The sequence below is a fragment of the Micromonospora sp. CNZ299 genome (genome assembly GCF_002754415.1).
Map to the genome: position 1 here is coordinate 3,816,574 of NZ_PEFG01000001.1, position 115,343 is coordinate 3,931,916.

Sequence of the window (115,343 nt, forward strand, 5' to 3'; positions counted from 1 at the left end):
GTCGCGCGCGTCTGCGTGGATGTCCCGCTGGCGCACCTGGACCGCCCGTTCGACTACCTGGTGCCCGCCGAGCTGGACGAGGTGGCGGTTCCCGGTACGCGGGTGAAGGTGCGCTTCGCCGGGCAGCTCGTCGACGGGTGGTTGCTGTCCCGTGCCGACGACTCCGGGCACACCGGCCGGCTCGCGTACCTGGAGAAGGTGGTCTCGCCGGAGCCGGTGCTGGCGCCCGAGGTCGCCCGGCTGGCCCGGGCGGTCGCCGACCGGTACGCGGGCAACCTCGCCGACGTGCTCCGGCTCGCCGTGCCGCCCCGGCACGCGCGGGTGGAGAAGGAGGCCCGCGACGACGAACCCGGCCCGACGGCCGTCGCCGAGGCCGCAGCGGTCGACCCGCGTGGCTGGCGGGACTACCCGACCGGCCCCGCGCTGCTGCGCGCGCTCACCGACGGCCGCGCACCGCGTGCGGTCTGGTCGGCGCTGCCCGGCGAGGACTGGGCGGCCCGCTACGCCGACGCGGTGGCCGCCACCGTCGCCGGGGGGCGCGGCGCGGTCGTCGTGGTGCCCGACGCCCGTGACCTCGACCGGCTGGACGCCGCGCTCACCAGCGTGCTCGGTCCGGGACGGCACGTCAGCCTCTCCGCCGCGCTCGGGCCGGCCCGGCGTTACCGTGCGTTCCTCGCCGCCCGCCGTGGCCAGGTGCCGGTGGTGATCGGCACCCGGGCGGCGATGTTCGCCCCGGTGGACCGGCTCGGCCTGGTCGCCATCTGGGACGACGGCGACGACCTGCACTCCGAACCCCGGGCCCCCTACCCGCACGCGCGTGACGTGCTGCTCACCCGCGTCCAGCTCGCCGAGGCCGGGGCGCTGGTCGGTGGGTACGCCCGGACCTCCGAGGCGCAACTGCTGCTGGAGACCGGCTGGGCGCGGGAGGTGGTCGCCGACCGGACGACCGTGCGGGCCCGTATCCCGGCCATCGCGCCGACCGGCGACGACCCCCAACTGGCCCGCGACCCCGGGGCCGCCACCGCCCGGCTGCCCAGCCTGGCCTGGACGGCCGCCCGCGACGCCCTCCGGCAGGACCATCCGGTGCTGGTGCAGGTGCCCCGACGCGGCTACCTGCCGTCGATCTCCTGCGCCGACTGCCGCACCCCGGCGCGCTGCGCGCACTGCGCCGGCCCGCTCGCGCTGCCCTCGGCCGGCGGCACCCCGGCCTGCCGGTGGTGTGCGCGGGTGGCCGCCGCGTACGCCTGCCCGGAGTGCGGTGGGCGGCGGCTGCGGGCTGCGGTGACCGGCGCCCGGCGGACCGCCGAGGAACTGGGCCGGGCGTTTCCCGATGTCCCGGTGCGCACCTCGGGGCGCGAGGAGGTGCTGACCGACGTGCCCGGCGGTGCGGCCCTGGTGGTGGCCACTCCGGGCGCGGAGCCGGTCGCCGAGGGCGGCTACGGCGCGGTGCTGCTGCTCGACTCGTGGGCCCTGCTGACCCGGGCGGACCTGCGGGCCGGGGAGGAGGCGCTGCGGCGTTGGCTGGCCGCGGCGGCCCTGGCCCGCCCGGCGCCGGCCGGCCGGGTGGTGGTGGTCGCCGACGGCGCGCTCGCCCCGGTGCAGGCGTTGCTGCGCTGGGACGCGGCCTGGTTCGCCGGCCGGGAGCTGGCCGAGCGCCGGGAGCTGGGCTTCCCGCCGGCGGTACGGATGGCGAGCGTCACCGGCCCGGCCGAGGCGGTGGCGGACCTGCTCACCGCTGCCCGGCTGCCCGCGGACGCCGAGGTGCTCGGGCCGGTGCCGGCCGAGGAGGGCCGGGAGCGGATGCTGGTCCGGGTGCCCCGGGCCCGAGCTGCCGCGCTCGCCGAGGCGCTGCACTCGGCTGCCGGTGTTCGTGCCGCCCGCAAGGCCGCCGACCCGGTCCGTCTCCAGGTCGATCCGTTGAGCCTCTTCTGAGAAGTTTCCGCCGGTGCCGGCGGTGCCGCAGCCCGTCCGTCGGGTGGTCGCCCGCACACCGCGTCCGGCAGGGCGGTGGCGTCAGAGTGGTAGCATCGCCCGTCATGCCGAGGCGTACGGCGGCTCCAGGTCGCGACGGAGCGTCGGACGCGCCGAGTTGGGGCCGCCGCAGGATGGCGCGACAATGGCGGTAACGCGTTGCTCGGGCGCGATGTCGATGATGTCAATGATCCGGTGATCAGGGGTGGACCAGTCGTGACCGTTGGACAATCGATCGTCTTCAACGGCGACCTCGGCAGCGGCAAGAGCACCGTGTCGGTCGAGATCGCCAAGCGGCTCGGCATGCGCCGGGTCAGTGTGGGGGACCTCTACCGGGAGATGGCGCAGCAGCGGCAGATGACCGCGTTGCAGCTCAACCTGCACGCCGAGCTCGACCAGGCTGTCGACGGCTACGTCGACCAGCTTCAGCGGGACATCGCCGCCTCCGGTGAGCGCCTGGTCATGGACTCCCGGCTGGCCTGGCACTTCTTCACCGACGCGCTCAAGGTCCACATGATCACCGAGCCGGGCGAGGCGGCCCGTCGGGTGCTCGCCCGACCGTCCGGCCCGGCGGAGAGCTACGCCTCCCTGGAGGAGGCCAAGGCCAAGCTTCGTGAGCGCAGCGTGAGCGAGCGCAGCCGGTTCATCATCCGATACGGCGTGGACAAGGCCCGGCTGCGCAACTACGACCTGATCTGCGACACCACCAGGGCGTCCGCCACCGAGGTGATCGAGCATATCGTCGCCGCGTACGAGGGGAAGCTCGGCGCCGAGGTGCTGCGTGACGGCCCGCCGCTGCTGCTGCTGGACCCGGCCCGCGTCTACCCGACCGAGGACATCGCCACGCTGCGCGGTCTGTGGGACACCGACTTCGTCGGCGACGTGGCCGAGGCCGGCGACGAGGCCCTCGAACCCCTGAAGATCGGGTTCACCGGCGAGTACTTCTTCGTCGTCGACGGTCACCGCCGCCTCAGCGCCGCCCTCCAGAACGGGTTCTCCATGGTCCCCGCCCAGCTGGTCGCCGAGGTCGACGAGCCGGTCGTGGGTGGGATGACGGCGATCGACTACTTCGCCGCCCAGGTCCGCCCCGGTCTGATCTACGACTGGGAGGCGGCTCACAAGATCCAGCTGCCGCTGCCTGAGCCCGCGCTCCTCCGCGGTGACGCGGTGCTCGCCGGGGACCCGGCCGCCAGCGCCTGAGCTGTGGGCGTCGGCGCCTGAGTCGCCGCTGCCTGTGTGCTCGGCGTCGACTGCATGGCGCCGAGGGCTGCCGGATGGCGGCCGCACCGGGATGATGGAACCTCCGACGCATCGACGGGGGAGGCCAGCCATGGAGGCTGCCGAAGCGCTCACACTGCTCATGTCGCCGCAGGGACGCGTCGACCCGTACCCGACGTACGAGCGGCTGCGCGCCCACGGGCCGGTGGTGCAGGCGATGCCGGGCCTGTACGTGGTGACCGGCTACCCGGAGGCCGACGAGCTGCTGCGCGACCCCCGCCTCGGGGTGCTCGACGACCCGCTGCGCGACGAGGTCTGGCCGAACTGGCGGGACAGCCCCGCCGTGTCGTCGATCGCCCGGTCCATGCTGCGCACCAACCCGCCGGACCACAGCCGGATGCGTCGGCTGGCCGCCGGGGCGTTCAGCCCCCGCCGGATCGCCGGGATGCGCGACGTGGTGCGGGCGCAGGCCGAGGAACTGCTCGACGCGATCGTCTCCCGGGCCGAGGACGGCGCTCCGGTCGACGTGCTGGCCGACTTCGCGTACCCGCTGCCGGTCGGGGTGATCTGCGAGCTGCTCGGCGTACCCGCCGCCGACCGGCCGCTGTTCCGCCGTTGGGCCGGTGACCTGACCGGGGTGCTGGAGCCGGAAATTACCCCCGAGGAGTTGACGGTCGCCGACGCGGGCGCCTCCGAGCTGCGCGACTACTTCGTCGAGCTGATCGTCGCCCGGCGGCGGGCACCGGCCGACGACCTGACCACCGCGCTGGTCCAGGTGCACGACGCCGACGGCGACCGGCTCACCGGCGACGAACTGCTGGCCAACCTGGTGGTGCTGCTGGTGGCCGGCTTCGAGACCACCACCAACCTGCTCGGCAACGGTCTCGTCGTGCTGCTGGACCACCCGGCCGCCGCCGCCGAGCTGCGCGCCGATCCCGCGCTCGCCCCGGCGTACGTCGAGGAGCTGCTGCGCTACGACTCGCCGGTGCAGCTGACCACCCGGACCAGCACGGCGCCGGTGCGCTGCGGCGGGCTCGACCTCCCGGCCGGCAGCACGACGCTGCTGCTGCTCGGCGCGGCGAACCGGGACCCACGCCGGTTTCCCGACCCACAGCGCTTCGACCCGACCCGTGCCCAGGCGCACCCGCTGTCCTTCGGCGCCGGCCCGCACTACTGCCTCGGCGCCGGCCTGGCCCGGCTGGAGGCGCAGCTGGCCTTCCCGATGCTGCTGCGCCGCCTCCCCGAGCTGGCGCTGGCCGAGCAGCCCCGGCACCGGACCCGGCTCACCCTGCGTGGCTACGAGAGCCTGTTGGTGACGCTGGGCACACCGGCCGTCGCCGATCGAGGTACGCCGGCCGGCACGTGGCGGGGCACTCCGTAGACTGGTACGGCATCCCCGTCCGACCCATGAAGGAGCCACCCCGCGTGACCGTCCAGCCCATCCGTCTGTTTGGGGATCCGGTGCTGCGCACGCCGGCCGATCCGGTGGTCGACTTCGACGCCGAGCTGCGTCGGCTCGTCGCCGACCTCACCGACACGATGCGTGAGCAGAACGGCGCCGGCCTGGCCGCCCCGCAGCTCGGTGTGAGCCTGCGGGTGTTCGCCTTCGACGTCGACGACGTGCTCGGGCACCTGGTCAACCCCGTGCTCGAGTTCCCCGACGAGGAGGAGCAGGACGGCCCGGAGGGCTGCCTGTCCATCCCCGGGCTCTACTTCGACACCAAGCGCCGTCAGAACGTCATCGCCAAGGGCTTCAGCTCGTTCGGCGACCCGATGCAGATCGTCGGCAGCGGCCTGATGGCCCGCTGTGTGCAGCACGAGACCGACCACCTCGACGGTGTGCTCTTCCTCGACCGGCTGGACGCCGCCGGGCGCAAGGAGGCCATGAAGGCGATCCGCCAGGCCGAGTGGTACGACGCGGCGGCCCCGCCCACGGTGAAGCTCAGTCCGCACCTCAGCGACCCGTTCGGTCTGGGTCGGTGACCGGATGCGCGTGATCTTCGCTGGCACGCCGGCCGTCGCCGTTCCCGCCCTGGCCGCCGTCGCCGCCTCCCGGCACGAGCTGGTCGCCGTGGTCACCCGGCCCGACGCGCCCGCCGGACGCGGGCGTGGCCTGTCCCGGTCCCCGGTCGGCGAGTGGGCCGACGAGCACGGCGTCGAGGTGCTCACGCCGGCCCGTCCCCGCGACCCCGAGTTCCTCGACCGGCTCCGCGCGCTCGCGCCGGACTGCGTGCCGGTGGTGGCCTACGGCGCGTTGGTGCCGCCGGCCGCCCTGGAGATCCCCCGGCACGGCTGGATCAACCTGCACTTCTCGCTGCTGCCCGCGTGGCGGGGTGCCGCACCCGTGCAGCACGCCGTGCTGCACGGCGACGAGCTGACCGGTGCCAGCGTCTTCCAGTTGGAGGAGGGCCTGGACACCGGCCCGGTCTACGGCACCCTGACCGACGAGATCCGGGCCGCCGACACCTCCGGTGACCTGCTGGAGCGGCTCGCCGACTCCGGTGCCGGTCTGCTGGTGGCGGTGCTCGACGCGATCGCCGACGGCACCGCCCGGGCCGAGCCGCAGCCCGCCGACGGGGTGTCGTTGGCGCCGAAGCTGACTGTGGACGACGCCCGGGTGCGCTGGAGCGATCCGGCCTTCGCCGTGGACCGTCGGATCCGGGCCTGCACCCCGGCCCCGGGCAGCTGGACCACCTTCCGGGGCGAGCGGGTGAAGCTCGGCCCGGTCGTGCCGGTGCCGGACGGCCCAGAGTTGAAGCCGGGGGAGTTGCTGGTGGAGAAGTCCCGGGTGCTGAGCGGCACGGCGACAGTGCCGGTGCGCCTCGGCGAGGTCCGCGCCGCGGGCAAGCGGGCAATGGGCGCGACCGACTGGGCGCGCGGCGTCCGGGTCGGCACTGGAGAGGACTTCGCGTGACAGCCCCCGAGGGCACCCGCCCCACCCGCTCCGGCCCGCCCGCGGGTCGTGGCGGGGACCGCCGGCCGGTCCGGCCACCACTGGACCGACCGCGTCGTGCGGCGTACGAGGCGGTTGCCGCGGTGCACCGCGACGACGCGTTCGCCAACCTCGTTCTGCCCATGATCCTTCGGGAGGAGGGGCTGTTCGGTCGGGACGCGGCCTTCGCCACCGAACTGACCTACGGCACCCTGCGCCACCTCGGCACGTTGGACGCGATCCTGACCGATGCGGCCGGCCGGGACGTGGCCCGGATCGACCCGCCGGTGCGTGACGCGCTGCGGCTCGGGGCGTACCAGCTGCTGCACACCCGGGTGCCGGCGCACGCCGCCGTCTCGTCGACAGTGGACCTGGTCCGCTCGGTCGCACCGGGTGCCACCGGCTTCGCCAACGCGGTGCTGCGCGAGGTGTCCACCCGGGACGCGGACGCCTGGGTGGAGAAGCTCGCCCCACCGATGGAGACCGACCCGGTCGGGCACCTCGCACTGGCGTACAGCCACCCGCAGTGGATCGTGCGGGCGTTCTCCGAGGCGCTCGACGGTGATCTGGGTGAGACCGAGCGCCTGCTGATCGAGGACAATGAGCGCCCGCCGGTGCACCTGTGCGCGCGGCCGGGGCTGATCGACCCGGTCGAGTTGGCCGACCAGGTCGGCGGAGCGCCCGGTGCCTTCTCGCCGTACGCCGTCTATCTGCCCGGCGGCGCGCCGGGCGACATCCCGGCGGTGGTCGACGGTCGCGCCCACGTCCAGGACGAGGGCTCCCAGCTGGTGGCCGCCGCACTCGCCGACGCGCCGCTGGACGGCCCGGACGGGCGTTGGCTGGACCTGTGCGCCGGCCCTGGTGGCAAGGCTGGGCTGCTCGGCGCGCTGGCCGCGCAACGTGGTGCCCGGGTGACAGCGGTGGAGGTGGCCGAGCACCGCGCCCGGCTGGTCTCCCTGGCGACCCGGGACCTGCCGGTGGCCGTGCTGACCATGGATGGCCGTGAGGTCGGCGGCGACCCGAAGCTGCCGGAGCAGCACTTCGACCGGGTGCTGGTCGACGCCCCGTGCACTGGGCTGGGGTCGCTGCGCCGCCGGCCGGAGTCGCGCTGGCGTCGCCAGCCGTCCGACCTGCCGCCGCTGACCCGGCTGCAGCGGGAGTTGCTCGGCGCGGCGCTGCGGGCGGTCCGCCCCGGTGGGCTGGTCGCCTACGTCACCTGCTCGCCGCACACTGTCGAGACACACGTGACGGTGACCGAGGCGGCCCGCCGTAGCGGGGTCGCTGTGGACTTCGTGGACGCCCGGCCGCTGCTGCCGGCCGGCATGCCCGGTCTGGGCGACGGGCCGACCGTGCAGCTCTGGCCGCACCGCCACGGCACCGACGCGATGTTCCTCGCCGTCCTGCGCCGAGGCTGAGTCGCACCGACACCCGACGCGCGAAGGAAGGGCCCCTCGGGGCCCTTCCTTCGGCTCAGGGGCGCTCAGGTGACCGGGAGGCCCTTGTTGCCGGCGTTCTTCATCGAGCGGGTGAGGTTGCGGTCGGAGATCCAGAGGAAGCACTGCACGCCCCGGTTGCCGTTCTTCCACTCCTCCTCGTACGGCTGGTAGTAGATCGTCCCGGCGCGGAAGTCGAGCTGGGAGTTGTCCGGTACCTTCGCGTACTTGGCGATCATCGACTGGCAGGCACGGTGGGTGCGCTTGATGGTGCGGGAGAACTCGGCGTAGGTGACGTCCGGCGCCTGCCAGACCCCGACGAACTCGGCGTGGTGCTTGGCGGTGCAGGACACCGGCACCATCTCGTCGACGTCGTCCTTGACCAGCTTCGGGTTGAAGCAGCGGTACGCCAGTGGCGCCGCGCCGGACAGTGCGCCCCGGAGGCTGCCGGTGCGCAGGTCGACAGCGGTGTCGTCGATGCTGGCGATCTCGGTGACGTCGCAGCGGTACCAGCGGGCCCCGCCCGACCACGCCTGCGGCGAGGGCAGCACGACTGTCACGCCGAGTCGCCCGGACCGCCAGTCGGCGCCCAGCGCCTTGTTGACCTCGGTGTCGCAGGCGCTCTGCGCGGCCCGCATGCCCACCGACCCGGCCTGCGGCGGTGCGTCACGCTCGGCGCCCGGGCCGGTGAGGGTGCCGACGTGCATGGTCTCCACCCGGTGCGCCTCGGTGCACGGCATCGGGTTGTAACCGCTCAGGAAGCCGACCTGCTGGGAGGAGTGGTGGCAGACGTCGGCGGCGGGCACGAACTGCTGCGCCGCGACGGGCGCCGGCCAGTCGTCGATGAGGTCAGTGTCGACTCCGGCGGGTGCGCCGCACCCGGCCAGTGCCAGGGCCAGGGCCGCACCCCCGGCGAACGCCGCCAACCACCGTCGCATCCCCGACCTCCCGCCGCTGGTGGCCTCCGGCCGGACCTCGCCGGTCGGTAGCGCCACGGCGCAGCAGCATACGGCACCGATGTTCAGATCGCCGGTAGTCCCTCCGGGCCGGCACCCCGCATCGAGCGGGTGAGTTTGCGGTCGTCGCTCCACAGGAAACACCGAACGCCCCGGTCACCCTCCTCCCACTCGCGTTGCGACGGTGGGTAGTAGATGGACCCGGCCCGGTACGGCAGGTCGCTGTTGTTCGGCACGGACGCGAACTCGGCGATCAACTGCATGCAGCGTTGGTGCGCCTGCGCGGGCGACTTCTTGAAGTCGGCCCAGCTCATGTCCCGCTCCTCGTAGACGCCCACGAACTCGGCGCGGTGCGGTTCGGTGCAGAGCACCGGCGCCATGTAGTTGAGGTTGTCGCCGATCAGCTTCGGGTCGAAGCAGCGGTGCGTCAGCGGGTTGTCGCCGATCAGCGCGCCGCGCAGGCTGCCGGTGCGGTTGACCGGGCGGGTGTTGTCGATGCTGCCGGTCTCGCTGAGGTCGCAGCGGAACCAGCGCGCGCCGCCGGACCAGGCGGGTGCGGACGGCAACGCGAGCGACAGCGCCAGCCGGGCGGTGTGCCAGTCGCCGCCGAGCACCTCCCGGGCCCGCTGGTCGCACTCGGCGCGGGCGGTGCGCAGCGCCGTCGCCCCGGGCTCGGGTCGGGTCTCGGTCAGCGCGTCGGGCCCGACGAACGTGCCGACGTGGATGGTCTCGGCCAGGTGGCTGCGCGCGCAGTCCACCGTCTCGTAGGTGCTGGCCTGCACGACCGGGATGATCCGGGGCAGGCAGGTGTCGGCGGCGGGAGCGAACGGCTTCGGGACCCGCAGCGCCGGCCAGTCGTCGGTAAGGTCACCGTCCGCGCCTCGCGCCGGCGCGCAGCCGGCCAGCAGCATCGTGGTGACGCCGGCCAGCGCCAGCGCTGGAAGCCACCGTCGCATCGTCCGCCCTTCCGGGAGCTGGCGGCCGGTCACCGCGCCCCGCGGCGAGACCCCGGCGGGCGTGCAGCCTACGGCACAGTCCCGGTTGGAGTGTCGTCGCCTTTCCGTCGATCGGCCAGCCACTGACGTCTGTTCGTCCGGAATCGGCGGTCCGGAGCGACCAATTCTGCACCACTGGTCACTGCTGGGTCACAGCGCGTCCCTGTTGGTGCCGCGATGCGGGTTGCGGGCCGCAACGTTCGTACACTGACCACGTGACCGTACCGCCGCCGATCGTCGCGCCGAGCATTCTGGCCGCCGATTTCGCCCGCCTCGCCGAAGAAGTCCGTGCCGTCGAGGACGCCGCGGACTGGTTGCACGTCGATGTGATGGACAACCACTTCGTGCCGAACCTGACCATCGGGCTGCCCGTCGTGCAGAGCCTGCGGGCTGTCACCGCGATGCCGTTCGACGTGCACCTGATGATCGAGGATCCGCGCCGCTGGGCCCCCGGTTACGCGGACGCCGGGGCGTACAACGTCACCTTCCACGCTGAGGCGTCCGACGACCCGGTGGCGCTGGCCAAGGACCTGCGCTCGGCCGGGGCGAAGGCTGGCCTGGCCATCGACCGGGACACCCCGATCGAGCCGTACCTCGACCTGCTGCCCAGCTTCGACACCCTGCTGATCATGACGATCAAGGCCGGCTTCGGCGGGCAGCGGTTCATCCCGCAACTGCTGGACAAGGTTCGTACCGCCCGCCGGCACATCTCGGCCGGGCACCTGGAACTGCGCATCGAGGTGGACGGCGGCATCGCCGCCGACACCATCGAGCAGGCCGCCGCCGCGGGCGCAGACGCGTTCGTGGCCGGCACCGCCGTGTACGGCGCCGCCGACCCGGCCGAGGCCGTACGGCACCTGCGGGCACTGGCGGCACGCGCGGCTCCAGGCGCCTGAGGTGGACTCCGACGACGACCGTAAGGACATCATCCTCGTCGTCGACGACGACGAGGACATCGCTCGTTTCGTCGAGTTCAACCTGCGGCTGCACGGCTTCGAGGTGATCCACGCCAGCGACGGTCAGGAGGCGCTCGAGGTCATCGAACGCCAGCGTCCGGACCTGGCGGTGATCGACCTGATGATGCCCCGGATCGACGGGTTGGAGCTGACCAGGCGGCTGCGCGCCGACCCGATGACCTCCGCCATTCCGGTGATCATGTTGACCGCCAAGGGCATGACGGTGGACAAGGTGCACGGTCTCAGCGCCGGCGCCGACGACTACCTGGTCAAGCCGTTCGACACCGCCGAGCTGGTGGCCCGGGTCTCCTCCACGTTGCGCCGCAACAAGGAGTTCCGGGAGGTCTCCCCGCTGACCGGGCTGCCCGGCAACAGCCGGATCCGTCGGGAGATCAGCGACCGGGTCCGCCACGGTGTCGACTACGCGGTCGGCTACATCGACATCGACCGGTTCAAGAGCGTCAACGACCGGTACGGTTTCGTCCGCGGCGACGACTTCATCTCCGCGCTGGCCCGCAGCCTGCACCGGGCGGTGGTGGCGGTGGGGCTGCCACCGGCCTTCCTCGGTCACGTCGGTGGCGACGACTTCGTCATCGTCTGCGCCCCGGACCAGGTCCGCCCGCTGACGTCCCGTGCGGTGGTCGACTTCGAGAAGTCGGCCGACACGCTCTACGACGCGACCGACCGTGAGCGCGGTTTCGTCGAGCTGAAGGACCGGCGCGGCAACATCCGGCGCGCCGCCCTGGTCACGCTCTCCATCGGGGTGTCACTCTCCGACGCCGGCAAGCGGTTCACCGACCCCCTCGAAGCGATCGCGGTGGCCTCGGAGATGAAGACGGTCGCCAAGAGCCAGCCGGGCTCGTACGTGGCAGTGGACCGGCGTCGCGGCGTCACCTGACGCGTGATCCCGCTGTGAAGTACCTCGCCTAGGTGGCGGCGCACCCGCATCGGCGTGTAAGACTGCCCGTATAACCCACCACGCGCTGGCGGGACTCGGTGAAATTCCGAACCGGCGGTGATCCACGGTCCAACCGTGGTCAGCCCGCGACCCGGACGGCTCTGGCCGCCCGGTGGACCTGGTGAAAATCCGGGGCCGACGGTTGGGGGCGGTTCGTCCGCGCCCAGACAGTCCGGATGGGAGACAGCGCGCGGGACGGACGGGTCCGAGCCGGCCGCTGGCTTCAGCGTGCCGTGCCGAGCCTCCCGGGGCGGCTGTGCCGTTCCCGGACTCCGCCTCCGCCTGCCCGCGGCCCCATGGCCGCAGCCTCCCTGACCGCCAGCGCGCGGACCGGCGAGTGAGAGGGCAGGGGCAGCGCGATGGCCAGCGTCTCCGTCGATGAGGCGATGCGGCGTGCGATCGAGTTGGCGGCGCGCGGGCTCGGCACGACCAGCCCCAATCCGGTGGTCGGTTGCGTGCTGCTCGACGACGACGGCCAGGTCGTGGGTGAGGGCTTCCACGCGTACGCCGGCGGGCCGCACGCCGAGATCGTCGCCCTCGCGCAGGCCGGGCAGCGGGCCAAGGGCGGCACCGCCGTCGTCACTCTGGAACCCTGCGATCACACCGGCCGCACCGGCCCCTGCAGTTCCGCGCTCGTCCAGGCCGGGGTCGCCCGGGTGGTCATCGCCGTGCCCGACCCCAACCCGGTCGCGTCCGGCGGCGCCGCCACCCTGCGCGCCGCCGGGGTCCGTGTCGACCTGGGCGTACGCGGCGAGGAGGCCGAGGCGGGCAACGTCGCCTGGCTGACCTCGATGCGCCGGGGCTGGCCGTACGTCATCTGGAAGTACGCCGCCACCGTCGACGGGCGCTCCGCCGCGCTCGACGGCACCAGCATGTGGATCACCTCGGAGGCGGCGCGGATCGACGTGCACGCCCTGCGTGGCACTGTCGACGCGGTGCTCGCCGGGGTGGGCACCGTTCTCGCCGACGACCCCCGGTTGACCGCTCGCAACCTTCGCGACGGCAGCCTGGCCATCCGGCAGCCGCTGCGGGTGGTGGTGGACAGCTCGGGGCGTACCCCGGCTGACGCCCGGGTCCGCGACGGCGCCGCGCGGACGTGGATCGCGACCGCCGCCGAGGTGGGCGCCGATCCGGACGGCCGGGTCGACCTGACGGCGCTGCTCGCGGCGCTGCACCAGCGCGGGGTCCGCGCGGTGCTGCTGGAGGGCGGCCCCCGGCTGGCCGGCGCGTTCCTGCGGGCCGGCCTGGTCGACAAGATCGTCGGGTACGTCGCGCCCCGGTTGCTCGGCGCCGGCCCGACCGCCCTGGTCGACGCCGGAGTGAGCACCATCGCTGAGGCCATCGATCTGGAGTTCGTCGACGTTACGCAGATCGGTCCGGATCTCCGGATCACCGCTTTGCCCCGCAAAAGGGAGGGCTGAGATGTTCACCGGCATTATCGAGGAGTTGGGCGAGATCGTCCGGGTCACGCCGACGGCGGGCGATTCGGCGCTGATCGGCGTACGCGGTCCGCTGGTCACCTCCGACGCCCGGCACGGCGACTCCATCGCGGTCAACGGCGTGTGCCTGACCGTGGTGGACGTGGCCGACGGGGTCTTCACCGCCGACGTGATGGGGGAGACGCTGCGCCGCTCCGCGCTGGGCGCGCTGAACGTCGGCGACCCGGTCAACCTGGAGCGGGCCGCCGCACTCGGCAGCCGACTCGGCGGGCACCTGGTGCAGGGCCACGTGGACGGCGTCGGCTCGGTGCTCTCCCGGGAGCCGGCCGAGCAGTGGGAGACGGTCCGGTTCCGGCTGCCCGCCGCCCTGTCCCGGTACGTGGTGGAGAAGGGCTCGATCACCATCGACGGTGTCTCGCTGACCGTGGCCGAGGTGGGCGCGGACGAGTTCGCCGTCGGGTTGATCCCGACCACGCTCAAGCTGACCACGCTCGGCGCGAAGAGCGTCGGCGACCCGGTCAACCTGGAGGTCGACGTGCTGGCCAAGTACGTCGAGCGGCTGCTCGGCGACCGGCTCACCGGCACCGACGGCACCGGGGTGGCCCCGATCACCGGCGGGGTGGCCTGATGGGCCCGCTGAGCTGGCTGCTGGACGCACAGGTGCAGGTGGGCGGCTCGCCCGTGCTGGCCCGGGAGATCGTCGGCAACGCGTTCGGGCTGGTCTCCGCGCTGCTCGGGCTGCGCCGGCTGGTCTGGGCGTGGCCGGTCGGCATGGTCGGCAACGCGCTGCTGCTCACCGTCTTCCTCGGCGGGGTGTTCGCCACCCCGCAGGAGCACGACCTGTACGGGCAGGCCGGCCGACAGGTGTTCTTCTTCGCGGTCAGCGTCTACGGCTGGTGGCGCTGGCAGTCGAACCGCCGCGCCGACGCCGGTCAGGCAGCGGTCGTCCCGCGCTGGGCCACCGGGCGGGAGCGGCTGATGCTGCTGCTGGCCGCCGTGGTCGGCACCGCCGCCGCGTACCCGGTGCTCAAGGCGCTGGGCTCGTGGGGTCCGCTGCCCGACGCCTGGATCCTCACCGGCAGCCTGCTGGCCACCTACGGCATGGCACGCGGCTGGGTGGAGTTCTGGCTGCTCTGGATCGCGGTGGACGCGGTCGGCGTGCCGCTGCTGCTGCGCGGCGGGTTCTACCCGTCGGCGGTCATGTACCTGATCTACGGCGCCCTCTGCGCCTGGGGCTTCGCCGCCTGGTGGCGCACCTCGCGCGCCGCGGCCCTCGCCCGTACGCCCATCTACCGGGAGGCCGTCGCGTGACGAGCTTTGGCAGCATCGAGCAGGCTCTCGCCGAGATCGCGGCCGGTCGGCCGGTGGTCGTCGTCGACGACGCCGACCGCGAGAACGAGGGCGACCTCATCTTCGCGGCCGAGCTGGCCACACCGGAGCTGATGGCGTTCATGGTGCGTTACACCTCCGGGTACGTCTGCGTGGCGTTGACCGAGAGCGAGGCCGACCGCCTCGACCTGCCGCCGATGCACCACACCAACCAGGACCGGCGCGGCACCGCGTACACGGTGACAGTGGACGCCCGGGAGGGTGTCAGCACCGGCATCTCGGCGGCCGACCGCGCGCACACCAGCCGGCTGCTCGCGGCAGCGGCGACCGACCCGACCGACCTGGCCCGGCCCGGGCACGTCGTGCCGTTGCGCGCCCGCGAGGGCGGGGTGCTGCGCCGCCCCGGGCACACCGAGGCGGGGATCGACCTGACCCGGCTGGCCGGGTTGCGCCCTGCCGGCGTGCTCTGCGAGCTGGTCAACGACGACGGCACCATGATGCGGTTGCCGGACCTGGAGAAGTTCTCCGCCGAGCACGGCCTCACGCTGATCACGATCGCCGACCTGATCGCCTACCGGCGGCGCACCGAGAAGCAGGTCGAGCTTGTCGCCGACGCCCGGATGCCCACCCGGCACGGGGTGTTCCGGGCGCTCGGCTACCGCGCGGAGCACGACCCGGCCGAACACATCGCGATGGTGCTGGGCGACCTCGGCGACGGCCAGGACGTGCTGGTGCGGGTGCACTCCGAGTGCCTCACCGGGGACGTGTTCGGCTCACTGCGGTGCGACTGCGGGCCGCAGCTGGACGCCGCGCTGGCCCGGGTCGGGCGGGAGGGTCGGGGCGTGGTGCTCTACGTCCGCGGGCACGAGGGGCGCGGCATCGGGCTGCTGCACAAGCTGCAGGCGTACCAGTTGCAGGACTCCGGCCGCGACACCGTCGACGCCAACCTCGACCTGGGCCTGCCGGCCGACGCCCGCGACTACGGCACCGGCGCGCAGATCCTCTACGACCTGGGCGTGCGCTCGATGCGACTGCTGACCAACAACCCGGCCAAGCGGGCCGGGTTGGAGGGGTACGGGTTGACCATCACCGGCCGGGAGGGGTTGCCGGCCGGTGCGCACCCGGAGAACCTGCGCTACCTGCGCACCAAGCGGGACCGGATGGGTCACCTGCTGGACGAGTTGGACGAGCTGTCCGAGGCGCCGCTGGGGCGCCCGGTCGCCAACGACGAGATCGGAGCATGACGATGGCGGGTTTCGGTGAGCCGGGAGTCGACGCGGTGGATGCCGCAGGGCTGACCGTCGGGGTCGTTGCCGCCCGCTGGCACGGCGACCTCACCGACCACATGCTGGAGCGGGCGTTGGCGGCCGCCGAGGCGTGCGGGGCCCGGTCCGTGGTCGCCCGGGTCGCCGGCTCGGTCGAGCTTCCGGTGGTCGCCCAGGCCCTCGCGCGCCGCTGCGACGTGGTGGTCGCACTCGGCGTGGTGGTCCGCGGTTCCACCGCGCACTTCGACTACGTCTGCCGCTCGGTCACCGACGGGCTGACCCGGGTGGCGCTGGACGAGGGCAAGCCGGTGGCGCACGGCGTGCTGACCGTGGAGACCATCGAGCAGGCCCGGGACCGCGCCGGTCTGCCCGGCTCGGCGGAGGACAAGGGCTGGGCCGCGACCGTCGCCGCGCTCGACGCCGCGCTGGCCGTCCGGACCGTCGCCGCCGGCAGCGCCCAGAGGGTCGGCTTCGGCGGCTGAGGCATCCTCGCCGGCGGCTGCCCCGCCCTGGCCGGCTTGAGGGCGGCCGGCCTGAGGGGCGGCCGGCTTCAGAGCCGGCCGGCCTCGATGATCCGGTGCAGGAACTGCCGGGTGCGCGGCTGGGTCGGCTCGCCCAGCACCTGCTCGGGCGGGCCGCTCTCGACGACCCGACCCTCGTCGAGGAAGCACACCTGGTCGGCGACCTCCCGGGCGAAGCTCATCTCGTGGGTGGCCAGCACCATGGTCATCCCGTCGGCCTTCAGGTCCCGGATCATCGCCAGCACCTCACCGACGAGTTCCGGGTCCAGCGCGGAGGTCACCTCGTCGAGCAGCATCAGCCGAGGTGAGTTCGCCAGCGCCCGGACGATCGCCACCCGCTGCTGCTGCCCGCCGGAGAGCCGGTCCGGGTAGGCGTCCGCCCTGGCGCCGAGCCCCACCCGGTCGAGCAGCTCCCGGGCCTGGGCCTCCGCCTCCGCCCGGGCCCGCCGGTGTACGCGGCGCGGAGCGAGGGTGACGTTCTCCAACACGCTCAGGTGCGGAAAGAGGTTGTACGCCTGGAACACCATGCCGATGCGCCGACGGACCCGGTCCGGGTCAACCCGGGGATCGGAGATGTCCTCCCCGTCCAGCTCGATGGTGCCGTCGTCCAGCTCCTCCAGCAGGTTCACGCACCTCAGCAGCGTCGACTTGCCCGACCCGGAGGCGCCGATCAGCGCCACCACCTGATGCTCGGAGACGGTCAGGTCGAGCTGGTCGAGCACCACCTGGCCGGCGAACTCCTTGCGCAGACCCCGGCAGCGGAGCAGTGCCATCCTCAGCCTCCTGACTGTCGGCGCGCCGCCCGCAGCGTCACCCAGTCGGTGACCGCGATCAGCGGGATCGCGAGCAGCACGAAGAGCACCCCCGCCACGACGTACGGCGTGTAGTTGAACGACTGGGCGGTGGCGATCTGAGCCGCGCGGACCGCGTCGATGGGCCCGGCGAGCGAGACCAGCCCGACGTCCTTCTGCAACGCCACCACGTCGTTGAGCAGGGGCGGCGCCACCCGGCGGACGGCCTGCGGCAGCACCACGTGGCGCATCGTCTGCCGGTAGGTCAGGCCCAGCGAGCGCGCCGCGGCGAGCTGGCTGGGGTGCACCGACTCGATGCCGGCCCGGAACACCTCGGCGAGATAACCGCTGTAGGTGAGGACCAACGCGGCCCCACCGAGCACCAGCACCGGCGGCATCCCCTGCAGTCGCAGGCCGGGCACGCCGAGGGTGAGCAGGTACAGCACGATGATCAGCGGCAGGCCGCGGAAGGTGTAGGTGTAGCCGGCGGCCAGCGCCCGGACCGGGAAGAAGACCGGGCCGCGCAACGTCCGCAGCACAGCGATCACCAGCCCGAGCAGCAGCGCGCCGACCGCACAGCAGACCAGCAACCGGACGTTGAGCCAGAGCCCGCTCAGCACCGCCGGCAACGCGTCCCGGGCGATCTCCGGGTCCAGGAACGACTGCCGCACCCGGTCCCAGCCGGGCGCACCGGTCACCGCGACGACCAGCAGCGTGCCGAGCGCCGCCGTGGAACAGGCCGCGACCACCACGCTGTAGACGGTCTGTCGATGCCGGTACGCCGACCGCCGCCGCTGCGCCTCGGAGGGCACGTGATCCAGGAGCGTCACCGCAGCTCGGCCGCCCCCGCCGCCTGCGCGAGCCACGTCTGCTCCAACTGCTTCAGCGTGCCGGCCGCGGTGAGCTGACCGACCGCGCCGGTCACGCAGGAGGTCAGCGGGGAGTTCTTGTCCAGCAGCAACCCGAACGCCTCGGGCGTACCGACCTGCGGCACCTGCCCCACGATCGTCGCGTCGGTGATCTCCGCCCCGGTGATGTAGAAGGCGGTCGGCAGATCCACCACGAGACCGTCCAGCTGCCCGTTCTGCAGGGCCTTCTTGGCGTCGTCGTTGCTGTTGTAGACCTGCGGCTTGGCCGACGGCTTGATCACGTCGGTGATCGCCTGGTAGCTGGTGGTGCCCACCTGGGCGCCGAGCCGCGCGTCGCGAAGATCTGCCAGCGACGTCCTGCCGGCGATCTTCGAGGACTTCAACGCGACGACGGTCTGCCGCACCAGGTAGTACGGCGCGGAGAAGTCCACCGCCTGCTTGCGCTCCTCGGTGATGGAGAACTGGTTGATGTCGAAGTCGAAGTCCTTTGGCCCGGGCGCGATCGCGGTGTCGAACTTCACCCGCGTCCAGGTGACGTCCGCGCGGGCGTAGCCGAGCTTCTCCGCCACCGCGTACGCGACGGCCGACTCGAAGCCCTCGCCGCTCTCCGGCTTGTCCTTCGAGAACCACGGCTCGTACGCGGGCTGGTCGGTGGCGATGGTGAGCTTGCCCGGCGTACGGGTGGGCAGGCTGTCCTTGGCGCAGGACGGACCCGTGGTGACAGTGGGGGTTGGTAGTTCCTTCTGTGGCGCGCATCCGGCGGTTGCTACGACGGCGGCACCGGCGAGGGTGAGCGCGAGGAGACGTGAGCTGCTGGCCATGGCCGACAGCGTAGAGCTCCATGAGCATCGATCGAAGGTTGTCCCACCATGCCGATAGGGAATTGCCGCCTCGAAGTCCCGCTGACCGGGTGTTCGCGGACCCGGACGTACGGTGCGAGTCGACCGGCTGGAAGAATCCTCTCCCGTGAAGACGTTCGAGGAGTTGTTCGCCGAGCTGCAGGCCAAGGCCGCCGCCGGCACCCCGGGCTCGGGCACCGTCGCCGCCCTGGAAAAGGGGGTGCACTTCATCGGCAAGAAGGTCGTCGAGGAGGCGGCCGAGTCGTGGATGGCCGCCGAGCACGAGGGGCCGGAGCGCACCGCCGAGGAGATCTCCCAACTGCTCTACCAGGTCCAGGTGCTCATGCTCGCCAGTGGTCTCGACCTCAAGGACGTCTACCGACATCTGTGAGTGCCCCCAGCCGTTGATCGCCATCCGGATCGAAGGAGCACTCCGTCATGTTGCGTGTCGCCATCCCCAACAAGGGCACCCTGGCCGAGCCGGCCGCCCAGATGCTGCGCGAGGCGGGCTACCGCCAGCGCACCGACCCCAAGGACCTCGTCTGCCGGGACGAGGCCAACGACGTCGAATTCTTCTACCTGCGCCCCAAGGACATCGCCACCTACGTCGGCTCCGGTGACCTCGACCTCGGGATCACCGGCCGGGACCTGCTGATCGACTCGGCCGCGCCGGCGGAAGAGGTCGTCGACCTCGCCTTCGGCCGGGCCACCTTCCGCTTCGCCGCCCGCCCCGACGACATCGCCTCCGTCCAGGACCTGGGGGGCCACCGGATCGCCACCGCGTACCCCGGGCTGGTCGAGCGGCACCTCGGCGAGGTGGGAGTCAAGGCCGACGTGATCCGCCTCGACGGTGCGGTGGAGAACGCCGTACGCCTCGGTGTCGCCGACGTGATCGCGGACGTCGTGGAGACCGGCGCCACCCTGCGTCAAGCGGGCCTCGTCGTGTTCGGGGAGCCGCTGCTGCGTTCCTCGGCGGTGCTGGTCCGGCGTGCCGGCGCGCCCGCGAACGCGCAGGCCGAGCAGTTGCTGCGCCGTCTGCACGGTGTGCTGGTGGCCCGCCGCTACGTGATGCTCGCCTACGACGTGCCGGCCGGCCTGCTGGACCGCGCCAGCGGGCTCACCCCGGGCATCGAGTCACCCACCGTCTCGCCGCTGCACCGCGAGGGCTGGGTGGCGGTGCAGGCGATGGTGCTCCGCGACGACGTCCACCGGATCATGGACGAGCTGTACGAGTTGGGCGCTCGCGCCATCCTCGTCACCAACATCCACGCCTGTCGCCTCTGACCGGTGTCCGGCGGGCGGCCCGGCGCTTGATCAACTCGGGTTCGCTGAAACGGGGGTGTCCGCGCGCCAGTGACACCCCCGTTTCACGAAACCCGAGTGGATCTGTCGCGCCGACGCGGGTGTCGGGAGCGGGTGTCCGGCGCGGGTGTGCGGCGCGGGTGTGCGGCGAGGAACCTCCCGGCGGCCGTGCCCCGACCGGGAAGATCGCGCTCGATCATTGAAGTAGTGGTGTCGATCTCGACAGAGGCCGCTTGATCCTAGATCGAGCACGATCTTCGCGGTGCGGTGCGGTGCGATGCGGCGGTGCCGTGTTGCCCGGTGGCGCGATGTGGTCGTGACCGTGTGGGTGGTCGCATGACTGGGCTGAGTGGTCGCTCGGCGGGTGGTGCGGCCCACGGGCGGGTGCGGATGGCAGACTGGTGGGGTGAGTGAAACCGAACTGGTCCGCCTGAAGCCCCGCCGCATCCGCGTGGTCTGCTGGTCGGCGGCGGTTGCGCTGGTGGTGGTGTTCGGTCTGGTCGCCACCTCGCTGAGCGGACCGACCGGCGACGGTTACGGCAGCTTCCAGCGCGGCGACCAGATCGCCATGGTCGGCCTGGGAATCTTCGGGGCGCTGGGCTTCCTGCTGTTCACCCGTCCGCGGGTGGAGGCGGACGCGCGTGGCGTCCGGGTGCGCAACATCATCAGCTCCTACGAGCTGCCCTGGGAGGTTGTCCGGGGAGTCCGGTTCGACCGGGGCGCGCCGTGGGCCAGCCTGGACCTGCATGACGACGACCTCCTGCCGATGATCGCCCTCCAGGCGGCCGACAAGGAGCTTGCCGTCGACGGGGTCCGTGCGTTGCGGCGCCTGCACGAGGCGCACCGGGCCCACCTCGCCGAACGCGCCGCCGGCCGCTGACCCGCACCCCATCGGCAAGATCTGGACAACTTCCCTGAAACTGCTGTCTCAGCGTCGCCGGAGGCAGCACTTTCAGGGAAACTGCGCGGATCTTGGCCCGCGCCCACGCCCGCGCCCGCGCGGCTCGCCCGCGCAGCCCGACCCGTCCGGCACGCCTGGGGCGGCCAGCACGGCCGGCGCGGGCAGGGCCTTGGCCCTCAGGTGGTGCCCGGTTTGGGAGCGGACGGGGCGCCGGTGTAGTGTTGTCGAGTCGACCAGGCTGTCTCCGCGTGCGAGCAGACAGCCTTGAAAGCGGAGCGCCTGCTCCCACCCGAGTCGCCGCTACGGTGGCCGGGTCCGGTCACCGGTTCCGGGCATGTCCCGGCGCCGGATGCGCGATCCTGTGATCGTGCTGACCGGTCGAGCGGGCCCTGGCATGCGCCGGGGCCTTCTGCTTTTCGGGTTGGTTCCCATCCGGGGGCCGCGGGGGTCGGCACTGAGCAGAAGCGACTCGAGGAGGCCCCATCAGCGTCGAACCACGCGTGAACGAGCAGATCCGGGCACGTGAGGTCCGACTGGTCGGCCCAGAGGGTGAGCAGGTGGGCATCGTCCCGCTGGAGCGCGCTCTTCAGCTGGCCGCGGACGTCGATCTGGACCTGGTCGAGGTTGCGCCGATGGCGCGCCCGCCGGTGTGCAAGCTCATGGACTTCGGCAAGTTCAAGTACGAGAGCGCACTCAAGGCGCGCGAAGCGCGGCGTAACCAGCAGCAGACCGTCATCAAGGAAATGAAGCTTCGACCGAAGATCGACCCGCACGACTACGAGACCAAGAAGGGTCACGTGGTGCGGTTCCTCAAGGCGGGCGACAAGGTCAAGGTGACGATCATGTTCCGCGGTCGCGAGCAGAGTCGTCCGGAGCTGGGTTACCGGCTCCTGCGTCGACTCGAATCCGAGATCACGGAACTGGGATACGTCGAGGCCGCTCCGAAGCAGGACGGCCGAAACATGATCATGGTTCTCGCTCCGCATCGGGCCGTCAAGGCCTCCGCGGTCGCCGCTACGGCGTCCCGCGGTGGACCTCGGGACCGGGCAGGGGACGAGTCCGCCGCTCCGGAAGCCGATGAGACCGCAGCGGTCGGCGAGACCGCAGCAGCCGGTGACACCGGCCTCGCCGCCGATACCAGCGGCGAGTAACAGGGGAGAGACGTTCCACATGCCGAAGATGAAGAGCCACACGGGTATGGGTAAGCGGGTCAAGGTGACCGGCAAGGGCAAGATCGTTGCCCAGCAGGCCGGCCTCCGTCACAACCTGGAGAAGAAGTCCTCCACCCACACCCGCCGGCTGACCGGCACGGTCGTGCTGGCCAAGGCCGACGTCAAGCGCATCAAGAAGCTGCTCGGCCGCTGACGCGCGCCACCTTTACGTAATAAGGAGTTGAGATGGCACGCGTCAAGCGGGCTGTAAACGCCCAGAAGAAGCGTCGTACCCTGCTGGAGTCCGCGAGTGGTTACCGCGGTCAGCGCTCCCGGCTGTACCGCAAGGCCAAGGAGCAGGTGCTGCACTCGATGCAGTACGCCTACCGGGACCGTCGCGACCGCAAGGGCGACTTCCGGCAGCTGTGGATCCAGCGGATCAACGCGGGCGCCCGGGCCAACGGGATGACCTACAACCGCCTGATCCAGGGCATGCGTCTGGCCGGCATCGAGGTCGACCGCAAGATCCTGGCCGACATGGCTGTCAACGACGCCGCCTCTTTCGCGGCGATCGTCGAGCTGGCCCGGGCCGCGGTCACGGCCGAGGGCACCGGCGGCGCGGCGGCTCAGGCCGCCTGATCCCCACGCACCAGAACGAGGCGTCTCCCGTGTCGGCACCGCCGTCCGGGGGGCGCCTCAATCGTGCCGGAGGAGCGCACACCATGGCTTTCACCCCGCGTACCCCCAGGGTTGTCGCCGCCCGGCGGTTGCAACGCCGCCGGGACCGCGACGCCACCGGCCAGTTCCTGGCCGAGGGCCCACAGGCGGTCCGCGAGGCCCTCGCGCGGCCGGAGGTGGTCACCGAGCTGTTCGGTACGACCGCCGCCCTCGACCGGCACCCGGATCTGGCCGCCACGGCGGCCCGCGCCGACGTGCCCGTCTCCGAGGTCACCGACGAGGCCCTCGCCGCGCTGACCGAGACCGTCGCCCCGCAGGGGCTGGTCGCCGTCTGCCGGCACCTCGACGTGTCGCTGGAGCAGGCCCTCGCGGGCGCGCCCCGGCTCGTGGCGGTGCTCGCCGAGATCCGCGACCCGGGCAACGCCGGCACGGTGCTGCGCACCGCCGACGCGGCCGGGGCGGGCGCGGTCGTCTTCGCCGGCGAGGCCGTCGACCCGTACAACGGCAAGTGTGTACGCGCCTCCGCCGGCAGCCTCTTCCACCTCGACGTGGTGCGCGCCGCAGACCCCGCCCAGGTGGTCGACGCGCTGCGCGCCGCCGGGCTGTCGATCTTCGCCACCACGGGGTACGGCGACAGCGACCTGGACGACATGACCGACTACGGGCGGCTCGTCGGGCCCACCGCCTGGCTGTTCGGCTCGGAGGCGCACGGCCTGCCCGAGGAGTTGGCTTCCGCCGCCGACGCCCGGGTGCGGGTGCCGTTGTACGGGCGCGCGGAGAGCCTCAACCTGGCTGCCGCAGCGGCGGTGTGCCTGTACGCTTCAGCGAGAGCACAGCGCTGAGGGTCATCGTGCCCGGCGCGACTGACAGCAGGGGAGAGCGTCCGCTCATGAACGCGCCACGGCGTTCGTTTAGCCAGCCCGCCGGTGTCGGCGGGCGGCGGGCCTGACCTGCTCCCTGCACAACTCCTACCGGCGGGCTGCGGCACAGCCGCGCGTCCGTAGACTCGCTTAGCCGCCCCCGGTGAGGGCTGGCGCCGCCGTGAGGGAGTGCCCGTACGCCATGAGCTACCGCAACGATCCGTACGACCCGAAGCAGGTCGCCCTGCTCGACCCCGCCGCCCTGGACGAGGCTGTCGCGGACGCCACGAAGGCGTTCACGGCCGCCGCCGACCCGGACGCGTTGACCGCGCTGCGCTCGGTGCATCTCGGTGACCGGTCCCCGGTCTCGCTGGCCCGCCGCGAGATCGGCGCGTTGCCGCCGGCCGCGAAGTCCGACGCCGGCAAGCGGGTCAACGAGGCCCGCCGGGCGATCGAGACCGCGTACGCCGACCGCGCCGAGGTGCTGGAGCGCGAGCAGGCCCAGCGGGTGCTGGTCGAGGAGCGGGTGGACGTCACCCTGCCCTTCAACCGGCGTCCCCGGGGCGCCCGACACCCGCTGAGCGTCCTGATGGAGTCGATCAGCGACCTGTTCGTCGGGATGGGCTACGAGGTGGCCGAGGGGCCCGAGGTCGACCTGGAGTGGGTCAACTTCGACGCGTTGAACATCCCCGCCGACCACCCGGCGCGCGGGTTGATGGACACCTTCCACATCGCATCCGCCGACGGCTCAGCGGGCTCGGGTCTTGTTTTACGAACGCACACCTCGACGGTGCAGACCCGCACCATGCTCAGCCGCAAGCCGCCGATCTACGTGATCGTGCCCGGCCGCGTCTACCGCACCGACGAGATCGACGCCACGCACAGCCCGGTGTTCCACCAGGCCGAGGGTCTGGTGGTCGACAAGGGCATCACGATGGCGCACCTGCGGGGCACGCTCGACCACTTCGCCCGGGCGATGTTCGGGCCGGAGGCGAAGACCCGGTGGCGGCCGCATTACTTCCCGTTCACGGAGCCGTCGGCGGAGTTCGACGTGTGGTTCCCGGAGCACCGCGACGGCCCGCAGTGGGTCGAGTGGGGCGGCTGCGGCATGGTCAACCCGCGGGTGCTGCGCGCCTGCGGCGTTGACCCGGAGGTCTACTCCGGATTCGCCTTCGGCATGGGCATCGACCGGACCCTGATGGTCCGGCACGGGGTCAGCGACATCCGCCACCTCTTCGAGGGCGACGTGCGGTTCAGCCGCGCGCTCGGGACCGGGGCGTAGGCGATGCGGGTACGAGACACGGGAACGGTGGTCTGAAGTCATGCGAGTTTCTGTCAGTTGGCTGCGGGAGTACGTCGACCTCCCCGCCGACCTGCCCACCGGTGACCTGGAGCAGGCCCTGGTCGACCTCGGCATCGAGGTCGAGTCCGTGGTGGACCTGGCCGCCACCGTCACCGGTCAGCTCGTCGTCGGTGAGGTCCGCGAGATCGAGGAGCTCACCGGCTTCAAGAAGCCGATCCGGTTCTGCCGGGTCGACGTGGGTGACGCCAACGGCACCGGGGAGCCGCAGGAGATCGTCTGCGGGGCGCGCAACTTCGCCGTCGGTGACCGCGTGGTCGTGATCCTGCCCGGCGGTGTGCTGCCCGGCGGGTTCGCGATCGGCGCCCGCAAGACGTACGGGCACAACTCCGCGGGCATGATCTGCTCGGCGAAGGAGCTGGGTCTCGGCGACGACCACTCCGGCATCATCGTGCTGGGGCCGGGCGTGACGGCCAAGCCGGGCGACGACGCGCGCCCGGTGGTCGGCCTCGACGACGTCGTGCTCGATCTGGAGATCACCCCCGACCGGGGTTACGCGCTGAGCCTGCGGGGTCTGGCCCGGGAGCTGTCGCACGCGTTCGACGTGCCGCTGCACGACCCGGCCCTGGCGCCCGCGCCGAGCGGCACCGAGACACCCGCGTACCCGGTGGAGGTCCGCGACACTGTCGGCTGCGACCGGTTCACCGCCCGCCTGGTCCGGGGCGTCGACCCGAGCGCGCCCACCCCGTCGTGGATGCAGCAGCGGCTGGTCACCGCCGGCATCCGCAGCATCTCGTTGCCGGTGGACATCACCAACTACGTGATGTTGGAGCTGGGCCAGCCGATGCACGCCTTCGACGCCGACCGGGTCGTCGGGCCGCTGGTGGTCCGTCGCGCCGAGGCGGGGGAGAAGCTGACCACCCTGGACGGTGTCAACCGGGTGCTCACCGCCGACGACATGGTCATCTGCGACGACAGTGGCCCGATCTCCCTCGCGGCCGTGATGGGCGGCGAGACCAGCGAGGTCGTCGCCGACACCACCACAGTGCTCTTCGAGGCGGCGCACTGGGACCCGGCGATGGTCGGGCGTACGGCCCGCCGGCACAAGCTGTTCAGCGAGGCCGCGAAGCGCTGGGAGCGGGGCGTCGACCCGGCCGTGGCGCTGGTCGCGTTGGAACGTGCCGTGCGGCTGCTCACCGAGCACGGCGGTGGCACCCCGGGCGCGGAGGTCCTGGACATCGACCACGTCCGTCCGCGTACCCCGATCACCCTGCCTGCGGACCTGCCCACCCGGCGGGTCGGCGTGGAGTACCCGCCGGCGCGGGTGGTCGCCCTGCTGGAGCGGGTCGGCTGCACCGTCGCGCAGGGCGTGGACCGGTTGTCCGAGGACCCGGGCGCGGTCGGCGTGGCCAGCGGCGCCGGGACGGCGCTGAGCGTCACCCCGCCGACCTGGCGGCCCGACCTGACCGACCCGGCCGACCTGGTCGAGGAGGTGGTCCGCCTCGACGGGTACGACCGGGTGCCGTCGGTGCTGCCGACCGCGCCCCCCGGTCGCGGCCTGACCCCGCGGCAACGTCGGCGCCGGGCGGTCGCCGGGTCCCTCGCTGAGCGGGGGTACGTGGAGGTGCTCGCGCACCCGTTCGTGTCGCCGGAGCTGGCCGACCAGCTCGGCCTGGCGGCCGACGACCCGCGTCGCCCCGCCGTGCGGCTGGCCAACCCGTTGTCCGAGGAGGAGCCGCTGCTGCGCACCACGCTGCTCGGCCCGCTGCTCGGCATCCTCAAGCGCAACCTCGGTCGAGGTCACCGCGACCTCGCCCTCTACGAGATCGGCGCGGTCTTCCACCCGCGCGTCGGTGCCGGCAGCCCGCCGGCGATGGGCGTGGACCGGCGTCCCACCGACGCGGAGTTCGCCGCCGCCGACGCGGTGGTGCCGGCGCAGCCGGTGCACGTCGCGGTGGTGCTCGCCGGCGACCTCGACCCCGCCGGTTGGTGGGGTGCGGGTCGACCGGCCGGCTGGGCGGACGCGATCGAGGCGGCCCGTGACGTGCTCGACGCCGCCGGGATTCCCGACGAGCGGGTCGAGGTGCGGGCGGCCGAGTACGCGCCGTGGCACCCGGGCCGCTGCGCCGAGCTGCGGGTCGACGGCGCGGTCGTCGGGCACGCCGGTGAGCTGCACCCGGTGGTCGTCGCGGCGCTGGAGCTGCCCCGACGCACCTGCGCGATGGAGCTGGACCTCGACGCGCTGCCGCCGACCCCGGTGACGCCCGCGCCGACGGTGTCCGGCTTCCCGCCGGCGCTGATCGACGTGGCCCTGGTGGTGGACGACTCGGTGCCGGCGGAGCAGGTACGCCGGGCGCTGGAGGCGGGCGCCGGTGAGCTGCTGGAGGACGTGCGGCTGTTCGACGTGTACTCCGGCGCGCAGCTCGGTGACGGTCGCCGCTCGTTGGCGTACAAGCTCACCTTCCGGGCACCGGACCGGACGCTCACCGTCGAGGAGGCGGTCGCGGCACGGGACGCGGCGGTCGCCGTCGCGGCGGAGCGCCTCGGCGCCACCCTGCGCGGCGCCTGAGCGGTGCCGGTGCTGGGATGGCTCGCGGTGGCCGCCGTGTTCGCGGTGGCCACCGCCGCCCTGATCTGGGCCCGCCGGCACCTGCTGCTGGTCGCGGTCGTGGGGCGCAGCATGGAGCCGACGCTGCGCTCCGGTGACCGGGTGCTGGCCCGGCGCGTGCCGCTGGCCCGGATCCGGGCCGGCGACGTCGTCGTGGTGGTCGCCCCGGCGGAGATGACCGCCGGGCGACCCACCCGCCCCGACGCGACGGGCACGCCCGGCCTGCTGATCAAGCGGGCGTACGCGGTGCCCGGTGACCCGGTGCCGGTGGACCGGGTGCCGCTGCTGCGCCAGAGCGGCGAGCAGGTCGTGCCGGCCGGTCGGCTGGTGGTGCTCGGCGACAACCCGTCGCAGAGCTACGACTCCCGTGAGTGCGGCTACATTCCGGAGCCGGACGTGCTCGGCGTGGTGGTCCGGCCGCGACCGCGCGCGGACTGACCGTCGGCGCGGGTGGCATGCGGAACGGCGTGCCACCCGGCCCGGGCCGGGTGGCACGCCGTCAGCGCCTCAGCAGAGAGCGCTCATCGTGCTCGCGCCCGCGCTGCAGTAGTAACCGCAGCTTCCGCAGGTCGTCTTGCAGGCCAGGTTCGTGCTGCACCGCTTGAAGTAGCACGTCCCACAGAGCGCGCAGTACGGGTCCGGCGGACAGCCGGCGGCTGCCGTCACCTTGGGTACGAACACGCCGAGCATCCGCTCGCCCAGGTTCTCCAGTCGACGGAACATCCGTTCACCTCCCCTCGATACGGATCGTTGCCGGGACGCTACGGCGGGTCGGTACACCGCCGGTACAGCCGAGCCGGAGGTCGGCAACAGTCGATGTATCCGCGATGTATCCGCCACTTCTAGCGTGGGCCTCCCGGCAATGGGAGGTGCGTACGGATGCGAGCCCTGGAACTGACCGCACGGCTGCTGCTGGCCCTGGTGTTCCTCGCCGCGGTCGTCGGCAAGCTGCGGACCCGGGCGGGTTTCGCCGCCTTCGTCGGGTCGGTCGGCCAGTTCGGCGTGCCCGACCGCTGGACCGTGCCCGCTGCCCGCGTCGCGGTGGCCGCCGAGGCCGCCGTCGTGGTGCTGCTCGCCGTCCCCCGGACCGTGCCCGTCGGGCTGGTGCTCGCCGTCGGGCTGCTCGGTGTGCTCACCGCCGCGATCGTCGGGGCGTTGCGTCGGGGTGCCCGGCCGGCCTGCCGCTGCTTCGGCGCCGCCGACGCGCCGGTCGGGCCCCGGCACGTCGGGCGCAACCTCGCCCTCGCCGCGGTGGCGCTGCTCGGCCTGTTCGGCTGGGCCACCGCCACCGGGCCGCCGCCGTCCGCGTCGGCCGTCCTGGTCGCCGTCGGTGTGGCGGTTCCCCTCGCCGCAGTGGTGGTCCGGCTCGACGACCTGGTCGCCCTGTTCGCCCCCACGTCGCCGCGACAGTCCCGTCCGGCCGGTCGGCACTGACCCCCGGTTCGTATCCCCGCACCCCGAAGGAGCCCTCATGGCCCTGTTGACCGTCGCCGTCGTCCTCGTCGCCGCTCTCGGCCTGCTCAACCTGGTCCTGCTGCTCGGTGTGGTCCGCCGGCTGCGCGAGCACTCCGACCTGCTCAGCGACCAGCAGGGCCAACCACCGGCGGTGATGCTGGAGGTGGGTTCGATCCCCGGTGACTTTGTGTCAACCACTGCGGATGGTCGCGTGCTCGCGCGCGCCGATCTGCCGCCGATGACCCTGGTGGCGTTCCTCTCGCCGAGCTGTGAGCACTGCGAGGAGCAGTTGCCGGTGCTCGTCGACCGGGCAAGGACGATGCCCGGCGGCGCGGAGCACGTCTGGATCGTGGTGGTCGGGAAGGGTCCGGAGACCCAGCCGTACGCGGAGCGGTTCACCGGCCTGGCGACCGTCTTCGTGGAGCCGGGCACCGGCGCGCTTCCGCTGGCGTTCGGGGTGAAGGGGTTCCCGGCGTTCGGTTTGCTCGACGAGCGCGGCATCGTGGCGTCGACGGCGTTCGGCATCGCCCGGTTGGACCTGCCGGTGGCGCGGTGAGCGGCCCCCGGCTGGCACCGCGGCGGGCTGCCCGGCACGCCCGGTCGGCACTGGGGCTGACCTGGCGGGCCGCCCCGGGGGGCACTACGACGGACCTGCTGCTCGCCGTGCTGGCCGGTTTGACCCCGGTCCTCGTGGCGGCGCTCACCAAGCTCGTGCTGGACCGGCTCACCGGTGGCGGCTCGGCCGGCGTGCCGCTGACCGCGCTCGCCGCCGGCCTCGCCATGGCCGCCGCGCTCGGCACGGTCCTGCCGCACCTGCGCACCTACGTGGCGGCGCAGCGGTCGCGGGCGGTGTCGCGGCTGGTGCGCCGCCGCCTCTACGACGCGGTGCAGCGGCTCGTCGGGCTGGTGCGGTTGGAGGATCCGGAGTTCCAGGACCGGTTGCAGGCCGCCCAGCAGACCGGTCACCTCGGTCCCACCCAGCTGACCGGCAACACGTTCGGCGCGGTGCAGAGCGCACTGGCGATGACGGGGTTCCTCGGCGTCCTGTTGATGCTCAACCCGCTGATCGGGGCGTTGGTGCTGCTCGCCGCGCTGCCAACACTCTGGATGCAGCTACGGCTCAACCGGGCCCGCGCGGCGATGGTGCTGCGGATGGAGCACTTCCAACGGCGGGACCTGTTCTTCGCCCAGCTGCTGGTGGGTGTGCCGGCGGCCAAAGAGGTGCGCCTGTTCGGTCTGGGCCGGTTCTTCGGCGACCGGATGCTCGACGAGCTGCACGACCTGCACCGGGTGGAGCAGAAACTGGACCGCCGGGAGGTGCGCGCCCAGGCGGTGCTTGGCCTGCTCGGCGCGACGGTGGCGGGCATCGGGGTGGTCTACACCGTCTCGGTCGCCCGCGCGGGCGGGCTCAGCCCCGGCGACGTGGTGATCTTCCTGGCCGCGATCCCGGGGGTGCAGGGTGCGCTGGGCAGCCTTGTCGTCCAGCTCGGTGCGATCCACCAGGCGCTGCTGCTCTTCGAGCACTACGACCAGGTGGCGCACGTCGAGACGGACCTGCCGGTGCCGGCCACCCCCCGGCCGGTGCCACCGCTGACCGAGGGCATCGAGCTGCGCGATGTGTGGTTCCGCTACTCGCCGCAGCATCCGTGGGTGCTGCGGGGTGTGGACCTGCACCTGCGCGCCGGGGCCACGACCGCTCTGGTGGGGCTGAACGGCGCCGGCAAGAGCACCCTGGTCAAGCTCCTCTGCCGCTTCTACGACCCGGAGCGCGGCAGCATCCGGTGGAACGGGGTCGACCTGCGCGAGTTCGATCCGGCGGAGCTGCGCGAGCGGCTGGGGGCGGTGTTCCAGGACTTCATGCCGTACGACCTCAGCGCGGCGGAGAACATCGCGTTGGGTGACCTGGGCGCGCGCGAGGACCCGGAGCGGCTGCGAACCGCCGCCCGGCATGCGGGCATCGACGACACGTTGACCGCGCTGCCCCGCGGCTACGACACCCTGCTGACCCGGATCTTCTTCGACGGCCCGGACCGGGACGACCCGCAGGCCGGGGTGGTGCTCTCCGGCGGTCAGTGGCAACGGGTGGCGCTTGCCCGGGGGTTCCTGCGGGCCGAGCGGGACCTGCTGATTCTGGACGAGCCCAGCTCCGGCCTGGACGCCGAGGCCGAGCACGACCTGCACCGCCGGTTGGGTGAGCTGCGCCGGGGTCGGACCAGTCTGCTCATCTCGCACCGGCTCAACGCGGTGCGCGACGCGGACACGATCGTGGTGCTCGCCGACGGTCGGGTCGTCGAGCGGGGTGACCACCGGGAGCTGCTCGCCGCCGCAGGGCGGTACGCCCGGTTGTTCGGCCTGCAGGCCCGCGGTTACCGGGAGGACGCCCCGGCGCCGGTCTGACCGGCCAGGTCACCGCTCGCCTCGGTGGCGGCGAGTTCGGCGGCGTAGAGCCGGACGAGTTCGCCGATGTGGAACCGGCCCGGTCCGGCCGGCTCGGCGAGCTGCGCGGCGACCAGCCGGTCCAGTGCCCGCGCCGCGTCCTCGGGCGGAGCCCCGCTCAGCATGGCGGCCAGTTCGGCGGTGACCGGCCCGGGGTGGGCTCGGCCGAGCCGGAGGAAGACCGGCGCTGCCGACCCGAGCCGGTGGTAGCTGGCGCTGAGCCGGGGCCCGAGACCGGTCTCGGCGAGCCGGTACCGCTCGTCGCGCAGCAGCCGCGCCAACCGCGTCAGCGACCAGTGCGGTCCCTCGGTCAGCCGGCCGGCCGCGGTGCGCAATGCGAGCGGCAGCCGCTCGCAGAGGTTGACCACCGCCGAGGCCGCCTCCGGCTCCGCGTCCACCGTCCGGTCACCGGCGGTGGCCCGCAGCATCGCCATCGCGTCGGCGGCGGGCAGCGGATCGAGCCGTAGGCCGGGGGCGTCGCCGGTGGTGACCGGGTTGCGGCTGGTGACCAGCAGCGCGCACCCGCCGCGGACCGGCAGCAGGCCGTCGACCTGGGTGGCGTCGGCGGCGTTGTCGAGCACCAGCAGCACCCGTCGGTCGAACAGCAGGGACCGGACGCGGGCGCGCGCCTCGGCGACGCTGGTCGGCTCCGGTTCGTCGGCGCCCGGGTGCAGGGCCCGGAGCACCCGGGTGGCGACCTGCAACGGCGGCGGTGGGGCGTCGGCGACCGACCCGCCGAGATCGAGGTGGAGCTGGCCGTCCGGGAAGGCGTCCAGCGCCGCTGCTGCGGCACGCAGCGCCAGTGCCGACTTGCCGGTGCCCGCCATGCCGTAAACGGCCACGGTGACCGGTTGCCGCCGGGCGTCGACCAGCGCCTGGCACAGCCGGGCCAGCTCTGCCCGGCGGCCGACGAACGACGCGGCGGGGCAGGGCAGCTCGTGCGGCACCCGCGACGCGACGGCGCGATGCCGGGGCGGTGTGCCGCCGGGCCGCCGGGTCGGGACCGCCGTCCGGCGCTCCTGGCGGCGCACCGAGCGGTACAGCTCGGTCAGCTCGGGCCCGGGAGCCACGCCCAGTTCGCCGTCGAGTGCCCGGCAGGCCGCCTGGTAGGTATGCACCACGCCGGCATGGTCGCCGGCGCGATGCAGCGCGGTCATCAGCAGCGCCCACGCCGGTTCGCGCAGCGGGTGCTCCACGAGGTGCTGGCGCAGCAGGGTCAGCAGCTCCGGTGTGCCCCGGTCGCCCAGGTCGAGGCGGCAGGCCGCGTACGTCTCCCGGGCGCCGGCGCGCCGCTCCCGCAGCCGGTCGAAGGCGGCCGCGGTCGCCGGCCCGTACGCCGGGGGCGGTTCGGTCGGTGACCAGAGCGCGAGCGCGCGGCTCAGCAGGGTGGTGGCCAGTTCGTGTTCGCCGCTGATTCGGGCAGCGTGGCCGTCGGTGGCGAGTCGTTCGAACTCGGTGGCGTCCAGTTCACCCGGTTCGACGCGGAGCAGGTACCCACCGTGCTCGGCGGGCAGTCGGGGCAGTTCGTCGGGGGAGTCGAGCAGGTGGCGTAGCTGGCTGGCGTGGCTGCGCAGGTTGGCCACGGCGGAGGCCGGGGGTCGTCTGCCCCACAGCTCCTCGCGCAGCCGATCGACCGGGACCGCCAGGCCGGCCTGGAGCAGGAGGGTGACCAGAAAGGCTGTGGGCCGGCCGGCCGGCACCCGCAGGGTCTGCCCGTCGCGACGCAGCCGGACCGGACCGAGGATCTCGAACGACAGCCCCACCGCGTCCTCCGTCAGGTGCCCCCACGCGGACCGGGCAGGCCGGGCCACCACCGTCAGAAAGTCATGCTAGTCGATTGAATGCCGCCTCAGACGATTTAGCTGAACGTTGACTCAGGCGTTTCGCCGGCGACGGCACCGGTACATTGCCATGCAGAGGGCTGCATGAACTTGCACTCGTGAGTCGCCCTTGTTAATCTTTTCTGCATAGTCATGCGGAGGTGAGTATGGGGATCCGAGTCGCGGTCGCCGGTGCGAGCGGCTACGCCGGGGGTGAGTTGCTGCGCCTGGTCGCCGGGCACCCGGAGTTCGACCTGGTTGCCGCCACCGCGCACAGCCAGGCCGGTCACCGCGTCGACGTGGTGCACCCGCAGCTCACCGGGCTCGACCTGGTGCTCGGCCAGACCGACCCGGCGACGCTCGCCGACGCGGACCTGGTCTTCCTGGCCCTGCCGCACGGCGAGTCGGCTGCCCTCGCGTCCCAGTTGCCGGCCGAGGTGCGCATCGTCGACCTGGGCGCGGACCACCGGCTCGCCGACCCGTACGCCTGGGCGCAGTACTACGGCGGCACGCACGCCGGGCAGTGGACCTACGGCCTGCCCGAGCTGCCCGGTCAGCGGGAGCTGATCGCCGGCTCCACCCGGGTGGCGAACACCGGCTGCTACGCCGCGGCGATCACCCTGGCGCTCGCGCCGCTGATCGCCGACGGTGCGGCCAGTCCCGCCGACGTGGTGGTCGTGGCCGCCTCCGGCACCTCCGGAGCGGGTCGGGCGGCGAAGCCGCACCTGCTGGCCAGCGAGGTGCTGGGCGACCTGTCGCCGTACCGGGTGGGCACCCACCAGCACGTGCCGGAGATCAAGCAGGCATCCGGCGCGACCGGCCTGTCGTTCACGCCTGTCCTGGCGCCGATGCCGCGCGGCATCCTGGCCACGGTCACCGCTGTCCCGGCGCGCGGTGTCGACCCGCAGCAGGTGTTGGCGCAGGCGTACGCCGACGCGCCGTTCGTGCACGTGCTGCCGGAGGGCCGCTGGCCGCACACGGCCGCCACGCTGGGCTCCAACTCGTGTCACCTGCAGGCCACCGTCGACGTCGACTCGGGCCGGTTGATCGTGCTCAGCGCACTGGACAACCTGGGCAAGGGCGCGGCCGGTCAGGCCGTGCAGAACGCCAACCTCATGCTCGGCCTGCCGGAGACGACGGGCCTGTCGATCTGGGGAGTCAGCCCATGAGTGTCACCACCCCTCGGGGGTTCCGCGCGGCCGGAGTGGCCGCGGGGCTCAAGGCCAGTGGTGGCGCGGACGTCGCGCTCGTGGTCAACGACGGCCCGGACGCCGGTGTCGCCGGTGTCTTCACCACCAACCGGGTCAAGGCCGCGCCGGTGCTCTGGAGCCAGCAGGTCGTGCAGGGCGGTGTGGTCCGCGCGGTGGTGCTCAACTCCGGTGGCGCCAACGCCTGCACCGGCCCGGCCGGCTTCCAGGACACCCATGCCACCGCCGAGCACACCGCCGCCGCGCTCACCTCGGTCAGCCCACGGTTGATCCTCGGCGCCGGTGAGGTGGCGGTCTGCTCCACCGGGTTGATCGGTGAGCGGCTGCCGATGCCGAAGCTGCTGCCCGGTGTCCGCTCGGCGATCCGGCGGTTGTCCCGCGACGGCGGCGTGGCCGCCGCCGAGGCGATCATGACCACGGACACCCGGTCGAAGACCACAGTGGCCCGGGGCAGCGGGTGGACGGTCGGCGGCATGGCCAAGGGCGCCGGGATGCTCGCGCCGGGAATGGCCACCATGCTGTGCGTGCTGACCACCGACGCGGTGGCCGGGCCGGCGGCGCTGGACGAGGCACTGCGCGCGGCGACCCGGGTCACCTTCGACCGGGTCGACTCCGACGGCTGCATGTCCACCAACGACACCGTGTTGTTGCTGGCCAGCGGTGCGAGTGGCATCGAGCCGACTCCGGCCGAGCTGGCCGCCGCCGTCACCGCGGCCTGTCACGACCTGGCCCAGCAGTTGGTGGCCGACGCCGAGGGGGCGACCAAGCAGATCGCCATCGACGTGGTGGGCGCCGCCGACGAGGACGACGCGGTCGAGGTGGGCCGTTCGGTGGCCCGCAACAACCTGGTCAAGACCGCGCTGTTCGGCAACGACCCCAACTGGGGCCGGATCCTCGCCGCCGTCGGCACCACCGCCGCCGCGTTCGAGCCGGACGAGGTGGACGTGGCGGTCAACGGGGTGTGGGTGTGCCGGGGCGGCGCCGCCGCCGAGGACCGCTCGAAGGTCGACCTCACCGGGCGGGACGTGACGATCCGGATCGACCTGCACGCGGGCACGTCGGCAGCGACGATCTGGACCAACGACCTGTCCCACGCGTACGTGCACGAGAACTCGGCGTACTCCACGTGAGCGCGAGGAACGCAGCGCAGCGGAGTGCCGCAGTCGCGAACGAAAGGCCGGCACGGTGAGTCTCAGCAGCGACCTGACTCGCGCCCAGGTCAAGGCGGAGACGCTGATCGAGGCGCTGCCCTGGTTGGCACGCTTCTCCGGCTCCACGGTCGTGGTCAAGTACGGCGGCAACGCGATGACCGATCCCGAGTTGCAGCGGGCGTTCGCGGCCGACATGGTCTTCCTGCGCTACGCGGGCCTGAAGCCGGTGGTGGTGCACGGCGGCGGTCCGCAGATCTCCGCCATGCTGGGCCGGCTCGGCATCGCCAGCGAGTTCCGGGGTGGCCTGCGGGTGACCACGGCCGAGGCGATGGACGTCGTCCGGATGGTGCTGGTCGGGCAGGTCGGCCGCGAACTGGTCGGGCTGATCAACTCGCACGGCCCGTACGCCGTGGGCCTGTCGGGCGAGGACGCCCGGTTGTTCACCGCGGTGCGCCGCCCGGCGTACGTGGACGGGTTGCCGGTCGACGTCGGCCAGGTCGGTGACGTCGAGTCGATCGACGTGTCCGCGGTGACCGACCTGATCGAGGCCGGTCGGATCCCGGTGATCTCCACTGTGGCGCCGGACGTGGACGGGGTGCTGCACAACCTCAACGCGGACACCGCCGCCGCCGCGCTCGCGATCGCGTTGCGGGCCCGCAAGCTGGTCGTCCTCACCGACGTGGCCGGCCTGTACGCGGACTGGCCGGACACGACCAGCCTGGTCTCCGAGATCGCCGCGGACGACCTGGCGAAGCTGCTGCCCAGTCTGGAGTCGGGGATGGTGCCGAAGATGGAGGCCTGCCTGCGCGCGGTGCGTGGGGGAGTGCCGGCCGCGCACGTCGTCGACGGTCGGGTGGCGCACTCGACGTTGCTTGAGGTTTTCACCTCGGAAGGGTTCGGAACGATGGTGGTGCCGGGAGACGGGATGGTCGCGTCGTGAGCACGTTGGCGCAGCGCTGGAAGCAGTCCATGATGGACAACTACGGCACGCCGCCGCTGGCGCTGGTCTCCGGCGCCGGTGCCGTGGTGGTCGACGACGCCGGCCGCGAATACCTGGACCTGGTCGGTGGCATCGCGGTGAACGCCCTCGGTCACGCCCACCCGGCCGTGGTGGCGGCGGTGTCGAAGCAGGTCGCGACCCTCGGGCACGTCTCCAACCTCTTCGTCGCGGAGCCGCCGGTGGCCCTGGCCGAGCTGCTGTTGGCGCTCGCCGGCCGGCCCGGTCGGGTCTTCTTCTCCAACTCGGGCGCGGAGGCCAACGAGGCGGCGTTCAAGCTCTCCCGGCGTACCGGCCGCACGCACGTGGTGGCCACCGGGGGCGGCTTCCACGGCCGCACCATGGGCGCGCTCGCGCTGACCGGCCAGCCGGCCAAGGCCGATCCGTTCCGGCCGCTGCCCGGCGAGGTGACCCACGTCGACTACGGCGACGTCGCCGCCCTGGAGGCGGCCGTCTCCGAGGCCACCGCGATGCTGATCCTGGAGCCGATCCAGGGTGAGAACGGTGTGGTCGTCCCGCCGGCCGGTTACCTGGCCGCGGCCCGGCGGATCACCGCGCGGCACGGCGCGTTGCTGGTCCTCGACGAGGTGCAGACCGGCATGGGCCGCACCGGGCACTGGTTCAGGCATCAGGCCGAGGGCGTGGAGCCGGACGTGGTCACCCTCGCCAAGGGTCTGGGCGGCGGGCTGCCCATCGGTGCCACGCTGGCCTTCGGCCCGGCCGCCGACCTGCTCACCCCCGGTTCGCACGGCACCACCTTCGGCGGCAACCCGGTCAGCTGCGCGGCGGCGCTCGCCGTGGTGGCGACCATCGCCAACGAGGGCCTGCTCGACAACGTCAAGCGGGTCGGCGAGCGGCTGCGCCGCGGCATCGAGTCGCTGGGCCATCCGCTGATCGCCGGCGTACGCGGCGAGGGGCTGCTGCTCGGTGTGGCGCTCACCGCGCCGGTGGCGGCGGTGCTGGCCGAGGCCCTGCGGGAGGCCGGCTTCCTGGTCAACCCGGTGCAGCCGACAGTGCTCCGGTTGGCCCCGCCACTGATCCTCACCGCCGCGCAGGTGGACACCTTCCTCGCCGCGCTGCCCGCCGCACTGGACGCGACGACCCCGGCGGCCGCCGGCACGGCGGGCGAACCCTCCACGCTGACCACCACGACGGGGACGACTCGATGACCCGGCACTTCCTGCGCGACGACGACCTCTCGCCCGCCGAGCAGTCCACGGTCCTCGACCTGGCGGCGCGGATGAAGGCGGACCGGTTCGGCCACCGGCCGCTGGTCGGCCCTCGCTCGGTGGCGGTGCTCTTCGACAAGCAGAGCCTGCGGACCAGGATCTCGTTCGACGTCGGCATCGCCGAACTGGGTGGGCACCCGCTGGTCGTGGACACGCAGGTCACCCACTTCGGCCGGGGCGAGGCCCTCGCCGACGCGGGGCGGGTGCTGTCCCGCTACGTCGCGGCGATCGTGCTGCGCACCCACGGCGACGACCGGATCGCCGAGGTGGCGGCGGGCGCCAGCGTGCCGGTTGTCAACGCGCTCACCGACGGCTTCCACCCGTGCCAGCTGCTGGCCGACCTGCTCACCATCCGGGAGCGCTGTGGCGGCACGGCCGGTCGCACCCTGACCTACGTGGGGGACAGCGCGAACAACATGGCGCAGTCGTACCTGCTGGCCGGGGCGATGGCCGGCATGCACGTCCGGGTCGCCGGTCCGGCCGGGTTCGCGCCCGACCCGGGCGTGGTGGACGCGGCGGCCCGGATCGCCGCCGAGACCGGCGGGTCGGTGCGGGTGCTGACCGACCCGGCCCAGGCGGTACGCGACGCCGACGTGCTCGCCACCGACACCTGGACCTCGATGGGGCAGGAGTCCGACGGGCTGGACCGGATCACGCCGTTCCTGCCGTACCAGGTCAACAAGGAGCTGCTCGGCCAGGCCGCACCGGACGCGATCGTGCTGCACTGCCTGCCGGCGCACCGCGGTGAGGAGATCACCGACGAGGTGCTCGACGGCCCGCAGAGCGCGGTCTTCGACCAGGCGGAGAATCGCCTGCACGTGCAGAAGGCGCTGCTCACCTTCCTGCTGGACACCGCGACGGGGGAGTCCCGATGACCGCACCGTTGACCCGCGCGGCCCGGCACGCCCGGATCGTGGAGCTGATCCGCGACAAGGCGATCCGGTCGCAGACCGAGCTGGCCGACCTGCTCGCCTCCGACGGCGTAGGCGTCACCCAGGCCACCCTCTCGCGGGACCTGGAGGAGTTGGGCGCGGTCAAGGTGCGCGGCGGCGACGGCCCGGCCGTCTACCTGATCCCCGAGGACGGCAAACGGCCGTTGCGCGACGCCGAGGCCGCGCCGGCGCGGCTGATGCGGCTGTTGCACGAGCTGCTCAACGGCGTCGACTCCAGCGGCAACATCGCGGTGCTGCGTACCCCGCCGGGCGCAGCCCAGTACCTGGCCAGCGCGTTGGACCGAGCGGGCCTGCCCGAGATCGTCGGCACCATCGCCGGCGACGACACCATCCTCGTCGTGGCCCGCGAGGCCGTCGGTGGGGCCGCGCTCGGCGAGAAGCTCGCCGGCTGGGCCCGACGGGAAGACAACGCCGAAGGGAACACCGCATCATGACCGAGCGGGTCGTGCTCGCGTACTCCGGAGGGTTGGACACCTCCGTCGCCATTCCGTACCTGGCCGAGCAGACCGGTGCCGAGGTGATCGCGGTCGCGGTCGACGTCGGTCAGGGCGGCGAGGACCTCGACGCGATCCGGCAGCGTGCCCTGGACTGCGGCGCCGCCGAGTCGGAGGTGGTCGACGCGCGCGACGAGTTCGCCGCCGACTACTGCCTGCCGGCCATCCGGGCCAACGCCCTCTACATGGACCGCTACCCGCTGGTGTCGGCACTGTCCCGGCCGCTGATCGTGAAGCACCTGGTGGCGGCGGCGCGCAAGCACGGCGGCACGATCGTGTCGCACGGCTGCACCGGCAAGGGCAACGACCAGGTCCGGTTCGAGGTGGGCCTGAACGCGCTCGCCCCCGACCTGAAGATCATCGCGCCGGCCCGGGACTTCGCCTGGACCCGGGACAAGGCGATCGCCTTCGCCGAGGAGAAGGGGCTGCCGATCGACGTGTCGGCCAAGTCCCCCTACTCCATCGACCAGAACCTGTGGGGTCGGGCGGTGGAGACCGGGTTCCTGGAGGACATCTGGAACGCCCCCGTCGAGGACCTCTACTCGTACACTGCCGACCCGGCGTCGGACCGCGACGCCGACGAGGTCGTGATCACCTTCGACGGCGGTGTGCCGGTGGCGATCGACGGTGAGACGGTCACCCCGTACCAGGCGATCCTGGAGCTGAACCGGCGTGCCGGCGCCCAGGGCGTCGGCCGGCTCGACATGGTCGAGGACCGCCTGGTCGGCATCAAGAGCCGCGAGGTGTACGAGGCGCCCGGCGCGATCGCGCTGATCACCGCCCACCAGGAGCTGGAGGCGGTGACCGTGGAACGCGACCTTGCCCGTTTCAAGCGGAGCGTCGACCAGCGCTGGGGCGAGCTGGTCTACGACGGCCTGTGGTTCTCGCCGCTGAAGGACTCGCTGGACGCGTTCATCGACGACGCGCAGCGGCACGTGAGCGGTGAGGTGCGGATGACCCTGCACGGCGGCCGGGCCACCGTGACGGGTCGGCGCTCCGAGGCGAGCCTCTACGACTTCGGGATGGCCACCTACGACACCGGCGACACCTTCGACCAGTCCCTGGCCAAGGGCTTCGTGCAGTTGTGGGGCCTGCCGAGTCGGATGGCCGCCGCTCGGGACGCCCGGCTGGGCGGTGGGGGACAGTGACACGTGCGAGCGCGCGGAGTGAGAGAGCGCAGCGAGTGAGCCCCGCAGTCGCGAGCGAAGGGCAGGCAGAGCAATGATGGGCGACGTGGACGACAAGAGCCTGACCGAGAACAGTGCCGCCACCAACCGCACGAGCCTGTGGGGTGGCCGGTTCGCTGGCGGCCCCGCCGAGGCGCTCGCCCGACTGTCGGTGAGCGTGCAGTTCGACTGGCGCCTGGCCCCGTACGACATCGCTGGTTCCCGGGCGCACGCCCGGGTCCTGGCCGGCGCCGGCCTGCTCGACCCGGAGGAGCTGGGCCGCATGCTGGCCGCGTTGGACGACCTGGAGGCCGCCTGCGCCTCCGGGGCGTTCCGCCCCACCATCGAGGACGAGGACGTGCACACCGCGCTGGAGCGCGGCCTGCTGGAGCGCCTCGGCAGCCTCGGCGGCAAACTGCGCGCCGGCCGGTCCCGCAACGACCAGGTCGCCACGGACCTGCGGCTCTATCTGCGGGACCACGCCCGGGGTGTGGCCAGCCGCCTCGTCGAGCTGGCCGAGGCGCTGGTCGAGCAGGCCGAGCGGCACATCGACACCGCCGCGCCCGGCATGACCCACCTCCAGCACGCCCAGCCGGTCACGTTCGGGCACTGGTTGCTCGCCCACGTGCAGCCGCTGCTGCGTGACCTGGAGCGGCTGCGTGACTGGGACCACCGGGCGGCGGTCAGCCCGCTCGGTGCGGGCGCGCTGGCGGGCTCCGGCCTGCCGCTGGACCCGGTGGCCGTGGCCAAGGAGCTGGGCTTCCGCACGTCGTTCGCCAACTCGATGGACGCGGTCGCCGACCGGGACTTCGTCGCCGAGTTCCTCTTCACCACAGCCATGATCGGGGTGCACCTGTCCCGGCTTGGCGAGGAGGTGGTGCTCTGGACGTCGCACGAGTTCGGCTGGGTCGAGCTGGACGACTCGTTCGCCACCGGCTCGTCGATCATGCCGCAGAAGAAGAATGCGGACATCGCAGAGCTGGCGCGCGGCAAGTCCGGGCGTCTCGTCGGTGGCCTGGTGACAGTGCTCACCATGCTCAAGGGCCTGCCGATGACCTACGACCGGGACATGCAGGAGGACAAGGAGCCGGCCTTCGACGCCGTCGACACCCTGGAGCTGCTGCTGCCGGCCCTGGCGGGAATGATCTCCACGATGACGGTCCGGGTGGACCGCCTCGTCGCCGCCGCCCCGGTCGGCTTCTCCCTCGCGACCGAGGTCGCCGACTGGCTGGTCCGGCGCAACGTGCCGTTCCGGGACGCGCACGAGATCACCGGCCGGCTGGTGGCGCTCTGCGCGGCCCGGGAGTGCGAGCTGAACGACGTCTCGGACGAGGACCTGGCCGCGATCAGCGAGCACCTCGACCCGTCGGTGCGCGACGTGCTCTCGGTCCGTTCGGCCCTCGCGGCCCGCACCACCCCCGGTTCCACCGGCCCCGGCCCGGTCGCCGACCAGCTCGCCGACGCGGCGGACCGGCTGGCCGGCTGGCGGGAGTGGGCCACCGAACGGGTCGTTCCGCGCTGACCTCGTCGCGGCGTCGGCGGGTTCCGCCGGCGCCGCGGCCGGTTCAGGCCGTCGGGCGCTCCCGCTTGGGGAGCTTGGCAACCACCATGTCGTACGACGCGTCGACCGCCTCGGTGAGCTCGTCGGCGTCGATCCCGCCGTTGAGCCGCAGCGTGTTCCACCCGGACCGACCGATGTACGCCATCACCCGGGCGTCGTCGGGGTGCCGGTGCAGCCACTCGTCGGCGACCTCCCGGGTCGGCCCGCACTTGATACCGACCGTCGGCTCGCCGCCACCGTTGCCGAGGAACGCGAAGATCCGGCCGCCCACCTTCACCACCTCGTCGCCCTCCCACGGCTGGTCCAGCCACGCCCCCGGCTTGGCCAGGCAGTACGCCAGCATGTCCGCGCGCTCCATGGGTGCCTCCTCGTCGTGCGCACAGTGTGCCCGTCCCGCCGCCCGCAGGCACGCGGCGTGCCGGTTTGCGCGTCTCGTCGCGGCTGCGGTGCGCGCCGGGTCGCGGCCTGCTTGTGCGGGTGCGGTCGCGGGGTGCGCGGTCAGCCGGTCTGCTCGGCCGAGCGGGCGGCGACCCGCTCGTAGCGCTGCCGGGCCGCCTGTGCGCTGCCCAGCCCCAGCCCGTACGCAATGGCCTGCCAGGTCAGCCCTCGGTCGCGGGCCAGCGTCATCAGCCCGGCCTCCAGCGCGTCCAGCTCGGCGCGGACGTGCGGCAGCAGGGTCAGCGCGGCGGTCAGGTCGGCGGCGTCGACCGGCTCCTCCGTCGGCTCCCGCTCGGCCCCGCCGGCGGCCAGCGCGGTGACCAGGGCGACCGCCTCCCACGGGTCCAGCACGTACGGGTGGGCCCAGCGCGACCGCTGTGCGTCGGTGCCGGCGTGCCGGTCGCTGATCCGCTGGAGTGCCTCGTGGGTGCGGTGGGCACGGGCGTGGGCCGGGTGCGGCGCGGTGAACGGGTCGTTCGTCGTCATGTCCCGAGCACACACCCTCAACACAACATTGTCAACAGAACGTTTAAACCGTGAGCGGTTGTACGTGGCGATCGCCCCCCGGCTGGGTACCGTCGGGCCATGGACCTGTTGCCCGGTGACCACGCCACCGACTTGCGCGGTGACAACGCCACCGACGCCGACCCGGCGGCACTGGCCGACCTGCTCGCCGGCCCGCTGCTGCCGGCCGCCCGCGGGCTGCTGGGCTGCGAGCTGCACGCGGGAGGCGTCACCGTCCGGATCACCGAGGTCGAGGCGTACGCGGGCATGGCCGGGGACCAGGCCTCGCACGCCCACCGGGGGCGCACCCCGCGCAACGCGGTGATGTTCGGCCCGGCCGGGCACGCGTACGTCTACTTCACCTACGGGATGCACTGGTGCATGAACGTGGTGACCGGTGTCGAGGGGGAGGCCTCCGCCGTGCTGCTGCGCGCCGGGGAGGTGGTCGACGGCCTGGCCACGGCTCGCGACCGCCGGCCGGCCGTACGCCGGGACGTGGACCTCGCCCGTGGGCCGGCCCGGCTCTGCGCCACGCTCGGCATCGACCGCTCCGCGTACGGCGGGTATCTGCTGGGCGACGGTCCGGTCCGGTTGCGTCCGCCGACGCGGCCGGTGCCGCCGGAGACGGTGGTCGCCGGTCCGCGGGTCGGCGTGACCGGCGCGCATGACCTGCCGTGGCGGTTCTGGCTCGACGGCGACCCGACGGTCAGCGCGTACCGGCGACACGTGCCCCGCACCCGGCGCTGATCCCCGGGCGTGTGTCCCACGAACGTGTCGGGGGGTGTGGCCATAATCACCGCACCTGCTCACCGACGGTTCGGAGGACGTCATGGCAACACTGCTCGCGATCGGCACGGCCAAGGGACTGTTTCTCGCCACCAGCACCGACGACCGGCGCAGTTGGGAGATCACCGGCCCGCACTTCCCGATGACCGGTGTCTATTCGGTCGCGGTCGACACCCGTCGCTCCACCCCGCGCCTGCTCGCCGGGGTGACCAGCTCGCACTTCGGGCCCAGCGTCGCCACCAGCGAAGACCTCGGCGCCTCCTGGGACGAGCCCGACGAGGCGCCGGTCGCGTTTCCGGCCGACACTGGCGTCTCCCTCGGGCGGGTCTGGCAGCTGATGCCGGCCGGTCCCGACCAGCCGGACGTGGTCTGGGCCGGCACCGAGCCGTCCGCGCTGTTCCGGTCCACCGATGGTGGCCGCAGCTTCGAGCTGGTCCGCTCCCTCTGGGACCACCCGCACCGCCCCCAGTGGGAGGCCGGCTTCGGCGGCCAGGCCGTGCACACCGTGCTGCCCCATCCGCGTGACCCGGCCCGGCTGCTGGTCGCCATGTCCACCGGCGGGGTCTACCGCTCGGAGGACGCCGGGGCGAGCTGGGCCCCGGGCAACACCGGCATCCGTGCCTACTTCATGCCCGACGAGTGGCCGGAGTTCGGCCAGTGCGTGCACAAGGTCGCCCGGGACGCCGGCAACCCCGAGCGGCTCTACGCGCAGAACCACCACGGTGTCTACCGCTCCGACGACGACGGCCGCACCTGGTCCTCGATCGCCGACGGGCTGCCCAGCGACTTCGGCTTCCCGATGGTGGCCCACCCGGGGCGGGGCGGCATGGTGTGGACCTTCCCGTTGGTGGCCGACAGCGAGCGGTTCCCCACCGACCACCGCTGCCGGGTGTTCCGTTCCGCAGACGCGGGCGGCAAGTGGGAGCCGCTGTCGGTGGGGCTGCCCGAGGGGCCGTTCTATCCGGCGGTGCTGCGCGATGCGATGTGCGCCGACGAGGCCACCCCGGGTGGCGTCTACTTCGGCACCCGCTCCGGCGAGGTCTACGCCAGCCGCGACGAGGGTGACTCCTGGTCCCTGGTGGCCGCGCACCTGCCCGACGTGCTCTGCGTTCGCGCCGCGGCGGTCTGAGATGGTCACCGTGCTGCTGCCCGGCCCGCTGCGCGGCGAGGCCGGTGGTGCCAGTCGGCTGAGCGTCACCGCCGCCGGGACGCTGCGGGCGGTCCTCGACGAGGTGGCCGCCCATCATCCGCGGCTGTCCCGGCGCATCCGTGACGAGCGCGGCGAGCTGCGCCGTTACGTCAACGTCTTCGTCGACGGTGAGGATTGCCGGCACTCCGGCGGTCTGGCCACCCCGGTCGGCGACGAGGCCGAGGTGCAGGTGTTGCCGTCGGTGGCGGGCGGCTGACGTCGCGGGCGGCTGAGGTCGCGGGCGGCTGAGGTCGCGGGCGGTCGATGCCCGCGAGACCTGACCACCCAGCAGGCCGCCGCCAGCGACGTCACGGCCGGCTTGAGCCCGGCGGCGAAGCCCCGTTCGGTCCCGTCTGTCCGCTGTTGGAGGTGACCCGCGCCACCCCGAGACGTGCCGCCTTCGGAATAGTTGCGTCGTCAAATAAGTTGAGAGCTGCGTCCGGGCACCACGAATGACCCGGTTCTACACGCAGGGAGCTGGTCATGCAGTTCGGAGTCTTCACCGTCGGTGACGTCACGGTCGACCCGACCACCGGTCGGGAGCCGACCGAGCATGAGCGGATCAAGGCGATGGTCGCCATCGCGCTCAAGGCCGAAGAGGTCGGCCTGGACGTCTTCGCCACGGGCGAGCACCACAACCCGCCGTTCGTGCCCTCCTCGCCGACCACCATGCTCGGCTACATCGCGGCGCGCACCGAGCGGCTGCTGCTGTCCACCGCGACCACGCTGATCACCACCAACGACCCGGTGAAGATCGCCGAGGACTACGCGATGCTCCAGCACCTGTCCGGCGGCCGGGTGGACCTGATGATGGGCCGCGGCAACACCGGCCCGGTCTACCCGTGGTTCGGCAAGGACATCCGCGCCGGCATCCCGCTCGCGATCGAGAACTACGACCTGCTGCACCGGCTCTGGCGCGAGGACGTGGTCGACTGGAAGGGCAAGTACCGCACCCCCCTGCAGTCGTTCACCTCGACGCCGCGCCCGCTCGACGGCGTGCCCCCGTTCGTCTGGCACGGCTCGATCCGCAGCCCGGAGATCGCCGAGCAGGCCGCGTACTACGGCGACGGTTTCTTCGCCAACCACATCTTCTGGCCCAAGGAGCACACCCAGCGGATGATCGCGCTCTACCGCCAGCGGTACGCGCACTACGGCCACGGCTCCGCCGACCAGGCCATCGTCGGTCTCGGTGGGCAGGTGTTCATGCGGCGCAACTCGCAGGACGCGGTCCGGGAGTTCCGTCCGTACTTCGACAACGCCCCGGTCTACGGGCACGGGCCGTCGCTGGAGGAGTTCACCCGGGAGACCCCGCTGACCGTGGGCAGCCCGCAGCAGGTCATCGACCGCACGCTCGGCTTCCGGGAGTACGTCGGCGACTACCAGCGGCAGCTCTTCCTGATGGACCACGCCGGGCTGCCCCTGAAGACCGTGCTGGAGCAGCTCGACCTGCTCGGCGAGGAGGTGGTGCCGGTGCTGCGTAAGGAGTTCGCGGCGCTGCGTCCGGCGCACGTGCCGGAGGCTCCCACCCACGCCGCGATGGTCGCCGCCGCCGGTGGCGCCAAGGACAGCACCGTGCACGCCGTCGACGACGTGACGGGCAAGGCGCCGGAGGGGGCGACCCGATGACCCGCCGCACCCTGGCCGTGGTCTCGGCGGGGCTGAGTCAGCCCTCGTCGACCCGGCTGCTCGCCGACCAGCTCGCCGCGGCCACCCGCGACGAGTTGGTCCGGCGCGGCTCCGAGGTGGAGCTGCACGTCGTCGACCTGCGGGAGTACGCCCACGACGTGGTGAACAACATGCTCACCGGGTTCCCGCCGGCGGCGCTGCGTGAGGTCATCGACGCGGTCACCGGGGCCGACGGGCTCATCGCCGTCACCCCGATCTTCAGCGCCTCCTACAACGGGCTGTTCAAGTCCTTCTTCGACGTGTTGGATTCGGGTTCGCTGGTCGACCGGCCGGTGCTGATCGGGGCGACCGGCGGCACCGCCCGGCACTCGCTGGCACTGGAACACGCCGTCCGCCCGATGTTCGCCTACCTCCGTTCGGTGGTGGTCCCGACCGCCGTCTTCGCCGCACCGGAAGACTGGTCGGACGGCACCGCCGACGGCGCGTTGCGCGGCCGGATCCGGCGTGCCGCCGGGGAGTTGGCCGACCAGATCGAGCGTCGACCGCCGGCCAGCGGCCCCGCCGACCCGTTCGCCCTCACCACCGACTTTCTACAGATGCTCGGTCGATCCGACGACACACCGGTCAGCTGACCGGGTAGGGGTGGGCGACCAGCACCGGGCAGTGCGCGTGCTGGATCGCCGCCTGACTGACCGAGCCGAGCAGCAGCCCGGCGAAGCCGGCCCGGCCCCGGGTGCCCACGACCAGCAGCGACGCCGTGCCGCTGACCTCGACGAGCCCCTGGGCCGCGCCGGCCGCGCGGACCGGATGCTCACGCACCACCAGGTCGGGATGCTCGGCGCGAACGGCGGCGGAGGCGTCGGCGAGCAGCCGTACCGTGTCGGCCTGGTGCGCGGCCTGCGACTTCTCGATCTCCTCCGGCACCGTCCGCTCCTCGTCCGCAGGGCCGACGTGCACCAGCACCAGCGGCACGTCCCGTAGGGCGGCCTCGTCGGCGGCGTAGCCCGCGGCGAGCCGGGACGACTCGGACCCGTCGACGCCGACGAGCACCGGAGCGTCCACCGAGATCGGCTGTTCGTCCGGGCGGACCACCAGCACCGGGCAGTGCGCGTGCGCGGCCACCTGCGTGCCGACCGAGCCGAGCAGCAGCCCGGCGAACCCGCCCAGCCCTCGACTGCCCACGACTACCAACTCGGCCTGGCGGGACTCCTCGATCAGGGTGATGCCGGGGCCGCCGGCGACCTGGCGCACCTCGACGACCAGGCCGGGCCACCGGTCGGTCAGCTCGGCCGCCGTGCGCTCCAACATCTTCTGCGCCTCCTCGGAGGGCACCGGCACCCCGAGTTCGTACGGGTTGAGCGGGACGCCGTAGCCGAACGGATGCAGATAGCCGTGCACCAGGCGCAGCGTTCGGGACCGGAGCAGGGCGGCGCGGGCGGCGTGCTCCGCGGCGACGAGACTGGACTGCGATCCGTCCACGCCCACCACGACAGGTCGGTTCATCGGCACTCCCTGGGTCGGTCAGCCCATTGTCGGCGGTGCGCAGCCGTCACGGCGCCGAACGCGCCGGCACCGGCCGACCGAACGCGCCGGCCGGGCGGGTGACGTGACACCGGACGTGGGTCCGCGCCGGCCGAGGGGGAGTGGCCGGCGCGGACGGTACGAGGGGTCAGTCCTTGCGATCCTCGCGGCGGTGCCGAACGACGACCACCGGGCTGTGCGAGTGGTGCAGCACCGTGTGGCTCACCGAGCCGAGCAGCATGCCGGCCAGCGCGCCACGGCCGCGTGCACCGACCACGGTGAGCTGCGCCGTGGCCGACTCCTCCACCAGCATCCGCGCCGGTGCGCCGTACGCCACTCGGCGCCGCACCGGCACGTCGGGGTAGCGCTCGGACCAACCGGCGATCGCCTCGGCGAGCACCCGCTCCTCCTCGGCGATGAGCGCTTCCACGTCGTTCGCTATCGGCAGAAGGTCGCTCGGCGCCGCCGGGATGATCCAGGCGTGCACCGCCACCAGATCGGTGCCGCGCAACGAGGCTTCCTCGAAGGCGAACCCCAACGCCTGGGCGGAGAGGTCCGAGCCGTCGACCCCGACCAGGACCGGCCCGTCGGCGCGGGCCTCACCCTTGACGACCAGCACCGGGCAGTCGGCGCGGGCGGAGACCTGCACCGCCACCGAGCCGATCAGCAGCCCGCCGAAGCCGCCCAGGCCCCGGCTGCCGAGCACCAGCAGCGCCGCGTCCCGGGCCTCGACCAGCAGCATCGGCGTGGGCGCGCCCTCGACGATCGCGCCGGTGACGGCGAGCTCCGGTGCGACCTTGCTGGCCTCGGTCACCGCCTCGGCGACCAACTGCTCCGCCTGGTGCCGGAACCCGGCGTTGACGGGAGCGCCCGGCGCCGGCTCCAACGACACGCCGTAGAGCGACCAGATGAACGCGTGCACCACCCGCAGCGGGCGGCCCCGCGTCGCGGCCTCCCGGGCGGCGAACCGCACCGCCTCCAGCGCCGATGTCGAGCCGTCCACAGCCACCACCACGGGGGCACCGGATCTGTTGGTCATCACGTCCTCCTTAGTTCCGTCTTCATCCTCCTGCGGTGCGGGCCGGACGGTCAGGGGCGGAAGGTAAGGGACCGGGGGCCATTGGTCCCGTCGACCCGGTCGCTCGGCGGTGTCGGACGGCGACGGGTCAGCCGCAGCACCAACCCGGGCAGGGCGCTGACCACCGCGCAGGCCAGCAGCACGGTCGGTGCCAGGGGGTCGGTGCCGAGCAGGTCCCGCAGCGGGGCGAACAGCACCCCGCCGACCTGCAACAGTGCCGACACCGCGACCGCGACGAGGAGGCCGGGGTTGCCGCGCCGCGCGCCCGCTGGCCGGGGTGCCCGGACGGCCAGTGCCACGCCGAGCTGGGCCAGCCCGAGCACCACGAAGACCACCGACTGCCAGGGCAGGTCCCGGGCGGCGGCGACCACACCGGCGCCGAGCACCACGGCGGCGATCAGCGCGCCGGTGACCAGGACGTCCCGACCGAGCCCGGCGCCGAGCACCGACTCCTGTGGCGAGCGCGGCGCGCGCCGCAGGGTGCCGGGCTCGGCCGGCTCGGCGCCGAGCGCCACCCCGGGCACCCCGTGGGTCAGCAGGTTGATCCAGAGGATCTGGGCGGGCAACAGCGGTACGGCCAGCCCGAACAGCGGGCCGATGAGCATCACCATGATCTCCGCCACCCCACCGGAGAGGGCGTAGCGCAGGAACCGGCGGATGTTGTCGTAGATGCGGCGGCCCTCGCCGATGGCGGCGGCAACAGTGGACAGGTCGTCGTCGACGAGGACCAGGTCGGCGGCCTGCCGGGCGACCTCGGTGCCGCCACCCATCGCCACCCCGATGTCGGCGCGGCGCAGCGCCGGCGCGTCGTTGACTCCGTCGCCGGTCATCGCGACCACGTGACCGCGGGCCTGCAGGTCCGCGATGATGTCGAGCTTCTGTTCCGGTTGGGTCCGGGCGAAGACGCGGGTGTCCGGGTGCGCCGTCGAGTCGTCGTCGCCGCGGGCGAGAGGATCACCGTCGTGCCACAGGCCGAGCTGGGAGCCGATCGCGGCGGCGGTGGCCGGGTGATCGCCGGTGATCAGCAGCAGCCGTACCCCGGCGGCGTCGAGGCTCTCGGCGATCTCGGGCGCGCCGGCGCGCAGCGGGTCACCGACGGCGACCAGCCCGAGCGGGCGCAGGCCGGTCGGCGCGGCGGGGTCCGGCGACGTGTCCGCCAGGGCGGCGGCTACGGCGAGCACCCGCAGGCCCTCCCCGGCGAGCCGGTGGGCGGTGCGGGTCAGTGCGGCGATCTCGTCGTCGGTGACATCGAGCAGGGACGTGGTGAGGACGCTCTCCGGGGCGCCCTTGCAGACCACGAGATAGCGCTGGTCGCAGGAGCGGTGCACCGTGACCATCCGCCGTTGGGCCTGGTCGAAAGGGTGCTCGGCGACCCGTGGCCAGGCCGCGCGGGTGTCCTGCGGGTCGAGGCCGCACCGGGCCGCGAAGGCCACGAGTGCCGCTTCGAGAGGATCGCCCACGGCGCCCCAGTCGCGTCGTTCGTCGTCTGGGGGTGACAGGGCGGCGTCGTTGCAGAGCAGCCCGGCCCGCGCCAGTCGGCGGAGTTCCTCCGGTACGGCCACCGGCGTGCCATCCTGGTGCACGGCGCCGTGCGGGGCGTACCCACTGCCGGTGACCTCGTACCGCTCCCCGTCGGTGGTGGCGACCTGCTGCACCGCCATGCGCCCCTCCGTGAGGGTGCCCGTCTTGTCGGAGGCGATCACGGTCACCGAGCCGAGTGTCTCCACCGCGTGCAGCCGACGCGGAATGGCGTGCGCGGCGGCCATCCGGCGCGCGCCCAGCGCCAGCGCCAGGGTCACCACCGCCGGCAGCGACTCGGGTACCGCCGCGACGACCAGGCTCACCGCCGTGATGGCCATGTCGACCAGCGGCCGACCGCTGATCACCCCGATCGCGAAGACCAGCCCCGACAGCACGACCGCGACCAACCCGAGCGTGCGGCCCAGGGCGGAGAGCCGGCGCTGCAGGGGAGTGGCGCCGGGCCGCGTGCCCGCCACCAGGGCGCTGATCCGGCCCAACGCGCTCGCCGGCCCCGTCCGGAGCACGGTGCCGTCCGCGCGTCCGGTGGTGACCACCGTCCCGGCCAGCGCCTCCTGACCGACGGTCCGCCCCACCGGTACCGACTCACCACTCAACGCGGATTCATCCAGTTGCAGCCGGTTCGCCTCGACCAGCAGCAGGTCGGCCGGGACGATGTCGCCGGCCTCGATCCGGACGAGGTCACCGTGGACGAGGTCGGCGGCGGGGACGGCCAGGTCCCGGCCGTCACGGACCACCCGGGCGGTGGGGGCGGCGAGCTGGCCCAGCGCCGCGATGGCGCGGTCCGCGCGGATCTCCTGCACCACCCCGATGATCGTGTTCACCAGCACGACCAGGACGATCACCGCGGTGTCCGGGTAGTCGCCGAGCACCGTGGTCACCACCGCGGCGGCGAGCAGCAGGGCGACCAGCGGGTCGGTGAGCTGGTGCAGCACCCGTACGGCCGCGTGCCGGCGCGGCGGCGGTGCCACCGCGTTGGGTCCGTTCACCCGCAATCGGGCGGCGGCCTCCGCCGCGTCGAGCCCGACCGCGACGGGCACATCGATCGTGCCCTCCAGCGTCCGGCCCGGACCGCCCGTATTCGCCACCAGTGACCTCCCCGTCCCGCGCGGCGCGACATCCGCACGCCGTCCGTCTCACCATCCCGCTGACTGATCACCCAGGGCAGAGGCCTTGCGCCCGAGGGGCTCGGGACCAAAGACCCGCGCCGGCCCTCCCGGACCACGGCTTGTACGGGAATACGTTTGTACGTACTATCAACCTATGACCACCATGGAGTCGCGGCTCGCCGCGCTGGAGACCCAGGTTGCCGCGTTGAACGAGCGCCTGGCGGCGGCGCCACCAGCGCCACCCGCATCCGAGGGCACCTTCTGGGCACTCGACGGCCTCAAGCAGCGCCTGCCGCCCGAGGGCACCGGCGCAGTCCTCTACACCGGCACCGTCCGGGTCGCCGGGCAGCACTACGACTGGCAGTACGGCCGCACCGTCGACGACGTGCTCGCCGCCGACTGGACAGAGCTGGCCAGCACGCTCTCCGCGTTGGCCCACCCGGTGCGGCTGCGGCTGCTGCGCGAGATCCTCGACGGCCGGCAGAGCACCAGCGAGCTCGCCGAGATCGAGGAACTGGGCACCACCGGCCAACTCCACCACCACCTGCGCCAGATCACCGCCGCCGGCTGGCTGAGCAGCACCGGCCGGGGTCGGTGGGCCGTCCCCGCCGAACGCGTGGTGCCGCTGCTGACCATCCTCACCGCCGCCGGCCGATGACCCACGCCCGCAGCACCGACCGCCCACACGACGAGCAGCAGGGAGAAGCACCATGCGCCGGACGACAGTGATCACCATCGTCGTCGCGCTGATCGCCGGCCTCGCCGGAATCGCGCTCATGCCCCGGGTGGCCCGCCTCGGCGCGCAGACCACCGGCGACGCCGACCTGGCCGGCGCCGCACGCGCGGCCGTACGCGACCCGTCGGGTCACCGCGGGCTCGCCGTCGCACTGGTCGAGAACGGCCGGATCCGCACCGCCGGCCTGGGTGACCGGGACCGGACCGGCCAGCCCGTCGAGCCCGGCACCTCGTTCGAGATCGGCTCGGTCACCAAGGCGCTCACCGGCATGCTCCTCGCCGACCAGGCCGCCGCCGGGGTCGTCCGCCCCGACGACCCTCTCGGCGCCACCTGGCCCACGGTCACCGGCCCCGCCCGCGACGTGACGCTCGCCGAGTTGGCCAGCCACCGCGCCGGTCTGCCCCGGCTCGCCCCCGACGGCATCCTGGGCTGGGCACGCATCCTCTGGTCCAACGTGTCCGGCGGCAACCCGTACGCCGGGCAGGACACCGACGCCGTCCGCAGCGCCGCCGACCGGGTCACCCCCGACGATGACGAGCGCGGCGAGGTCCACTACTCCAACCTCGGGCCGTCCGTGCTCGGCCACGCGCTCGCAGCCAGGGCCGGCGTCGCGTACGCCGATCTGCTGCGGGCGCGGCTGCTCCAACCGCTCGGGATGGACGCCACAGTGATCGCCACCCACGCCGACGACCTGCCGTCCGGCCGCGCCCTGGGCGGCCGGGCCTCCGGCCGGCCCCTCGACACCTGGTCGGGAGTGGGGTACGCCCCGGCCGGCGTCGGCCCCTGGTCCACCGCCGAGGACCTGGGCCGCCTGGCCGCCGCGACCCTCGCCGGCACCGCGCCCGGCGCCGACGCCGCCACCGCCCGGTTCCGCGAGGACGAGAACACCCACATCGGGTACGGCTGGTTCACCACCCGGCACGGCGACCACGAGGTGGTCTGGCACAACGGCGGGACCGGCGGGTTCCGGTCCTACATCGGTTTCGAACGGGCCACCGGCAGGGCGGTGGTGGTGCTCGGCAACACCGACAAGGGCGTCGAGCCGATCGGGCTGCGGCTGCTCGGCGTACCGGAGAAGGAGGCGGGGGCGGGGACTACGCCGGCTCCCGTCTGGATCGGCGCCGGTCTCGCTGTGGCGTTCACCTTCCTCGGCGGCCTGTCCCTGTTCGGCACCGCCCGCCGCCGCGAACTGGACCGGGTGACAGTGGTGGCGGCGGTGGTGTGGGCGTTCGCCTATCTCGGGTTGGCGCACCGGATGGGCGACTGGTCGGTGGTGCCGGTCTGGCTCTGGCCGCTCGGGGCCGGGCTGTCCGCGGCGGGAGCGACACTGGCCGTGACCCGGTGGTCCGCCCTGCCGGTGGTCGACGCGCGGGTGCCGTGGCGTCGCCTGCTGTCCGTGGCCAGCTCCCTGCTAGCCGCCGTGCTGGCGGTCGCCGCCGTGAGCGACTGAGCGAGCCGCGCGGGCCCACCGTTGCGTACCCTCGGCCGATGACTTCTGATCTGCGGCTGCGCCCGGTCCTGGAGGACGACCTCGTCGAGTTCTTCCTGTTCCAGCAGGACCCGGAGGCCAACCGGATGGCCGCCTTCGTCGCCAAGGACCCGTCCGACCGTCGGGAGTTCGCCCGGCACTGGGCCCGGGTGCTCACCAACCCGGCGAACCGGGTCCGCACCGTCGAGGTCGACGGCGAGGTGGTCGGCTACGTGAGCGCCTTCCCGGCCGGCGACCAGACCGAGGTCAGCTACTGGATCGACAGGGAACGCTGGGGCCGGGGCCACGCCACGGCGGCCCTGGCCGCCCTGCTGCGCGAGCTGCCCCGACCGGTGCACGCCCGCGCCGCCAAGGACAACGCCGCGTCCCTAGCGGTGCTGCGCAAGTGCGGGTTCGTGGTGGTCGGCGAGGACTCGGGGTACGCCAACGGCCGCGGCGAAGACGTCGAGGAGTGGCTGCTGGAGCTGCCCGCCGACGGTCCTGACCTGGGCGGGCACTAGTCTCGCGGCGTGAACTGGTTGGATCTCGTCGGCTGGGCCGGCTCCGCGGTGCTGGTCTGGTCGCTGCTGCAGTCGCGCATCCTGCGGCTGCGCGCGCTCAACCTCGTCGGCTGCCTCGTGCTGATCGGCTACAACGCCGCGATCGAGGTCTGGCCCATGGTCGGGCTCAACATCGTGCTTACGGTGATCAACCTCTGGTACCTGCGGGGAATGCTCGCCACCCGGCACGACGAGAAGACCTACCAGGTGGTCGAGGTCGGCGTCGGCGACCAGTTCCTCGCCCACACGCTGCGCGTGCACGCCGCCGACATCGCCCGCTTCAACCCCGACTTCCGGTGGGACCCGGACACCTCGGGACGATCCGCCTTCCTGGTGGTCACCGCCGACGAGGTGGTCGGCGTCGTGCTGTCCCACGCCGAGGCCCGCGGTGTCGCCCAGATCGACCTGGACTACGTGACCCCCAAGTTCCGCGACTTCACCCCGGGCGAGTTCGTCTACCGGCGCAGCCACCTGTTCACCGAACGGGGCTTCCGCCAGGTGGTCAGCCCGCCCCGGATGGTCGCGCCGTACTACCACCGGCTCGGCTTCCGCCCGGAGGGCGACTCGTACGTCCTCGATCTGCCGACCACCCCGGCCGCCGATCCCGCGTAGCGTCACCGGCGACCTATCCGGCGTAGCCTCGCGGGCGCAGGATTCAGCGGGCACCGGATGGGGCAATCACACGCCTACGCCGGGCGGGCTCGCCGAACGGCGGGGCGCCGCGCGTACCGGCCGGTGCCACCACCACGAGGGAGCGAACCGGGCGTGCAGAGCTACGGGAGCCAACTGGCCCTGGTCGGAATCCTGGTCGTGATCAACGCGCTCTTCGCGGGCAGCGAGATGGCGTTGGTGTCACTGCGGGACAGCCAGATCCAGCGGTTGGAACGGACCAGTCGCGGGGGCCGGGTGCTGGCCCGCCTCGCCAAGGACCCGAACCGCTTCCTGGCCACCATCCAGATCGGCATCACCCTCGCCGGCTTCCTCGCCTCCGCCGCCGCGGCGGTCTCGCTGGCCAAGCCTCTCGTGCCGCTGCTCGGAATCTTCGGCGGCGCCGCCGAGACGATGGCGATCGTGGTGGTCACCCTCGCGCTGACATTCGTCACACTCGTCTTCGGCGAGCTGGCACCCAAGCGGATCGCCATGCAGGCCGCCGAGCGGTGGGCGCTGCTGGTGGCCCGCCCACTCGACCTGCTCGCCACGTTCACCCGTCCGGCCGTCTGGGCGCTCGGCGCCACCAGCGACGTGGTGGTCCGCCTGGTCGGGCTCAACCCCAAGCACCAGCCGGAGGAGATCGGCCCGGACGAGCTGCGGGACATCGTCGCCGGCAACCACGGCTTCACCAAGGAACAACGCACCATCATCGCCGGCGCGGTGGAGATCGCCGACCGGCGGTTGCGGGCTGTCCTCGTACCCCGGTTGCAGGTCTTCACGCTCGACAGCGGGACCACCGCGGAGGCCGCGCGGCTCGTGCTGGCCGCCACCGGGCACTCCCGCGCGCCGGTCGTGCGACACGGCGGCCTGGACGACACGGCCGGCGTGATCCACCTGCGCGACCTGGTGGGGGTGCCCGACGACCGCCCGGTCGACGAGATCGCCCGCCCCCCGATGCTGCTGCCCGACTCGTTGCCTGTCGTGGAGGCGCTGCGCCAGTTCAAGGCCGAGCGCCAGCACATCGCACTCGTCGTGGACGAGCGCGGCGCGGTCGACGGCATCGTCACGCTGGAGGACATCCTGGAGGAGATCGTCGGTGAGATCTACGACGAGACCGACCGGGACGTGAGCTCGGTCCGCCGCGACCCCGACGGCGCGCTCCTGCTGCCCGGCACCTTCCCGGTGCACGACCTTCCGGACATCGGCGTCGAGCTGCCGTCGCGCCCGGAAGGCGACTACACCACCGTCGCCGGGCTGGTGCTGGCCCGACTCGGGCACATCCCCACCGTCGCCGGCGAGGACGTCACCCTGGACGGCTGGGTGCTGATGGTGGCCGGCATCGACCACCGGGCGATCACCGAGGTACGGGTCAGCCGGGTGCCCGACGACTCCGAGCCCGACGCCGACCTGACCTCGGAGCCGGTGCTGGACGAGGCCCGCAGCTGAACCGTCCGGGTGCCGCCGCTCAGTCGCGCGAGAGGTTCTGGAGGCGGACCTGACCGCGGGCGACCAGCCGCTCGTCGGCGTCGGTGATCTCCACCTGCCACAGCTGCTGGCTGCGGCCCCGGTGCACCGGCGTGCCGACCGCGGTCAGCTCCCCGTCCCGGACGGCCCGCAGGAAGTCGGTCTGGTTCGACACGCCGACCACAGTGCCCCGGTCGCCCAGCCAGAGGGAACCACCCACGCTGGCCGCGGTCTCCACGACCGAGCAGTACACGCCACCGTGCTGAATGCCGAACGGCTGGTGCAGCTCCGGTCGGACCCGCCAGCTGATGACCACCCGGTCGGCGGACGCCTCTTCGAACTTCAGGCCGAGCAGGGCGACAAAACCACCCGTCAGATCCGGCATCTCCACGGCAGAACCCCTCCTCGATCAACGGGGCGCAAGCCTAACCGGGGCGGGTTACGGGAAACCCGGTACGGGTCGGTGCCGGCGATGGGGGAGAATCGGTGACCGTGACCGACAGCAGCCCCCCGCCGTCCGGGCGGGACTCCCTGACCGACGACCTGCTCTGGCGTGGCCTCATTCAGGACTCGACCGGCCTCGACGAGCTGCGCGAGCTGCTCGACGGTGGGACGGCCACCACCTATTACGTGGGTTTCGACCCGACCGCGCAGAGCCTGCACGTCGGCTCGCTCATGCAGGTCACCACGGCCCGCAGGCTGCAACTCGCGGGGCACCGCCCGTTGCTGCTGGTGGGCGGGGCGACCGGGCAGATCGGTGACCCCAAGGAGAGCGCCGAACGGACGCTCAACCCGCCCGAGGTGATCGCCGGCTGGGTCGAGAGGATCCGTGAGCAGCTCGCGCCCTTCGTGTCGTACACGGGGGACAACGCCGCGCGACTGGTCAACAACCTGGACTGGACCGGCGAGATGTCGGTGGTCGAGTTCCTGCGCGACGTGGGCAAGCACTTCCCGGTCAACAAGATGCTCGCCCGGGAGGTGGTGCGGGCGCGGCTGGAGACCGGCATCAGCTTCACCGAGTTCAGCTACCAGCTGCTGCAGGCCAACGACTTCTACGAGCTGCACCGGCGGCACGGCTGCCAGCTTCAGTTCGGCGGGTCCGACCAGTGGGGCAACATCACCGCCGGCGTCGACTACGTCCGTCGACGTGGCGCGGGGCCGGTGCAGGCCTTCACCACGCCGCTGGTCACCAAGGCCGACGGCACGAAGTTCGGCAAGACCGAGGGCGGCGCCGTGTGGCTCGACCCGACGTTGACCAGCCCGTACGCGTTCTACCAGTTCTGGCTCAACGTCGACGACCGCGAGGTCGACCGCTACCTGCGCTACTTCAGCTTCCGTACGCGCGAGGAGCTGGAGGAGCTGGCGAAGGCGACGGCCGAGCGGCCGGCGGCCCGCCTGGCACAGCGGGCGCTCGCCGAGGAGCTGACCACCCTGGTGCACGGCGCCGACGAGACCCGACAGGCGATCGCCGCCAGTCAGGCCCTCTTCGGCCGCGGATCGCTGGACGACCTGGCCCCGGAGACGCTGCGCGCGGCGTTGACAGAGGCCGGCCTGGTGCGTCTCTCCGGCGAACTGCCGGATGTGGCGGGGTTGATGCGGGACTCCGGGCTCGTCAGTGGCCTCAAGGAGGCCCGTCGGGTGATCGCCGAGGGCGGCGCCTACGTCAACAACAACCGGGTGACCGAGGTGGACGCCGGAGTGTCGGCGACCGACCTGCTGCACGGGCGATACCTGGTGCTGCGCCGTGGCAAGCGCTCGTTCGCGGGCGTTGAGCTGGGCGAATAGTCGACTGTCGACGATGTGACGGGGGACGCGTCCGGCGGATTTGACGATCATCCCGCCGGACGCGTAACTTTCTCTCTGCCAGCGCGGAACGGACGAAACAGGCGAAAGCCTGAGACGGCCGGAGCGCGGGAATGACCGCCGGGTCGGAGGGGTTGTACCTCTCGGAACCGGTACCGGGTGGTGCCCCCGAGTTCGCCGCGAGGCGGATTTGGCGCGGCGAAACCGACCGGGTATGGTTACCAACCGGCAGGGCACCGGGCAAGCTTGCGGGAGACCGCAGCGGCCGGCCTGCCAAATCCGTGACGAGAGCGGCGCAAGCCGGTCGGGACATGGTGCCCGCATTACCGGGTGAAGCACGACGAACCGCGAAACACCGGTTTGACACGGCGGAAATCAGCGGGTAACGTAGTAAAAGTGCCTGGCGCTGGAAAGCGCTAAGGGACGCGAACGAAAAGCCCCGGTTGGGGTTCCGCTGAGGTGGGGCTTCTGGTCGGTGTGTGGTTGTTCTTTGAGAACTCAACAGGGTGCTTGTAAAGCCAGTGCCAATTATGATTTATACCCCGGACTGGTCAGTTTTTGCTGGCTGGTTGGGATTCCTTTGGCAACATTTGTTTGTTGTCAGGATGCTGTTCAACTAATTTTTTGTTGGAGAGTTTGATCCTGGCTCAGGACGAACGCTGGCGGCGTGCTTAACACATGCAAGTCGAGCGGAAAGGCCCTTCGGGGTACTCGAGCGGCGAACGGGTGAGTAACACGTGAGCAACCTGCCCCAAGCTTTGGGATAACCCTCGGAAACGGGGGCTAATACCGAATAGGACTTCCGGCCGCATGGCTGGGGGTGGAAAGTTTTTCGGCTTGGGATGGGCTCGCGGCCTATCAGCTTGTTGGTGGGGTGATGGCCTACCAAGGCGACGACGGGTAGCCGGCCTGAGAGGGCGACCGGCCACACTGGGACTGAGACACGGCCCAGACTCCTACGGGAGGCAGCAGTGGGGAATATTGCACAATGGGCGGAAGCCTGATGCAGCGACGCCGCGTGAGGGATGACGGCCTTCGGGTTGTAAACCTCTTTCAGCAGGGACGAAGCGAGAGTGACGGTACCTGCAGAAGAAGCACCGGCCAACTACGTGCCAGCAGCCGCGGTAAGACGTAGGGTGCGAGCGTTGTCCGGATTTATTGGGCGTAAAGAGCTCGTAGGCGGCTTGTCGCGTCGACCGTGAAAACTTGGGGCTCAACCCCAAGCCTGCGGTCGATACGGGCAGGCTAGAGTTCGGTAGGGGAGACTGGAATTCCTGGTGTAGCGGTGAAATGCGCAGATATCAGGAGGAACACCGGTGGCGAAGGCGGGTCTCTGGGCCGATACTGACGCTGAGGAGCGAAAGCGTGGGGAGCGAACAGGATTAGATACCCTGGTAGTCCACGCTGTAAACGTTGGGCGCTAGGTGTGGGGGACCTCTCCGGTTTCCTGTGCCGCAGCTAACGCATTAAGCGCCCCGCCTGGGGAGTACGGCCGCAAGGCTAAAACTCAAAGGAATTGACGGGGGCCCGCACAAGCGGCGGAGCATGCGGATTAATTCGATGCAACGCGAAGAACCTTACCTGGGTTTGACATGGCCGCAAAACTCACAGAGATGTGAGGTCCTTCGGGGGCGGTCACAGGTGGTGCATGGCTGTCGTCAGCTCGTGTCGTGAGATGTTGGGTTAAGTCCCGCAACGAGCGCAACCCTCGTTCGATGTTGCCAGCGCGTTATGGCGGGGACTCATCGAAGACTGCCGGGGTCAACTCGGAGGAAGGTGGGGATGACGTCAAGTCATCATGCCCCTTATGTCCAGGGCTTCACGCATGCTACAATGGCCGGTACAATGGGCTGCGATACCGCGAGGTGGAGCGAATCCCAAAAAGCCGGTCTCAGTTCGGATCGGGGTCTGCAACTCGACCCCGTGAAGTCGGAGTCGCTAGTAATCGCAGATCAGCAACGCTGCGGTGAATACGTTCCCGGGCCTTGTACACACCGCCCGTCACGTCACGAAAGTCGGCAACACCCGAAGCCGGTGGCCCAACCCCTTGTGGGAGGGAGCCGTCGAAGGTGGGGCTGGCGATTGGGACGAAGTCGTAACAAGGTAGCCGTACCGGAAGGTGCGGCTGGATCACCTCCTTTCTAAGGAGCACCTTCCGACGAAAGTCGGTAAGGAGCCCGCACTGCCCGACTGTGGTGGTGGGGTGCTCAGATGGCGGAGACACTGGCAAGTTTTGCCCTGGCAACGGCCGGCGGCGCCTAGTACAGCCACTTCGGTGGTGGGAATGGTTGCTGTTGGTGCGGCTGGGGGAGAATGTGAGCACCCTGTTGGGTCCTGAAGGAACAACCATTGGTTGTTGTTTCAGAGACTTGGCCAGCCCTCCGGTGTGGGGGCTGGGAGTCTGCCAGGCATGGCCTGGCCCCACATACCGCTGGTCCTGAAGGGCTGGGTTTGGTGTGGGGCGGATCGGGTTGTGGGTTGGTCGTTTGTTGAGAATTGCACAGTGGACGCGAGCATCTTTGTGGTCAAGTTGTCAAGGGCGAACGGTGAATGCCTTGGCACCAGGAGCCGATGAAGGACGTGGGAGGCCGCGATAGGCCTGGGGGAGCTGTCAACCAAGCTGTGATCCCAGGGTGTCCGAATGGGGAAACCTGGCACCAGTCATGTGGTGTCACCCACACCTGAACACATAGGGTGTGTGGAGGGAACGCGGGGAAGTGAAACATCTCAGTACCCGTAGGAAGAGAAAACAATTTAGTGATTCCGTGAGTAGTGGCGAGCGAAAGCGGATCGAGGCTAAACCGGCTGCGTGTGATACCTGTCAGGGGTTGCGTGGTCGGGGTTGTGGGACCCTGCTGAACAAGCTGACACTTGTTCGAGAAGTTACAAAGTTAGTGGCTAGTCGAACAGTCTGGAATGGCTGACCGTAGACGGTGAAAGTCCGGTAGGTGAAAGTTGCTGACCTTCTGTGGGTGTTCCCGAGTAGCGGCGGACCCCTGAAATCTGCCGTGAATCTGCCAGGACCACCTGGTAAGCCTAAATACTTCCTGGTGACCGATAGCGGACAAGTACCGTGAGGGAATGGTGAAAAGTACCCCGGGAGGGGAGTGAAATAGTACCTGAAACCGTTCGCCTACAATCCGTCGGAGCCTTGCGGGGTGACGGCGTGCCTTTTGAAGAATGAGCCTGCGAGTTAGTGGCATGTGGCGAGGTTAACCCGTGTGGGGGAGCCGTAGCGAAAGCGAGTCTGAATAGGGCGATTCAGTCGCGTGTCCTAGACCCGAAGCGGAGTGATCTAGCCATGGGCAGGCTGAAGCGCGGGTAAGACCGCGTGGAGGGCCGAACCCACCAATGTTGAAAAATTGGGGGATGACCTGTGGTTAGGGGTGAAAGGCCAATCAAACTCCGTGATAGCTGGTTCTCCCCGAAATGCATTTAGGTGCAGCGTCGCGTGTTTCTTGCCGGAGGTAGAGCACTGGATGGTCTAGGGGGCCCACAAGCTTACCGAAATCAGCCAAACTCCGAATGCCGGTAAGTGAGAGCGCGGCAGTGAGACTGCGGGGGATAAGCTTCGTAGTCGAGAGGGAAACAGCCCAGATCACCAGCTAAGGCCCCTAAGCGTGTGCTAAGTGGAAAAGGATGTGGGGTCGCATAGACAACCAGGAGGTTGGCTTAGAAGCAGCCACCCTTTAAAGAGTGCGTAATAGCTCACTGGTCAAGTGGTTCCGCGCCGACAATGTAGCGGGGCTCAAGCACACCGCCGAAGCTGTGGCATTCACATTTTAACCTCGCTTGGACTTGATTCCTTGTGCAGGTGTGTGGATGGGTAGGGGAGCGTCGTGCCGCGAGTGAAGCAGCGGGGTGACCCAGTTGTGGACGCGGCACGAGTGAGAATGCAGGCATGAGTAGCGAAAGAAGGGTGAGAAACCCTTCCGCCGGATGACCAAGGGTTCCAGGGCCAGGCTAATCCGCCCTGGGTGAGTCGGGACCTAAGGCGAGGCCGAGAGGCGTAGTCGATGGACAACGGGTTGATATTCCCGTACCCGCGAAAGAGCGTCCCTGATGAACCTCGTTGTGCTAACCACCTGAACTGACTGATGTCTTCGGACGGATGTCGGGGAGGCTGGGAACCTGATGGGTAGTAGTCAAGCGATGGGGTGACGCAGGAAGGTAGCTGAGCCCGGCCGGTGGTTGTGCCGGGGTAAGCGTGTAGGCCGTGTTGTAGGCAAATCCGCAACACATTTAAGGCTGAGACGTGATGCCGAGCCGATTCAGGTGAAGTCAGTGATCCTATGCTGCCGAGAAAAGCCTCTAGCGAGTTCTTAGCGGCCCGTACCCCAAACCGACACAGGTGGTCAGGTAGAGAATACCGAGGCGATCGGGCGAACTGTGGTTAAGGAACTCGGCAAATTGCCCCCGTAACTTAGGGAGAAGGGGGGCCGGAGACGTGAAGCCCCGCGCGGGTGGAGCGTTGTATGGCCGCAGAGAGCAGGGGGAAGCGACTGTTTACTAAAAACACAGGTCCATGCGAAGAAGTAATTCGATGTATATGGACTGACGCCTGCCCGGTGCTGGAACGTTAAGGGGACCTGTTAGCTCTTCGGGGCGAAGCGGAGAACTTAAGCGCCAGTAAACGGCGGTGGTAACTATAACCATCCTAAGGTAGCGAAATTCCTTGTCGGGTAAGTTCCGACCTGCACGAATGGCGTAACGACTTCCCCACTGTCTCAACCACAGGCCCGGCGAAATTGCAGTACGAGTAAAGATGCTCGTTACGCGCGGCAGGACGGAAAGACCCCGGGACCTTTACTATAGCTTGACATTGGTACTCGAATTAGCTTGTGTAGGATAGGTGGGAGCCGGTGAAGTCCATACGCCAGTATGGGTGGAGGCAATCTTGAAATACCACTCTGGTTGATTTGGGTATCTAACTTCGGACCGTTATCCGGTTCAGGGACAGTGTCTGGTGGGTAGTTTAACTGGGGCGGTTGCCTCCTAAAAGGTAACGGAGGCGCCCAAAGGTTCCCTCAGCCTGGTTGGCAATCAGGTGTTGAGTGCAAGTACACAAGGGAGCTTGACTGTGAGACTGACAGGTCGAGCAGGGACGAAAGTCGGGACTAGTGATCCGGCACTTGCGAGTGGAAGCGGTGTCGCTCAACGGATAAAAGGTACCCCGGGGATAACAGGCTGATCTTCCCCAAGAGTCCATATCGACGGGATGGTTTGGCACCTCGATGTCGGCTCGTCGCATCCTGGGGCTGTAGCAGGTCCCAAGGGTTGGGCTGTTCGCCCATTAAAGCGGTACGCGAGCTGGGTTTAGAACGTCGTGAGACAGTTCGGTCCCTATCCGCCGTGCGCGTAGGATACTTGAGAAGGGCTGTCCCTAGTACGAGAGGACCGGGACGGACGAACCTCTGGTGTGCCAGTTGTCCTGCCAAGGGCACGGCTGGTTAGCTACGTTCGGAAGGGATAACCGCTGAAAGCATCTAAGCGGGAAGCCTGCTTCAAGATGAGGTATCCCACCCACCTTGGTGGGGTAAGGCCCCCAGCTAGACGACTGGGTTGATAGGCCGGAAATGTAAGCCCGGTAACGGGTTCAGTTGACCGGTACTAATAGGCCGAGGACTTGACTACTAAGCTGCTACGCGTCCACTGTGCAACTCTCGATAAACGAACAACAGACCACACATGTTGGTGTTGTTTGACATGTCGATAGAGTTACGGCGGTCATGGCGGAGGGGAAACGCCCGGTTACATTCCGAACCCGGAAGCTAAGCCCTCCAGCGCCGATGGTACTGCACTCGTGAGGGTGTGGGAGAGTAGGACGCCGCCGGACAATCTTCCAGTCGAGGGCCGCCCCATCCGGGTCGGCCCTCGACTGCGTAGCGCCATTGGTGGCGCAATCAGGAAGGATGTACCTGTGAGTTCAGGACCGCAGGGCGGAGACCGTCCCCGTCGCTACGAAGACCGTACTGACGGCGCGGGCGGACGCGACCGCGGCCCGCGCCGCGGTGACCGAGACCGGCCCCCGTACCGGGGAGACCGTGACAACGCTGGTGGCGCCCGCGGCGGTTACGCCGGCGGCCGCGACTCTGGTTCCCGTGGCGGCGACCGGGACAGCTCGCGTTCCAGCGCCCCGCGTGAGGGTGGCTACCGTGGGGGCGACCGCGACGGTTCGCGCTCCGGCGCCCCGCGTGAGGGTGGCTTCCGTGGGGGCGACCGCGACGGTTCGCGTTCCAGCGCCCCTCGCGAGGGTGGTTACCGTGGCGGCGACCGCGACGGTTCGCGCTCGGGCGCTCCCCGTGAGGGTGGCTTCCGTGGCGGCGACCGCGACGGTTCGCGCTCGGGCGCTCCCCGTGAGGGTGGCTTCCGTGGCGGCGACCGCGACGGTTCGCGCTCCGGCGCTCCCCGTGAGGGTGGTTACCGTGGCGGCGACCGCGACGGTTCGCGTTCCAGCGCCCCTCGCGAGGGTGGTTACCGTGGCGGCGACCGCGACGGTTCGCGTTCCAGCGCTCCCCGTGAGGGTGGTTACCGTGGCGGCGACCGCGACGGTTCGCGCTCGGGCGCTCCCCGTGAGGGTGGCTTCCGTGGCGGCGACCGTCGCGAGGGTGGTTTCCGCGGTGGTGACCGTGATGCTTCGCGTTCCGGCGGCCCGCGTGAGGGTGGCTTCCGTGGCGGCGACCGCGACGGTTCGCGTTCCAGCGCCCCTCGCGAGGGTGGTTACCGTGGCGGCGACCGCGACGGCTCGCGTTCCAGCGCCCCCCGTGAGGGTGGTTACCGTGGCGGCGACCGTGATGGTTCGCGCTCGGGCGCTCCCCGTGAGGGCGGCTTCCGTGGCGGCGACCGCCGCGAGGGTGGTTTCCGCGGTGGTGACCGTGATGCTTCGCGTTCCGGCGGCCCGCGTGAGGGCGGCTTCCGTGGCGGCGACCGCGATGGCTCGCGTTCCGGTGCTCCCCGTGAAGGCGGCTTCCGCGGTGGTGACCGTGACGGCTCGCGTTCCAGCGGCCCGCGCGACGGTGGCTTCCGTGGCGGCGACCGTGAGGGTGGCTTCCGTGGCGGCGACCGCCGCGAGGGCGGCTATCAGGGTGGCGACCGCACCCGCTCCGGCCCGTCCCGTGAGGGCGGCTTCCGTGGCGGTGACCGCGAGGGTGGTTTCCGTGGCGGTGACCGCGAGGGTGGTTTCCGCGGTGGCGACCGTCGTGAGGGTGGCTTCCGCGAGGGTTCCCGGCCTGGCGCTCCCCGCGAGGGCGGCGGCTTCCGTGGCGGTGACCGTCGTGAGGGCGGTTTCCGTGGCGGTGACCGGCCGAGTGGATCGCGTGACGGCGGCGCTCCGCGTGAGGGCGGCTTCCGTGGTGGCGACCGCGACGGTGGTTCCCGTGGCGGTGACCGCCGTGAAGGCGGCTTCCGTGGCGGCGACCGTGAGGGTGGCTACCGTGGTGGCGACCGTCGTGAGGGCCGTGCGCCTCGCGAAGGTGGCTTCCGTGGCGGCGACCGTGACAGCTCTCGGCCGAGTGGTCCGCGTGAGGGCGGTGGCTACCGTGGTGGCGACCGCGAGGGTGGCTACCGTGGTGGCGACCGGACGGGTGCTCCCCGGGCCGACGACCGGCCGCGTCGTGAGGGCGAGTTCCGCCGCGACGACCGCGCTGGCGGCTCCGAGTCGTACGAGGGTGGGCGTAGCTCTGGCCCGGCACTGCCGGACGACATCGTCGCGACCGACCTCGACAAGGACGTTCGCGCTGAACTGCTCTCGCTGAACAAGCCGGTCGCCGAGACGGTGGCCCGGCACCTGGTCGCGACCGGTCAGCTGATCGACGAGGACCCGGCCGAGGCGTTGGCGCACGCGCTGGCTGCCCGGCGGCTCGCGTCGCGCATCTCCGCGGTCCGTGAGGCGGTCGGCCTTGCCGCGTACCACGCGGGGGAGTGGCAGTCGGCGATCGCCGAGCTGCGCACGTACCACCGGATGAGTGGTCTGCAGAGCCACCTGGCCGTGCTCGCGGACTGTGAGCGGGCTCTTGGCCGCCCGGAGCGGGCCATCGACCTGTTCCGTGGCGCTGACCGGGAGAAGTTGGACCAGGCCGTCGCGATCGAGCTGCTCATCGTCGCCGCTGGCGCCCGGGGTGACCTCGGGCAGAAGGACGCCGCGGTCGCGATGCTCCAGGTCCCGGACCTCACCAGTGAGGCCACGGTGCCGTGGACGGCTCGGCTGCGGTATGCGTACGCCGATGCGCTGCTCGCCGTGGGCCGGCGCGAGGAAGCCCGCGAGTGGTTCTCCCGTGCCGCCGACGTGGACACCGAGGGCGAGACCGACGCCGCCGAGCGGCTGCTGGAACTCGACGGCGTGCTCATCGAGGGTGACGACGAGGACGAGGCCGGCGAGGAGATCGCCGCAGGCCCGGGCACTCCGGGCGCGGTTCCGGCCCAGCCGGACGCCGACCTGACCGGCGACGACCGCGACGACGAGGACGACGCCGACCGCGACGAAGACGACGACGAAGACGACGACGAAGACGACGACGACGACGAAGACGACGACGAAGACGACGACGACGACGAGCAGGACGGTGCTGTCGGCCGCCCTGACGACGACGAGGACTCCGTCGACGAGGACGAGGACCGTCACCCGGACGAGGCTGGCAAGGCCGACACCGCTGCCGACGGCAGCGTGACGTCCGGCGACGCGGTGAACACCGACGACACCGCCCCCACCCGGGGTGACGAGTCGGAGCCGACGCAGCGGTGAGCGCGGGCGTGGGGGAGCGGCTGGTCGACGGGTACACCCTGGTCGTCTTCGACCTGGACGGCGTGATCTACCTGATCGACCGGCCGATCCCCGGCGCCGTCGAGGCGGTGGCCCGGCTGCACGACGAGGGGCGGGCGGTGGCGTATGCCACCAACAACGCCTCCCGGCGCTCCAGCGAGGTCGCCGACCTGCTCACCGGGATGGGCGTGCCGGCTCGACCGGAGGAGGTGCTCACCTCCGCCGCGGCTTCGGCCGAACTGTTGCGGGACCGGCTGCCCGCCGGCGCGCCGGTGCTGGTGGTCGGCGCGGAGGCCCTGCGCGCCGAGCTGCGTGCGGTCGGTCTGACCCCGGTCACCAAGGCCGACGAGAACCCTGCCGCGGTGGTGCAGGGGTACGGGCCGCAGGTCGGCTGGGCCGAACTGGCCGAGGCCTCGGTCGCGGTGCGGGCCGGGGCACTCTGGATCGCCACGAACACCGACCGGACCCTGCCCAGTGGGCGGGGACCGCTGCCCGGTAACGGGTCGCTGGTGGCCGTGCTGCGTACGGCGTTGGAGCGGGACCCTGACGTGGTGGTCGGCAAGCCGGAGTCGGCGCTGTTCGAGACCGCCGCCCGGCGCGCGGGCGGTGGCCGAAGCCTGGTGGTGGGTGACCGCCTGGACACCGACATCGAGGGCGCCCGCCGTGCCGGCCTGGACAGCCTGCTCGTGCTCACCGGCGTCAGTGGCGTACCGGATCTGCTGGCTGCCGAACCGCGGCGGCGTCCCACGTACGTCGCGAGGGACCTGGCGGGGCTCTTCGACCCGGCTGCCGCCGTGCGGGTCCCGGGCCCGGCGGACGCTGGCGGCTGGTCCGTGACCGACCGCGACGGGGTGCTTGAACTGGCCGGATCGGGTCGTCCGCTGGATGCGCTGGTCGCGCTCTGCGCGGTGGCCTGGTCGGCGCCGGAGCCGACGCTGCCGAAGATCCGCCCGATCGGCCCGGACGCGGCCCACGCGCTGGAGAGCTTCGGTCTGACCGCCGCTGCCTGATCAGGTCGGCGAACGGGTCCGTCAGAGCAGCTTGCGCAGCTTGAGCAGGTCGAACGGGTTGGCCTTGATCGACACCCGGCGGGATGTCACCGCGCTGGTGACGTCGAGGTCGCCGCGGACCAGGGCGAGCAGGTCGTCGCTGGACGTGCTCAGCGCGATCTTGGCTTTGGGGTCGTCGCCGTCGGTCAGCTCGACCAGTCGACCGCCGGTGATCCGGCCGTGGAACGCGGTGTCCAGGTCGGTGATCCGGCAGGCCAACGTCCGGTCCAGGTCGATCCGTTCGCGCACCGTCTCCGCGTTGCGGTCCAGCCGGGCGGCCAGCTCCTGCAATGCCTGCCGGCACTCGTCCACGCTGGCCACATCTCCCCCTCGCTGATCGCCACGCCGTCCTCGGCACCGTACCGCACGGCACGGTCCGGGGTGCCCGGTAGCGTGACACCTGCACACCCCGCCCCGTGGAAGGACTCAGGCATGCAGGACGCGTGGCGCGCCTACCTCGAACTGGCCATGGGCCTCGCGGAGGCGCCCCGGAAGAAGGCCCAGGACGTGGCACGTCGCCTCGTCGGTTCCGGCGGTGCGACCGCGGCCCAACTCCAGGCGCTCGGCGAGGAACTGGTCACCACCGGCGCCGCCAACCGGGAGGCGCTGACCAAGCTGGTCCGCTTCGAGGTCGACAGGGCTCTCGGCGCGGTCGGGCTGGCCACCGCCGACGAGGTGGCCGAGCTGACCCGGCGGGTGCACGACCTGGAGCGGCAACTCCGCGAGGCGCGTGCCGCTGAGCCGGCGCACGCGCCGACTGCCGGTCCCCGGGAGCAACCCGATCCGACCCTCGCCGCGCCGCCCGGTGACCGTCTGGTGCCGTCCGACGGCCCGGCCGGTGCCCCGGTCTCCGCGCCGACGGCCGAGAAGGCCGTGGCGAAGAAGGCTGTGGCAAAGAAGGCCGTGGCGAAGAAGGCGATCGCCAAGAAGGCCATCGCGAAGAAGTCGCCGGCGACGATCAGCCGGACCGACGACGACACCCCGACCCCGGCGGTCATGCCGGCCAAGAAGGCGGCCCGTCTGCAGCCGCCGGACGCCGCCGAATGAGCCGGCCGCATCCGCCGACGGGCGGGTCGTTCCCGGCCCGGCCCGGTCCGCCCACCGGCGGGTCGTTCGCCGCCCGTCCCGGCCCTCCCACGGGCGCCCGCCCCGGGCCGCTGCTGGACGTCGGGGACGACGAGGCGCGGCACCCGGCGGTGGACGCCGCCGTGCAGGCCATGACCAACGCCGCGACGCTCGCCCCGGCCGACCAGATCGCGCAGTACGAAGCGGCCTACGAGACGCTGCGGGAAACCCTCGCCACCATCGACCAGACCTGAGCCGGACGACCAGGGCTGAGGAGACCGGAGAACCACCCATGGCACGTCGTAACCGGCTGGACGCCGAACTCGTCCGCCGCGGTCTGGCCCGCTCCCGGGAGCAGGCCGCCGCGTTGGTGGAGGCCGGCCGGGTCCAGCTGCGCGGGGTGGTCGCGCGCAAGGCCGCCGCGATGGTCGACCCGGCCGATCCCCTCCTGGTGACCGGTGCGGATCCGGCCGAGGAGTACGTCTCCCGGGGCGGGCACAAGCTCGCCGGCGCGCTGGCCGCGTTCGGCGCCGGTGGGCTGCGCGTCGCCGGACGGCGCTGCCTGGACGCCGGCGCCTCCACCGGTGGCTTCACCGACGTGCTGCTGCGCGCCGACGCCGCCGAGGTGGTGGCCGTGGACGTCGGCTACGGGCAGCTCGCCTGGCCGCTGCGCACGAACGAGCGGGTCCGCGTCCTGGAACGCACCAATGTTCGTACCCTCGACGCCGAGACGATCGGCGGGCCGGTCGACCTCACGGTGGCCGACCTGTCGTTCATCTCGCTGCGGCTGGTGCTGCCGGCGCTGGCCGGCTGCACCCGCGACGACGGTGACCTGGCGTTGATGGTGAAGCCGCAGTTCGAGGTCGGCAAGGACCGGGTCGGTGCCGGCGGTGTGGTGCGCGATCCGGAGCTGCGTGCCGAAGCGGTGCTGGACGTGGCCGCGGCGGCCGAGCGGCTCGGTCTCGGGTTGGCGGACGTGGCGGCCAGCCCGCTGCCCGGGCCGAGCGGCAACGTGGAGTTCTTCGTATGGTTGCGCCGGGGCGCACCGCCGGCCGACCCGCAACGGGTGCGGGCCGTGGTGGCGGCTGGGCCGGACGGCCCGACGACGGCCGGCGACGTGCCGGACGTGGCGGCGGCGGCGGAGGAGGTCGCAGGGTGAACGCGCGCAGCGAGGGCACTGGCACGACACACGGTTGTGCCGGTGCGACGGTGGCGCACCGCCGCCCGGTCGGGCGGGTGGCCCGATGAGCCGGACCGCGCTGCTGGTGACGCACACCGGCCGTCGGCGTAGCACTGAGCACGCCCGGTCGGTCGCGGCCGACCTGATCGCCGCGGGTTTCGAGGTGCGGGTGGTCGCCGACGAGGCCGACGACCTGGACCTGCCCGGCGTGGTGCCGGTCGCCGGTCAGCAGGCCGCCGAGGGCGCCGAGATCGTCTTCGCGCTCGGGGGTGACGGCACCTTCCTGCGTGCTGCCGAGCTGGCCCGCCCGGCGAAGGTGCCGCTGCTCGGCATCAACCTCGGCAAGGTCGGTTTCCTGGCCGAGGCGGAGATCGACGACCTGGACGTCGCGGTGCGGGACGTGGTCAGTCGCAACTACACGGTCGACGAGCGGCTCACCCTGGACGTCACCGCCGAGTTCGACGGCGGGCCGACCATCGAGTCCTGGGCGCTCAACGAGATCAGCATCGAGAAGGGCGAGCGGGCGCAGATGCTCGAACTGCTCGTCGACGTGGACGGGCGTCCGCTGTCCCGCTACGGCTGCGACGGTGTCGTCTGCGCCACGCCCACCGGCTCCACCGCGTACGCGTTCTCCGGTGGCGGCCCGGTGGTCTGGCCGGAGGTGGAGGCGTTGCTGCTGGTGCCGATCAGCGCGCACGCGTTGTTCAGCCGCCCGCTGGTAACGGCGCCGACGTCCACCTTCGTGATCACCGTCGACCCGTTCACCACCCTCGCGGTGCTCTCCTGCGACGGGCGTCGGGTCTACGACCTGCCGCCCGGTGCCCGGGTGACGGTGCGTCGGGGCGCCCTGCCGGTGCGCATCGTGCGGTTGCGGCCCCGCCCGTTCACCGACCGGCTGGTCGCCAAGTTCGCTCTTCCCGTGCACGGTTGGCGCGGCAGCCGCCGGTGACCGTGGCGCACACGGTCGGTGGACGTCGGTTGTCCACCTGACGACATGTCGCCGCTGCGGCGGCTGATGACTAGTGACCTGGTGACAGGCTCCGACGCAGACTCCGATCGGCCCTCATCTACGGATGGCGGGCCTGGAGGAGTAGAGGAGCACATCGCATGCACTGGTCCCCACGCTGGCTCGCCGTCGGCGCGGTCGGCGCGTTGGTGGTCGGCCTCGCCGCACCGGCGTCCGCCGACCCGCCCGCCCGGCCCACCGGCCCGACGGCGGGCACACCCGTCCCGGGCGCCGCGCCCGTTCGTCTCACGCTGATCACCGGCGACCAGGTCGACCTGGTGCAGGCCGCACCGGGCCGGGTCGCCGCCACCGTCCGCCCGGGACCCGGGCGCGAGCGGATCGTGTTCCAGACCATGGAGGTCGACGGCGCGCTGCGGGTGCTTCCCAGCGACGCCCTGCCCTACGTCTCCAGCGGGGTTCTCGACGCCAAGCTGTTCGACGTGCAGAAGTTGGCCGCCGACGGCTACGGCGACGCCGCGCAGGGCAACCTGCCGCTGATCGTGCGCTATCAGGACCCGGCCGCCGGCCGGGTCCGGCCGCTCACCGTCGCCGCGGACGCCCGCCCCCTGGAGAGCATCAACGGCGCGGCTCTGCGGGTCGGCAAGGGTGACCTCGGTGGCCTGTGGAGCACGCTCGCCGGCACGCCGACCACCCGCACCACGGCCGCCGCGCCCCGGCTGGGCGGCGGCATCGCCCGGATCTGGCTGGACGGGAAGGTCCGCCCGACGCTGGAGCACAGCGTGCCGCAGATCGGCGCCCCGCAGGCCTGGGCGGCCGGGCGGGACGGCAGTGGCGTGACGGTGGCCGTCCTGGACACCGGAGTCGATGCCACCCACCCCGACCTGGCCGGACGGATCGCCGACGCGCGGGACTTCTCCAACAGCGGCAGCGCCCGTGACGGTCACGGCCATGGCACGCACGTCGCGGCCACCATCGCCGGCAGTGGCAACGCGTCCGCGGGGCTGCGCAAGGGTGTCGCGCCCGGCGCGCGGCTGCTGGTAGGCAAGGTGCTCGACGACGGCGGCTCCGGCTATGACTCGTCCATCATCGCCGGCATGGAGTGGGCCGCCCACTCCGGCGCGAAGGTCGTCAGCATGAGCCTCGGCGGCGACCCGACCGACGGCACCGACCCGATGAGCCAGGCCGTCAACGACCTGACCGCCGAGACCGGCGCGCTCTTCGTGGTCGCCGCCGGCAACGCGGGCGAGGCGCGTACCGTCGGTTCGCCGGGCGCGGCCGCGGCGGCGCTCACCGTCGGCGCGGTCGACCGCGCCGACAACCTGGCGGAGTTCTCCAGCCGTGGTCCACGACTCGGCGACAACGGTCTGAAGCCGGAGATCACCGCCCCGGGCGTCGGCATCGTCGCCGCGCGGGCTGCCGGGACCACCATGGGTACGCCGGTGGGCGACGCCTACACGACCGCGTCCGGGACCTCGATGGCCACTCCGCACGTTGCCGGCGCGGCGGCGATCCTTGCCCAGGAACACCCGGACTGGGCCGCCGGGACGCTCAAGGACGCGCTGGTGAGCACCACGAAGGCCAACCCGGCGCTGACCGTCTTCGAGCAGGGCGGCGGCCGGGTCGACGTGGCTCGGGCGCTCAAGCAGCAGGTGTACGCCTCGGCCACCGCTGACTTCGGACGGATCCAGACCGGCGCCGCGCCGGTCGAGCGGACCGTGACGTACACCAACGGCACGAAGGTCGCGCAGACCCTGCGGCCGGCCCTGGAGCTGCGCAACCTGGACAGCGGCGCGGCCGAGACCGACGGCGTCTCGGTGGCCTCCGACGCGGTGACAGTGCCGGCGGGCGGAAGTGTCGCCGTGCCGTTGCGTGCCGACCCGGCGAAGCTGGCCCGGGGCCCGCACGGTGGCTGGCTGGTGGCGACCGGTACGGACGGCGTCGCCGTGCGCACGCCGGTCGGGCTCACCGTCAGCGGCCCGTTGCACCAGGTCACCATCAAGGTGTTGGACCGGCAGGGTCAGCTGACCCTCTCGCCGGGGTTGACCCTGTTCGGTGAGCAGACCGAGTCCGACTTCTGGGGCTGGTGGCCGGGCGAGGGCACCCTCCAGGTCGAGGAGGGCACGTACCTGCTGACCGCGATGATCGAGCACGGCGCTCCCCTGGATGAGCAGTTGACCGAGGCCGTCGAACCGGAGCTGGTCGTCGACCGGGACCTGACAGTGGTGCTCGACGCGCGCAAGGGCACACCGGTGCGGATCGAGACGCCGAAGCCCAGCGAGCAGCGGGCCACGCTCAGCTACTACGTGCATCGGGTGTTGGCCAACGGTCGGCAGATCGACCACGGCGTGATGGCCTACAGCACGATCGGGCAGGTCAACGTCACGCCGACCCGCCAGGTGCGCCAGGGTGAGTTCGAGTTCGCCTCGCGCTGGCAGCTCGTCGCACCGATGGTGGACGCGAAGATCAGCGGGGTGTCCGGTCCACTGGACATCAACCTGCTGGGTACGTCACCGGCACCGACCGGCCGGCGCAAGCTGCCGCTGGTCTGGGCCGGCACCGGGACGCCCGCCGACCTGACCCGGGTGCGGGGCGCCGCGGCGCTGCTCGCCACCGACCCGGACCGATCCGAGGAGGAGCAGGTTGCCGCCGCCGCGGCCGCTGGCGCCGCCATGGTGCTGATCGTTCGGCCGGCGGACTTCTCGGCGTGGACGGTGTGGCGCCCGATCGGGGACCGACTGCCGATCCCGTCGATGGTGGTCGCGTACGACGACGGGCAGCGGTTGATCGCAGCGGTGCGCAAAGGCCGGGCGACGCTCGACCTGACGCTGACCGTGGACAGCCCGTACCTGTATGACGTGTGGCAGGTGTCGAAGGGCCGGGTGCCGGAGCGCGTCGTGCACGCCGTGACCGCGAAGAACACGGCCGAGGTGACCGCGAGCTACGGCGACACGGGTGCCGGCTGGGCCAGCGAGGAGCGGTTCGGCTGGCGTCCGTGGCAGGAGTACTCCTGGAACGACGACCAGCGCATGGTCCGCACCGGCACCACCCGCAAGGAGTTCGTCAGTGCCGGGGACAACTGGTGGCAGCACCGGGTCCAGCACAAGCTCATGTACCTGCAGTGGGGGCAGTTGACCGGCGGCCTGACCGAGGAGCCCCGACGCTACGACGCCGACGACCGGGAGACCGAGACCTGGCACGCCCCGGTGATCCGGCCGGCCGTACCGGCCAGCGGGGCGCCGGTGCCCACGCGTACCGGTGACAGCCTCGACCTGCGGGTGCCCGAGTTCGTTGACGCGGACGGCCACTACAGCGTCGCCGGAAACAGTGAGGAGTCGGACACCGTCGAGGCCCGGGTCAGCCGGGACGGGAAGCAGATCGCCGACCTGTCCAGCGGGTGGGCCCCGGTGCCCACCACGGCGCAGCGGGCCCGCTACCGGCTGGACCTGACGACGAAGCGGTCCTCGGCCGAGTGGCGCTACGGCACCCGGACCGACACGGCCTGGGAGTTCACCTCGGCCCGGCCGGCGGGCGACGCCGCGCCGTTGTCGCTGTTGCAGGTGGACTACCGGGTGCCGGCCGACCTGCTCGGCACGGTACGCGGCAACCGCCCCCACCAGCTGGGGGTGACCCTGCGCCAGCCGGCCGGGGTGGCTGCGCCGACCGGCACCAGCGTCCGGGTGCAGGTCTCCTTCGACGGGGGCGTCACCTGGCGGAACGCCCCGACCAGAGGGTCGGGCACCCGTTACACCGCGACCGTGCCCGCTGGGCGGGGAACGGTGTCGTTGCGGGTGCACGCCGCCGACCGGGCCGGGAACACCGTCGACCAGACGGTGCTCCAGGCGTACGGGCTGCGCTGATCCGGGAGGGCGGGGCGGTCACGCCGTCCCGCCCACCCGGCGAGGGGTCCACCGTTTTCCGACGGTGGGCCCCTTCGGCGTCAGAGCCAGCCGCGTCGGGCGACCTGGAACGCCAGCCCGGGCCGGGTGTCCACTCCGGCGGCGGCCATCAGGTCGGCGATCCGTCGCTGCACGGTCCGCCGGCTCACGCCGAGCTGGGAGGCGATGGACTTGTCCGGTACGCCGGCCACGAACAGCGACAACAGCCGTGCCTCGTCGGCATCCGGCTGGTAACCGTCGCTCGGATGGTCCTCGGGGTCCGGCCGCCGGTTCTCGGCCGCCGCGACGCTGAGGGGGTCGTCGAGCCGCAGTCGGGTGGCCACCCGCCAGTGGCTCTCGAAGAGGGCGAGCAGGGCGTCGAGCAGTTGACTGCGACCGATCACCGCGGCGCTCGGCTCCCCACCGTCGCGGTCGGGCACCAAGGGGCAGATGGCGGTGCTGGCGTCCACGATGGCCAGTCGGACCGGCAGCCGGTCCAGCACCCGCGCCTGCTCGCCGGCGGTGACGCCCTTGGCCAGGTCGGCCAGCGCGCCCGGCTCCAGCAGCAGGTCACGCTCGTAGATGGCCCGGTAGGTCACCCCGCGGGCCAGCGCGTCGAACTCCTCGACGTTCTCCGGGCCGGCCATCGCGAGGGGGTTGGCCCGGCAGAACCACAGCACCTCGGTACGCGCCGAATTCTGCAGATCGCGCAAACGGTCCCGCAGGACCCGGGCGCCGGTGATCACCTCGACGAGGTGGTCGACGTGGTGCCGGCGTAGCCCGGATCGGTACTCCTCGGCCAGTTGGGTGACCCGGCGGCGGGCCGCCTCCAGGTCCTCCTGGCGACGCAGCAGCGCCCCGCCGAGGGCGACGTCCGGGGCGGTCGGGCGCAGTGGCGCGTCGGGGTCGGTGTCGGTGGGCTGCACCAGACCCTTGGCGCGCAGGGCCTCGACCTGGGCGACGACCTGCTCGCGGGGGCGTTGCAGACGAGCGACCAGGTCGTCGACGCGCGCCACCGTGAGCTGGAGCAGGCAGCGGTAGAGCTCCTCTTCAGCCGAGGTCAGGCCGATCACGTCCAACACGGGGCAGAACTGTACGTCGGCCGGGTGCCGGCCCCTCCCGGGCCCGTCGGCTGGTCAACTGTCGTGCCTCGCGTCTACTGTCGGTGGCTGTGCTGGAAGAGCTGCGCATCACCGGACTGGGCGTCATCGACGACACCACGCTGCCGTTGACCGGCGGGATGAACGTCATCACCGGCGAGACCGGTGCGGGCAAGACGATGGTCGTCACCGGCCTCGGCCTGCTCTTCGGCGGTCGGGCCGACGCCGGGCGGGTTCGCGCCCAACCCGGCCGGGCGGTGGTCGAGGGGCGGTTGCGCCTGACCGGGCGGGTCGCCGACGCCGTGCACGCGCGGATCACCGAGGCCGGTGGGGAGCCCGACGAGGACGGCTCGGTGCTGCTGAGCCGCACGGTGACGGTGGAGGGGCGCTCACGCGCCCACGTCGGCGGCCGCAGCATGCCGGTGTCGATGCTCGGTGAGGTCGGCGAGCAGGCGGTGGCCGTGCACGGGCAGTCCGACCAGCTGCGGCTGCTGCGCCCGGCCGAGCAGCGGGCCGCACTGGACCGCTTCGCCGGCCCGGCGCACGAGAAGCTGCTCGACGCGCTGCGCGAGGCGTACACGGGGTGGCGGCGGGTGGTCGACGACCTGGCCGACCGGCGGCGCAACGCCCGCGAGCGCAGCCAGGAGGCCGATCTGCTGCGGCTGGGCCTGGACGAGATCACCCGGGTCGATCCGCAGCCCGGTGAGGACGACGAGCTGAAGACCGAGGCGCAGCGGCTGGAGCACGCCGAGGGGTTGCGCACGGCAGCGCAGATCGCCCAGCAGTGTGTGGCCGGTGGCGCCGAGGCCGCCGAGGAGACGCCCGACGCGACGGTGTTGCTCGGGACCGCCCGACGGACCCTGGAGGCGCAGGCCGGCACCGACCCGGCGCTGGGTGAGTTGGCGTCGCGTCTGGAGGAGGCGGCCACGCTGGTCACCGACGTGTCGGCGGAGCTGTCGGCGTACCTGGCGACGCTCGACGCGGACCCGGCCCGGTTGCAGCACGTCTACGAGCGGCGGGCGGCGCTGCGCGCCCTGACCCGCAAATACGCCGACGACGTCGACGGGGTGATCGCCTGGGCCGATCGGGCGCGGACCCGACTGTCCGATCTGGACACCTCCGACGATCTGCTCGACGAGTTGGAGCGGGAGGGTCAGCGGCTCGCCGTCGAGGTGGCCGACCTGGCCGGGCGGGTGTCGGCCTCCCGGCAGGAGGCGGCGGTCCGGTTCGCCGACCAGGTAACGGTGGAGCTGGCCGGGCTGGCCATGCCACACGCGCGCATCGAGGTGGCGGTGCTGCCTCGCCCGGCCGGGCGCGCCGAGCCGACGCTGTCGGTCAACGGTGTCGAGGTGGGTGTCACCCCCGATGGCGGCGACGAGGTGGAGCTGCGGTTGCTGGCCCACCCGGGCGCGCCGTCGTTGCCGTTGCAGCGCGGTGCCTCCGGCGGTGAGCTGTCCCGGGTGATGCTCGCCATCGAGGTGGTCTTCGCGGGCTCGGGTGGCCCGCCCACGCTGGTCTTCGACGAGGTCGACGCGGGTGTCGGCGGTCAGGCGGCGGTGGAGATCGGCCGGCGGCTGGCCCGGCTGGCCCGCAGCCACCAGGTGCTGGTCGTCACGCACCTGCCGCAGGTGGCCGCGTTCGCCGACCGCCACCTGGTGGTGGCGAAGGACACCGGGGGCGCGGTGACGACCAGCGGGGTGCGGGTCGTGGAGGACACCGAGCGGGCCCGGGAACTGGCCCGGATGCTGGCAGGTTTGCCCGACTCCGATCTGGGTATCGCCCACGCCGAGGAGCTTCTGGCCGTGGCCGCCAAGGAAAGGCGGTTGTGACGCCGCGTATTGTGAGCGCAAGCACACCGGCTTGTGCCGACGTGTGCTTCCCTGGGTAGGCGGCCCTGCTCAGGCATGTCGCGACAGAAAAGCCTGCCTCACATGCCAGGATGGTCACGATGCGTCTACCCACGTTGCGCCGAAACAGAAGCTCCGAACCGGGCAGAGTCCTCGGCACCGCGCGCCTTGATCGCCGGACGAAACGCCTGGTCGGTCGGCTGCGCCCTGGTGACATCGCGATCATCGACCACGTCGACCTGGACCGGGTGGCGGCGGATTCGTTGGTAGCTGTCGGTGTCGCGGCGGTGCTCAACGCCAAGCCGTCGGTCTCCGGCCGCTACCCGAACCTCGGCCCGGAGGTCCTGGTCGCCGCCGGCATCCCGCTCCTCGACGACCTCGGCGAGGGCGTCTTCGAACGGATCCGCGAAGGCGACCAGGTGCGCATCGAGGGCAACACGGTCTTCGCCGGTGAGGAGCCGGTGGCTCACGGCAGCCTGCAGGACGCCGAGACGGTCGCCAAGGCCATGGCCGACGCCCGGGAGGGTCTGTCGGTGCAGTTGGAGGCGTTCGCCGCCAACACGATGGACTACCTGCGCCAGGAGCGCGACCTGCTGCTCGACGGTGTGGGCGTGCCGGACATCGACACCCAGATCCAGGGCCGGCACTGCCTGATCGTGGTGCGTGGCTACGACTACAAGGCCGACCTGGACGTGCTGCGCCCGTACATCCGGGAGTTCAAGCCGGTGCTGATCGGCGTCGACGGCGGCGCGGACGCCCTGGTCGAGGCGGGCTACACCCCCGACATGATCATCGGGGACATGGATTCCGTCACCGACGACGTGCTGCGGTGCGGCGCCGAGGTGATCGTGCACGCGTACCCGGACGGGCGCGCCCCCGGCCTGCCGCGGGTCAACGGCCTCGGCGTCCCGGCGGTGACCTTCCCGGCCGCGGCGACCAGCGAGGATCTGGCCATGCTGCTCGCCGACGAGAAGGGCGCGTCGCTGCTGGTCGCGGTGGGCACCCACGCCACCCTTGTCGAGTTTCTCGACAAGGGGCGCGGCGGGATGGCCTCGACCTTCCTGACCCGGCTCAAGGTCGGTGGCAAGCTGGTCGACGCCAAGGGTGTGAGCCGGCTCTACCGGCAGAGCATCTCCGGCTCGTCGCTGCTCCTGCTGGTGCTGTCGGCGATCGCGGCGATGGCATCCGCGGTGGCCGTTTCGACCGTAGGAAAGGCGTACCTGGGCGTCGTCGCCGAATGGTGGGACAATTTCGTGTTCCAGCTGTACCGGCTTTTCTAGTTCCCGACCGATCAAGAGGCTGCAAGCGTGATCAACTTCCGCTACCACGTGGTGTCCCTCACCGCGGTCTTCCTGGCTCTGGCGATCGGCCTGGTGGTCGGCACAGCCGCCCTCAACGGCCCGGTCGCCGACTCCCTCGAGGGGCAGGTCACCGGTCTGCGCAAGGACAACCAGAACTGGCGCCAGACGGTCAGCAACATGGAGAAGCAACTCGGCATGGAGGAGAAGTTCGCCGAGGAGATGTCTCAGGTCGTCCTGCCCGGCACCCTCACCGGACGCCGGGTGGTGGTGCTCAGCCTGCCCAACGGGCGCGACCACACCGAGGGTGTGCTCAAGAAGCTCCAGCTCGGCGGGGCCACCATCACCGGTCGGGTCGACCTCCAGGACAAGTTCATCAACCCGGACAACAACTCCAACCTGCTGGAGTTGGCCGTCACCGCCGCCCGCCCGACCGCGCAGACCACCGGCCTGCCGGGCAACGGGCACGGTGTGGAGACCTCCAGCGCGCTGCTGGCCAGCGTCCTGCTGGACCGGACCCAGGGCACCGCGCCGGTCAGCGACGCCGACCGGCGGGCGGTGCTCGCCGCGTACAACAACGCGGGCTACCTGACCACCGACAGCAACAAGGTCACCGGGTCGGCGGAGGCGGTCGTCGTGGTCAGCGGCCAGCCGTACGTCGACAAGGACTCCGAGAAGCGGGACGAGTCGGTCGTCAAGATCGCCGAGCAGTTCGACCGCACCGGGTCGATCGTGGTCGCCGGCAACGGCTCCGTCGGCGGCAATCTGGTGTCGGTGGTCCGCGGTGACCCGGTGCTCGCCCAGACCATCTCGACTGTCGACAACGCCAACACCGGGCAGGGTCAGCTGGTCACCAGCCTCGCCCTGGTGCAGCAACTCACCGAGAAGAAGGCCGGACAGTACGGCGTCGGCGACAACGCCGCGTCCCTGCTGCCTAGACTGCCCCAGTGAGCGAACGACGTACCCCCGTGTCCGTAATCGACGAGGCGGCGCGAGCGCACCGGAGGGTGGCGTGAGGGCGCTGGGACGGCTGTTGATCGCCGGCGCTGGCGCCGCGGCGGCCCGGTACGCGCTGCGTGAGGTGCGCACCTCACCGGCCGGGCCCGCATTGGACCGCACCAACTTTCGTGGTCGCACGGTGAGCCTGGCCGCCGGGCCGGCGCTCGCCGCGGGTGCTGCCGCCGCAGGCGCGTTCGGTGCCACCAGCGGCGCCTCCGGTGGGGCGGCCCTGGTCGCCGGCCTCGGTGCCGGTGGTGTCGGGCTCTACGACGACGTGGTCGGCGCGCGGCCGGAGCAGAAGGCGGCCAAGGGTTTCGCCGGTCACCTCGCCGCGCTGCGCGAGGGGCGGGTCACCGCGGGCCTGGTGAAGGTCGTCGGGGTGGGCGCCGCCGGGCTGGGCGCGGCCGCGCTGCTGGCCGCCGACCCCCGGGTCGCCGCGCACCCGCGCCGGCAGCGCCACGGCGCGTTCGGGCGGGGCGTCGACGTGCTGCTCGGCGCCGGAGTGATCGCCGGCACCGCCAACCTGCTCAACCTGCTCGACCTGCGACCGGGCCGGGCGATCAAGTCCGGGCTGCTGCTCGCCGCGCCCCTGGCCGGCGGCCCGCACGGCGGGATCGCCGCGGGTGCGGCCGGAGCCGCCGCAGGCCTGCTCCGCGACGACCTGGGCGAGGACGTGATGCTCGGCGACAGCGGGGCGAACGCGCTCGGGGCGCTGCTCGGCGTCGCGCTCGCCGCCCGCACCGGCCCGCTCGGCCGGGCCGGGCTGCTCGCCGTGCTCGCCGGCCTGACCGCCGCGAGCGAGAAGGTCAGCTTCACGTCGGTGATCCAGCGGACGCCGGGGCTGCGCGAGCTCGACGCACTGGGCCGGCGCGCCGACTGACGTGACCCGACCGGCCCCCCTCGCCGGCGCCGGCCGGCTGGCCGGGGCAGCCGCGCTCATCGCCGTCCTCACCGTGGCCAGCCGCCTCGCCGGCTTCGGTCGCACCGCCGTGTTCACCTGGGTGGTCCAGCAGAGCGACCTCGGCGGCATGTACGTCATCGCCAACACAGTGCCCAACATCGTCTTCGAGATCGTCGCGGGCGGAGCGCTGGCCAGCCTGGTTGTGCCCCTGCTGGCCGGGGCCGTGGCGGCGGACGACCGGCGGGCGGTGGCGGCCACCACAGGCGCCCTGCTGACCTGGACGGTGAGCCTGCTGGTTCCCCTCGCCGTGCTCGTCATGCTGTTCGCCGACCCGATCATCTCGCTGATCAGCGAGGGACGCTCGGAGGCGGAGCTCGCCGCCGGGGCCCGGATGCTGCGCGTGTTCGCCCCGCAGCTGCCGCTCTACGGGATCGGCATCGTGCTCACCGGCGTGCTCCAGGCGCACCGGCGCTTCGCCTGGCCCGTCATCGCGCCGCTGCTGTCCAGCCTCACCGTGGTCGTCGTCTACGTGGCGTTCCGCGCGGCGCAGGGACGGGGCGTGTCCGTGGCCCAGGTCGGCCGCAGCGGCGAGTTGCTCCTCTCAGGCGGCACCACCCTGGGTGTGGTCGTGCTGTCTCTGTCGCTGGTGATCCCGTTGCGCCGACTGCGGTTGAGGCCCCGGTTCGGGTACGCCTTCATACCTGACGTGCGGGCGCGCATCGGCGGGCTCGCCACGGCCGGCGCGGTGACGGTGGCGGCACAGCAGGTCGCGCTCCTGGTGATCCTGAACCGTGTCTCCGGCGGCCCCACCGGCTCCCCGCAGGTGTTCAACCTGGCCCAGGCCATCTTCCTGCTGCCGTGGGCGGTCCTGGCCGTACCGCTGGCCGTGGCGTCCTATCCCACGCTCGCCGCTGCCAGCGCCGCCGGCGACGAGGATGGTTACCGGCGGACCCTCTCCGGCACGGTGCGGGGCGTGCTGCTCTTCAGCTGCCTGGGCGTCGCGGCGCTGATCGGCACCGCGCAGCCGATCGCTGCCCTCTTCTACCCGGACAATCCGGCGTCGACCGCTGCGGCGATCACCGGGTTCGCACCGGGTCTGCTCGGCTACGGGCTGTTCGCGATTCTGTCCCGCGCGCTGTACGCGCGGGGCGACACCCGGCCTGCGACCGTGGCGATCACCCTTGGCTGGCTGGTCGTTCCGGCCGTGGCGTTGCCGTTGACGGTGCTGCTGCCCACCGCCGACCGGGTGCTCGCGGTGACGTCCGCCAACTCGGTGGGGATGCTGGTGCTCGGGGCGCTGCTGCTCGCGGCGGTGTTGCGCAGCGCCGGCCGTCCCGCCCTCGCGGGCGCGGCACGGGCCGGGGCGGCCGGTGGCCTCGCCGGTGTGCTCGCGGCGCTCGCCGGGCTGGGCCTGACCCGATGGCTCGACACGCCCGGGGGCGGCACCCCGACGATGGCGGCGGCGTTCGGTCAGGGCATGCTGTCCGGGGTTCTGGTCGGGGTGGTGTTCTTCGCCGTGGTCTGGTTCGTCGACCGGCAGGACGTGCAACCAATGCTCAGCCGGGTGTTGCGCCGTCTGCCTCGGCGGGGGCCACGGGGCCGGGGCGGCGGGCCGACCTCGGGCGCTGTCTCCCCGGAACGGGGCGACGGGAAGGAGACGGCCGCGCGATGAGTGAGCAAGCTCTGCCTGCCGGCTTTTCGGGCAGCGTCGCGTTGGTGCTCGCGTCCAGCACCGGTGGCGTCGGCCAACACGTCCGTTCGGTGGCACGTGGCCTCGTCGCCGACGGCGCCACCGTCGTGGTCTGCGGGCCGGCCGCGACCCAGGAACAGTTCGACTTCACCGGTGTCGGTGCGCGGTTCGCGCCGGTGGAGATCCCGGCCAGCCCGACGCCGGCCGACGCGCGGGCCGTGCTGGCCCTGCGTCGGGCGCTCGCCGGCTCCCGGGTCGACGTGGTGCACGCGCACGGCCTGCGGGCCGGGTTGGTCGCGGTGCTGGCCCGTCCCGCCGCGCCGCTGATCGTCACCTGGCACAACGCGGTGCTCGCCGGTGGACTGCGGGGTGGCATGTCCCGACTCGCGGAGCGCGTGGTGGTCCGTGGTGCCCGGGTGGCCCTGGGCGCCTCCACGGACCTGGTGCGACGCGTCACCGCGCTGGGCGCCACCGACGCCCGACTCGCCCCGGTCGCCGCACCCACGCTGCCCGCGCCCCGTCGACGCCCGGCCGCCGTACGCGCCGAGTTCGGGGTTCGCCCGGACCAGCCGCTGATCCTGTCGGTGGGTCGGTTGCACCCGCAGAAGCGCTACGACGTGCTGATCGACGCCGCCGCCCGCTGGCGTACGCGTACCCCACCGCCGGTCGTGGTGATCGCCGGCAGCGGGCCCGCGTACCTGCCGTTGGCGGCCCGGACGTCCGCGGCCCGCGCCCCGGTCACCCTGCTGGGGCACCGCACCGACGTGGCGGACCTGCTGGCCGGCGCCGACCTGGCGGTGGTGACCAGCGACTGGGAGGCCCGGCAGCTCTTCGCCCAGGAGGCGTTGCGCGCCGGCGTACCGCTCGTCGCCACCGCTGTCGGCGGCTTGCCGGAGCTGGTCGGCGATGCCGCCACCCTGATCCCCGCCGGGGACGTCGACGCGGTCGACGCGGCGGTACGCGCGTTGCTGGACGACCCGGCGGCCCGGGCCGAGCTGGGCCGGCGGGGCGCCGAACAGGCGGCGACGTGGCCGACCGAGACGGACACCGTCGCCACGCTGGCCGCCCTCTACGCCGAGCTGGCCGCCGACCACACCGGCCCGGCAGCCACCCCGGGCTCCGACGCCCCCAGAACGGGACACCGGTGATGTTGCGCCGAATCGCCCCCGCCCTGCTGACCGTGCTCGTGGTGGCGCTGGGTGTCACCGCCCTCGCCGCGCGCCCGACGCAGGACAGCCCGCGACGCACCGCCGACTTCGTGGTGCTCGCCGGGGTCGCGGGGCTGCGCTGGGAGGACGTGGATCCGCAGAGCACCCCGACGCTGTGGCGGATGGCCCAGGAGGGGTCGATCGGCTCGCTGTCGGTGCGTTCGGCACACCAACCCACCTGCCCGGTGGACGGCTGGCTGACGCTCGGCGCGGGCAGCTTCGCCGGGTGGAACGGCAGCCGGTTGCCCGGCGGTTGCCCGGCGGCCGGGGTGGCTGTCGAACAACCCGACGGCATCGGCGCGAACCTGCCGGACCAGGAGAGCGTGGTCCAGTACAACCAGCAGCGCCTGCCGTGGAACGCGACGCCCGGATCGCTGTCGGAGTCGGTGCGCTGCTCCGTCGCCGTGGGCCCCGGTGCGGCAGTGGCCGCCGCGCGACCGTTCGGCCGCGTCGACCGGTACGCCTCGGCCTTGCCCACTGATCCGCGGACTCTGCTGGGCTCCTGCGTGCTGAGCATCGTCGACCTCGGCACTGTCGAGGGGACCGACCCGGCGACCCGCGCCGAGGAGGCCCGGGAGGCGGATGCCCAACTGGCCCGGGTGCTGGCCGCCCGTCCACCGCGGTCGTTGGTGCTGGTAGCGGGGATCTCCGACACCGCACAGCCGTCGCGGCTGCACGTGGCGGTCGCCGACGGTCCGGGCTGGGAGCGGGGGTGGCTCACCTCGGCGAGCACCGGCCGGGACGGCTACCTGCAACTCGTCGACCTCGCGCCGACGGCGCTCGCCGCGCTGGGCCGGCCGATGCCGGAGCGGCTCTTCCTCGGTCGTCCGGCGGTCAGCACCGGCGGCCGTCCGGCCAACCTGGCCGACGCGATCAACGCCCCGGCGGACGCCGATCGGGAGGCGGCCGCCCAGCGCGACGTCTCCGCCGTGTTCTTCACGCTGCTGGCCGGTGTGCAGGTGCTGCTGGCCATCGGCATCCTGCCGCTGCTGCGCCGGGCCCGCCCGCACGCCGGGCCGAGTGGTCCGACGCCCGTCTCGGGGCGGGTCGTCGCGGTGGTGGAGCTGCTGCTCGTCGCCGCGGCGCTGACGGTGCCGGCGGCGTTGCTGGCCGACGCGGTGCCGTGGTGGCAGGGCGAGCACCCCGGGTGGATCTTCGCGGGGGTCACCGCGTTCCTGGTGGCCGCGGGCACCGCCGCGGTGCGGTTCACCCCCGGGTACGCGGGCACCCTCGGCCCGGTCGGCGCGGTGGCCGGCCTCACCACCCTCGTCGTCGGCTTGGACGTCCTCACCGGCGCCCGCCTTCAGCTCAACGGCGTGGTCGGCTACTCCGCTCTGCAGGGTGGCCGATACTCCGGGCTGAGCACGGTGGGGCTGGGAGTGTTCCTCGCCGGCGCGTTGCTCGCCGGCGGCTGGCTGGCCCAACGGGTGCACCGCGGCTGGCGGCCGGCGGTGATGGTGGCCGTGGGTGGCCTCGCCGTGGTGGTGGTCGGCAGCCCCTTCCTGGGTGCCGACCCGGTCGGCGCGATCGCGCTCACCGCCGGGGTGAGCGTCGCCGCCGTGATCAGCGCCGGCGGGTGGTTGACGATCAGCCGGTTGGCCTGGGCCACCATGGCCGCTCTGGCGGTCGGCATCGGCTTCGCCGTGGTGGACCTGCGTCGCCCGTCGGCGGAGCGAGGCAGCCTGGGCCGGTTCCTGTCCGCGCTCGGCGACGGCACCGGCGGGTTCGCCGTGCACCGCTCCAGCACGGAGAACTTCGAGACGTTGGTCAACAGCCCGCTGACCGTGCTGGCGCTGACCGGCGGGTTGCTGGTGTGGTTCGCCCTGTTGCAGCCGTGGGGTGGGCTGATGCGGCTGTTCGGCATCTACCCGGCGGTCCGGGCCGCGTTGGCCGGCACCGTCGTCGCCGCGGTGCTCGGTGGTGTGCTCGACGGCGCGGCGCTGGACGTGATGGGCGCCGCCGCCGCGATGGTGGTGCCGATGGCCGCGTTGGCGTCGCTGCGGGTGCTCGGGCACGCCGCCGACCGGACCCGCCCGGTCCCGGCCCGCTCCTTCGCCGACGGCGCCGACGACGACTCGGGCTCCGGCGGGGTCGGCCCGACCGGTGGCGGCGACGGTCCGACCGGTGGCGGCGGGCCGCTCGGCGCGGTACACCCCCGTCCGATCAGCGGCCCGCCCGCGAGCGCACCACCGCCGGTGACCCCGACCCCGGACGCCCCCACAGCGGACACCCCGACCCCGGACGCCCCGGCCGAGCCCAGCGCCGGCGTCGACGCCCCGGCGGAGCCGACCGACGCCCCGGGGGAGCCGACCGACGCCCCGGGGGAGCCGACCGGTGGTGGGGCCGCCGTGCCGCCCCGGCAGGTCACCCGGTCATCGACCGAGGTTGCCGCTTCCTGAGCGCCGGACCGCCTCCGGATGACCCGCAGGTGTCGCAGCCGGGGTGCGGCCTGCGGGTACCCGCCCGGGAGGTGTTACCGTCGAATCCCGTGGATCGCGTGATCACTTTGCTGATCAAGCACGGCGGTCTGCATGACCGCGACAGACGACACGGGAGCAGGCCTTGGCCCCATCAGCACGGACGACCAGGCACATTTTCGTCACCGGGGGCGTCGCCTCCTCGCTGGGTAAGGGCCTCACCGCCTCCAGCCTCGGCAACCTGCTGACCGCGCGCGGGTTGCGGGTGGTGATGCAGAAGCTCGACCCCTACCTGAACGTCGACCCGGGGACGATGAACCCCTTCCAGCACGGTGAGGTCTTCGTCACCGAGGACGGCGCCGAGACCGACCTCGACGTCGGGCACTACGAGCGCTTCCTCGACCGGGCGCTGTCCGGCAAGGCGAACGTCACCACCGGCCAGATCTACTCCGACGTGATCGCCAAGGAGCGGCGCGGGGAATACCTGGGCGACACCGTCCAGGTCATCCCGCACATCACCAACGAGATCAAGTCCCGGATCCTGGCGATGGCCGACCCGGACGAGGACGGCCACCTCCCCGACGTGGTGATCACCGAGGTCGGCGGCACCGTCGGCGACATCGAGTCGCTGCCGTTTCTGGAGGCGATCCGCCAGGTCCGCCACGACCTGGGCCGGGACAACTGCTTCTACCTGCACGTCTCCCTCGTGCCGTACCTGGCGCCGTCGGGTGAGCTGAAGACCAAGCCGACCCAGCACTCGGTGGCGCAGCTGCGCAACATCGGCATCCAGCCGGACGCGATCGTGCTGCGCTGCGACCGGGAGATCCCGGTGAAGCTCAAGGAGAAGCTGTCGCTCTACTGCGACGTGGACACCGAGGCGGTTGTCGCCGCCCCGGACGCCCCGAGCATCTACGACATCCCGAAGGTGCTGCACCGGGAAGGCCTCGACGCGTACGTGGTGCGCCGCCTCGGCCTCTCCTTCCGGGACGTGGACTGGACCAGCTGGGACGACCTGCTGGAGCGGGTGCACCGGCCCCGGCACACGGTCACCGTCGCGGTGGTCGGCAAGTACGTCGACCTGCCCGACGCGTACCTGTCGGTCAGCGAGGCGATCCGGGCGGCCGGGTTCGGCCATCGGGCCCGGGTGCAGCTGCGGTGGGTGCCCAGCGACGAGTGCGTCACCCCGGCCGGTGCCGCGGCGGCGTTGGCCGGCGTGGACGGCATCCTCATTCCCGGCGGCTTCGGCGTGCGCGGCATCGAGGGCAAGATCGGCACCGCCCGGTACGCCCGCGAGAACGGCATCCCGCTGCTCGGCCTCTGCCTCGGTCTGCAGTGCATGACGATCGAGGTGGCCCGGCACCTGGCCAGCCTGGACGGCGCCAACTCGTTGGAGTTCGACGAGCAGGCAGCGCACCCGGTCATCGCCACCATGGCCGACCAGGAGGACATCGTCGCCGGCAAGGGCGACCTGGGCGGCACGATGCGGCTCGGGGCGTACCCGGCGACGCTGACCGAGGGCTCGATCGTCGCCGAGGCGTACGGCAGCACCGAGATCAGCGAGCGGCACCGGCACCGTTACGAGGTGAACAACGCCTACCGGGACGCGTTGACCAAGGCGGGTCTGCACATTTCCGGCACCTCGCCGGACGGCCGGCTGGTCGAGTTCGTCGAGCTGGACCGCAGCCTGCACCCGTTCTTCGTGGCCACGCAGGCACACCCGGAGCTGAAGAGCCGCCCCACCCGACCGCACCCGCTGTTCGCGTCGTTCGTCAAGGCCGCTGTGGCGTACTCGCAGGCCGACCAGCTGCCGGTCGACCTGGACGCGGCGTCGGAGGCCCCGACGACGCGCAAGGCCGCCCGCAACGGCGCCGCGACCAAGGCCGCGTCCTCCTCGTGAGCGAGCGCAGCGAGCGAACCATCAGGCTCAGCAGCGCGGCGCCTCGCGCCGTCGTCGAGCGCAGCGAGGCGACGGCGTGAGCGAACTCGAACACCGCTACGAGGTGCGTTCCCGCGAGGAGCGGTACCGGGGGCGGATCTTCGACGTGGTCACCGAGGAGGTGACCATGCCGGGCGGCGGCACCGGGGTGCGTGACCTGGTCCGGCACGTCGGGGCGGTGGCCGTGGTGGCGCTCGACGACGCCGGCCAGGTGGTGCTGATCCGGCAGTACCGGCACCCGGTCGGGCGGCACCTGTGGGAGCTGCCCGCCGGGCTGATGGACGTCTCCGGCGAGGAGTTGCCGGCTGCCGCGCTGCGGGAGCTGGCCGAGGAGGCCGACCTCAACGCTGGGCAGGTCGATGTGCTTGTCGACCTGCACAGCTCGCCCGGGTTCACCAACGAGCTGGTGCGGGTCTTCCTCGCCCGGGATCTCGCCGAGGTGCCGGCCGACGAGCGTCACGAGCGCCGCGACGAGGAGGCCGACCTCCAGGTCGTCCGGATCGACCTGGACGAGGCGGTCGCCATGGTCCTGGCCGGTGAGATCACCAACGCGTCCGCGGTGGCCGGGCTGCTCGCCGCCGCCCGCGCCCGGGACACCGGTTGGTCGACGCTGCGCCGGTCGGACGCGCCGCTGCCACGCTGAGCGTCGGCGCCGGTCACCCCCGCGAGGGGGGTACGCGTGAAAAGGGCCCCGCGGTGGCGGTTTCAAGGGGTCGTCGCAACACGATGGCTAGTCGGTGACGGCTAGGAGCTTAGCGAGGCGCTCGGCTGGGGTATCCCAGCCGAGCGTTTTGCGTGGTCGGCCGTTGAGTTCGGCGGCGACGGCGGCGAGGTGATCCGGTTGGTGGACGGCTAGGTCGGTGCCCTTAGGGAAGTACTGGCGCAGCAGACCGTTGGTGTTCTCGTTGGAGCCGCGTTGCCAGGGTGAGTGTGGGTCGCAGAAGTAGACCGGCATGTCCGTGGTGATGCTGAACTGGTGGTGCATTGCCATCTCGATGCCTTGATCCCAGGTCAGGGACCGTTTCAGGTGCTGCGGCAGGGTGTTCATGGCAGCGATCAGGCCGTCGCGGACCCGGTCGGCGGTGCGGCCGGCGCCCAGGTGCACCAGCAGGACGTAGCGGGTAGAGCGTTCGACGAGGGTGCCGACCGCGGACTTGTTGTCCTTGCCGATGATCAGGTCGCCTTCCCAGTGTCCGGGCACGGCACGGTCGTCGGCCTCGGCGGGTCGTTGACTGATCATCACCATCGGATGGGTGAAGCGGGGCTGGCGTTGTCCAGGCTGGCGGCGGGGGCGGCGGACTGCTCTGCCGGTGCGTAGCGCGGCGGTCAGCTCGCGGCGCAGCTCACCGCGTCCTTGGACGTAGAGGGCCTGGTAGATCGTCTCGTGCGACACGTGCAGCTCGTTCCGCTCGGGAAAGTCACGGCGCAGCCGACGGCTGATCTGCTCCGGGCTGTGCCTGGACTCCAGCATGGCCTGGACGTGTTCCCGTAGCGCCGGGTGTGCGGCGATCTTGCCGATCTTCGGGCGAGGCCGCCTGCTGTCGGCGCGTTGCTGGGCCGCGTAGGGCCGGTAGTCACCGCTGTCCGGATGCCGATTGCGGCGGATCTCCCGGCTGATCGTGCCCGGCGAACGCCGCAGCTCAGCCGCGATCACCGCCTGCGACGCACCCTCGCGCAGCCGGTCAGCGATCACGATCCGCTCGTCCTGCGACAGATACCGGTCCGACACGGCCGAAGGCCGGGCAGCGGGACGAACAACTCCCTGCTGCCCGGCCTTCGGCCGGCTCACGCGGCCGTAGCGCCAGCGGTGACCAGTCTTGCGATTGATCCCGACCAACCGACACGCTTCACTCGTACTCACCCCCCGCGCCACAAGATCCAAATATGCCTGACGCTCCGCGCCAAGCTTCTTCGGTCCCTGCGGCCGGCGACTCTCACGGATCTCGAACACTGCAACCCCTGATCAGGTCAGGCGTTGCAACGACCCCTAGAACCCAAGGGTCAGCCGCGGGGCCCTTGCCGGCTGTCCTCAGCGGCATCCGGCAGATCAGGCGATAATGGTCGAACACTTTCCCGACGGCGGGGGCGATGGCGCACCGGCGAGTCCGGGCGGCGCCCTGACACTCCGTCAGGCCATCCGGGCACCGGATGCCACTGTGCTGGCTCGCGGCGGCACCGGGCGCGCCTAGACTGCCGCCGGCGGGACCGGTGGACCGCGGTGGCAATGGGGCCGTCGCGGCACCGAGCAGTCGGGGGAGAGCAGCCCCGAAGAGAGGTGTCTGCATCGTGAAGGTCGGAATCCCACGCGAGGTCAAGAACCACGAGTACCGCGTGGCGATCACGCCAGCGGGCGTCAACGAGTTCACCCGCAGCGGTCACCAGGTCTTCGTCGAGTCCGGCGCCGGCGTCGGCTCCAGCATCACCGACGAGGAGTTCGCCGCCGCGGGCGCGAAGATCCTCGGCACCGCCGACGAGGTGTGGGAGACCGCCGAGCTGGTGCTCAAGGTCAAGGAGCCGATCGCCGAGGAGTACCACCGGATGCGCGAGGGGCAGGTGCTCTTCACCTACCTGCACCTGGCCGCCTCCAAGGAGTGCACCGACGCGCTGATCGACCGCAAGGTCACCGGCATCGCGTACGAGACGGTCGAGCTGCCCGACCGGTCGCTGCCGCTGCTCGCCCCGATGTCCGAGGTGGCCGGCCGGCTCGCCCCGCAGATGGGCGCCTTCTACATGATGCGCACCGGCGGGGGTCGCGGTGTGCTGCCCGGCGGTGTCTCCGGGGTGTACGCGGCCAAGACCGTGGTCATCGGCGCCGGCGTCTCCGGCATGAACGCCGCCGCGATCGCGCTGGGCCTGCAGTCCGAGGTGCTGCTGCTGGACAAGAACGTCGCCCGACTGCGCTCGGCCGACGCCATCTACCGGGGCCACCTGCAGACCGTCGCTTCCAACGCCTACGAGGTCGAGCGGGCCGTGCTCGACGCCGACCTGGTCATCGGCGCGGTGCTGGTGCCCGGCACGAAGGCGCCGATGCTGATCTCCAACGAGCTGGTTTCCCGGATGAAGCCGGGCAGTGTGCTCGTCGACATCGCCATCGACCAGGGCGGCTGCTTCGAGGACTCGCGCCCCACCACGCACGCCGACCCGGTCTACAAGGTGCACGAGTCGATCTTCTACTGCGTGGCGAACATGCCCGGCGCGGTGCCGAACACCAGCACCTACGCGCTGACCAACGTCACCCTGCCGTACGCCCTGGAGCTGGCCAACCAGGGCTGGCGCGAGGCGCTGCGCAACGACCCGGCGCTGGCGTTGGGCCTGAACACCCACGACGGGCAGGTCACCTACGGCCCGGTCGCCGAGGCGCACGGCATGGACGTGCTCCCGCTGGCCGACGCGCTGGCCTGAGCGGTGGTGGCCGAGCGGTAGCGAGCCGAGGGGCAGGGCACTGACCGACGGTGTAGCCGGCGCCGGCGTGGGCGAACAGCCCGCGCCGGCCCTGCGCCGTGCCGTGCGCGGCTACCTCGACCACCTGACCGTCGAACGTGGCCTGTCGGCGAACACGCTCACCTCGTACCGTCGGGATCTGGACCGCTATCTCGACACCCTGGTCGGCGCCGGCGTCACCGACCTCGCGTCGGTCGGCGCCGGCCTGGTCGAGGCGCACCTGGCGCGGCTGCGCGCGGGCGACGACGCCCACCCGCCGTTGGCGGTCTCCTCCGCCGCCCGGGCGGCCAGCGCGGTTCGCGGCCTGCACCGCTTCGCGCTGCGTGAGGGGCTGGCGGGCGTCGACCCCAGCCGCGACGTCCGCCCGCCCACCCCGCCGCGTCGGCTGCCCCGGGCCCTGCCGGTCGACGACGTGGTCCGGCTGTTGGACATCGCCGGCCCGATCACCGCCACCGGCGAGGACGCGCCCCTCGCGCTGCGCGACCGGGCGTTGCTGGAGTTCCTGTACGGCACCGGGGCGCGGATCTCCGAGGCGGTCGGTGCCGCCGTGGACGACCTCGACGCCGACGAGGGCACCGTTCTGCTGCGTGGCAAGGGCGGCCGGGTCCGGCTGGTGCCGATCGGCGGGTACGCCGTCGACGCCGTCCGCGCGTACCTGGTCCGGGCCCGCCCTTCGCTGGCCGCCTCCGGCCGAGGAACACCGGCGGTGTTCCTGAACGCCCGCGGTGGCGCGCTGTCCCGCCAGGGCGCCTGGGGAATCCTGCGCCGCGCCGCCGAGCGGGCCGGGCTGCCCGTCGACGGGCCCGCCGCCGTCTCCCCGCACACCCTGCGCCACTCGTACGCCACGCATCTGCTCGACGGCGGCGCCGACGTCCGGGTGGTCCAGGAGCTGCTCGGGCACGCATCGGTGACCACCACCCAGGTCTACACGTTGGTCACCGTGGAGCGGCTGCGCGAGGTGTACGCGACCGCGCATCCGCGCGCGCGGGGCTGAACAGGTCGCGGTCGGCTCCGACACGCCGGGCCGGTGCCGAACCCCCTGCTGGTCGGTGGCGTACAGTCGGCATCGGCGCGGACCTCCTGGGGCGACACGACCGGGGTGCGCAGCGGCGCCGCGAAGGACGTCGGACGGCTCCGACGCCGGGTGGGGTCGTCGGGAGGGGGCAACGAGCACATGGCTGGCAACGGTGACCGTGCCGAGACCTGGACGTCGGAGCTCCGCGAGCAGCAGGCCACGCTCGGCGCGGACCTCGGTCCTGCGGACCCGGCTGCCTACACGATGCGCAAGCCCATTCCGGAGCCGATGCCCACCGATCGGCACGGCCCCGCGCGCATCATCGCGATGGCCAACCAGAAGGGTGGCGTCGGTAAGACCACGACCACCATCAACCTGGGCGCAGCGCTCGCGGAATATGGCCGCAAGGTGCTGCTGGTCGACTTCGACCCGCAGGGCGCGCTCTCGGTGGGGTTGGGCGTCAATCCGCACAACCTCGACCTGTCCATCTACAACCTGCTCATGCAGGACGACATCATCGCCGAGGACGTCGTCATCAAGACCGACGTCGCGGGGCTGCACCTGCTGCCGGCCAACATCGACCTCTCCGCCGCCGAGATCCAGCTCGTCAACGAGGTGGCCCGGGAGATGGCCCTGGCGCGGGTGCTGCGCACGGTCCGCAAGGAATACGACTACATCCTGATCGACTGCCAGCCGTCGCTCGGCCTGCTGGCGATCAACGCGCTGACCGTCGCGCACGGCGTGCTCATTCCGCTGGAGTGCGAGTTCTTCAGCCTGCGCGGTGTGGCGCTGCTGCTGGACACCATCGACAAGGTGCGCGAGCGACTCAACTTCGACCTGGAGCTGGAAGGCATCCTCGCCACCATGTACGACAGCCGCACCACGCACTGCCGTCAGGTGTTGCAGCGGGTCGTGGAGGCGTTCGGCGACAAGGTCTACCAGACGGTCATCACCAAGACGGTGAAGTTCCCCGAGTCCACCGTGGCCGGTGCGCCGATCACGACGATGGACCCGGCGTCCTCCGGGGCACGTAACTACCGTCAGCTGGCCCGCGAGGTGATCGCCGCCCAGTCGGAGCGGTAGCCGGAACGCCCGGTGCCCGCCTCGTGGACTACGGTCGTGCGGTGACCGCGCCACCCCTTGACCCGCCCGAGGCCGCTGCCACGGCGGTGGTCGATGGTGTGCCGCCCGCCGACGTGGCTGCCGACCTGCCCGCCGAGCCGGCTTCCACCGGTTTCACGGTGCGGCTGGCCAACTTCACCGGCCCGTTCGATCTGCTGCTGCAACTGATCGGCAAGCACAAGCTCGACGTGACCGAGGTGGCCCTGCACACGGTCACCGACGAGTTCATCGCCTACATCCGGGCCATGGGCGACAACTGGGACCTGGACGAGGCCAGCGAGTTCCTGCTGATCGCCGCGACGCTGCTCGACCTGAAGGCGGCCCGGCTGCTGCCCTCCGCCGAGGTGGAGGACGAGGCCGACCTCGCCCTGCTGGAGGCCCGGGACCTGCTCTTCGCCCGACTGTTGCAGTACAAGGCGTACAAGGAAGCGGCGGCGTACATCGCCGAGTTGGAGGCCGTCGGCGGCCGGCGGTACCCGCGGGCGGTCAGCCTGGAGGCCCGCTACGCCGACGCGCTGCCCGACCTGGTGCTCGGCATCGGCCCGCAGCGGCTGCTGAAGCTGGCCGTGAAGGCGATGACCCCGAAGCCGGTGCCGGAGGTATCCATCGCCCACGTGCACATGGTCCGGGTCAGTGTCCGGGAACACGCGGCGATCCTCGCTACTCGGCTGCGCCGGGCCGGCACGGCCACGTTCTCGCTGCTCTGCGCGGACTGTGAGGCGACACTGGAGGTGGTGGCGCGGTTCCTCGCGCTGCTGGAGCTCTACCGGGAGGGCCTGGTGTCCTTCGTGCAGGAGCAGGCACTGGAGGAGCTGACCGTTCGCTGGACCGGCCCGGCCGATGGTGACACCGAGGTGCACGTCGACGAGTACGCGGGCAGCCCGGCCGACCCGGAGCCGGCGGCGCAGCCGGGGGGACCGGAGGCACCGGAGTTGCCGGGTGAGTCTTCTGGGGTGGACGGGACGGAAACGACGGAGGATGAGCGCGATGAGTGACGAGGATCGCCGGGACTCCCTGGCCGACCAGGCGGCCGCCTGGGTCCCCCCGTGGGAACGCCCCCGTCCGCCCGCCGCCGAACCGGACACCGCAGACGCCGCGTCGGACATCACCGCACCTTCGCCGGCCACGGACGATCTCGCGGCGCAGCCACCCGTCCAGGAGCCGGTATCCGCAGCGCTCCCCGGCGATCTGGACCCCACCGAGCCGGACCGCGCCGAGCCGGACCGCGCCGAATCAGACCGCGGCGAGCCGGAGCCGGACGGGCCGTTCGTGGGGGAGTCGTCCGAGGCTGCGGGCGTACCCCGGCGGCAGGCTGCGGGGCGGCGGCGGGTGACGGCCGCGCCGGAGCCCGCGCCGGAGCTGTCCGACACCGAGTTGCGCGGCGCCCTGGAGGCGATCCTGCTGGTGGTCGACGAGCCGGTCAGTGAGCTGGTCCTGGCCCAGGTGCTGGAGCAGCCGGCGGAACGGGTCGGGCCGGTGCTGGACGAGATCGCCGCCGGCTACACCGCCGCCGGGCACGGGTTCGAGCTGCGCCGGGCGGCCGGCGGGTGGCGGCTGTACACCCGGCCGGAATACGCTACGTACGTTGAGCGGTTCGTGTTGGACGGGCAGTCCGTACGGCTGACCCAGGCGGCGTTGGAGACGCTCGCCGTGGTCGCCTACAAGCAGCCGGTGACCCGTTCGCGAATCTCAGCCATCCGGGGTGTGAACTGCGACGGGGTCATCCGTACGCTGGTCACCCGCGGCCTCGTCGAGGAGTGCGGCACCGAAACGGACAGCGGGGCGTTCCTGTACAAGACCACCACGCTGTTCCTGGAGAAGCTCGGGCTGAACACCGTTGACGAGCTGCCGCCCCTCGCACCCTTCCTGCCCGACGACGTAGAAGAGCTTGCTGATGCGACCCGATAACCGTTCCCCCAAACCCGACGCCCCTGTCTTCGAGGGGGCTGAGCGCCTGCAGAAGGTGCTCGCCGCCGCCGGCGTGGGTTCCCGGCGTGCCTGCGAGGACCTGATCTTCCGCCGCCGGGTCACCGTGGACGGGCGGGTCGCCAAGCTCGGCGACAAGGTCGACCCGGCCACCGCCGTGATCCACGTGGACGGCGAGCGCCTCCAGGTCGACGTCCGCCTGGTCTACGTGGCGATGAACAAGCCGCGCGGGGTGGTCACCACCATGGCGGACGAAAAGGGACGCAACGAGCTGTCCGACTTCATCGGCGCCCGGCTGGAGCAGCGGGTCTACCACGTCGGGCGGCTCGACGCGGACAGCGAGGGCCTGCTGCTGCTCACCAACGACGGCACCCTCGCGCACAAGCTCATGCACCCCTCGTACCAGGTGCTGAAGACCTACCTCGCCGAGGTGGTCGGGCCGATCCCGCGCAACCTGAGCAAGCGGCTGTTGGCCGGGGTCGAGCTGGAGGACGGGCCGGTCACTGTCGACTCGTTCAAGGTGGTGGACACTCTGGGCAAATCCGCCCAGGTGGAGCTGAGCCTGCACGAGGGCCGCAAGCACATCGTCCGGCGGCTGATGGAGGAGGTCGGCCACCCGGTCACCCGGCTGGTGCGTACCTCGATCGGTCCGATCCGGCTGGGTGACCTGCGCACCGGGCGGATCCGGCGGTTGACCAACGCCGAGGTCGCCGCCCTGTTCAACGCGGTGGGTGACTGACCCCCGAGTTCGGGGTACGGCTGCCGGTAGGCTTCGCAACGGCCGAGACGGCGGCCGCCGGGGTGGCGTGGGTCGCCTCCGGCGGCGTCGCGCGCAGGTCCGCCACGGACCGCGGGCATGATTGATGACGATTGACAAACCGCTTGCGGCGCCAGATCACCGGGCGATCCGTGAGGTACGGGCTGAGGAGGACACGGTGGAGGAAAACGTACGGGCCAGGCGATGTGTGGTCGCTGTGGACGGGCCGTCCGGTTCGGGTAAGTCCACCGTGTCGCGGCGGCTCGCCGTCGCGATCGGTGCGCGCTACCTGGATACCGGAGCGATGTACCGGGCGATCACGTTTGCCGTGCTGCGCTCCGGCGTGGATCTCACCGACGCCGCGTCGGTGGCCAAGGTCGCCGGCGAGGTCAAGCTGCACATCGGCACCCACCCGCAGGGGTACGCCGTGACCGTCGACGGTGTGGGCGTGGACGCGGACATCCGCGGCCCGGAGGTAACCGGCGCGGTTTCCGCCGTCGCCGCCGTGCCGGCTGTTCGTGAGCTGCTCGTCACCCGGCAGCGCGAGATGATCGCCAACGTCGGCCGGATCGTCGTCGAGGGTCGGGACATCGGCTCGGTCGTCGCGCCGGACGCGGACCTGAAGGTCTTCCTGACCGCCTCCGAGGAGGCCCGTGCCGCCCGGCGCAGCGCGGAGGACGCCGCCGACGTGGCGGCCACCGCCGCCGACCTGGCGCGACGGGACCGGCTCGACTCGACCCGCAAGGTCAACCCACTGGCGCAGGCGCCCGACGCCGTGGTGCTGGACACCACCGAGCTGGGCATCGACGAGGTCGTGGCGCGACTGCGTGACCTGCTCACCGAGCGGGGTGTGGCATGAGTAGCGATGGTGGTGGCTGGGTCGAGCTTCGGGAGCCCGACGTCGCCGTCGAGGAACCGAGCGGCCCGCAGCCGGTGGTGGCCGTGGTCGGCCGCCCCAACGTGGGTAAGTCCACTCTGGTCAACCGGATCATCGGCCGCCGCCAGGCGGTCGTCGAGGACGTTCCCGGTGTGACCCGGGACCGGGTGCCGTACGACGCGCAGTGGAACGGCCGGGCGTTCACCGTGGTGGACACCGGCGGTTGGGAGCCGGACGCGAAGGACCGCGCCGCGGCCATCGCGGCGCAGGCCGAGACGGCGGTCGTCACCGCCGACGTGGTCCTCTTCGTGGTCGACGCGATGGTGGGCTCCACCGACGTGGACGAGGCCGCGGTGAAGATGCTGCGGCGCAGCGCCAAGCCGGTGATCCTGGTGGCCAACAAGGCTGACAACACCTCCATCGAGATGGAGGCCGTGTCGCTGTGGTCGCTCGGCCTCGGCGAGCCGTTCCCGGTTTCCGCGCTGCACGGGCGAGGCTCCGGCGACCTGCTGGACGCCATCCTCGCCGCGCTGCCGGAAGCCCCGGCGATCGTGGAGAACCGACCGCGCGGACCCCGCCGGGTGGCGCTGGTCGGGCGGCCGAACGTGGGCAAGTCCAGCCTGCTCAACCGGTTCTCCGGTGAGGAGCGGGCGGTCGTCGACTCGGTGGCGGGCACCACTGTGGACCCGGTCGACAGCCTCGTCGAGATCGGCGGCCAGACCTGGCAGCTGGTCGACACCGCCGGGTTGCGCAAGCGGGTCGGCAAGGCCAGCGGCACCGAGTACTACGCCAGCCTGCGCACCGCCGGCGCCATCGAGGCCGCCGAGGTGGCCGTGGTGCTGCTGGACTCCAGCGAGCCGATCAGCGAGCAGGACCAGCGGATCCTGTCGATGGTGACCGAGTCGGGCCGGGCGCTGGTCATCGCGTTCAACAAGTGGGACCTGGTCGACGCCGACCGTCGGTACTACCTGGACAAGGAAATCGACCGGGAGCTGCGCCGCATCCCCTGGGCGATCCGCCTGAACCTGTCCGCGATGACCGGCCGTGCGGTGGACAAGCTGGCCCCGGCCCTGAACAAGGCGCTCGCCAGCTGGGAAACGCGGGTGCCGACCGCGCACCTCAACCAGTGGCTGACCGCGCTGGTGCAGGCCACCCCGCACCCGGTGCGGGGCGGTCGCGCGCCGCGGATCCTGTTCGCCACGCAGGCCGGCGTGGCACCGCCGCGGTTCGTGCTCTTCACCACCGGTCCGCTGGACGCCGGATACCAGCGCTTCGTCGAGCGCAAGCTCCGCGAGGAATTCGGGTACGAAGGCAGCCCCATTGAGATCTCGGTCCGCCCGCGCAAGAAGCTAGGCCCCGGCGGCCGAGGCAAGGCGCACGGCTGACCTGCCCCTGTTCTCCCGAAATGCCGGATGGGCGGTCCTCGCCCGTCCGGCATTTCTTCAACCCCACCCTCCTAGGACGCTTTAGGGGGTGTGCGGTGGTTCCGTTGACTCGCGGCGCGGGTGGGGCCTGTGCGAACGAGCCGCGGCTGCTGCGCTAAGCTGTACCGGCTGTCGCGTTGGGAAACCACGCGAGGGCGGGACGTGGCGCAGCTTGGTAGCGCACTTGACTGGGGGTCAAGGGGTCGTCGGTTCGAATCCGGCCGTCCCGACGCAGGTCAGAGGGCTGATCCGGAATTCGGGTCGGCCCTTTCGCCGTTCTGGGGACCAAGATCAGTCAAGTTGGACCGTGCCTAGCGCTGCTTGACCGCTGGTCAAGTCTCATGCGGGCCTACACATTGTTCCCTACCTGCATTTTGGCGGCCGGCAAGAGGGCCGCCGCCTCGGCCTCGGCCTGCTGGCGGCGCAGGCACCGGCATCGTCCGGTCCGGCCGGCCACGCTGACGGGGCACAAACCGTGAAGACGCGGGCTCTGCCCGAACCCCGGCCTCCTCAGAGGTCCGCGTCGAAGTAGTCGCCAGCATGGTGACTGATGGAACCCGTGGGGCTTTGCCCGCGTCTGTGATTGCATGAAACTGCGCGCCGCGATTCTGGTTGCCCTGACCACTCTCAGCCTCGGTCTCGTCGTGCTGGTCTCACCGGTGCAGCCCGCTTGGGCCTGCTCTTGCGCCTTGCGGCCCGACCAGGAGGACGATCGGGCGGACCTTATCGTCGTCGGCACTATCACTGCGGTGACGGACAGAGGCGTCCAACTCGCGGTCGAGTCGGTCGAGAAGGGCAGTCGGTCAGTTGCCACGCTCAGGCTGGCCGTGAGCCGCAGCGAGGACAGCTGCGGCTACGACTTTCGCGCTGGCACCCGATATCGGGTGAATTCCATCGACGGCGCCACTGGGCTGTGTTTCGGGATCCGGCAGTTGCCGGGCACGCCGTCCGCGGACGCAGCGGCCCCGACGCCGGTCACAGCAGCACCTGCGCCTGCTCAGTGGCCGGGCCGTTGGTGGTTCGCGGCCGGTGCGATGCTGACAGTCCTCGCCGCTGGATTGGTCGCCGTGGCCCTGTGGCGGCATCGGACCAGAGCGCAGTCACCGAACGCGTAGGCCAGCCACGGGCCAGTAGCTGGTTCGTCGAACGGGTGACCAAGCGGCATCACCGGGTCCCCGAGCGCGTCAGCGCCCGGGGACCACGTGGGGACCACACGTCATGCTTGATGGTGGACGTTAAGCCGTCGGCCGAACAGCTTGATCATGGGCATAGCGTGCGTGACGTGCGTGGACGTGTGGCGAAGCGTCCTGGGGATCAAGGGATCGTCGGTTCGAATCCGGCCGTCCCGACCGGTTGACCTAGAAGGATGAAGATCCTTCCAGGCGTCGGCGGTAACATCCGGTAACGGATGATCTTTGTTGGCGGTAACCGCGTGGATGGTTGGCCGTTGACGTGCCTGCTACACAACGCTCTGACCTGCCGCTTCATCTGCGTCCTGGATGGAGCGGCAGTTCTGCTCTTGAGTGCGCGTCAAGCGCTGGAGATGTCGTCGGCTGTCGCTGCATCGGGCGGCCGGATGAGCCTTCGATTTGCGGCAGGACCGCCAGTTGGCCACCCCTGTTCCTGGCCGTAGTACTCCAGCCGTACCTGGTGGAGTTGGAGTCTTCGCTGGTAGTGGGCTGCTTTGGCGCGGTATTGGTGTCGGCGTCGCCATCGCGACCATCGATGAATGTGGTCGAAGGGGCGAACGGTGGTGATCAGGTGTGCCAGCAGACGGCGGACCTCGCCGAGGGTGAGGGGAATGAGGCCGTCCTCGGATTCAGCGCCCCTTCTTGGCGTGGGCGGCGGTGACGGCGAGGTAGGCGTGGGCGCACAGAACGAGCGTTATGTGGCCTACCAGCGTCGTATCGACGCACCTGGTAGTGGTCCAGGCCGACCTCGGTCTTGGCGGTCTGGAAGCACTCCTCGATCGCCCACCGGGTCCCGGTGGTACGGATCAGGTCTTCGTCCTGGATGCCGGCCAGGCCTAAGCACCACGGCGAGGACACGCCCAACATCACTTCGTGTTGGTGTCGATGGTGTAAACCACGTCTGACCCGACGTCGTGGCGGGTGATGCCGGGTACGTCGGGGATGTTAAGCAGTGGTTCGTATGGGGTGCCTTGGAGTCGGTCGCGCAGCAGGACAACGCTGCGGATGCCGAGCTGGTGCAACCGATCCAAGGCCGGCTCGCTGGGGAAGGTCGCCATAACGTCGCGGATCGCCTGACGGTTGGGTGTGGTGTAGCTGGCCGCACCGTTGACCATGGCGGGAAAACCGTCGGTCGACCAAAGTAGGACGTTGAGGTCGAGGCTGTCGTCGGACGGCAATACCATGATCGGAGCGTGCGCGGAGGCTAGGGCCATCGCGGCCGGTTTGGCTGGGGTTTGGGGGTGGTTCAGGTCAGGAAGGCCCTCAGCTAGCACGAGGACCAGCAACGGAACGGTCAGTAGCCGTGCCGCTCCCACCGACCATTTCGGCTTGGCGCCCCTGCGAGCCACGTCGGCCAGGTGGGTAACCAGGCCGGCCGCGAGAATGGCCAGGCAGAGAGTGGGCCACAAGATCAACCGGCCTGGTGTACGGGATCCATCGAACCCGGGCACGTAAAGATAGAGCAGGCGGTAGATCGGCCCGTTCGTGCCCAGCGCGAACAACACTCCGACGACCGCCCCAAACAGCAGCAGAAGCCGTTGCACCGGTGACCAGCGGGATAGGAACAGGCCGGCGAAGGCCAGTGCATACAGTGCATACCCGCATAGCAGCACTTTCTCAGTCGGTATGCCACCAAGAGCGGTGCGGGCGTCGTTGTGCAGGGTGCCCCAGGGCAGCGAGGACTGCGGCGCCACGAGAAGTCCGCGCAGTGTCGGGGAGAAGTACGCGACGTAGTCCCAGTCCCGGGTGACATGTGGGTTGAGCTCGCGCACGTGTTGGTACGCGTACGCGAAGTATCCGGTCACTGCGGTGAAGACCAGCCCGCCGATCAGATCACCGACGATCAGGCGGAGGCCAAGGCGTGGGCGGTGGATCAGCCAGGCTATCAGTGTGATCAGGCAGAGGGCGGCGAGGACGTATACGAATCCCAGCCCCACGCCGAAGCCTAGGCTGACCTGCCAGGCCGCGACGAGCCAGCCAGCGAACGCCCATCCCGGCCGGACTCGTTCGGCAAGGTAGCCGCGTGTGAACGAAAGTCCGTGGCCGCGCGCCAGCATCGCCAGGGCCAGAGTGATACCACCGGTGGAGAGAATATTCAGATGGCCGTCGTGGCCGTAGCGCCAGGGCGCGTAGGCGAGGGCGGCCCCGGCTACCGCGGCGGCGACCTTATTCGCGCCAAGTTGGCGCAGGAGCGCGTAGCCGCCGAGGAAGGCGAGCGCGAAAGCCAGCACGAACAGGATGTTGTAGCGCAGCACGGCGCCGACTACACCGTTGCCTATCAGCCCTGCCGGGGCATAGCCGAGCAGGCTGTCGTTCAGGGCTAGGCCGTACTTGTCGGGATAAAAAGCGTTGGTGTCCCACAGGCCACGCAGACCGTTGGTAAGTGCGTGGCCACCCCATCCCACCAGCCATGCTTGGGCCGTCGGATCACCCACGTCACCGACGATGGTGTGGGCCGGGTCGGCGATCGGCACAGTCTTGGCGCCGGCAGTCACCACGCGAACCGCGTACGGCGGAATCAGCCAGATCATCGCGACAGCGAGGAGCACTGAACCGAGGCTCGCGATGCTCAGTTCCCGCCGATGGGCCCCACGTGTCAGCCAATCCCTCGTGCCTGAACTGGCACGCGCGAGTCCGCCATTTTTTTCAGGCTCGCTGAGAGTGACGGCTGATGTGGGGCCTCCTGCCGGTGGCTCTACCTGCGTCATCACATTGACCCTCACTGTTGAACCGCCGCAGTAAATCATGAGCAGGGCGGCGCATGGAGTCAAGGCATCGATCAATGCAGTTCCGGTAGCTGGGACTTACGCTGTTTATCAAAGTTGTCTTGTCACGCAGGAGTCGCGATCGGTGCAGCGGCGAATTTTGCCGCTGTCGGAACAGGACACGCCAGGGTTGCTGCAGGCCCTCGCCCGGGTTCCGGACCCACGGGACGCCGGCGGCCGGATCCATCCGCTGCCGGGACTGCTCGCGATCGCGATCGCGGCGGTGGTTTCGGGATCGAGCCGCGTCGTGGAGACCGTCAAACGGCCCGCCGACCTGCCGGACGCGGCGTGGGATCGTCCCGGTGCAACCCGCGACGCGTTCACCGTTGCCCGGCGGGTGCCTGACGACAGCACCCTGTCCCGGGTACTGACCGGTATTGACGCCGGCGCCCTCGATGCTGCGGTGTGCCGCTGGCTGCTCAGCCGGGCGGTTCTGACGGCCCCTTTGTCGTACTTGGGTGACTAGGCCTGAGCGTCGAAGATCCGGTCCATGGCGACTGCGCCGTGCCGTTCCCCAGGCGCCACGATTTGCGTGCGCAGTTGCTGTTCGCCACTGTCGAGGGTCGGTGCGGGTGCGGGTGCGGCTGCGTGACCGTCAACCTTGCTGTGGACCGCGCCGCAGCGCCGGCCACGGTGTTGTCCGGTGCACCAGTGTCAGCTGATATCAGCGACGACGAGTTCTACGCCGGCATCGTGCTCCTCGTCGATGGTGAGGGCTATCTGTGCTACCTGAGGGTCTACTCCATCGGCGACGAACCCGTTCGGCGGCTCCCACCCGTCGAGCAGATCAACGCCCGTCCGCAGGGATAAGCGTCGGCTTTTGGTCGGACGGGAGGCGCGTTGGCCGAGTGCGGTGGAGTCGGATTCTCCGAGTCCGGTCTGCTGACGAAGCCGGTCGAGGCTACGGTCCGACGGCGGTCCCCTGTTCAGCCGCGTCAGATCCGACAGGGGCCGAAAGCGATCGTCACCGTCTCCGCAGGAAGGCGTAGACGACCTTGTTGGAGGCGAATTCCGAGATGTTGACGAGGTCCCAGCCGAACTGGCCCAGGACCTCGGCGGCAGCAACCGCCTCGCTGACCTTGTCGCCGCCGATGCCGTGATGGGAGACCACGGCCAAGAGGCGATAGGGGTACGTCCGAAGATCGGCGTGGCCCTGCAGGACCCCCCGGGCGGTGACCATGCGGGTCCGGGCGATTTGCTCCGGCGTCTCTGCGGCGGTCATACCCGGCACCATAGTGGCTCGTCGCTCGGGCAGTCTGCCAGCTTCGCAGCCGGTATGTTCGAGACGTGTCTGCGTCGGCCGGTGCTTCTCGTCTTGTCGTGGCGCTCGTTGCGGTGTTCGCCACTGCCGCCTGCGACGGTGCCTTGGCTCCTGCGGGTGGGCCGACCGCCGGGCCGGCCACGAGCAGTGTTGCCTCCACCGCGCCCACCGCATCGGCCGGCCCCGTCTATCGCGCTCAGGATCTGGAGTTGTGCAAGCGTACTGATCTTCGGCCGTTGGCGGAGCTGTCCCTGACGGTGACCCGCACCGATCCGAAGCCGCCGCTGGGGCAGCCGGGTGCGGCGTGCCTGTTCGAGATGCGGACAAAGGACGGGCATCAGGCGAATCTGCGGGTGGAGGCGTCCACGCCGGTCAGTGAGCAGGAGGCTCGGCTGCTCTACCGGGCCACGGCGCAGGTGACGGTGATGACTCCAGCCGGCGCCATCACCGGTGTGGGCGACGAAGCGGAAGCCTTCACCAGGCGCTCCGAGCCCGGCTTCAAGTACGCCGAGTACATGGTCCGCGCGCGCACGGGCAACCTGGTGGTGAAGGTCTGGCTGGCCGTCGGCGGAACCTCGTACGCCGCCACCGAAACACTCGCATCGAAGGCGCTGACGTTGCTCAAGGCGACCCAGGCGGCCGTACCCACTGTGTGATGCGTCCGTTGGTCATCCTCGGACGGCCTCGGGCCACCGCCCACCGGGTAGCTTCGAGTGGTCGCCGACCTGCGTGGCGATGTCTCGGATGTTGCCCAGCGCGTCGACGAAGCGCTGGCCGATGGTGAGCAGAACGTCCAGGCCGGCGGTGACGAGGTCTCCGACCGACTCGGCGAGGGTGGAGATGGCCCACGGTAGGTCGATGACGGTTGCCCCTTCGGATGCCGCCTGCGCCAGTTTGCCGACCAGCCCCGTGACGATCTTCGCGAGTTCGACGGCGTAGTCGACGTTCGCCTTGGCGATCGTGAACAGCCACTGGCTGATGAACTCCGACTTGAGGACGGACTCGTCGACCGCGGCTTTCTGCTTGAGTGCCTTGGTGTTGTAGGCACTCGCGGCGTCGCCGGTCCACTTGGGCAGGTTCTCGTTCGCTGGGTCGGTGGTGGCGGAAGAAAGGTCGGAGACCGGGGTCTTCACGTCGTTGACCCAGCGGAAGCTGACCTCGATCAGCGAGAGCACCGGCAGTTGATGCTCCAAGGCCTGCTCGACGCGGTCGAGGACGGCGTTCAGTGCCGTTTTGGTGGTGTCCAGGCTGTGCTTGATCCACAAGAGTGCTGCGGGTCCGAGGAGCCACTTCCACTGCTGCACCTGCTCGACGATCTCGTTGAACTTGGCGATCGCCGTGTCGATGCCGGCACGGATGTGGTCGAACGCCTTGTTGAACGGTTCGCCGTACTCGAGATCAGTGGTGCCTGGCTGCATGTGGTGCTCCGTGCCCTCTCCGAACGTCGCGCGGTGGGGTCGCTAGGCCTTGTAGATCTTGTTGAGGTCGAGTGAGACGATCTCGTCGGCCCGGTCGTACTCGTCGGCGATGTGCCGCAGGGCCTTGCCAACCTGTTCGAATTCGGTCACCGCCCCATTCAGGACGGCGACCATGAAGGTGTGGAAGTCCCTGTATGCCAGTGAGTGGATGAGGACGTTCGCGTCACCGATGAAGAAGGCCGACGGGTCGAGGTGCAGCTGCTCCGCGGCGACCTTGATGGCAGCGACCCGGTCCGACAGCGTCAGCCACTTAGCTCCCTCATCGCGTAGCGAGTCGGTGATGACGTTCAGTTCAGCCATCTCACTGCCTCACGATCCAGTCCGTCCGGCGCTGGCCAGGGCGAACGCGCGGAAGAGGGAACGGGCTTCGAACTGCAGCTGATCCGCGTCTGCCCGTGCGATCCACCTGACGTCGCCGGTGATGCCGGTGATGCCGCCTCCGCGGATGTGCAACGTCAGGCAGCCGTTGGGGCTCGACATGCTGGACTCGCCCTTCAACCCGGACGGGCGAGTCGCGGCGTCCAGCTCCTCGTCAAGGTCGTGCAGCGTCTGCCAGGTGTCGCGCAGCCACGTGTATTCGTCGACGTCACGCTCGGGACTCCTGTCGAGCGGCTCCTGTTCTGGCGCTGCGGGACCTTTCTCCTCCTCCTGCAGACGGAGGAGCGCCGCCAATTCGAGGGCAGTCTGCACGGCGGCGACATACGCCTCGAAGAGCGCATCGGCGAACCCGCTGGGGCCGAACTGGCTGCGCCAGTCGCGAGCGATCGTGACAGCTGAAACCTCTCGCTGGGTGTCGACCATGACCCGGACGGAGCCGGTCTGGTCCGCCCCGGAGCACCCCTCGGGGCGCAGTTCACGTTCCGTCTCGCGCAACACACGATTGGCCTGCTCGCGTAAGGCGGAATCGTCGCCCAGGAAGTCCAGACTCGCCAGCTTGAGGCGTTCGTGCCTGCTGCCCTGCTGCATTCGCCCCCCGGCTTCCTGCTCGGTCAACGCTTTCCGTGCTGCGCCCGCCACGGCAAGGTAGGACCACGGTACGTGAATGGCCAGGATCCGGGGGACCCCGGGCGCTGGGCGGGACGTCTCGCTACGGCGAGGGACAGGGGCGCGGCAGAGATGCCCCGGGAAGCCACGCCTGACGGTGCGCGACCATCCACCATGGGCCCGACCCGCGAAACCGCAGCTTACGAGCCGCGACCGAGTATGGGAGTAGGACAGGCGCGGCCGCGTTGACGACGCTGCCACCACTGCGCAAGCGCAAGGGCAGTCGTGGACGAGCGGACAGGCATGGATGTTCCTCGAGTCCTAACGCGACGGCAAGAACCACCTCTCACGTTGGGCGGAGGCCTGGCCAGCCAGCCTCAGGGGAACCTGAGGCTGGCTGGCCAGGTTACGTGCGGCTAGGCGCCGCCGGACCGTGCCCCGGGCAGCGTCCGCACGGCGGTCAGCGTCATGTCGCCGCCCTGGTAGGACACCCTGAACATGTGGTGGCCCGCCTTCAGGACCCGCCGTTCCGGCAGGGAACGGAAGTTGCCCCTGATCGAGTCGCCGCTCATGATCGTCAGTACCGTGCCGGGAGTGAGGGGCGCGCGAATGTCCAGGGTGAGTTCGCCGCTCAGCACCAGGTCACCCGCAGCCCGCACGCTCGTGTAGTCGTGGTCGCCGGAGATGGTGATGGCGAGGCGACCCGCTCGGCTGACGGTCACGTCGCCGCCGACGTTCAGGACGTTGCCCGGCGCGACGTCGGTGAGAGTGATGGACACCGCTGACGCCGCTTCCCCGGACGACAGACCGGGCTGCAGCACGCCGCTGTCGACGTCGATGCTGCCTGCCACGAAACCGCTGCCGCCGAGCGTGCCGCCCTTGACGTGGATCGAGCTTGCGTGTGAGCCGGTGATCGAAAGCTTACCGCCTTCAACCGTCGTGCCGCCCTCGTAGGTGTCGTCGCCCGACATGATCAGCGTCCCGGGGCCCTGCTTGGTCAGAGAAGCCGTGTAGAGGTTGTTGTCGATGTTCTTCTGAATGAAGGCCGCGCGCGCGTCCATCCATTCCTTACGCCACTTGGTGGCGTCCTCATAGCCAATCTTGTCGTACAGTTCCGGGTGGCCGTTGGTGATGGTTTGGACGTAAGGATCAGCCAGAATGCCCTGAAGCATGAAGGCGTTTTCGCTGAGCTTGCCGTCCGGGCTCAGTACGTTGGGGCTGAATTCACCGGCGAAGGCGATGCCCTGTTTCTTGTAGGCCGCCAGCCACTCCCGATCCTCCAGCTCCCTTTCCTTGATCGCGATCTGGCTGATGTCGTTCGACCAGACGTCCAGGGGCGCTTTGTCCATGTTGTAGGTCATGGGGCTCAGGAACTGGCCGGGGCCATACATGCCCTTGTCCAGATCGGGGATGCCCCAGCCCCAGCGCGCGTCCGGAACGCCGTCGGGAGCGGTCCAGGCGATGGATGCGCCGGAGGGGGAGGTCTGACCCGTGCCGAGGAACCTCACACCGTCGGACATCTTGTTGTTCGCCGTGGTGAACATCAGATCACGGACCTGCTTGGCGTCCATGTTCGGATAGCGGGAGAGCAGAACCCCCATCACCGCTGTCGCAACGGGCGTTGCCGGAGATGTGCCGCTCGAGTTTGAATAGTTCGTGTCACCACCGCTGTTCGTGGTCCGAACACTGTTCGACGGAGTGGACACGGTCCACCATTTGGCGAGCCCTGCCTCGTTGTACCCGGACTGCTTTGTGTATTCAGGATTGGCCGCAGTGGGCGGCTGCACCCCGCCGACGGATACCCACTGCTTTTCCGCCAGGGGATTGAAGATGGGATACGCCGGGCGAAAATACGGGTTGCTCCAGTCGTTGTTGCCGGCCGACCTTACGTTGACGGTACCGCTGTCCTTGATGGTGTCCCAGATGGCATCCATGAAGGATCGTCCGGCGTAGCTCGGATTGTATTGGATGCCGTCCTTGGAATAGCTCTTCTTGAAGAGGAAATACTGGTACTCCAGATCCTTCAAGTACTCGTTCGGGATAATGGTCGCCATTGCCGTGGCGCTGGCGCTGTCTTTGCCACGCAGTTGATAGGCGTTGGCGAGGTTGCCATTGACTCCAAGGTCGTTTCCTAGGCCGTCAAAGCGGGTCCTGTCAATGGTCTGGACATACGATCCCCAACTGCTGTTGATGACCTGGGCGCCGGCGTCGACCAGGGCCTTGTTGGCGGTACGCCAGTACACGTAATCGTGGAAGGGGCCGTGGGACTGGGTGTCGGAACCGCCGGTCATGGCGACGTACATCTTCGATCCAAAGGCGATGCCGTGCTGGTCTTTGACATCGCGGATGCCGGAGGTAACCCCAAGCATGCCGGTCCCGTGCCCGTAGTCACTTGTTCTTGCCTGATCACCGGCCACAGTGAACGGCTGGCCTGCAGTGAACGGGTTCGCCGGGGTTGCTGCGTTTCGGTACCCGAAGCCGGACGTGCCGTAGACGCCCTCCGCTCTCACCGGAACGATCAGCCCGGTCTGAAATGCTTCGTGTGTAGGCCTGTAGCCCGAATCCATCATGCCCAGCGCGACGCCCTGCCCGCGGTACCCTAGGGCGTAGGCGGTGGACGCGTTCACCGCGACAAGTTGCCATGGGGAATCGACAGCTGCGCCAGGGTTAGACGGATTATGGCCGGTATAATAACCATATTCCGGCGTTTCCCAACTGGCTTTAGCGGCATCTAGTTCCCCTGGCCTCGTGGCGACAAAGCCGGGGTCTCCGGGGTACGCCGGCCCGCCGCCTGCATGACCAGGGGTCGATGTCGGACCGGCCTTTGGCGATGCCGAGGTGAACCCCGCCGGAAACAACGCGATGCCTCCTCCGGCAGCAAGGGCACCTCCCAGCCGACGCAGAAACTGCCGCCGATTCACGAACCTCATGCTCATCTCCGACTCCTTCCGATGGGTCGAGATATCTAACGGACCAGGGCGGCCCGTTGCGTCCCAGGGCTATGGGCTACCCGCGCTGGTCGGGACAAAATAATGTGCCGTTCTGCCGCTTCTGCCAGGCGGATGTCGACGGCTTTATTCGGGATCCCGACTGCGGCGCGAGCCGAAGCATGAACGTCGGGTGCCAACTGCTGTTGGGGCCGGTACCGAGGGTGACTTCGACGCCGGAAACGCTTCAAGCCAGTGGCAGTGCAGACGGCGCAAGCCCGGCAACCGGCAACAGCCATTGCGAGCCGACGCGGTGCGCGCACCTTTGTGGTGGCAACCGCGATCAGAGGGAACCCCTGCCACGTCAGAACGGCGGACTGGATCGCTCCCACGAGTGGGCCTCCCTGCATGGTCCCCAAATTAGACTGCGATAGAACTCCTTCGTCAAGGGGGCAAATCTGTCTACCAGAAACGTTTTGAGTGACCGCCCATATCGTTCATGTAACTGTTGTGCGCTGGGCCACAGGTTACATCCACGGAAGTGGTGTACGACTTGTTCATAATGGGCTTCTTGCGTAGATAAGAGACGGCCACCGCGCGATCCTTCGAGGCGGCAAAGTCCGAGTGAAGGAGTGTGATGCGCGATGGCCGTATCTGAGGGCGTGAGCCCTGCTGACCTGCTGTGCGAGCAGATCGCGGGCACGTCGCCGGATCTGTTGCAGCGATGATCAGAACGTTCGCGCAGGCAGTGACCCGCCGAAGCCGACGCGGTCTGCGGCGTGGGTTACCGGCAGCGCAGCGACGAGCGGGCCAACTCCCGCAACGGTTACCGGCGGAGGGAGCGGGATGCCCGGGCCGCAACGATCGACCTTCGGATCCCGAACTGCGCCAGGGCTCCTACTTCCCGGACTGAGCTGACTCACCGCCGGCGGGCTGAGCAGGTCTTGGTGTGGTGGTAGCGACCTCGTATCTGCTCGGCTGGGCCGAGGAGGCACGTAACCGCTGGTAGCCCTCGTCAGAGACGTAGCTGCCGGTTGACCTCTGCCACGAGCTCGGCGGGCAGTTTGAGCAGCCGACGGTCGTAGCTGAGCAGACCGTTCACCTCGTCTTCGACATCGGAGAGTTGGGTGTAGACCGTGGCGCTCAGACCTTTGGCGATCGCCGGAGCGATCTGTTCGGCGTGCAGTCGGCGGAAAGCCGCACCGAGCGACGCCGCGTCGCGGAAACGGCGGTAGCCGAACTCGCGATCGGTCGACGTGTGCCCGCTGACGGCAAGGCTGTAGCCGCCGTACTCGGACAACACCAGCACCCGGTGGTCCCGGCCGCGCCGCGGCACCCGGAAGCGGCGGAAGTAGACATGCAGGCTGCGCAGGTCGCCGCCGCCCTGATCGTGCCAGCCGCTGGCGTGGTCGACACTGCGGGTCGGGTCAAGTGCGGCGACCTCGGCGGCGATCGCGGCGGCGTCGAACTGACCCCACCCCTCGTTGAACGGCACCCACACGGCGATGCTGACGACGTTGCGCAGATGCTCGACGGTGTCGTGCAGCTCAGCCCGGAACTGCTCGCGCCCGGCGTCGTCGTCGCGGGCGAACCACCGCCGGCGTCGGTCGGTCAGCCTCAGCGGGCTGACCGCCGGAGCGGTGACCACCAGCGGCCGGTACCGGCCACCACCGTTGACCATGTCCTGCCAGACCAGCATGCCGAGACGATCACAGTGGTAGTACCAGCGCGCCGGCTCGATCTTGATGTGCTTGCGGAGCATGGTGAAGCCGAGTTGCTTCATGGTCGCGATGTCGTGGACCAGGGCCTCGTCGGAGGGGGCCGTGTACCAGCCGTCGGACCAGTAGCCCTGGTCGAGGATGCCGGCGTGGAAGTACGGTGCGCCGTTGAGCAGCAGCCGTGGCGTGCCGTCCGGGGCGGGGCCGACGCCGAAGGAGCGCATGCCGACGTAACTGCGGACCCGGTCGTCGCCCAGGTCCACAACCACCCCATAGAGGTACGGGTCCTCGGGGCTCCACCGCCGTGCCGCAGGGACCGGAACGCGAACCGGCCGTCCGGCGGGTGCCTGCGCCACGCCAACCACGTCGTCGCCGGCCAGGATCGTTACCGTCGGATCGAGGGCGCCCGGGTCGGCGTGCACCGTCACCTCGAGGCAGCCCTCGTCGAGCAGCGGGGTCAGGCTGAGTCGCCGTACGTGCCGCGCGGGCACGCACTCGGCCCAGACGGTCTGCCAGATCCCGGACTGCGGGCTGTACCAGATTCCGCCGCGGCGCAGCCGCTGCTTGCCGCGCGAGTGGTGGGCGGTGTCGGTGTCGTCTCGTACCGCGACGACCAGCGTGTTGTCATCGTCGTGCAACGCGCCGGTGATGTCGCAGTGAAACGGCAGGTAGCCGCCGGTATGCCTGCCCACCGGCGTGCCGTTGACAAAAACCTCGCAGGTCTGGTCGACGGCCCCGAAGTGCAACAGCACCCGCGCCGACGGGTCGGGCCGGAAACCGTCGGGCAGTCGTAAGATCCGGCTGTACCACAGTGTCTGGCCCGGTAGCAGTTGCCGGTTGACGCCCGAGAGAGGCGTCTCCGGCGAGAACGGCACGATGATCTCCCCGCCGTACCCCTGCGGCTGTTGGTGGCTGTCGGTGATCGCGTACTGCCAGCGGCCGTTGAGGTTGAGGTAACTGTCCCTGACCAGTTGCGGGCGGGGATACTCCGGCAACGGCCGGTCCGGGTCGAGCGTCTCGCCCCACGGGGTCAGCAGTGGCCGGATCATCCGCGCGTCGCCGAGTCGTACCGGCGGCGCAACGCCAGCACCGGCACGAGGATGAGGGCGAGCACTGCCAGCGCCGCCAGGAAGATACCCGGCGTCGGCACCTGTTTGACCACGCCGAGGTCGGTGTAGGTCTCACCGGCGCCGTTGATGACCGCCGCGCCGAGGTAGGGCCCGACGACCATCGGCACCAGGATCGCGAAGATCATGCGCAGGCCCTGTACGTGGCCGGCGCGCTCCGGCGGGGAGAAGTCGCGTACCAGCGCCCCGATCGGGGCCAGCACCAGCATGAAGCCGGACATCATCAGCAGTCCGGCAGCGATCACCTGGCCGGTGCCCCGGGCCAGGTACATCGAGAACAGACCGGCCGCGTACACGGCGACGGCGGCCAGCAGGAAACTGACCCGGCCCATCCGGTCGATGAACCGGCCCACGACCACGCTGACGAGGGAGGCGCCGAGCAGCACGACGCCGAGCACGAGGGCGTAGCCCCCGATGTCCAGGTAGCGCTGCAGGTAGATGATCAGATATGGCAGGAAGACCTGGGTCGAGACACCCCAGATCGACCATGCGGCCAGCGCCAGGTAGAGCCGGGGGTTGGCGCGTACGGCAGCCGGGCGCAGCCCGTGCAACATCGAGCCGAGCAGGCGCTCGCCCCGCCGGACGGGCACGGGCTCGTCGCGGACCAGGAACCAGGCCAGCACCCCGACCGCGGCGATGATCCCACCGACGATCAGGAAGAACGTCCGCCACTGGCCGGCGCGGGTGAGACCGTCGAACCCGCCGAAGACGGCGAGCATGGCCAGTAGCGGCATCGCGGCCAGCACCGACTCCACCCGGCCTCGGTTCGCCGGTCGGGTCACGTCCGTCACCCAGGCCTGGAACGCGGCGTCGTTGGCACCCGAGCCGAGAAACGACCGACATCAGGCAGTCCAACGCGATCACGGCGAGCAGGGCCAGTAGCACCGCGTCGGCCGCTGGTGCCAGTGCGGCAATGCCGTCCACGGTGAGCAGGCCGAATGCCGCAGTGGCGACACCCCAGGCGAGGTAGCCGCCCGCGATGAAGGCCCGGCGACGGCCGGACCGGTCGGAAATCGCTCCGATCAGCACGGTGGCCGCCGTCGCGGCCAGCGCACTCGCCGCGACCATGGTCGCGATGGCGGTCGGATCATCGGTGATCGTGTCGTGGACGAACACGTTGAGGTACATGTTCTCGACCGCCCAGGCCAGTTGGCCGACGAAGCCGAGCAGCACCAGTGAGGTCCAGGCGCGTCTGCCGAGCCGCGGGTCACCGGGGCCGGCGGGGGAGAACGTCGCGGGACCGGTGGCGGTGGGTACGGACACAGCGCACCGTCCTTGCTAGCCGAGCCGGGGGCAGCCCGAAAGTGAGAGAGATTCTACAGATGTCCGTGTCTCGGCTGCGGGTGGTCGTACTCAACCGGCCCGGCCACCGACGACCAGCGCCGCGACTGCGACTTGGCGATCAGCAATGGTCGACCACCGACAGTGTCGAGCAGCGGGGTGACCTCGCCACGCACCCAGCCTTCGATCCCTGGCTCATCCGGGCTTGGTGGCTCCTGGGACCACGAGTGGCGGTGTACCGTCGCCCCGCGCGTCTCGGCCACATCGCCGGCGTACATGAGCAGGGGTGCGCCCGGCCCGAATGCGCGGCCCGGAATCACGACGACGTCAGCCATGCCCGCCGACGTTACCGAGGCCGGCGCCGACCCGCCGCCATTTACGCCGCCGACGCCGCGACGCAGAACTCGTTTCCCTCCGGGTCGGCCATCACCACGTGGTGCCGGTCGTCCGCTCTCAGGACCGTCCCGCCGGCCCTCACCAGGCGATCGGCCTCCGCGAGGATCCGCGCCCACCGCTCGTCGGGGCTGCCGTGGCCCGGCACCCGGATGTCGATGTGGAGTCGGTTCTTCGCGGTCTTGGGCTCGGGGACGTTGAGGATGGAGAGGCGGGGGCCGATGCCGTCGGGATCGCACAGCCACGCGGAATGCTCGGGAAGGTCGTCCTCCGGCAGGTCGAACTGTGCGAGCCACTCTTCACGCGTCGTGAACGGCGGGGGCGGCGGCTCGTCGATGTAGCCCAGGGCCGTTTTCCAGAACGGGGCGAGCACCTGAGCGTCGGTGGAGTCGAGCGTCAGACTAATGGTGACTGCCATGCCGGGACCGTATTGCACCCCTCTGATGCTTCAGATCTAACCGGGTCACGTCGCGTCCGGATCCGCATCGGGCGGTAAGGAGCTACGAGACGTCGTTTAAGCAGCGTCAAACCATGGCTTACTGGCGGCCAGTGTTGGCCCCATCCCATGAATCCGGCGCCACCGGTGGTGAACCCAAATTGACGAGGCTGCCCGGTGTGGGCGGCCCCGCCGTGGCGACGCCGCCCACACCGGACGACCAGGGCCGCGCTGGCTAGAGGAAGTGGCCGCTGGCCAGGTACGGCGTGGGTTCCGTCATGCCCCGCAGCGCAAGATAGCCCTCCTGGCCGATGTCCAGCCGGGCGGCGAGCCCCACGTCGATCGCCCAGTGGTTGGCGGTGGTGATGCAGTTGATCAGCGTCGGCCCGTGCGACGAGGCCAGCGCCTCCCACAGCAGTGAGGACGCCGTCTGCGAGTCTTGGGCCGCCAGCAGCTTCGCCTGCCCGAGATCCTCGTCGATGAACACGTACCCCTGCCGACCCGACTGCCGGGACACCACCAGACGCATCCGGCGAATCATGTATTCGTGGTCGGGGCCGTGCCCGGCGCCGCGCCGGCTCACGTCCAGCCGATCCATCCACTCGATGTCGTTCTCGTCGCCCTCGCTCAGGCCGGAGACCGTCGGCAGCGTGGACCGGTCCACGGTGCCCACCATGCGCATCTGCGGATAGAGCAGGAAACCCGCCAACCGGTAGC

102 protein-coding genes, 1 tRNA gene, 3 rRNA genes and 1 riboswitch (2 of these 107 only partly in view) are annotated in these 115,343 nt (G+C 71.2%); of the genes, 78 read left to right on the forward strand and 28 right to left on the reverse strand.

The annotated features are described in order from the left end of the window. The 6 genes from CLT68_RS17840 to CLT68_RS17865 all read left to right on the forward strand — a co-directional run. On the forward strand, positions 1-1,932 hold the 3' portion of the coding sequence (locus tag CLT68_RS17840; RefSeq protein WP_099857296.1) for a primosomal protein N'. The gene continues 48 nt to the left of window position 1, outside the view; only the last 1,932 of its 1,980 coding nucleotides appear in the window; the start codon falls outside the window, past its left edge; it ends in the stop codon at positions 1,930-1,932. Between the two features lie 255 nt (positions 1,933-2,187). Then, the gene (locus tag CLT68_RS17845) at positions 2,188-3,171 is read left to right on the forward strand and encodes an AAA family ATPase (RefSeq protein ID WP_088947465.1); all 984 of its coding nucleotides are present in this window, start codon (positions 2,188-2,190) and stop codon (positions 3,169-3,171) included. A gap of 130 nt (positions 3,172-3,301) precedes the next feature. Continuing rightward, complete coding sequence (locus CLT68_RS17850) at positions 3,302-4,570, forward strand: cytochrome P450 (protein ID WP_099852271.1); 1,269 nt, start codon at positions 3,302-3,304, stop codon at positions 4,568-4,570. Positions 4,571-4,614: 44 nt separating this feature from the next. Next, positions 4,615-5,172: a peptide deformylase gene (gene def / locus CLT68_RS17855; RefSeq protein ID WP_088947467.1), complete on the forward strand. Its 558-nt coding sequence runs from the start codon at positions 4,615-4,617 to the stop codon at positions 5,170-5,172. Between the two features lie 4 nt (positions 5,173-5,176). Then, positions 5,177-6,103 carry a methionyl-tRNA formyltransferase gene (gene fmt, locus CLT68_RS17860; RefSeq protein ID WP_088947468.1) on the forward strand — a complete coding sequence of 309 codons (927 nt, stop codon included), beginning with the start codon at positions 5,177-5,179 and terminating at the stop codon, positions 6,101-6,103. Then, on the forward strand, positions 6,058-7,536 hold the full coding sequence (locus CLT68_RS17865; protein ID WP_370453080.1) for an RsmB/NOP family class I SAM-dependent RNA methyltransferase: 1,479 nt from the start codon (positions 6,058-6,060) through the stop codon (positions 7,534-7,536). The genes fmt and CLT68_RS17865 overlap by 46 nt, the downstream gene beginning before the upstream one ends. 65 nt (positions 7,537-7,601) lie before the next feature. On the opposite strand, the gene CLT68_RS17870 is transcribed toward CLT68_RS17865, so the two are convergent. Both CLT68_RS17870 and CLT68_RS17875 read right to left on the reverse strand, forming a co-directional pair. Continuing rightward, entirely contained in the window at positions 7,602-8,492 is an 891-nt protein-coding gene (locus CLT68_RS17870) for a septum formation family protein (RefSeq protein ID WP_099852274.1), read from the reverse strand. Positions 8,493-8,575: 83 nt separating this feature from the next. Beyond that, the gene (locus tag CLT68_RS17875; protein WP_099852275.1) at positions 8,576-9,466 is read right to left on the reverse strand and encodes a septum formation family protein; all 891 of its coding nucleotides are present in this window, start codon (positions 9,464-9,466) and stop codon (positions 8,576-8,578) included. A gap of 254 nt (positions 9,467-9,720) precedes the next feature. Here CLT68_RS17875 and rpe point away from each other — a divergent pair, with 254 nt between their 5' ends. The 7 genes from rpe to ribH all read left to right on the forward strand — a co-directional run bounded on the left by rpe (position 9,721) and on the right by ribH (position 15,934). Beyond that, entirely contained in the window at positions 9,721-10,401 is a 681-nt protein-coding gene (rpe, locus tag CLT68_RS17880) for a ribulose-phosphate 3-epimerase (protein ID WP_088947472.1), read from the forward strand. Between the two features lies 1 nt (position 10,402). Then, the gene (locus CLT68_RS17885; RefSeq protein WP_088947473.1) at positions 10,403-11,359 is read left to right on the forward strand and encodes a response regulator; all 957 of its coding nucleotides are present in this window, start codon (positions 10,403-10,405) and stop codon (positions 11,357-11,359) included. A gap of 80 nt (positions 11,360-11,439) precedes the next feature. Next, positions 11,440-11,611: riboswitch (FMN riboswitch) on the forward strand. 167 nt (positions 11,612-11,778) lie between these two features. Further along, positions 11,779-12,840: a bifunctional diaminohydroxyphosphoribosylaminopyrimidine deaminase/5-amino-6-(5-phosphoribosylamino)uracil reductase RibD gene (ribD, locus tag CLT68_RS17890; RefSeq protein ID WP_088947474.1), complete on the forward strand. Its 1,062-nt coding sequence runs from the start codon at positions 11,779-11,781 to the stop codon at positions 12,838-12,840. 1 nt (position 12,841) lies between these two features. Next, complete coding sequence (locus CLT68_RS17895) at positions 12,842-13,486, forward strand: riboflavin synthase (protein WP_099852277.1); 645 nt, start codon at positions 12,842-12,844, stop codon at positions 13,484-13,486. Continuing rightward, a complete protein-coding gene (gene pnuC, locus CLT68_RS17900; RefSeq protein ID WP_099852278.1) occupies positions 13,486-14,169 on the forward strand; it encodes a nicotinamide riboside transporter PnuC in 684 nt (227 codons plus the stop codon). Before CLT68_RS17895 ends, pnuC begins: the two co-directional genes overlap by 1 nt. Beyond that, on the forward strand, positions 14,166-15,431 hold the full coding sequence (locus CLT68_RS17905) for a bifunctional 3,4-dihydroxy-2-butanone-4-phosphate synthase/GTP cyclohydrolase II (protein WP_099852279.1): 1,266 nt from the start codon (positions 14,166-14,168) through the stop codon (positions 15,429-15,431). The genes pnuC and CLT68_RS17905 overlap by 4 nt, the downstream gene beginning before the upstream one ends. Positions 15,432-15,433: 2 nt before the next feature. Next, positions 15,434-15,934, forward strand: a complete 501-nt coding sequence (gene ribH / locus CLT68_RS17910) for a 6,7-dimethyl-8-ribityllumazine synthase (protein ID WP_088947478.1) — start codon at positions 15,434-15,436, stop codon at positions 15,932-15,934. 68 nt (positions 15,935-16,002) lie between these two features. On the opposite strand, the gene CLT68_RS17915 is transcribed toward ribH, so the two are convergent. From CLT68_RS17915 to CLT68_RS17925, 3 genes are read right to left on the reverse strand one after another with little or no spacing between them, the layout of a single operon-like run. Beyond that, a complete protein-coding gene (locus CLT68_RS17915) occupies positions 16,003-16,746 on the reverse strand; it encodes an amino acid ABC transporter ATP-binding protein (protein WP_099852280.1) in 744 nt (247 codons plus the stop codon). 2 nt (positions 16,747-16,748) lie between these two features. Then, entirely contained in the window at positions 16,749-17,594 is an 846-nt protein-coding gene (locus CLT68_RS17920) for an amino acid ABC transporter permease (protein WP_099857298.1), read from the reverse strand. After that, positions 17,591-18,454, reverse strand: coding sequence for an ABC transporter substrate-binding protein (locus CLT68_RS17925; protein ID WP_099852282.1), 864 nt, complete (start codon positions 18,452-18,454; stop codon positions 17,591-17,593). Before CLT68_RS17925 ends, CLT68_RS17920 begins: the two co-directional genes overlap by 4 nt. A gap of 145 nt (positions 18,455-18,599) precedes the next feature. Between CLT68_RS17925 and CLT68_RS17930 the strand changes: the two genes are divergently transcribed. The 10 genes from CLT68_RS17930 (at position 18,600) to CLT68_RS17975 (ending at position 27,710) form a co-directional block, all read left to right on the forward strand. Then, positions 18,600-18,863 carry a phosphoribosyl-ATP diphosphatase gene (locus tag CLT68_RS17930; protein WP_088947482.1) on the forward strand — a complete coding sequence of 88 codons (264 nt, stop codon included), beginning with the start codon at positions 18,600-18,602 and terminating at the stop codon, positions 18,861-18,863. Between the two features lie 47 nt (positions 18,864-18,910). Continuing rightward, positions 18,911-19,756 carry an ATP phosphoribosyltransferase gene (gene hisG / locus CLT68_RS17935; RefSeq protein WP_088947483.1) on the forward strand — a complete coding sequence of 282 codons (846 nt, stop codon included), beginning with the start codon at positions 18,911-18,913 and terminating at the stop codon, positions 19,754-19,756. Between the two features lie 424 nt (positions 19,757-20,180). Further along, positions 20,181-20,654 (forward strand): PH domain-containing protein, encoded by a 474-nt coding sequence (locus CLT68_RS17940; RefSeq protein ID WP_199177074.1) that lies wholly within the window; start codon positions 20,181-20,183, stop codon positions 20,652-20,654. Positions 20,655-21,175: 521 nt separating this feature from the next. Further along, positions 21,176-21,826, forward strand: coding sequence for a translation initiation factor IF-3 (infC, locus tag CLT68_RS17945; protein ID WP_088947485.1), 651 nt, complete (start codon positions 21,176-21,178; stop codon positions 21,824-21,826). A 19-nt stretch (positions 21,827-21,845) separates the two neighbouring features. Next, complete coding sequence (gene rpmI, locus CLT68_RS17950) at positions 21,846-22,040, forward strand: 50S ribosomal protein L35 (RefSeq protein WP_099852283.1); 195 nt, start codon at positions 21,846-21,848, stop codon at positions 22,038-22,040. Between the two features lie 32 nt (positions 22,041-22,072). Then, the gene (gene rplT / locus CLT68_RS17955; protein ID WP_088947486.1) at positions 22,073-22,465 is read left to right on the forward strand and encodes a 50S ribosomal protein L20; all 393 of its coding nucleotides are present in this window, start codon (positions 22,073-22,075) and stop codon (positions 22,463-22,465) included. Between the two features lie 83 nt (positions 22,466-22,548). After that, on the forward strand, positions 22,549-23,346 hold the full coding sequence (locus CLT68_RS17960) for a TrmH family RNA methyltransferase (protein ID WP_088947487.1): 798 nt from the start codon (positions 22,549-22,551) through the stop codon (positions 23,344-23,346). Positions 23,347-23,566: 220 nt separating this feature from the next. Then, positions 23,567-24,646 (forward strand): phenylalanine--tRNA ligase subunit alpha, encoded by a 1,080-nt coding sequence (gene pheS / locus CLT68_RS17965; RefSeq protein WP_099852284.1) that lies wholly within the window; start codon positions 23,567-23,569, stop codon positions 24,644-24,646. A gap of 40 nt (positions 24,647-24,686) precedes the next feature. Next, positions 24,687-27,233, forward strand: a complete 2,547-nt coding sequence (pheT, locus tag CLT68_RS17970) for a phenylalanine--tRNA ligase subunit beta (RefSeq protein ID WP_099852286.1) — start codon at positions 24,687-24,689, stop codon at positions 27,231-27,233. Positions 27,234-27,260: 27 nt separating this feature from the next. Further along, positions 27,261-27,710, forward strand: coding sequence for a S26 family signal peptidase (locus CLT68_RS17975; protein WP_486482214.1), 450 nt, complete (start codon positions 27,261-27,263; stop codon positions 27,708-27,710). Positions 27,711-27,779: 69 nt separating this feature from the next. Here the strand turns inward: CLT68_RS17975 and CLT68_RS17980 are convergent, their stop codons facing one another. After that, on the reverse strand, positions 27,780-27,995 hold the full coding sequence (locus tag CLT68_RS17980) for a hypothetical protein (protein WP_088947490.1): 216 nt from the start codon (positions 27,993-27,995) through the stop codon (positions 27,780-27,782). Positions 27,996-28,151: 156 nt separating this feature from the next. Between CLT68_RS17980 and CLT68_RS17985 the strand changes: the two genes are divergently transcribed. From CLT68_RS17985 to CLT68_RS17995, 3 genes are read left to right on the forward strand one after another with little or no spacing between them, the layout of a single operon-like run. Beyond that, positions 28,152-28,706: a MauE/DoxX family redox-associated membrane protein gene (locus tag CLT68_RS17985; protein ID WP_099852287.1), complete on the forward strand. Its 555-nt coding sequence runs from the start codon at positions 28,152-28,154 to the stop codon at positions 28,704-28,706. 37 nt (positions 28,707-28,743) lie between these two features. Then, positions 28,744-29,283: a hypothetical protein gene (locus tag CLT68_RS17990; protein WP_099852289.1), complete on the forward strand. Its 540-nt coding sequence runs from the start codon at positions 28,744-28,746 to the stop codon at positions 29,281-29,283. Further along, on the forward strand, positions 29,280-31,124 hold the full coding sequence (locus tag CLT68_RS17995; RefSeq protein ID WP_099852290.1) for an ABC transporter ATP-binding protein: 1,845 nt from the start codon (positions 29,280-29,282) through the stop codon (positions 31,122-31,124). Before CLT68_RS17990 ends, CLT68_RS17995 begins: the two co-directional genes overlap by 4 nt. Here CLT68_RS17995 and CLT68_RS18000 read toward each other — a convergent pair. Further along, the gene (locus CLT68_RS18000) at positions 31,094-32,926 is read right to left on the reverse strand and encodes a BTAD domain-containing putative transcriptional regulator (protein WP_143743200.1); all 1,833 of its coding nucleotides are present in this window, start codon (positions 32,924-32,926) and stop codon (positions 31,094-31,096) included. The genes CLT68_RS17995 and CLT68_RS18000 overlap by 31 nt on opposite strands. A gap of 224 nt (positions 32,927-33,150) precedes the next feature. Between CLT68_RS18000 and argC the strand changes: the two genes are divergently transcribed. The 8 genes from argC to argH all read left to right on the forward strand — a co-directional run bounded on the left by argC (position 33,151) and on the right by argH (position 41,703). Further along, positions 33,151-34,152 (forward strand): N-acetyl-gamma-glutamyl-phosphate reductase, encoded by a 1,002-nt coding sequence (gene argC / locus CLT68_RS18005; protein WP_088947495.1) that lies wholly within the window; start codon positions 33,151-33,153, stop codon positions 34,150-34,152. Further along, positions 34,149-35,321 (forward strand): bifunctional glutamate N-acetyltransferase/amino-acid acetyltransferase ArgJ, encoded by a 1,173-nt coding sequence (argJ, locus tag CLT68_RS18010; RefSeq protein ID WP_099852293.1) that lies wholly within the window; start codon positions 34,149-34,151, stop codon positions 35,319-35,321. Before argC ends, argJ begins: the two co-directional genes overlap by 4 nt. A 55-nt stretch (positions 35,322-35,376) precedes the next feature. Next, complete coding sequence (gene argB, locus CLT68_RS18015; RefSeq protein ID WP_099852295.1) at positions 35,377-36,282, forward strand: acetylglutamate kinase; 906 nt, start codon at positions 35,377-35,379, stop codon at positions 36,280-36,282. After that, the gene (locus CLT68_RS18020) at positions 36,279-37,508 is read left to right on the forward strand and encodes an acetylornithine transaminase (RefSeq protein ID WP_099852296.1); all 1,230 of its coding nucleotides are present in this window, start codon (positions 36,279-36,281) and stop codon (positions 37,506-37,508) included. The genes argB and CLT68_RS18020 overlap by 4 nt, the downstream gene beginning before the upstream one ends. Next, positions 37,505-38,443: an ornithine carbamoyltransferase gene (gene argF / locus CLT68_RS18025; RefSeq protein WP_099852297.1), complete on the forward strand. Its 939-nt coding sequence runs from the start codon at positions 37,505-37,507 to the stop codon at positions 38,441-38,443. The genes CLT68_RS18020 and argF overlap by 4 nt, the downstream gene beginning before the upstream one ends. Beyond that, a complete protein-coding gene (locus CLT68_RS18030; protein ID WP_088947500.1) occupies positions 38,440-38,955 on the forward strand; it encodes an arginine repressor in 516 nt (171 codons plus the stop codon). Before argF ends, CLT68_RS18030 begins: the two co-directional genes overlap by 4 nt. After that, positions 38,952-40,163, forward strand: coding sequence for an argininosuccinate synthase (locus tag CLT68_RS18035; RefSeq protein ID WP_088947501.1), 1,212 nt, complete (start codon positions 38,952-38,954; stop codon positions 40,161-40,163). The genes CLT68_RS18030 and CLT68_RS18035 overlap by 4 nt, the downstream gene beginning before the upstream one ends. Positions 40,164-40,239: 76 nt before the next feature. Then, positions 40,240-41,703 (forward strand): argininosuccinate lyase, encoded by a 1,464-nt coding sequence (argH, locus tag CLT68_RS18040; RefSeq protein WP_088951635.1) that lies wholly within the window; start codon positions 40,240-40,242, stop codon positions 41,701-41,703. A 43-nt stretch (positions 41,704-41,746) separates the two neighbouring features. Here argH and CLT68_RS18045 read toward each other — a convergent pair whose 3' ends face one another. Both CLT68_RS18045 and CLT68_RS18050 read right to left on the reverse strand, forming a co-directional pair. Beyond that, entirely contained in the window at positions 41,747-42,100 is a 354-nt protein-coding gene (locus CLT68_RS18045) for an MmcQ/YjbR family DNA-binding protein (RefSeq protein WP_099852299.1), read from the reverse strand. A 140-nt stretch (positions 42,101-42,240) separates the two neighbouring features. Beyond that, a complete protein-coding gene (locus CLT68_RS18050) occupies positions 42,241-42,666 on the reverse strand; it encodes a DNA-binding protein (RefSeq protein WP_088947503.1) in 426 nt (141 codons plus the stop codon). Positions 42,667-42,765: 99 nt separating this feature from the next. Between CLT68_RS18050 and CLT68_RS18055 the strand changes: the two genes are divergently transcribed. The 5 genes from CLT68_RS18055 to CLT68_RS18075 all read left to right on the forward strand — a co-directional run bounded on the left by CLT68_RS18055 (position 42,766) and on the right by CLT68_RS18075 (position 46,917). After that, positions 42,766-43,431 (forward strand): DNA-3-methyladenine glycosylase, encoded by a 666-nt coding sequence (locus CLT68_RS18055; RefSeq protein ID WP_099852300.1) that lies wholly within the window; start codon positions 42,766-42,768, stop codon positions 43,429-43,431. A gap of 82 nt (positions 43,432-43,513) precedes the next feature. Next, positions 43,514-44,599, forward strand: coding sequence for a glycosyl hydrolase (locus tag CLT68_RS18060; protein WP_099852301.1), 1,086 nt, complete (start codon positions 43,514-43,516; stop codon positions 44,597-44,599). Position 44,600: 1 nt separating this feature from the next. Further along, positions 44,601-44,876 (forward strand): ubiquitin-like small modifier protein 1, encoded by a 276-nt coding sequence (locus CLT68_RS18065; protein WP_088947505.1) that lies wholly within the window; start codon positions 44,601-44,603, stop codon positions 44,874-44,876. 266 nt (positions 44,877-45,142) lie between these two features. Then, complete coding sequence (locus CLT68_RS18070; protein ID WP_088947506.1) at positions 45,143-46,285, forward strand: LLM class flavin-dependent oxidoreductase; 1,143 nt, start codon at positions 45,143-45,145, stop codon at positions 46,283-46,285. After that, positions 46,282-46,917, forward strand: a complete 636-nt coding sequence (locus CLT68_RS18075; protein WP_088947507.1) for an FMN reductase — start codon at positions 46,282-46,284, stop codon at positions 46,915-46,917. The genes CLT68_RS18070 and CLT68_RS18075 overlap by 4 nt, the downstream gene beginning before the upstream one ends. Here CLT68_RS18075 and CLT68_RS18080 read toward each other — a convergent pair. The 3 genes from CLT68_RS18080 to CLT68_RS18090 all read right to left on the reverse strand — a co-directional run bounded on the left by CLT68_RS18080 (position 46,910) and on the right by CLT68_RS18090 (position 51,511). Then, positions 46,910-47,794 carry a universal stress protein gene (locus CLT68_RS18080; RefSeq protein ID WP_099852303.1) on the reverse strand — a complete coding sequence of 295 codons (885 nt, stop codon included), beginning with the start codon at positions 47,792-47,794 and terminating at the stop codon, positions 46,910-46,912. The genes CLT68_RS18075 and CLT68_RS18080 overlap by 8 nt on opposite strands. Before the next feature lie 160 nt (positions 47,795-47,954). After that, positions 47,955-48,845 (reverse strand): universal stress protein, encoded by an 891-nt coding sequence (locus CLT68_RS18085; protein ID WP_099852304.1) that lies wholly within the window; start codon positions 48,843-48,845, stop codon positions 47,955-47,957. Between the two features lie 50 nt (positions 48,846-48,895). Then, positions 48,896-51,511 (reverse strand): cation-translocating P-type ATPase, encoded by a 2,616-nt coding sequence (locus CLT68_RS18090; protein ID WP_486482215.1) that lies wholly within the window; start codon positions 51,509-51,511, stop codon positions 48,896-48,898. Between the two features lie 175 nt (positions 51,512-51,686). Here CLT68_RS18090 and CLT68_RS18095 point away from each other — a divergent pair, with 175 nt between their 5' ends. The 5 genes from CLT68_RS18095 (at position 51,687) to CLT68_RS18115 (ending at position 56,393) form a co-directional block, all read left to right on the forward strand. Further along, a complete protein-coding gene (locus CLT68_RS18095) occupies positions 51,687-52,190 on the forward strand; it encodes an ArsR/SmtB family transcription factor (RefSeq protein WP_247667586.1) in 504 nt (167 codons plus the stop codon). Positions 52,191-52,242: 52 nt separating this feature from the next. Continuing rightward, positions 52,243-53,718: a serine hydrolase domain-containing protein gene (locus CLT68_RS18100; RefSeq protein WP_099852307.1), complete on the forward strand. Its 1,476-nt coding sequence runs from the start codon at positions 52,243-52,245 to the stop codon at positions 53,716-53,718. 38 nt (positions 53,719-53,756) lie between these two features. Further along, positions 53,757-54,257: a GNAT family N-acetyltransferase gene (locus CLT68_RS18105; protein ID WP_099852309.1), complete on the forward strand. Its 501-nt coding sequence runs from the start codon at positions 53,757-53,759 to the stop codon at positions 54,255-54,257. Between the two features lie 9 nt (positions 54,258-54,266). Next, the gene (locus CLT68_RS18110) at positions 54,267-54,908 is read left to right on the forward strand and encodes a hypothetical protein (RefSeq protein ID WP_099852310.1); all 642 of its coding nucleotides are present in this window, start codon (positions 54,267-54,269) and stop codon (positions 54,906-54,908) included. Between the two features lie 153 nt (positions 54,909-55,061). After that, positions 55,062-56,393 carry a hemolysin family protein gene (locus tag CLT68_RS18115; RefSeq protein WP_099852312.1) on the forward strand — a complete coding sequence of 444 codons (1,332 nt, stop codon included), beginning with the start codon at positions 55,062-55,064 and terminating at the stop codon, positions 56,391-56,393. A gap of 19 nt (positions 56,394-56,412) precedes the next feature. Here CLT68_RS18115 and CLT68_RS18120 read toward each other — a convergent pair whose 3' ends face one another. Continuing rightward, positions 56,413-56,796, reverse strand: coding sequence for a PaaI family thioesterase (locus CLT68_RS18120; RefSeq protein ID WP_185755482.1), 384 nt, complete (start codon positions 56,794-56,796; stop codon positions 56,413-56,415). Between the two features lie 107 nt (positions 56,797-56,903). Here CLT68_RS18120 and tyrS point away from each other — a divergent pair, with 107 nt between their 5' ends. From tyrS to rrf, 4 genes are all read left to right on the forward strand, one after another. Beyond that, positions 56,904-58,196, forward strand: a complete 1,293-nt coding sequence (gene tyrS / locus CLT68_RS18125) for a tyrosine--tRNA ligase (RefSeq protein WP_099857304.1) — start codon at positions 56,904-56,906, stop codon at positions 58,194-58,196. A gap of 642 nt (positions 58,197-58,838) precedes the next feature. Beyond that, positions 58,839-60,355, forward strand: a 16S ribosomal RNA gene (locus CLT68_RS18135). 382 nt (positions 60,356-60,737) lie between these two features. Beyond that, a 23S ribosomal RNA gene (locus tag CLT68_RS18140) occupies positions 60,738-63,848 on the forward strand. An 85-nt stretch (positions 63,849-63,933) separates the two neighbouring features. After that, positions 63,934-64,050, forward strand: a 5S ribosomal RNA gene (gene rrf, locus CLT68_RS18145). The 16S, 23S and 5S rRNA genes sit together here, the layout of an rRNA operon. A gap of 90 nt (positions 64,051-64,140) precedes the next feature. Here the strand turns inward: rrf and CLT68_RS33190 are convergent. Beyond that, positions 64,141-66,054 carry a hypothetical protein gene (locus tag CLT68_RS33190; protein ID WP_199177296.1) on the reverse strand — a complete coding sequence of 638 codons (1,914 nt, stop codon included), beginning with the start codon at positions 66,052-66,054 and terminating at the stop codon, positions 64,141-64,143. Between CLT68_RS33190 and CLT68_RS18155 the strand changes: the two genes are divergently transcribed. Together CLT68_RS18155 and CLT68_RS18160 are read left to right on the forward strand one after the other, a co-directional pair. Continuing rightward, positions 65,989-66,954 (forward strand): tetratricopeptide repeat protein, encoded by a 966-nt coding sequence (locus tag CLT68_RS18155; RefSeq protein ID WP_486482216.1) that lies wholly within the window; start codon positions 65,989-65,991, stop codon positions 66,952-66,954. The two genes, CLT68_RS33190 and CLT68_RS18155, sit on opposite strands and share 66 nt — an antisense overlap. Then, on the forward strand, positions 66,951-67,982 hold the full coding sequence (locus tag CLT68_RS18160) for an HAD-IIA family hydrolase (RefSeq protein WP_099852314.1): 1,032 nt from the start codon (positions 66,951-66,953) through the stop codon (positions 67,980-67,982). The genes CLT68_RS18155 and CLT68_RS18160 overlap by 4 nt, the downstream gene beginning before the upstream one ends. A 21-nt stretch (positions 67,983-68,003) precedes the next feature. Here CLT68_RS18160 and CLT68_RS18165 read toward each other — a convergent pair whose 3' ends face one another. Then, the gene (locus tag CLT68_RS18165) at positions 68,004-68,342 is read right to left on the reverse strand and encodes an SCP2 sterol-binding domain-containing protein (RefSeq protein WP_088947517.1); all 339 of its coding nucleotides are present in this window, start codon (positions 68,340-68,342) and stop codon (positions 68,004-68,006) included. Positions 68,343-68,453: 111 nt separating this feature from the next. Here CLT68_RS18165 and CLT68_RS18170 point away from each other — a divergent pair, with 111 nt between their 5' ends. The 5 genes from CLT68_RS18170 (at position 68,454) to CLT68_RS18190 (ending at position 75,090) form a co-directional block, all read left to right on the forward strand. Then, positions 68,454-69,068: a hypothetical protein gene (locus tag CLT68_RS18170; RefSeq protein WP_099852316.1), complete on the forward strand. Its 615-nt coding sequence runs from the start codon at positions 68,454-68,456 to the stop codon at positions 69,066-69,068. Next, on the forward strand, positions 69,065-69,340 hold the full coding sequence (locus CLT68_RS18175; RefSeq protein WP_099852317.1) for a hypothetical protein: 276 nt from the start codon (positions 69,065-69,067) through the stop codon (positions 69,338-69,340). Before CLT68_RS18170 ends, CLT68_RS18175 begins: the two co-directional genes overlap by 4 nt. Before the next feature lie 38 nt (positions 69,341-69,378). Then, on the forward strand, positions 69,379-70,245 hold the full coding sequence (locus CLT68_RS18180) for a TlyA family RNA methyltransferase (protein ID WP_099852318.1): 867 nt from the start codon (positions 69,379-69,381) through the stop codon (positions 70,243-70,245). 85 nt (positions 70,246-70,330) lie between these two features. Further along, entirely contained in the window at positions 70,331-71,215 is an 885-nt protein-coding gene (locus CLT68_RS18185) for an NAD kinase (protein ID WP_088947520.1), read from the forward strand. Between the two features lie 158 nt (positions 71,216-71,373). Next, positions 71,374-75,090, forward strand: a complete 3,717-nt coding sequence (locus CLT68_RS18190) for a S8 family serine peptidase (protein WP_099852320.1) — start codon at positions 71,374-71,376, stop codon at positions 75,088-75,090. An 80-nt stretch (positions 75,091-75,170) separates the two neighbouring features. On the opposite strand, the gene CLT68_RS18195 is transcribed toward CLT68_RS18190, so the two are convergent. Further along, entirely contained in the window at positions 75,171-76,190 is a 1,020-nt protein-coding gene (locus tag CLT68_RS18195) for a helix-turn-helix domain-containing protein (RefSeq protein WP_099852321.1), read from the reverse strand. Between the two features lie 89 nt (positions 76,191-76,279). Here CLT68_RS18195 and recN point away from each other — a divergent pair, with 89 nt between their 5' ends. The 9 genes from recN (at position 76,280) to CLT68_RS18240 (ending at position 89,147) form a co-directional block, all read left to right on the forward strand. Further along, complete coding sequence (gene recN, locus CLT68_RS18200; RefSeq protein WP_099852322.1) at positions 76,280-78,037, forward strand: DNA repair protein RecN; 1,758 nt, start codon at positions 76,280-76,282, stop codon at positions 78,035-78,037. A gap of 119 nt (positions 78,038-78,156) precedes the next feature. Then, on the forward strand, positions 78,157-79,335 hold the full coding sequence (steA, locus tag CLT68_RS18205) for a putative cytokinetic ring protein SteA (protein ID WP_099857308.1): 1,179 nt from the start codon (positions 78,157-78,159) through the stop codon (positions 79,333-79,335). Positions 79,336-79,362: 27 nt separating this feature from the next. Continuing rightward, positions 79,363-80,304: a copper transporter gene (locus CLT68_RS18210; RefSeq protein ID WP_088947524.1), complete on the forward strand. Its 942-nt coding sequence runs from the start codon at positions 79,363-79,365 to the stop codon at positions 80,302-80,304. 61 nt (positions 80,305-80,365) lie between these two features. Continuing rightward, complete coding sequence (locus CLT68_RS18215; protein WP_099852323.1) at positions 80,366-81,232, forward strand: hypothetical protein; 867 nt, start codon at positions 80,366-80,368, stop codon at positions 81,230-81,232. A 1-nt stretch (position 81,233) separates the two neighbouring features. Continuing rightward, a complete protein-coding gene (murJ, locus tag CLT68_RS18220) occupies positions 81,234-82,925 on the forward strand; it encodes a lipid II flippase MurJ (protein WP_099852325.1) in 1,692 nt (563 codons plus the stop codon). Then, on the forward strand, positions 82,922-84,091 hold the full coding sequence (locus CLT68_RS18225; RefSeq protein ID WP_099852326.1) for a glycosyltransferase family 4 protein: 1,170 nt from the start codon (positions 82,922-82,924) through the stop codon (positions 84,089-84,091). Before murJ ends, CLT68_RS18225 begins: the two co-directional genes overlap by 4 nt. Beyond that, the gene (locus CLT68_RS18230; protein WP_486482217.1) at positions 84,091-86,550 is read left to right on the forward strand and encodes a hypothetical protein; all 2,460 of its coding nucleotides are present in this window, start codon (positions 84,091-84,093) and stop codon (positions 86,548-86,550) included. The genes CLT68_RS18225 and CLT68_RS18230 overlap by 1 nt, the downstream gene beginning before the upstream one ends. A gap of 163 nt (positions 86,551-86,713) precedes the next feature. Next, positions 86,714-88,465 (forward strand): CTP synthase, encoded by a 1,752-nt coding sequence (gene pyrG, locus CLT68_RS18235; protein ID WP_088947528.1) that lies wholly within the window; start codon positions 86,714-86,716, stop codon positions 88,463-88,465. A gap of 76 nt (positions 88,466-88,541) precedes the next feature. Beyond that, positions 88,542-89,147, forward strand: a complete 606-nt coding sequence (locus CLT68_RS18240) for an NUDIX hydrolase (protein ID WP_099852327.1) — start codon at positions 88,542-88,544, stop codon at positions 89,145-89,147. An 87-nt stretch (positions 89,148-89,234) separates the two neighbouring features. Here the strand turns inward: CLT68_RS18240 and CLT68_RS18245 are convergent, their stop codons facing one another. After that, the gene (locus CLT68_RS18245; RefSeq protein ID WP_486482218.1) at positions 89,235-90,365 is read right to left on the reverse strand and encodes an IS30 family transposase; all 1,131 of its coding nucleotides are present in this window, start codon (positions 90,363-90,365) and stop codon (positions 89,235-89,237) included. 425 nt (positions 90,366-90,790) lie between these two features. Here CLT68_RS18245 and ald point away from each other — a divergent pair, with 425 nt between their 5' ends. The 10 genes from ald (at position 90,791) to CLT68_RS18295 (ending at position 100,181) form a co-directional block, all read left to right on the forward strand. Continuing rightward, a complete protein-coding gene (gene ald / locus CLT68_RS18250; protein ID WP_099852330.1) occupies positions 90,791-91,906 on the forward strand; it encodes an alanine dehydrogenase in 1,116 nt (371 codons plus the stop codon). Between the two features lie 67 nt (positions 91,907-91,973). After that, entirely contained in the window at positions 91,974-92,939 is a 966-nt protein-coding gene (locus tag CLT68_RS18255; RefSeq protein WP_099852332.1) for a site-specific tyrosine recombinase XerD, read from the forward strand. Between the two features lie 180 nt (positions 92,940-93,119). After that, positions 93,120-94,043 carry a ParA family protein gene (locus CLT68_RS18260; RefSeq protein ID WP_030487987.1) on the forward strand — a complete coding sequence of 308 codons (924 nt, stop codon included), beginning with the start codon at positions 93,120-93,122 and terminating at the stop codon, positions 94,041-94,043. A 41-nt stretch (positions 94,044-94,084) separates the two neighbouring features. Beyond that, positions 94,085-95,077 (forward strand): segregation and condensation protein A, encoded by a 993-nt coding sequence (locus CLT68_RS18265; RefSeq protein WP_486482219.1) that lies wholly within the window; start codon positions 94,085-94,087, stop codon positions 95,075-95,077. Next, positions 95,070-95,990 carry an SMC-Scp complex subunit ScpB gene (gene scpB, locus CLT68_RS18270; protein WP_099857310.1) on the forward strand — a complete coding sequence of 307 codons (921 nt, stop codon included), beginning with the start codon at positions 95,070-95,072 and terminating at the stop codon, positions 95,988-95,990. Before CLT68_RS18265 ends, scpB begins: the two co-directional genes overlap by 8 nt. After that, positions 95,977-96,747 carry a pseudouridine synthase gene (locus tag CLT68_RS18275; protein WP_088947533.1) on the forward strand — a complete coding sequence of 257 codons (771 nt, stop codon included), beginning with the start codon at positions 95,977-95,979 and terminating at the stop codon, positions 96,745-96,747. The genes scpB and CLT68_RS18275 overlap by 14 nt, the downstream gene beginning before the upstream one ends. A 196-nt stretch (positions 96,748-96,943) precedes the next feature. After that, the gene (gene cmk / locus CLT68_RS18280) at positions 96,944-97,624 is read left to right on the forward strand and encodes a (d)CMP kinase (RefSeq protein ID WP_099857312.1); all 681 of its coding nucleotides are present in this window, start codon (positions 96,944-96,946) and stop codon (positions 97,622-97,624) included. After that, the gene (gene der, locus CLT68_RS18285; protein WP_099852334.1) at positions 97,621-99,027 is read left to right on the forward strand and encodes a ribosome biogenesis GTPase Der; all 1,407 of its coding nucleotides are present in this window, start codon (positions 97,621-97,623) and stop codon (positions 99,025-99,027) included. Before cmk ends, der begins: the two co-directional genes overlap by 4 nt. A 195-nt stretch (positions 99,028-99,222) precedes the next feature. Further along, a tRNA-Pro gene (locus CLT68_RS18290) sits at positions 99,223-99,296 on the forward strand. A gap of 357 nt (positions 99,297-99,653) precedes the next feature. After that, entirely contained in the window at positions 99,654-100,181 is a 528-nt protein-coding gene (locus tag CLT68_RS18295; RefSeq protein ID WP_099852336.1) for a hypothetical protein, read from the forward strand. Positions 100,182-101,122: 941 nt separating this feature from the next. On the opposite strand, the gene CLT68_RS18310 is transcribed toward CLT68_RS18295, so the two are convergent. Beyond that, on the reverse strand, positions 101,123-102,787 hold the full coding sequence (locus CLT68_RS18310; RefSeq protein WP_486482220.1) for a hypothetical protein: 1,665 nt from the start codon (positions 102,785-102,787) through the stop codon (positions 101,123-101,125). A gap of 319 nt (positions 102,788-103,106) precedes the next feature. Between CLT68_RS18310 and CLT68_RS18315 the strand changes: the two genes are divergently transcribed. Beyond that, positions 103,107-103,487 (forward strand): transposase family protein, encoded by a 381-nt coding sequence (locus CLT68_RS18315; protein WP_486482221.1) that lies wholly within the window; start codon positions 103,107-103,109, stop codon positions 103,485-103,487. Positions 103,488-103,609: 122 nt separating this feature from the next. Continuing rightward, positions 103,610-103,831 (forward strand): hypothetical protein, encoded by a 222-nt coding sequence (locus tag CLT68_RS18320; protein ID WP_486482222.1) that lies wholly within the window; start codon positions 103,610-103,612, stop codon positions 103,829-103,831. 154 nt (positions 103,832-103,985) lie between these two features. Here the strand turns inward: CLT68_RS18320 and CLT68_RS18325 are convergent, their stop codons facing one another. After that, positions 103,986-104,243, reverse strand: a complete 258-nt coding sequence (locus CLT68_RS18325) for a transcriptional regulator (protein WP_099852337.1) — start codon at positions 104,241-104,243, stop codon at positions 103,986-103,988. A 248-nt stretch (positions 104,244-104,491) separates the two neighbouring features. Between CLT68_RS18325 and CLT68_RS18330 the strand changes: the two genes are divergently transcribed. Beyond that, the gene (locus CLT68_RS18330; protein ID WP_099852339.1) at positions 104,492-104,938 is read left to right on the forward strand and encodes a hypothetical protein; all 447 of its coding nucleotides are present in this window, start codon (positions 104,492-104,494) and stop codon (positions 104,936-104,938) included. Positions 104,939-104,950: 12 nt separating this feature from the next. Here the strand turns inward: CLT68_RS18330 and CLT68_RS18335 are convergent, their stop codons facing one another. The 4 genes from CLT68_RS18335 to CLT68_RS18350 form a co-directional block, all read right to left on the reverse strand. Then, entirely contained in the window at positions 104,951-105,700 is a 750-nt protein-coding gene (locus CLT68_RS18335; RefSeq protein WP_099852340.1) for a hypothetical protein, read from the reverse strand. 42 nt (positions 105,701-105,742) lie between these two features. Next, positions 105,743-106,060, reverse strand: a complete 318-nt coding sequence (locus tag CLT68_RS18340) for a hypothetical protein (RefSeq protein WP_099852342.1) — start codon at positions 106,058-106,060, stop codon at positions 105,743-105,745. 9 nt (positions 106,061-106,069) lie between these two features. Continuing rightward, entirely contained in the window at positions 106,070-106,753 is a 684-nt protein-coding gene (locus tag CLT68_RS18345; protein ID WP_143743201.1) for a hypothetical protein, read from the reverse strand. Between the two features lie 407 nt (positions 106,754-107,160). Further along, positions 107,161-109,680 carry a S8 family serine peptidase gene (locus CLT68_RS18350; RefSeq protein WP_099852345.1) on the reverse strand — a complete coding sequence of 840 codons (2,520 nt, stop codon included), beginning with the start codon at positions 109,678-109,680 and terminating at the stop codon, positions 107,161-107,163. A 770-nt stretch (positions 109,681-110,450) separates the two neighbouring features. Between CLT68_RS18350 and CLT68_RS18355 the strand changes: the two genes are divergently transcribed. Further along, a complete protein-coding gene (locus CLT68_RS18355; RefSeq protein WP_099852347.1) occupies positions 110,451-110,630 on the forward strand; it encodes a transposase in 180 nt (59 codons plus the stop codon). A 56-nt stretch (positions 110,631-110,686) separates the two neighbouring features. On the opposite strand, the gene CLT68_RS18360 is transcribed toward CLT68_RS18355, so the two are convergent. The 5 genes from CLT68_RS18360 to CLT68_RS18380 all read right to left on the reverse strand — a co-directional run. After that, positions 110,687-112,438 carry a sugar-binding domain-containing protein gene (locus tag CLT68_RS18360; protein ID WP_099852349.1) on the reverse strand — a complete coding sequence of 584 codons (1,752 nt, stop codon included), beginning with the start codon at positions 112,436-112,438 and terminating at the stop codon, positions 110,687-110,689. Next, the gene (locus tag CLT68_RS18365) at positions 112,435-113,298 is read right to left on the reverse strand and encodes an MFS transporter (RefSeq protein ID WP_486482223.1); all 864 of its coding nucleotides are present in this window, start codon (positions 113,296-113,298) and stop codon (positions 112,435-112,437) included. Before CLT68_RS18365 ends, CLT68_RS18360 begins: the two co-directional genes overlap by 4 nt. Before the next feature lie 534 nt (positions 113,299-113,832). Further along, positions 113,833-114,132 (reverse strand): hypothetical protein, encoded by a 300-nt coding sequence (locus CLT68_RS18370; protein WP_255508803.1) that lies wholly within the window; start codon positions 114,130-114,132, stop codon positions 113,833-113,835. A gap of 41 nt (positions 114,133-114,173) precedes the next feature. Further along, a complete protein-coding gene (locus CLT68_RS18375; RefSeq protein ID WP_099852351.1) occupies positions 114,174-114,608 on the reverse strand; it encodes a VOC family protein in 435 nt (144 codons plus the stop codon). A 253-nt stretch (positions 114,609-114,861) separates the two neighbouring features. After that, positions 114,862-115,343, reverse strand: partial view of a GNAT family N-acetyltransferase gene (locus CLT68_RS18380; protein ID WP_199177075.1) — the 3' portion only. 400 nt of this gene lie beyond the right edge of the window; only the last 482 of its 882 coding nucleotides appear in the window; its start codon lies off the right edge, out of view — the gene reads right to left on this strand; the stop codon is at positions 114,862-114,864.

What these genes read in the sequence shown, in the direction of transcription:
- CLT68_RS17850 (WP_099852271.1), top strand. Translation starts at nt 3,302, where the DNA reads ATGGAGGCTGCCGAAGCGCTCACACTGCTCATGTCGCCGCAGGGACGC.
- fmt (WP_088947468.1), top strand. Translation starts at nt 5,177, where the DNA reads ATGCGCGTGATCTTCGCTGGCACGCCGGCCGTCGCCGTTCCCGCCCTG.
- CLT68_RS17870 (WP_099852274.1), bottom strand. Translation starts at nt 8,492, where the DNA reads ATGCGACGGTGGTTGGCGGCGTTCGCCGGGGGTGCGGCCCTGGCCCTG.
- CLT68_RS17875 (WP_099852275.1), bottom strand. Translation starts at nt 9,466, where the DNA reads ATGCGACGGTGGCTTCCAGCGCTGGCGCTGGCCGGCGTCACCACGATG.
- ribD (WP_088947474.1), top strand. Translation starts at nt 11,779, where the DNA reads ATGGCCAGCGTCTCCGTCGATGAGGCGATGCGGCGTGCGATCGAGTTG.
- CLT68_RS17895 (WP_099852277.1), top strand. Translation starts at nt 12,842, where the DNA reads ATGTTCACCGGCATTATCGAGGAGTTGGGCGAGATCGTCCGGGTCACG.
- pnuC (WP_099852278.1), top strand. Translation starts at nt 13,486, where the DNA reads ATGGGCCCGCTGAGCTGGCTGCTGGACGCACAGGTGCAGGTGGGCGGC.
- ribH (WP_088947478.1), top strand. Translation starts at nt 15,434, where the DNA reads ATGGCGGGTTTCGGTGAGCCGGGAGTCGACGCGGTGGATGCCGCAGGG.
- CLT68_RS17915 (WP_099852280.1), bottom strand. Translation starts at nt 16,746, where the DNA reads ATGGCACTGCTCCGCTGCCGGGGTCTGCGCAAGGAGTTCGCCGGCCAG.
- CLT68_RS17925 (WP_099852282.1), bottom strand. Translation starts at nt 18,454, where the DNA reads ATGGCCAGCAGCTCACGTCTCCTCGCGCTCACCCTCGCCGGTGCCGCC.
- hisG (WP_088947483.1), top strand. Translation starts at nt 18,911, where the DNA reads ATGTTGCGTGTCGCCATCCCCAACAAGGGCACCCTGGCCGAGCCGGCC.
- rpmI (WP_099852283.1), top strand. Translation starts at nt 21,846, where the DNA reads ATGCCGAAGATGAAGAGCCACACGGGTATGGGTAAGCGGGTCAAGGTG.
- rplT (WP_088947486.1), top strand. Translation starts at nt 22,073, where the DNA reads ATGGCACGCGTCAAGCGGGCTGTAAACGCCCAGAAGAAGCGTCGTACC.
- CLT68_RS17960 (WP_088947487.1), top strand. Translation starts at nt 22,549, where the DNA reads ATGGCTTTCACCCCGCGTACCCCCAGGGTTGTCGCCGCCCGGCGGTTG.
- pheS (WP_099852284.1), top strand. Translation starts at nt 23,567, where the DNA reads ATGAGCTACCGCAACGATCCGTACGACCCGAAGCAGGTCGCCCTGCTC.
- pheT (WP_099852286.1), top strand. Translation starts at nt 24,687, where the DNA reads ATGCGAGTTTCTGTCAGTTGGCTGCGGGAGTACGTCGACCTCCCCGCC.
- CLT68_RS17980 (WP_088947490.1), bottom strand. Translation starts at nt 27,995, where the DNA reads ATGTTCCGTCGACTGGAGAACCTGGGCGAGCGGATGCTCGGCGTGTTC.
- CLT68_RS17985 (WP_099852287.1), top strand. Translation starts at nt 28,152, where the DNA reads ATGCGAGCCCTGGAACTGACCGCACGGCTGCTGCTGGCCCTGGTGTTC.
- CLT68_RS17990 (WP_099852289.1), top strand. Translation starts at nt 28,744, where the DNA reads ATGGCCCTGTTGACCGTCGCCGTCGTCCTCGTCGCCGCTCTCGGCCTG.
- argC (WP_088947495.1), top strand. Translation starts at nt 33,151, where the DNA reads ATGGGGATCCGAGTCGCGGTCGCCGGTGCGAGCGGCTACGCCGGGGGT.
- argJ (WP_099852293.1), top strand. Translation starts at nt 34,149, where the DNA reads ATGAGTGTCACCACCCCTCGGGGGTTCCGCGCGGCCGGAGTGGCCGCG.
- argF (WP_099852297.1), top strand. Translation starts at nt 37,505, where the DNA reads ATGACCCGGCACTTCCTGCGCGACGACGACCTCTCGCCCGCCGAGCAG.
- CLT68_RS18030 (WP_088947500.1), top strand. Translation starts at nt 38,440, where the DNA reads ATGACCGCACCGTTGACCCGCGCGGCCCGGCACGCCCGGATCGTGGAG.
- CLT68_RS18035 (WP_088947501.1), top strand. Translation starts at nt 38,952, where the DNA reads ATGACCGAGCGGGTCGTGCTCGCGTACTCCGGAGGGTTGGACACCTCC.
- argH (WP_088951635.1), top strand. Translation starts at nt 40,240, where the DNA reads ATGGGCGACGTGGACGACAAGAGCCTGACCGAGAACAGTGCCGCCACC.
- CLT68_RS18045 (WP_099852299.1), bottom strand. Translation starts at nt 42,100, where the DNA reads ATGGAGCGCGCGGACATGCTGGCGTACTGCCTGGCCAAGCCGGGGGCG.
- CLT68_RS18050 (WP_088947503.1), bottom strand. Translation starts at nt 42,666, where the DNA reads ATGACGACGAACGACCCGTTCACCGCGCCGCACCCGGCCCACGCCCGT.
- CLT68_RS18055 (WP_099852300.1), top strand. Translation starts at nt 42,766, where the DNA reads ATGGACCTGTTGCCCGGTGACCACGCCACCGACTTGCGCGGTGACAAC.
- CLT68_RS18060 (WP_099852301.1), top strand. Translation starts at nt 43,514, where the DNA reads ATGGCAACACTGCTCGCGATCGGCACGGCCAAGGGACTGTTTCTCGCC.
- CLT68_RS18065 (WP_088947505.1), top strand. Translation starts at nt 44,601, where the DNA reads ATGGTCACCGTGCTGCTGCCCGGCCCGCTGCGCGGCGAGGCCGGTGGT.
- CLT68_RS18070 (WP_088947506.1), top strand. Translation starts at nt 45,143, where the DNA reads ATGCAGTTCGGAGTCTTCACCGTCGGTGACGTCACGGTCGACCCGACC.
- CLT68_RS18075 (WP_088947507.1), top strand. Translation starts at nt 46,282, where the DNA reads ATGACCCGCCGCACCCTGGCCGTGGTCTCGGCGGGGCTGAGTCAGCCC.
- CLT68_RS18085 (WP_099852304.1), bottom strand. Translation starts at nt 48,845, where the DNA reads ATGACCAACAGATCCGGTGCCCCCGTGGTGGTGGCTGTGGACGGCTCG.
- CLT68_RS18095 (WP_247667586.1), top strand. Translation starts at nt 51,687, where the DNA reads ATGACCACCATGGAGTCGCGGCTCGCCGCGCTGGAGACCCAGGTTGCC.
- CLT68_RS18100 (WP_099852307.1), top strand. Translation starts at nt 52,243, where the DNA reads ATGCGCCGGACGACAGTGATCACCATCGTCGTCGCGCTGATCGCCGGC.
- CLT68_RS18105 (WP_099852309.1), top strand. Translation starts at nt 53,757, where the DNA reads ATGACTTCTGATCTGCGGCTGCGCCCGGTCCTGGAGGACGACCTCGTC.
- CLT68_RS18120 (WP_185755482.1), bottom strand. Translation starts at nt 56,796, where the DNA reads ATGCCGGATCTGACGGGTGGTTTTGTCGCCCTGCTCGGCCTGAAGTTC.
- CLT68_RS18170 (WP_099852316.1), top strand. Translation starts at nt 68,454, where the DNA reads ATGCAGGACGCGTGGCGCGCCTACCTCGAACTGGCCATGGGCCTCGCG.
- CLT68_RS18175 (WP_099852317.1), top strand. Translation starts at nt 69,065, where the DNA reads ATGAGCCGGCCGCATCCGCCGACGGGCGGGTCGTTCCCGGCCCGGCCC.
- CLT68_RS18180 (WP_099852318.1), top strand. Translation starts at nt 69,379, where the DNA reads ATGGCACGTCGTAACCGGCTGGACGCCGAACTCGTCCGCCGCGGTCTG.
- CLT68_RS18185 (WP_088947520.1), top strand. Translation starts at nt 70,331, where the DNA reads ATGAGCCGGACCGCGCTGCTGGTGACGCACACCGGCCGTCGGCGTAGC.
- CLT68_RS18190 (WP_099852320.1), top strand. Translation starts at nt 71,374, where the DNA reads ATGCACTGGTCCCCACGCTGGCTCGCCGTCGGCGCGGTCGGCGCGTTG.
- steA (WP_099857308.1), top strand. Translation starts at nt 78,157, where the DNA reads ATGCGTCTACCCACGTTGCGCCGAAACAGAAGCTCCGAACCGGGCAGA.
- CLT68_RS18225 (WP_099852326.1), top strand. Translation starts at nt 82,922, where the DNA reads ATGAGTGAGCAAGCTCTGCCTGCCGGCTTTTCGGGCAGCGTCGCGTTG.
- CLT68_RS18230 (WP_486482217.1), top strand. Translation starts at nt 84,091, where the DNA reads ATGTTGCGCCGAATCGCCCCCGCCCTGCTGACCGTGCTCGTGGTGGCG.
- CLT68_RS18260 (WP_030487987.1), top strand. Translation starts at nt 93,120, where the DNA reads ATGGCTGGCAACGGTGACCGTGCCGAGACCTGGACGTCGGAGCTCCGC.
- scpB (WP_099857310.1), top strand. Translation starts at nt 95,070, where the DNA reads ATGAGTGACGAGGATCGCCGGGACTCCCTGGCCGACCAGGCGGCCGCC.
- CLT68_RS18275 (WP_088947533.1), top strand. Translation starts at nt 95,977, where the DNA reads ATGCGACCCGATAACCGTTCCCCCAAACCCGACGCCCCTGTCTTCGAG.
- der (WP_099852334.1), top strand. Translation starts at nt 97,621, where the DNA reads ATGAGTAGCGATGGTGGTGGCTGGGTCGAGCTTCGGGAGCCCGACGTC.
- CLT68_RS18295 (WP_099852336.1), top strand. Translation starts at nt 99,654, where the DNA reads ATGAAACTGCGCGCCGCGATTCTGGTTGCCCTGACCACTCTCAGCCTC.
- CLT68_RS18310 (WP_486482220.1), bottom strand. Translation starts at nt 102,787, where the DNA reads ATGATCTGGCTGATTCCGCCGTACGCGGTTCGCGTGGTGACTGCCGGC.
- CLT68_RS18325 (WP_099852337.1), bottom strand. Translation starts at nt 104,243, where the DNA reads ATGACCGCCGCAGAGACGCCGGAGCAAATCGCCCGGACCCGCATGGTC.
- CLT68_RS18335 (WP_099852340.1), bottom strand. Translation starts at nt 105,700, where the DNA reads ATGCAGCCAGGCACCACTGATCTCGAGTACGGCGAACCGTTCAACAAG.
- CLT68_RS18340 (WP_099852342.1), bottom strand. Translation starts at nt 106,060, where the DNA reads ATGGCTGAACTGAACGTCATCACCGACTCGCTACGCGATGAGGGAGCT.
- CLT68_RS18350 (WP_099852345.1), bottom strand. Translation starts at nt 109,680, where the DNA reads ATGAGCATGAGGTTCGTGAATCGGCGGCAGTTTCTGCGTCGGCTGGGA.
- CLT68_RS18360 (WP_099852349.1), bottom strand. Translation starts at nt 112,438, where the DNA reads ATGATCCGGCCACTGCTGACCCCGTGGGGCGAGACGCTCGACCCGGAC.
- CLT68_RS18370 (WP_255508803.1), bottom strand. Translation starts at nt 114,132, where the DNA reads ATGGCTGACGTCGTCGTGATTCCGGGCCGCGCATTCGGGCCGGGCGCA.
- CLT68_RS18375 (WP_099852351.1), bottom strand. Translation starts at nt 114,608, where the DNA reads ATGGCAGTCACCATTAGTCTGACGCTCGACTCCACCGACGCTCAGGTG.